This is a genomic window from Labrys sp. KB_33_2, assembly GCF_052114505.1.
Taxonomy (GTDB): domain Bacteria; phylum Pseudomonadota; class Alphaproteobacteria; order Rhizobiales; family Labraceae; genus Labrys.
This window is the reverse complement of sequence record NZ_JBFREW010000025.1, coordinates 1-87,933: the sequence shown is the minus strand read 5'-3', so window position 1 is coordinate 87,933 and position 87,933 is coordinate 1. Positions and strand designations below refer to the sequence as shown.

Sequence of the window (87,933 nt, the reverse complement as noted above, 5' to 3'; positions counted from 1 at the left end):
CAACAAGTCGGAGGAAGGCGGCTCCTCGGCCTATGTGCCCGCCAACGAGAAGGACGATACCCAGCTCAACAAGGCGATCGACCTGCTGCATGGTGCGCAGAAGAGCGCCTATTTCCCGCCGGATCCGAAGGCGGGCGTGCCGAACTGACAGGCTTTTCAGCCCATCCCATGCTTGTGCAACGCCGGGCTTGTCCCGGCGTTGCTGTTTTGGGGGGCGAAGCCGCCCCCGGACATTCGTGCTTGAATCGTTCCCGCAAAAGCCTATGTGGAAGCATGGTTTCTTCATGAAGGACACGCCATGCGCCTGACCGAACTTCTGGCTCAAAAGCCCGTGCTGCTCGCGGATGGGGCCACCGGGACCAATCTGTTCGAGATGGGCCTGATGTCGGGCGATCCGCCGGAGATGTGGAACCTCGACCATCCCGACCGCATCCACGCGCTGCACCAGTCCTTCGTCGATGCCGGCGCCGACATCATCCTCACCAATTCCTTCGGCGGCAATCGCCGTCGCCTGGCGCTGCACAAGCTCGACGGACGCGTGAAGGAGCTCAATGCCGCGGCCGCCCGCACGGCCCGAGAGGTCGCCGATGGCGCCGGCCGCCCGGTAGTGGTGGCCGGTTCCGTCGGCCCGACGGGCGATCTGTTCCAGCCGCTCGGGCCGCTGACCGAGGACGAAGCCGTCGAGGTCTTCCTCGAGCAGATCGAGGGGCTCAAGGAAGGCGGCGCCGACGTGATCTGGATCGAGACGATGTCGGCTGCCGAAGAGATGCGGGCCGCCGCCAAGGCCGCGGTCAAGGCCGGCATGCCCTATACGGTGACGGCGAGCTTCGACACGGCCGGCAAGACCATGATGGGCATCCCGCCATCGGCCATGCCCGAGGTTGCCGGCGGCGTCGATCCCAATCCTGTCGCGGTGGGTGCCAATTGCGGCGTCGGGGCTTCCGACCTTCTGGTCTCGGTATTGTCGATGACCGAAGCCAATCCCGAAGTGGTTGTCATCGCCAAGGCCAATGCCGGCATTCCGCAGTTCCACGGCGACCATATCCATTATTCCGGCACGCCGGAGCTGATGGCTAATTATGCACGCCTGGCCATCGATGCGGGTGCGCGCATCATCGGCGGCTGCTGCGGCACCTCGCCGGCCCATCTTGCCGCCATGCGCCAGGCCATCGATGCCCATACCCGGGCCGAGCGCCCGGATGCGGCCAAGGTGATCGCCGAGATCGGCCCGCTGGTCGCCCCGCCCAAGGTGGGCGGCGGTGAGGAGGCACGGCGCCGGCGCCGGCACTGAGCGCCGACCTTTGTCATGCCCGGGCTCGACCCGGGCATCCAGAGCACAGCTCGTCACCTGTGGAGGCTGGATTGCCGGGCCAATCCCGGCAATGACAATGGCTGTGCTGCTGGTGCGTTCCTCGCGGAACAGCCAGCCCAGGTCAGGCAATCTCATACCAGCAATCTGGTAAGGACATGATTGGCATTGCGCGGATCATCGCCGTAGCAATGGCATGTTTCATCGACAAGGAGAGGCCGATGCGCCGCCTGATCCGTTCCTGCGCCGTGCTCGCCCCGCTTCTGTGCCTGACCGTTCCCACCGGGCCGGCAGCGGCTGAGGATTGGAACGATTATGCCAATGCCCGTTTTGGCTATCGCATCTGTTACCCTGCCGATCTGATGACAGCGGAGCCCGAGGCCGACAATGGCGATGGGCGTGTCTTCACCGGCCGCTCCGGCGCCAGCCTGCGGGTCTGGGGCTCCTACAATGCCGCCGAGGAAGACATCGGCACAATCGTTGCCGGTGTCGCCGGTGACGGCAAGGTCACCTATCGCAGCGCCACCAAGAACGGGGTGGTGGTCTCAGGCCGGAAGGGCGGCGAGACTTTCTACGCCAAGGTCCTGTTCGAGAAGGATGCCAAGGGTGCAGTCGAGACCATCCGTGCCTTTCGCCTGACCTATCCGGCCAAGGAGGCGGCAACCTATGATCCCGTCGCGGCGAGGCTGGCCAAATGCTTCGTCGTCGCTCGCTGAGCACCGAGCAGGCGCGGAGCAAAAGGCTGCTTACGGGCGCAATTCCGGGAAAAGGCCGACAGTGATTTGCCGGGGTGGCGTAGCCCCTCACCCTTACCCTCTCCCCGCTCTTATGGGGAGAGGGTAAGGGTGAGGGGCTACGGTGGCCCGAGCGATCCTGCTGAAAGATGCTCTATCGACTGCAAGCCTTGGCCAAGGCAGCGGCGCCCCTGGAAGCGCCAGTCAGCTTGATCTTTTCGCTCTTGCCGAGGAAGCCGATCTTGAGGGTGCGGCCCTTGCCGAGAACGGCGCTCCAATCGGGATCGAAGTCGGGCTTGGCCTCGAGCGATGGGCCGTTCAATTCATCCTCGACGGCCTGCATGGTCACGTCGACTTGCCCGCCCTCGGAACTGAAGCTGACCACGCCCTGCCAGCCTTTGCGGATGCGGTCGGCGCCCGGCAGATAATTGATCGAGAAGGCCTTGCTGTCCGGCGTGCAGAAGAAGGCAAGCGGCTGGTCGTCGGTGTCGGGCACCTCATAGGCCACCACCACCGATTCCGGCGACTGACGAAGCTGCCAGCTATAGGCGTCCGCCAAGGCGGGGGTGGCCACGGCCACGCTGGCGAGAAGGGGAAGGGCAAGGAAACTGCGCATGGGTCCTCGGAGTTCCAGATGGAATGACGGCTCTACGACAGGGTTGGAGAAGGCGCTGTTCCCGGGAACACCCTCTGTTCCCCGGAAGAGAAGTTGTTCCCTAGAACAGAGGCTGTTCCCGGGATCACAGCCAGTCCGGTACCTTGTCGAGCCCGAGCAGTTCGTCATAGCTCGGCCGAGGCCGGATCACCGCGAACTTGTCGCCGTCCACCAGAACTTCCGGGATGAGCGGGCGGGTGTTATAGGTGCCTGACTGCACGGCGCCATAGGCGCCGGCAGACATCACCGCCACCAGGTCGCCGCGTGCCACCGCCGGGATGTCGCGGTCGAGCGCGAGATAATCACCAGTCTCGCAGACGGGGCCGACGACGTCGGCCGTCACCATTGCGCCGCCGAGCGGGCGTTCCTTGATCGGCCAGATCGCGTGATAGGCTTCATAGAGCGTGGGGCGGATCAGGTCGTTCATGCCGGCGTCGACGATGACGAAGGTCTTGCCCTCGCCTTCCTTCACAAAGGCGACTTCGCTCACAAGGATGCCGGCATTGCCGGCGATCAGGCGGCCGGGTTCGAACACCAGCGTGGCGCCGAGATCTCTGGCATAGCGCTTGACCACCGCGGCATAGTCGTCGGGGTGAGGCGGCGGCTCGTTGTCGTCGCGATAGGGAATGCCGAGGCCGCCGCCGAAATCGATATGGTCGATGACATGGCCGTCGGCTCTGAGGTCTCTGACTAGGCCGACCAGACGCTCGATCGAGGCGTCATAGGGCTCGAGCGCGGTGATCTGGCTGCCGATATGCATGTCGACGCCGGTGACCGCGATGCCTGGCAGCTTGGCCGCGCGGGCATAGAGGGCGCGGGCCTGGGCGATCGGAATGCCAAACTTATTCTCGGACTTGCCGGTGGAGATCTTCTTGTGGGTCTTGGCGTCGACATCCGGATTGATGCGCAGCGACACCCGGGCCATCACGCCCTTGGCGCTGGCACGCTGCGACAGCAGCTCCAGTTCCGGTTCCGATTCGACGTTGAAGCACAGAATGTCTTCATCGAGCGCATAGTCGATTTCACGCACGAGCTTGCCGACGCCCGAGAACATGATCTTGCTGGCAGGCACGCCGGCGACGCGGGCGCGGCGCAACTCCCCCTCGGAGACCACGTCCATGCCGGCGCCGAGCTTGGCGAGCAGGCGCAGCACGGCAAGATTCGAATTGGCCTTCACCGCAAAGCAGACAAGCGAGGGCACGTCGGCAAAGGCACCGGCGAACACCTTGTAGTGCCGGCGCAGCGTAGCAGCCGAATAGCAGTAGAAAGGCGTGCCGACCGCCGCGGCAATCGCCGGCAGTGCGACATCTTCGGCATGAAGCACGCCGTCGCGATAGGTGAAGTAATGCATGGCCGGTTCGGTTCGAAATCAGTTCAACAGGAAATCCATGGGCAGCTTGCGATCCGGCTTCACATAGCCCGGATCCTTCTTTTTGTTGTAGCCGCCGCCCTTGCCGTCCGAGACATGCTGCTCGGGTGGTGGCTCGAGCTTGCCCTTGCGGCCGCAACCGGCGAGGCCGAGAGTCGTGACCAACGTCAAAGCGAGCGCGATGCGGAACGCATTACCAGCCATGGGGAACTCCAGTGTTTGACGCTGTGTAGCACGAATTTTGATTTGAGAGCGCGGACATCTCAGCAACATGTGGGCATGTTGCGATGTCCGTGCTTCGATTATTTCGCCAGCGCTTTCAGCCACTTCCTGGCCTGGACCTTGACATTTGCCGGCGCCGTCCCGCCATAGGAGGTCCGGCTGCGGACTGACTTTTCCACGCCGAGCACGGCGAAAAGCCCCTGATGGATGCGTGGCTCAACCGATTGCATCTCAGCCAGCGAGAGCTTCTCCAAAGGCAGCTTGACATCGGCGGCGAGGCCGACCAGGCGGCCAGTGACGTGATGGGCCTCGCGGAAGGGCAGATTGAGCTCGCGCACCAGCCAGTCGGCGAGATCGGTGGCGGTGGCATAGCCCGAGCCGGCGGCCGCCTTCATGCGCTTGAGGTCGGGCACCATGTCCCTGACCATGCCGGCCATGGCCGCCGTGCAGAGCGACAGCGTCTGCAGCGCGTCGAAGGCGGGCTCCTTGTCCTCCTGCATGTCCTTGCCATAGGCGAGCGGCAGGCCCTTCATCATGGTGAGCAGGCCGACCAGCGCCCCGATGACCCGGCCGGCCTTGCCGCGGACCAATTCGGCCGCGTCGGGATTGCGCTTCTGCGGCATGATGGACGAGCCGGTGGTGAACTTGTCCGACAGCGCCACGAAGGCAAATTGTGGCGTCGTCCAGATTACGATCTCCTCGGCGAAGCGGGAGAGGTGCATGGCGGTGATCGAAGCGGCGGCGAGCGCTTCCAGCACGAAGTCGCGATCGGAGACCGAATCGAGCGAATTGGCGGTGGGGCGGTCGAAGCCGAGCGCCTTGGCCGTGGCGTCCCGGTCGATCGGGAAGGAGGTGCCGGCCAACGCCGCAGCGCCGAGCGGGCATTCGTTGAGGCGCCGGCGCGCATCGGCGAAGCGGCCGCGGTCGCGGCCGAGCATTTCGACATAGGCGAGCAGATGGTGGCCGAAGGTGACCGGCTGGGCCGATTGCAGATGCGTGAAGCCCGGCATCACCGCACCGGAGAGGGCGAAAGCCCTTTCGGCGAGTGCCGTCATCAAATCTTTCAGCTGAGCGTCGAGATCGTCGATAGTGTCGCGCACCCACAGCTTGAAATCGGTGGCGACCTGGTCGTTGCGCGAGCGGGCGGTGTGCAGGCGTCCGGCCGCCGGTCCGGCAATCGCCGCCAACCGCGACTCGACATTCATATGGATGTCTTCGAGCGCGCGCGAAAAAGTGAACGAGCCGCTCTCGATTTCGCCGCGGACCACCTCTAGACCGTCCGCGATGGCCTTGGCATCGGCGGCGGCAACGATCCCTTGCTTTTCCAGCATGGCGAGATGCGCCAGAGAGCCGCGGATGTCCTGGGCCCACAGGCGCTTGTCAAAGTCGATCGAGGCGTTGATCTCTTCCATGATCGCGTCCGGTCCCGACTGGAACCGGCCGCCCCACATTTTGTTGCTCATCTGGATAGGCTTTCAGTGAACGAGAATAGTCGGCAGGAACATTCCGAGAGTCAGCCACCACAAGGGTCGAACCGGCGCTGGTTGATCGGCGCGGCAATCCTGGCGGGAGCCGTGGCGGGTGTCGGCGCGGTATACGGGACAAACGGCGGCTCGGGCAATCAGGAAAGCGCATCCTGCCCCGCTTCCGCGGCAATTGCGGCCCGTGTCGACCCGCTCGCCAAGGGGGAGGTGGCGGCTCTCGCCGTCTCCAAGGCGCCTCAACCGCTGGTGCCGATCAGCTTCCAGAGGGCGGACGGCAGCAAGACGACCCTGGCCGATTTCAAGGGCAAAACCGTGCTGCTCAATCTGTGGGCGACCTGGTGCGTGCCCTGCCGCAAGGAGATGCCGGCGCTCAACCAGTTGCAGGCCGATCTGGGTGGCCAGGACTTCGAGGTGGTGGCCGTCAATATCGACACGCAGGGGCCCGAGCGGGTCGACGCCTTCCTGAACGAGACCAAGATCGACAAGCTGCACCGCTACGCCGATCCTTCGACCGGCATCCTGCAGAGCCTGCGCAATGAAGGCCTCGGCCAGGGCCTGCCGACCTCGGTGCTGATCGACAAGCAGGGTTGCCGCATCGGCGCCATGGCCGGCCCGGCCGAGTGGGCCAGCGAGGATGCGAAGGCGCTGATCAAGGCGGCAATCGGGTCCTGACACTCCCTCCTACCCACTGCTCCTGGCCGCTTATGGTTTGGCGGCAGGCAGCACATAGCGGTTGAGGATGGCGGCTGCGAACCCGCCCTCGTCCTGGCCGCCATACCGCCCCGCATGCACCATCACGGTGAGGTCGAGCGAGGGCACGATGAACAGGCGCTGCCCGCCATAGCCGAAGCCGGCGATCCAATCGACGGAGCGGTGGTCGACCAAGGAGCGCCCGAGCCAGAACTGGAAGCCGTAGAACATGGCGCCGGGGGCGTTGATCTGCGGCGCCGTCGCCATCTCGATCCACTTGGCCGACACGATTTGTCGGCCCTTCCACGCCCCCTTGTCGAGCACCAGCTGGCCGAATTTCAGCGTGTCGGCGGGCAGCAGGCGCAGGCCCGAGGCCGCCACCGGGCCGCCGTTCTGGGGATAGCGCGCCCATTCCACCTTGGTGATGCCCATCGGCTCGAACAGATTCTCGCGTGCCAGCTCATCCAGGGGCTTGCCGGTCGCCTGCTGCAGTACGCAGGCAAGCAGGCCGGTGGTGCCGCCGCTATAGGTCCACACCAGGCCGGGATCATGGGCCACGGGCTGCTCCAGTGCATAGCGACAGGGGTCCTTGGCCATGTCCATGCGACTTTCGCTGTTGGCGGGATTGTCATAAGCGAGCTGCTCGTTCCAGGCCAAGCCCGGCGACATGGTGAGGAGATGGCGCAGTGTGATGCCGCGTTTTTCCGGCGTTGCCAGATCGGCATAGACCGGCAACACCACCAGCACCGGCTGGTCGATCGAGCCGATCCAGCCCTTGTCCAGGGCGATGCCGAACAACAGCGATACCACGCTCTTGCTGATCGAGCGCAGATCGTGCGGAACGTCCGGCCCGAAGGCAACCTCCTTGGCCGGCTGGCCCCAGTGGGAATCGGAGCCAGTGAAATAGCGTTCGAATACCAATTTGCCGTGCCGGGCGATCAGCAGGGCATGGATATTGTCCTCCTTCGCCGCGTCGAGTTTCTGGGCGAGCGTGCACAGGTTTTGCGGATCGAGGCCGACATCTTCAGGCGCAGCGATCGGCCAATCGGACGTCCCCTTGCCGGAAGTGCCCTTGCCGGGCGTGCCGCAGGTCGATTGAGCCGCCGCCGAGCCCGATAGCCCGGCGGTGGTCATGCCGGTCAGAATGATCGCCAAGGCAACGGAAAGGCTATGGGGGCGCATGGGTGCCTCCTTGCAAAGTGTGATGGGGAAATGGGAATAGCGAGAGTTCGATCGGAATCGGCCCGGAGCTCCAGGGGCTTATCCGTGAACGAGGGAAACGAAGGGACAGCCATCTCCAATGCCACCAAAGGTGACGGGAAGGGGGCCGGAGCCTTTAGTCGTGACCGCTAGAGCAAAGCGCGTTTTGGCGAAGCCGCTTCTTTGCTCCAGCTCCTTGCTTGGCCGTGATTCCGCCTAATCCCAAAATGCTTTAGGGAACTTCCTCGATCCGGCCGCTGCCATGGATCTGCGTCGTGAGTCTGGGCTTGCCGCGCAGGGTGACGCGGCCGCTGCCGGAAAGGGTGACGTCGGCACTCTCGCTGGCGGCAATACCGGCTTCACCGCTGCCGCTGATACGAATCTCGGCCGCCTTGGCGGCCAGCTTGGCCAGATCCGCGCTGCCGGAACCGGAGATACGCAGGTTCAATTGTTCCACCGTACCCTCGCCGGTCGCCTGCGCACTGCCGTGGAGGCGAAGCGCGAGCCGATCCTGCGCGATTGCCGCAAGGTGTAGCTCACCGGATCCGTTCACCGTCCAGTCCTTGACCGGGCCGCCCGTCAGCCGGACGGCGATGGCGCCGAACGGGATGTCGCAGTCATCGTCCAGGGCGAGGCGTCCCGCCGAGAGGCGGACATGGCCGATCAGGGTGGGGTCACCGCTGATCACGGCGCTGGATTGTGGGCCGGGGGCATAGCTCACGCTTGCCGGCAGGGCGAGGGTCAGCGAGCCGTCATTGTCCCAGGGCAGGGTGATCGAACCAGCCTTGCCGTCGCCGCTTTGCGGCAGGGCCGGGCAGGCTCCCCATCCCGTCAGCGTGGTCCAGCGCCAGCCTCGCCAGGGCGAGCCGTCGTTCGGCCCGGCAAGGCTGGTGCCGAGGAACAGACAGACCAGGGCGATCACGAAGGAGAAGGCCGCCAGTTTTCCAAGTTTCGAGGGCATGGTGCCTCCCATGGCGCCTGCTCGGCGCGAGCATTGTCACGATGCGGCGCCGGAGCGTGGTGAGGAAGTGAGCAAGCGGGTGTAGCGCCGGGCATGTGCAGCCATCGCCCTCAGCCCGGCATTGAGGCCGAGCAGGAAGAGGCAGCTCAGACACACCGCCAGGGCGATGAAACCGAAGCCGACCAGGGCCCGCCCGAGATGGGTGAGCAGGGGCGCGCCATCCCACATGAAGGTCGAGTGGAGCACGATCGCCGATCCGCCGAGCGCCAAGGCGAGGGTAACCAGGCCGAGGGCAAGGAAGACCACCAGGAGGATCGACAGGACGGGCAGCAGCACGAAGAGATCGAGCATGGCGAGGCCGGTGAGCGCGGCGATCGCGCCCAGTATGGTGGATGGGCTCGGCCGCGCCTGCAATTGGCGCAGGCCGCTTTCCGCCTTGAGTGCCCGGGCAAGCTGGGCAGGATCGCCAAGCATCTGCACGACACTGTCCTCGCTACGCCCGGCCTCCTGCGCATCGGTGAAATAGGCGGCGTAGTCAACCAAGACCTCGTCGATCTCCGCTGCCGGCAGCCCGTCGAGACCAGCCTTCAAGGCGTCGAGGAATTCCTGGCGAGAGGAGTCCTGGCGAGTCATGGCATGCCTTCCATAAGCCGGTCGACGGCGGTGACGAAGTCACGCCATTCGCGCTGACGGGCCACATAGTTGGCCTGGCCGGCCGGCGTCAGACGGTAATATTTGCGTGGCGGGCCGCTGGCCGATTCCTCCAGCCTTGTACTGACCAGCCCCTCGGTCTGCAGCCGGCGCATCAGCGGGTAGATGGTGCCTTCGCCCATGCCGACGCGCTCGGAGAGCGTGCTGGCGATCTCATAGGCATAGCTTTCACGCCGGTGCAGCAGAGCCAGGACGCAGAGTTCGAGCGCGCCCTTCTTGAGCTGGATGTCGATGGAATCGGTCATGGCCTCCCTACTCTTCAAGGGGGAGAATAATGCAAGGTACCTTTTAATGCAAGGTACCTTGCATTATTTATTTGGGCAGGCAGATCGCCGAAAGCGGCTGATGATGTGCGGGAGAGGTTGAGGCTTGATGGAGGAGGGCAGCGCGGCCTGCGCGGCTTTTGGGCCAAAGCTCGCGCCTATATGTCTTCACGCCACGTCTCGAAAATACCGACAGAGCGAAGACAGATCGTCCCGGGCAGAGCCAGGTCAAGGCGGATGGGTATCACGCCCGGTGATAGGGATGGCCGGCGATGATGGTGGCGGCGCGGTAAAGCTGTTCGGCCAGGAGGATGCGCACGATCTGATGGGGCCAGGTCATCTTGCCGAAGGACAGCGAGAGGATCGCACGCGACCGGATTGCGTCGCCATGGCCATCGGCGCCGCCGATCAGGAAGGCAAGGGATTGGGTGCCGCCGTCGCGCAAGCCGGCAATCCGCGCGGCAAAGGCCTCGCTGCCGGGCGAACTGCCGGTTTCATCCAGGGCAATGATGGTGGCCGTGCCAGCAGCGGCGAGCAGCTTGTCGGCTTCCTCGGCCTTGCGGTCCTCGGGTCGCCGGGCACGGCTTTCGTCGATTTCGACGATGTCCAGCGGGCCGAGAGCCAGGCTGCGGCCGCTGGCGCTCAGCCGCTCGGCATAGCGGGCCACGAGATCGCGTTCCGGGCCGGCTTTGAGCCGGCCGACGGCGCAGATCATCAGGCGCATGCTCACTTTAGAGCAAGGGTGCGATTTCTTCGAATCGCGCTTTGCTCTAACTCCTTGTTTTGACACATTTTCTCAATCGAAAAGTCTATCGACTTTTCTGGAAAATGCTTTAGCTCGGAAGCAACTCGTTCGGGCGGCCTGACGACCACATCTTCTCGAGATTGTAGAAGGCGCGGACCTCGGGGCGGAACACGTGCACGATGACGTCCCCGGTATCGAGCAGCACCCAGTCGCAGACCGGGACACCTTCGATCCGGGGATTGCCGTGTCCATTTTCCTTGAGATCCTTGGCGATGCGATCGCTGATCGCGCCGACATGTCGGGCAACCCGACCTGTCGCGATGATCATGACGTCGGCGATTGCACTCTTGCCGCGCAGATCGATTTCCACAATCTCCTCAGCCTTCATGTCATCAAGGCAGTTGAGGATCAGGCGAACCGTAGCTTCAACGTCCGGGCGGATCGCTCGGCTCACGGGATGAAGCGGAATCACGTCCGCTTCGCGTCTCACCAACGTGGTCAGGGGCACACCCTCTTGCTCATTGATTCGCGGACCTCCGCGAATTCCACTCGCTCCACAATATTAGCAAGCCATCGCGTCGATTCAATGACGCCAATAGAATTAAGCCTGCTCCGACATAGTTAATAAGTGGTTAATTTTTACCTTATGGGCAAGCCCTGGCCATTGGCCCGCAAGGCGGTGGAGGAATTGGCATCGAGCGGCGCGTGCAGGAAGATCCAGGCGGGCGCCCGGCGATATTTCAGCGTCGCGGCCTGATATTCGGGGACGCGATAAGCGGCGAGTACACGGGCCGCCTTGGCAAGCGGGCCCTTGGTGGTGGCGCCGGGGCGGGCCACCACGGCAATGGCCACCCGCGAAGCGATGGCCTGCCATTGCTGCCAGCGATGGAAGCCGGCGAGATTGTCGGCGCCCATGATCCACACGAAGGTCACGCCCGGGCAGCGGCGCTGCAGCCAGGCGATGGTGTCGTAAGTGTAGCGGGTATGAATATCGGCCTCGATGCCGGTCACTTCGATGCGAGGGTGGTCTGCGAGCCGGCGTGCGGCCGCCACCCTGAGTTCGAGCGAGGGCAGGGCCCGATTGTCCTTGAGGGGGTTGCCGGGCGTCACCAGCCACCAGACCCGGTCCAGCCCGAGCCGCGTCAGCGCCACCAGGCTGGCATGGCGATGGCCTTCATGAGGCGGATTGAAGCTGCCGCCGAACAGCCCGATGGTCATCCCCGGGGCGAAGGCGGGCAGGCGGCGGGCATCGGCAGGCGAGAGTGGAGGCATCACAACCGCATTCCCCTCTCCCTGGTGGGGAGAGGGGCTAGGGGCGAGGGGGAAAACATGCATGGTGCCCTCAAAAGACCCTCACCCCTAGAGCAAAGCGCGTTTTAGCAAAAACGCCCTTTTCTCTAGTCTCATGTTTCCCACGCGTCTTTGCGATTCCAGGTGCTCCCGTCTAATCGCAAAACGCTCTAGTCCCTCTCCCGACTCGGGAGAGGGGAGATGACTACGCGTTGGCCGCGATCTTTTCCCATTCGCGGATGTCGACGAAATGGCCGGCGATGGCGGCGGCAGCAGCCATCTGCGGCGAGACCAGGTGGGTCCGTCCCTTGTAGCCCTGGCGCCCCTCGAAGTTGCGGTTCGAGGTCGAGGCGCAGCGCTCGCCGGGAGCGAGCTTGTCGGCATTCATGGCCAGGCACATCGAGCAGCCGGGCTCGCGCCAGTCGAAGCCGGCGGCCCGGAAGATCTTGTCGAGGCCCTCGGCTTCGGCCTGCATCTTCACCAGGCCGGAACCCGGCACGATCATGGCGTTGACATTGGCGTTGACCTGGTGACCTTCGACGATGCCGGCGACGGCGCGCAGATCCTCGATGCGGCCATTGGTGCACGAGCCGATGAAGACGCGATCGAGCTTCAGGTCCTGGATGCGCTCACCACCCTTCAAGCCCATATAAGCCAAAGCGCGTTGGATCGAGGCCTTCTTGTGTTCGTTGGCGGCATCCTCGATGCGTGGCACATTGCCGGTGATCGAGGCAACATCCTCCGGGCTGGTGCCCCAGGTGACGATCGGCGGCAATGCGGCGGCGTCGAGTTTCACCTCGCGGTCGAAATGTGCGCCTTCCTCGGTGTAGAGCGTTCTCCAATAGGCCAGAGCCCGCTCCCAGGCTTCGCCCTTCGGCGCCTTGGGGCGATCCACGAGATAAGCAAAGGTCTTCTCGTCGGGCGCGATCAGGCCGGCGCGGGCGCCACCTTCGATCGACATGTTGCAGATGGTCATGCGGCCCTCCATCGAGAGGGCACGGATGGCGTCGCCGGCATATTCCAGCACATGCCCGGTACCACCTGCCGTGCCGATCTCGCCGATGATGGCCAGGATGATGTCCTTGGCGGTCACGCCGTCCGGCAGCTTGCCGTCGACGGTGACCCGCATATTCTTGGCCTTCCGCTGGATCAGCGTCTGCGTGGCGAGCACATGCTCGACCTCGGAGGTGCCGATGCCGTGCGCCAGCGCCCCGAAGGCGCCATGCGTGGAGGTGTGGCTGTCGCCGCACACGATCGTGGTGCCAGGCAGGGTGAACCCCTGCTCGGGGCCGACGATGTGGACGATGCCCTGGCGCTTGTCGAGCTCGGAATAATATTCGACGCCGAAATCCTTGGCGTTCTGGGCGAGCGTCGAGACCTGCATGGCGCTTTCGGGGTCGTCGATGCCCTTGGAGCGGTCGGAGGTCGGCACGTTGTGGTCGACGACGGCCAGGGTGCGCTGGGGCGAGTGGACCTGGCGGCCCGAGACGCGCAGGCCCTCGAAGGCCTGCGGGCTGGTCACTTCATGCACGAGGTGACGGTCAATATAGAGCAGGCTCGTCCCGTCGGCGGAAGTTTCGACGACGTGATCGTCCCAGATCTTGTCATAGAGCGTGCGGGGAGCCATGGCTTTTCCTAGAGTGTGACGTCGATTTAACGCTGATGTAGTCAAAAATGCCCGTCTGGAAAAGAGTGTAAAAACTAACAGCCTAATTAGGTAGTTTGGCGATCTCCTCAATGAATCGCTTTCCCGGCCAGTTTAGTTGATCCGGTGCGTTTTCGATGAACTCGTCGATCGATGGCACTTGAAACTCGCGCGAATCAATGACCTCCCAGCCGACCTGATTGCTGGACCAGCCAATCTCGGCTTCACCCTGCCATTTCCCATCCTGTGACGCGTGAGGAACTGCATACCGAGGGCCTGCCGTCTGGAATGGATCGGCGTCTTGATATCTGCGTTCAGATAAAGGAGCAGAACTTTGCCGTCAGTCGCGTAGTCGTCGGGCCCTTTGTCGGATGGCACGACCGAGATCTGGAGATTGGGGAGGCTTTGTTTCTTACTTGCCTCATTCAGGCTTCAATGAAGCTCCGATGAGCAACGGCGAGAAAGCCCAGGAAATCCAGTACTGTCTTGGTGGGTTCTGCCGCCATCACGGCCCTTCCGTCACGCCCACCATCGGTCCCAGCGTGGTCCAGCCGCCGATGGCCGGCATCGGGGGTGCGTAGAGGGTGGAGATCGAGCCGTCGAGGAAGAGGGCGTTTTGGGTGCCCAGGCCGTCACGGAACAGTTCGGCGAAATCGTGGAAGCTCACCGGCTCGGCCGAGATGGCGAAGATCACGATCTTGCCGTCGCGCACGCCGACGCCATTGCGGATCTTCTCGGAGGGACCGTCCGGCTGGATCTTGGGATGGATCTGGCCGTCGATCACCAGCATGGGGCCCGATTGCGTGGCGAAGCGGGCATTGATGCGGGCTTTCAGAAATCGGCTCGTCTCCATCACGCCGGCCTTGCCGTCGCCGAAATAGAACACGCCATTGGGCTTGAGATGGAAATTGCCAAAGCCGTTGCGGGTGTTGGCGTTGTGCAGGATGCGGCCGTTCTCGACATAGAGGCCGACGGGGCCGAGCGCCTTGTCATACATGCCGGCATTCATGGCGAAGATCAGCTTCTTGCCCTGGGCGCCCAGTTCCTGGGCGAGCCGGTTCGGACTGCCGAGCGGCGTGCCGTCGGCGCCGCGCCAATAAAGGGCCAGGCTGTCGTTCGACAGATCGAAGCGGCACACGATGTAGCTGCGCCCCTTCGAGGTCACGTCCTCGCAGGCAGCTTCGGCCGCGACGGCCGATCCGATCAGGGCGACGATGGTTGCCAGGCCCAGTAAGGTCCGGCGCAGAAACGACGGCAAGCAACAACTCCTCAGAGCAAAGCGTGTTCAGCGGGTCTGAGTGGTCAGGATCTTGAAGGCGAACAGCCCGAAGACCCCGGCGAAGGTGAAGTCGATGCCGCGCAGTACGCGTGGGCGCGCCTTCAGCCACGACACCACCTTCTCAGCCCCGAGAATCAATAGAAACGCAAACGGCAGATTGATGGCAATGAAATAGAGTCCCAGGAAGAAAAGTTTCTGGGAGGCATGCGGGTCGGTGGCGTCGACGAATTGCGGCAGGAAGGTCAGGAAGAACAGCACTACTTTGGGGTTGGTGAGGTTGATGCCGAGCCCGACCGTGAAAGTGGCCCAGAATCCTGCCTCCTGCTTGGTCTCGTCGCGAATGTTCAGGGCAGAGCCGGAGCGGATCGCGCCATAGGCAAGCCAGAGCAGATAGAGCGCGCCGACGATCTTCAGCACGGTGAAGGCGGTGGCCGAGGCCGCCAGCACGGCCGACAGGCCGACCGCGGCAAAGAAAGTATGGAATAGGCAGCCGACCTGCGTACCCAGCATAGCGGCGGTACCGCCGCGCCGGCCGCCGGAAATGGTCTTGGCCAGCCATAGGCTCATGTCGGGACCGGGCGTGATGAACAGGAACACACAGGCGATCGAATAGAGGGCGAGCGTATGGAGATCGGGTAGAAAGGTCATCGCGACAATCCGCCGGCACAAATCGGGTATGTGTCTGCTACACCCTGACGCGCATTTGGGGAAGGATTTGGTAGCGCCGACGCCCCTATCCTAACTGGCCTATCCGGCTGCGGCGGGAGGCAAGGCCAAGGCCGCATTGGCGGCGACGGCGGCGCCGAGCGAGGCACGGCCCTCACCGTCGAGCGTGCGCACCGCCACGGTGCCGGTGGAGAACTCGATGCCCTGTTCAGGCAGGATGCGGACCAGACGCTTGAGCGCCTCGCGCTGGATGAAGGTCGGCTTGTTCGGTTTGACCGTGAATTTGAATCGGACGACGATGGCGTTGTCGGTGATGTCGAACACGCCCTGCATCTTCAGCGGGGTGAGGAACTCCTCCTTCATCTCGGGATCCTCGAGCATGTCCTGGCCGATCTTCTTGACCGCCTTGCGCAGCTTTTCCAGATCGGTCTCGCGTGCGAAGCGCAGCGGAAATTTGATGGTCGCCCAGTCGCGGCTGTAATTGGTGACCTGGCCGAGCTGGCCGTAGGGGATGGTGTGCACCGGCCCGTTCTGGTGGCGCAGGCGCAGGGAGCGCAGGGTGAAGCCCTCGACGGTGCCCTTGGCCTTGCCGACATCGATATATTCACCGACCCGGAAGGCATCGTCGATGAGGAAGAACACACCCGACACCACGTCCTTCACCAGGGTTTGCGATCCGAAGGAGATGGCAAGGCCGAAAATCGAAGCACCGGCGATCAGCGGCGTGACATTGACGCCGAGCTGAGACAGGACGGTCAGCACGGCCAGGATGGAGATCGCGATGGCCAGGCCGATGCGGAAGACCGGCATCATGGTGGCGACGCGCGAGGCGGTGGAAACCGGAGCTTCGTCCTCGGTGTCGCTCGCGCCCGGCTGGAGAGGAGAGCCGCTGCGGCCAGAGGAATAGCGGTCGGTGATGTAGCGCACCAGTTCCCAGGTGCAATAGGCGGCAAAGGCCGTCAGACCGGCCGAGAAGAGGCTGCGCGCCACCCTGTTGAAATCGTCGCCGGCCATTACGCCGCTGACATCGACGGCCCAGGTTCGGCCCAGGGCGCCGATCGCCAGGATCAGGACGCCGAAACGGGCGCAACGCGCCAGCGCTTCCGCGCCCCTTGGATGGATCAGGCGGACGCCGTCGGTCTGATGCTGAAGCATGATGCGGATACGGTGCACCAGTGATTCGACCACCAGCAGGGCTACCAGAATTGCCAGCGTCAGCATCAGGGCGCCGGAGATGCGCGTCTGGCCCGCCACGGCCGCATAGATATCGGCGGTGACGAACAAGGCAAACAGCAGCATGGCTCCAAGGAACCAGTGCTTGGCGATCGTGGTCTTGACCGGGCTGGCATGGGCGGGATTGGCGACGCCGATGAACCAGCGGCCGATCGGGCCGTTGAGGCGGATACAGACGGCCACCATGCCCAGCATCATGATCACGGCCCCATAGAGCTGGGCGGTTCCCACCGCCAAAGGCGGGGACTGCAGGGCACGCAGCACATCAGCCAGCACGGTGTTGAACAAGAGCAGCAGAATTGCAAACGAAGCGCCACGATAGATTGCCCGTGCATCGGCATCCCCGAGATCGGGCAGGCGGGCCTCGGCCAGGCGTGGCTGCAGGGTGAAGCGGAACACCGCCTGGAGCATACGCCAGATCAGCATGGTCTTGAGCATGGCGATGGAGAAGCGGGTCTGTGGCAGGTCGCCCATGAAGCGGGCCGCCTCGCTGGCGTTTCCGACGACCCAGAGCGCGATCAGGGGAGGTAATTCCAAGGCCCCGAGGCCGAGCAGGGCCCTTATGCCATGCAGCCCATGCATCCGGATCACCAGGCGGCGCCGCAGGGGTGTCAGCAGCAGCCGGACTACCCATTCTGCCGCAAGGGCCGCCGCCAGCGCGCCGATCAGCAGCAGAAAATAGCGGCCGAGGCTCCTGCCATTGTTGAAATCAGCATCGAGCCTGGTGATCAATTTGCCGAATTCGGCCCAAAGAGCCGGCAGGCCGGTGACGAGGCCGCCGACGTGCATGAACATCTCGGTCTGCTGGGCACTCGCCATCTGCATGCCGCTGCCGTCAGGGCCGGGCGGAACGGGTTGTGTGCCCTGGGCCTGCAATTTCTTCATGACGGACTGGCTGATGGCTTCCACCATCGTATCCATCTGCTGCTGGCTCATGACGGGAGCGGCAGGAGCCGAGGGCGGTGGCGTTCCCTGCGCCCAGCAAGGCCAGCTTGCCAGGGCGAAAACCAGGAAGAGCCAACGCAAGCCGCCAGGCAGTTTCAAGGCAAACGTCCTCCAAAACGTCTTGCGGCTTGCCGGCATGAGCCAGGAATCGCAAGACGCTATAGCCAATCCCGTTGGATTGGCTGGAAACAAAGAGTGAGAGCGAACCGACGTCCAAGCCTGAACGCGTTTTGCTCCAGCCGCCGACGGGCAGGCGCAGGGCCTCGCTTGCCTGACCGAAGGACGGACAATTCACGACACAGGGCGAAGGGGCGGTCAATGGCCCCGTAACGGCAATCTGCTACTTTCGCGTCAGCAGGACGGTGGAATTCGCCTGTCGCGATATGGGCATGTCCTCGCAATCCAGGCTGCGCAGCTCATAGGCTGCGAGTGCCGACTGGGCCGTCGCCGTCAGAGCCTCGATCTGCACCGGCGAACGGCCGGCCTTGGCGAGCAGGCGTGGATGGAAAGCGATCAGGGCCGCGACGGTGCGCGGGCCGAGGAGAGGCGCGAGGTACGGCAAGAGCTGATATTCGGCCCCTTCCACATCCATTTTGAGGACGATGCGCTCGGCATCCCCCGCCATGGCCGCGATGTCGGCAGGTAGAATGGCCTCCGCCTCCCACAGCGCGACGCCGCTGTCTGCGGCCAGGATGCTACCCATGCTGTCGCCGGGTTTCCTGGGCGACCCTAGCCTGACGCGCCCCGGCGTCGGCGACACCGCGGCATTGTGGAGGCGGATGCGCGATGACAGCGTCGGATTGGCGGCGACATTGGCGCTGATGAGCTCGAAGGCGCGCGGGTCGGGCTCGAAGGCGAGGACATCGGCCCCGAGCGCAGCGGCTGTCAGGGTGATCGGTCCGATCCAGCCGCCGATATCGATGAGCAGCGTATCAGGGCCGGCGAGCGCGTGCACACTCGCCAGTGTTTCCGGTTCCCAGGTGCCGCTCTCGGCCTTGTCCCAGAAGCCGTCCTTGTCGTCGGCGACGCTAAAACGCGTGCCGGCAACGGTACGCAACCGGGCGTTCACGCCGCTTTGCTCTGCAGCTCGGCGGCCTTCTGCCGGCGCAATTTATTGAGCTTGATCTTGAAGCCCATATTGTCGGCGTTGGAATAGGAGCAGCTCTGGCAGATATCGAACTGCTTGGTGTAACCGTGGCGCCGAGCCTTGGCGGCTTCGTCCGACAGATAGGCCTGCTTGAAGCCGACCTTGTCGACATTGGGCAGCTTGATCATGCGGTCATAGTCGATGCAGCACAGGCCGAGATCGCCTTCCCAGAACACTACGGTCTGATAGAGCGGCACGTCGCAGAGCAGGCTGATCTTCTCGTTCTGGTGGCGCTGCAGATCGTGGTTCTTCGGCACGAGGTGGCCGTATTTCGTCTGCTGGTCGTCGTCGGTATAGGAACCCAGGCTGAAGGTCTTGAAGCGCACCTGGTCGAAGCCGATATTGTCGGCCCACTCCACCATCGCGTCGATCTGCTTTTCCGAATAGGAGGTCAGCAGCGTCTGCAGCACGGTCACCGTCTTGGTGATGCCGAGGCGCTGCTTGATGGCGAGGAAGTTCTCGATATTGGCTTTCACCTGCTCGAATTTCGAGCCGACGCGATAGGATTCCTGCGCCTCGGCGTCGAAGCCGTCAATGCACAGGTTGATGCGGCCAAGCCCGGCCTGGAGCATCTTCTCGATCAACTCGGAGGAGAGCTTGGTGGCGTTGGTCGAGACGAAGGTATCGTGCCCGCGCTCGTTGGCGTAGGCGATCATCTCGGGCAGCGCCTTGTTCATGGTCGGCTCGCCGGAGAAGTTGAAATACATCGCCGGCTTTTCCTTCTCGTCGACGAAATCGTCGACGATCTGCCGGAAGATTTCCATCTTCATCAGGCCGCGCGGCCGCGTCATGGCGAAAGTGACCGGGCAGACGGGGCAGCGCAAATTGCACGAATTGGTGACGTCGACGACGATGATCGTCGGCAATTTCTTGAAATAGCTGAGCGGAATATGGCTGGCAGCGTAGGTGAACGCCTTGCGCGCCAGAGGCGATTTCTGGATCTGGTCCGTCACCTTGTCGCGCATGCGGTGCAGCAGCTTGGGGGCGGCGGACTTGGTTCCAATCGCAGTCAGATCAAGCACGGTCTTCTCCATCCGGCACACCGGGTCAAGGCCGGTGGCTTGAGCCCGTGTGTAGCGCAGATTTGGCAGAAGTGCGACAGGCGGCGCTCAAATTCGAGTGATGGTGGTCCCGGCATGACGCGCCGTGCCGGATGCCGGGAAAGCACCCTTCAGAGCCGTACTGGATCCTCGCCATCGGCAGCGCCGTCCAAGCCCGCTCCGCTCGATGCGCCGCTTCCCGCGGCAATTCGGGAAGGCCTGCGCCGAGGGCCGGCACGGTGCGGCCCGCCGGAATGGGGCGTTGCAGGATCTTTGCGTCTCACTCCGCCGGTACGGGCGTTTCATCCAGCGTATAGAGCGTGATCGGCTTGTCCCGGCCGACGATATGCAGATGCTTGCCATTCTGGCGGCGCAGCGACATGCCGGAGCGCTGCATCGCTTCCTCGGAAATCAGGCAGTCGGTCAAATAATCCTTGGTGGCGGCTTCCAGCCGGCCGGCAATGGTGACGGTGTCGCCGAGCGCGACCAGGCGCATGCCGCGTTCGCTGTCGCCGACACGGGCGATGATGGCAGGGCCGGAATGGATGCCGATGCCCACCCGCAGCGGGATCGAGAGCGCGGCTCCGAATTCGGTGTTGAGGCCTTCCACGCTCTTGAGCATGCCCCTGGCCGCCCGGATGGCATCGGCTGCGCCGCGGGAGGGCTCGTCGCCAAGGCCGAAGACCGCGATCAGCCCGTCGGCCGCAAAGGCATCGACGCGGCCGCCATGGGCTTCGGCGGCCTGGGTCATTTCCTGCACGAAGCGGTTCATCAACAGCACGATGTCGTAGGGAATCTGCAGCCTCGTCATCGCATTGAAGGCGCGGATGTCGACGAAGAGCGCGGTGATCTCGCGTTCGGCGCCCCAGCGATAGAGATCATCGCCGCTGCGCCCGCGCATGCCTGTCGGCACGATCGGCAGCAGGATCTGCACGGAGATGTCGTGGTCGGGGCGAAGCTGACAGGCGAGGCGCACATTGGCGGGTGCCGAGATGCGCTCCAGCATGGTGCGCTCGGCCTTGCTCGGAGCCGGCAGGGCACTTGCGTCGGAGGTGACCGCCACCCGGCAGGTCGAGCAGCGCCCGCGTCCGCCGCATTGGGCGGGGTGGGGGATGGCATTGGCGCGGCTGGCTTCGAGCACGGTGGTGCCGCGCGGGATCTTGAAGGTACCATGGCCGACATAGCGGATGGCGACCGTGCCGGAACGCAGCCGCAGTACGACCCGGAGAATCATCACGAAGGCAACAAAGGCGATCACGGCGGCAAGGCCGAGCAGCAGCCATTGTCCGGCAACGAGCAAGGCCATGGTGTGATCGGCGGCGATCGGTGAAGGCGTGCGGCCGGCGGCCTCGAGCTCTCGGCTGGCGGAGAAGAAGCCCGCCAGCGCCAGCGTGGGCAGCATGCCCATGCCCAGGATCAGCAGGTCGCGCCAGCGCGCATAGAAGGAGCGGCTGCGCAACACCTGGCCGATGCCGATGCAGCCATGGGTCCAGGCGCAGAGCAGCAGCAGGATCTGCTTGACCGGTCCGCCCTGCCAGATTCGCGCCAGCACCTCGCCATAGCTTTCACTGTAGCCATAGAGCGAGGTGACACGCGTGCCCAGCACATGGGAGATCAGGAAATAGGGAATGGCCAGGCCGAGGGCGATCTGCACCAACTCCTCGAGCGGCATGCGCGAGATGCGCCGCGTGGTCAGCCGCTTGAGCGCGAGCGTGGCATGGGTCAACAACGCTCCGTAGAGGAGCGCGGTGCCGCCATAGGACTGCCAGGCCCAGATGCGCCAGCGCTGCACGGCCTCCATGGTCGCTACGCCGAACACGCCGAGGGCGTGGTTGAGCAGGTGGGTAGTCACGAAGGCGAACAGCACGACCCCGGCCCAAAGCCGCAACTCGCGCTCCCGCGGCAATCGCCATTCGATTTGCCCGGGTGCGCTCTCGGTGTCGCTCATGCGGTCGAACTCGTGAAGATGAGTGCCGGGATGCGGCAGTCGGTCAAAGGGGTGGCCCCTGCGTCACTGAGGCAAAGCTCGTTTTAGCGAAAACGCGATTTTACTCTAGCTCTTTGTTTCCGAGCCAATCCAACGGATCGGCTGGAGCGTGTTTGCGATCCGCGGTGACGTCCTCGAGCATTCAGGCTTGAATGCTTGGGCGCCAGCCTGCCACTAGTGCATTTTCTGCAGCAGCGCGAGCAGGGCGTCGATCTCTTCCTCGCTGTTGTAATAGTGCGGGGAGGCACGCACCAATATCGGCAGATGGCGGGCGAGCGCATCGAGCAGAGTGCTGCCCGGCCTGGATATGCTGAGATTGATGCCGGCTTCGGTCGCGCGGCGGCGGACCTCCTCCGCCTCTAGGCCATCGACCGCGAAGGTGACGATGGCCGCCGGGTGCGGGCCGAGATCGAAGATGCGCAGGCGCGGGAGCGACCGCAAGCCCTCCCGCAGCCGCTGTGACAGCGCCAGGCAGCGTTCGCGAATCGCCTCGATGCCGACGGCGAGGGCGTAATCGGTGGCGACGCCCAGCCCGAGCCGCGCAGCGTAATTGTTCTCCCAACTCTCGAAGCGCCTGGCATCGTCGCGCAAGCGATAATGATCCTTGTCGACCCAGGTTGCGCCGAAATGATCGATCATGGGCGGCTCGAGCGTGAGGCAGAGCTTGCGGCGCACATAGAGGAAGCCGGTGCCGCGCGGCCCGCGCAGGAATTTGCGGCCGGTCGCGGACAGCATGTCGCAGCCGAGCGCCTCGACGTCGACAGGCATCTGTCCGACCGCCTGGCAGGCATCGAGAAGATAGGCAATGCCATGGCGCCGGGCCACGGCGCCCACGGCGGCGGCCGGGTTGACCAGTCCACCATTGGTCGGGATCCAGTTGATGGCGATCAGGCGGACCCTGTCGTCGATCATGGCCTCGAGCGCGGCGGGGTCGAGCACGCCGTCGGCATCGTCGGGAATGACCTCGATCACCGCACCGGTTCGCTTGGCGACCTGCAGGAAGGCGATGTAGTTGGCGCCATACTCGGCCGTGGTGGTGAGAATGCGGTCGCCGGGCCGGAAAGGGAGAGCATAGAACGCCATCTGCCAGGCGACGGTGGCATTCTCCGTCAAGGCGATCTCGTCGCGGGCGCCGCCGACGAGGCGGGCCAGGCTGTCATAGACAGTGTCGAGACGGGCTGCCGATTCTTCGGCGGCCTCATAACCGCCGATCTCGGCTTCGCGCCTGAGATAGGAGGTCATCGCATCGACCACTGGCGCCGGCATCAGGGCTGCGCCAGCATTGTTGAGATGGATGCGATTGGCGACACCGGGGGTTTCGGCACGAAGGCGATCGAGCGCAAGGGACATGGCGGTTCCTTAGGCGTCCCTCGATCCGATGGAGTCATCCGGAATCGCAAAGACGCGTCGAAACGGAATCGGAACGAAACTGCGTTTGAAACGCACCTCGCTCCGGGCAATGGCATGGCGCCATCTGCCCCCGAGTCCTGCCTGCCAAGCCTTCACAATGCAAGTAATTGTAGGTAAATTCGCCAAGCAAGATGTGGCCGCCGCAAAGCTGCAGCGGCTGGTTGAAGCCCACCCGTCAGGCGCCTCAATGCGTCAGGCGCTTCAATGCGTTAGGACGTGGGCGTCCTGCGTGGCGATCTGCATGACGCGGCGCGCCAGTTCCTTGGCGATCGACATCGAGAATTGCGGATTGTCCTGCATCATGCGCAGCAGGCAGTCCTTGTTGATGCGCATGACCGAAATCTCGGTATGAGCCCGCGCTGAGGTGAAACGGCGTGCGTCGCAAAGCACCGCGACTTCGCCGATCATGCTGCCCGGGCCTTCGGTGCCGACAGTGATGAGGCTCTCGCCGTTCTGGGCAAGAACTTCGACTTCGCCCTTGAGGATGACATAGGCAGCGTCAGGAATCTCTCCCACCTTGAAGAGATAGTCGCCCTTCTCGAAGGTCAACTGCTCGCTCATGCAGGCAAGCAGCCGCATCTTGCACGGATCTATACCCGTGAAGATCGCCGCGTTCCTGATGGTCTTGACTTCCAGATCGAGATCCAAGGTCCCTCTCCCCGCTCAACCCAAACAACCCCTCGTTGAGCAATCGAGGCAAAATCCAGCTGCAATCCAAGCATCATTTAGGCACTCTGCGCAAGAGTAACAATATCGCGAGTGACGATTCTTGATCCCTCGAACTCGATGATCCGGTCGAATCCCTCTGCCTGGCCGCTGCTCGGCAGGGTTGCAATCAAGGTGCGCCCCTGCATGGCGCTGCGCACGCTATGGAGAAGCTCCTCGGCTTCCGTGCTGGAAAAGGCCAAAAGCGCGTTCTCCATCACCAGAATCTGGGGATTGGCGACCAGGGCCCGGGCGATGGCGATGCGGGCGCGCTGCGCCGGCTGCAACTGCCAGCCATTCTTGCCGACTTCGAAATTCAGTCCGAGGGCGAAGATGTCCTTGTCGAGGCCGAGTTCCTCGACGACGGCGCGCGCCAGCGCGTAGACGCGCTCGGGAGCATTGGCGATGCCATAGCTGATGCGCCCGAACAGGATGTTGTCTCCCACCGGGGCGGCGCGCATGTAGCTGGCGGGATCGTAGAACTCGATCTCACCGCTGTAGTGGGAGGGTAGGTGGGTACGGAAGCTGTGGCGAGCGCGCAGCACGCGCGCCATGAAAGCCTCGGTGACCAGACCCAGGCGATGGCGCGGCTCGATATAGGCAAGGCCAGCGCCGAGCAACCGCGTGCGCGCCGAGGACGAGAGCGCCCTCGTGGTGCCGCGTGCGTGCACGGAATCCACGATCTCCTGGAAGCGCGGCAGGTCCTCGGGGCGAATCGCCGAATAGCGCTCGAACACGGGATGTTCGGGCGGCAGGCCGGCGAAAGTCTCCACGGCCATCTCCGCCACGCGCAGGCCGAAATCGATCAGGGGTTCGAGCAGGGCCTCGGCCTCGAGGATGGAGCGCATGAAATTATTGCGCTGCAGGGTGTCCATATGCAGCTTCTTGCCCTTGGGCACGCCGAAGAGCAGGTTTTCGCCGACAGAGGCGCCGGCGTTGTAGAGCTGGGGGTCGAAGGGATCGACCAGATGGGACATGCCCTTGCTCGCGAGGCGCTCGCGCACGACCTGGCGTGCCCGCACGAATCGCTCGAGGAAAGCGTCGCTATGGCTGTCGTCGAAGCGGCCGCGCACGCCGAAGCGGTTGATGTCCGCGAAGGCTCCGGCGGCGTCGAGCGCCCTGCGAATCGCGTCGTCGACCTCCTGCGGCCCGGCTACGCCCAGCGCCTGGTAGTCCGTCCAGTCGGCATCGGCTGAGATCAGCGGATTGCCGGACCGGCGTGCTTCGAGGAAGGTCTTGTATTGCACGTTGTCGGACACGAGCACCGAGATGTCGCCGAGGGCGGGCGGCCGGCGCTGGGCGGCGAACAGGATGTTGTCGCGGATGGAGCCGGGTGAGAGCAGGGCATCCGGGCCGACGAAGGACAGGATCTGGCTGAGTTCGAGGTCGGAGAACGCTGAAATTTCGGTTTCGCCGATCTTCACGCTGCCCTGATAGGCCAGGAACTGGCGGCCGACGATGCGGGCCATGATGTCCCGGCCGGAGCCGGCCGGCCCGACCAGGGCGATGTGACCAGGCCTTTCCAGCGTTAGGGAGAGACGGTCGAGCAGCGAGACGCCACGGGCATCCTGCACGCTGACCGAGGTAAGCTGGATCGGCGTGTCGGCGGGGGGAATCGCCGCGGTCTTGCCATTGGCCGGCGGCAGCAGGCGCTCGGGCGAGAACTGGGCGGCGACCTGCTCATATTTCACCTGCACGTCCTGGCGCTGCTGGTCCCAGGTGATGAGGTCGTTGATCGGCGCGGGAAGATCCTTGTAGGCATTGATCACGGCAATGAGGGAGCCGATGCTCACCGTGCCGATCACGGCAAAGTAGCCGCCCACGGCGTAGAAGATGAAGGGCGTGAGCTGGGCCAGGAGGTTGTTGAGGAACTTGACCGCGAATTTGCGACGGAACAGGTTGGCGCGGATCGTGTAGAGGCCGCCCAGCCGGTCGCCGATCTCAGCCTCGACATAGCGGGTGGCGCCGAAGGTGTGGAGGGCGGGGGCCGTCTCGATCGCCTCGCCGATTCGCCCCGCGAGTTGGCGCGACGCCAGCTGGCGTTCGCGGCCGAGGCGGATCTGCTCGCGCCGCAGGATCGGGATGATGATCGCCTGGGCCAGCACCACGACGAGGGCGGCCAGGCCCAGGCTCGGGCTCTGCATCAGGATGAAGAGCAAAGCGGTGCCGGCCTGTGTGATCAGGAAGATCGGCTGGATGAAGGCATCGCCGATGAAGCCGCCGATCGGGTCGACTTCGTCCTTGATCATCCCGGCCACCTCGGCCGGCTTCAGGGGAGCGATGTCCTCGGGCCGGAAGCGCATCAGGATCGAGAACAGATCGAAGCGCAGGCGCCTGAGCATGCGCTCGCCCAATATGCCCTTGCGGATGTTGATGACATATTTGAAGGCGCCGTTGATCAGCACCAGCACCAGGAACCACAGGCTGAGCGCGAACAGGAAAGGTATCCGCGTGAGCTCGAGGCCGTCGAAGATCCGCCAGGTGGCGCCGCCGAGAAAATCGGGCAGCGAGAGCGACATCTCGAACAGGCGCGCCGTCTTGTTGCCGCCTTCGAAGGCGCCGTTCTGAATCGCCTGGTTGACGATGTGCTTGGGGACTTCCAGCGATATCCAATAGAAGGGCAGGGACACAAGAATCACCAGCAGCAGGAAGATCTGCTCGCCGCGCGAGTGCCGCCAGACATATCGAAAGAGGCTAGGGTCCAACGGGTGACACCTGTTTTCCAGTGTCGTGGAAGTAGGAGCTTGCAGGGCATCCGTCAACGAGGCTGCCATGTTAGCTGACAAAAGCTTGTTACATAACCATGTTTAGCGTTCGTATTTGCGTATCGTGGCTGCCAGGGTTGGCAGGTGCAGGCGGGCGTTCATTGCACTGAGAATGCCGCCATCTGCCCGTTGTCGCTGCGACGCGGTATGTTTATGATGAACCCGAAGTGGTATCGGATGGTGGCGGTGCTGCTTGGCTGGCCGCGCTGTTTGGCGCGAGCCGCTATACGGCGTCGATCAGGATCGAATTGGGTATTAATGCGTAGAGCATCCAGCAAAGGCTCGGGGGGCTAGTCGTCATGTTGCATCAGCCCGGGCCGGGAATATCCCGTCGCGCGCAACGCAGCTCCGGCGGCCCGCGCGTGATGATCTACAGCCATGATACTTTTGGCCTTGGCCATCTCAGGCGCTCGCGCGCCATCGCCAACCGCCTGGTCGAACGCCACCCCGACGCCTCGATCGTCATCATCTCCGGCTCCCCGGTGATCGGCAGCTTCGAATTCGGCGACGGGGTCGACTATGTACGCGTGCCTGGCGTGGTCAAGCATGCCGATGGCAACTACACCACCCTCAGCCTCAACCTGTCGCTCGACGAAGCGGTGGCGATGCGCGAGGGTATCATCCTGCAGACAGCCCGCGCATTGAAGCCGGACCTGGTGATCGTCGACAAGGAGCCGACCGGTTTCCGCGGCGAATTGCTGCCGGCGCTCGAGGAACTGCACCGGGCCGGGGCCCGTATCGTACTCGGTGTGCGCGACGTGATGGACGACCCTTCGGTGCTGGCGCCGGAATGGGAGCGCAAGGGCGCCGTCGATGCGCTGGCGCGCTATTACGACGACGTCTGGGTCTACGGCCTGCGCGAGATCTACGAACCGCTGGCCGGGCTTGACCTGCCCGAGCATGTCCGTCGGCGCATCGTCTATACCGGTTTCCTGCGCCGCGAACTGCCGCCTCAGCCGCAATTGATCCGCTATCCCAAGCTGACCAAGGGCCCCTTCGTGCTGGTCACCACCGGCGGTGGCGGCGACGGGCATGAACTGGTCGACTGGGTGCTGTCGGCCTATGAGCGCGATCCCGGCATTCCGACCCCCGCTCTGCTGGTGTTCGGGCCGTTCGTCGCCCGCGACCGCCGTGGCCCCTTCATGGAACGCATCGCCCGCCTGCCCAACGTCGATGCCATCACCTTCGACGCCAAGATCGAGCATCTGATGGTGAAGGCCCAGGGCATCGTCTCGATGGGCGGCTACAACACCTTCTGCGAGATCCTCTCGCTCGACAAACGGGCATTGATCGTGCCGCGCACCACGCCCCGGCGCGAGCAGACGATCCGCGCCGAGCACGCCACCCGCCTCGGGCTCGTCTCCATGCTGGACGGCAACAACCTCAATCCCGGCGCCCGCCGCGATCCGCTGGAGATGGCGCAGGCCATCCGCAACCTGCCCGACCAGCCCCTGCCGTCCAAGGCATTCCTGCCCCATCTGCTTGATGGCCTCGACCGCATCGAGCAATTGGCGACACCCTGGTTCGAGGCCAGGTCAGGCGCGGTCCCGCTGGGGCGCGTTGCTGGAACCTGACCATTTCCCGGGCGCTCGAGAAAAGTCCCTGCTAAAGCGAGCAGTTACCAACAAAGCTTTTCCGTGACCGGATCTTGATGTCATCAACCCGCACTCCCATTGCCATCGTCGTCAAGGGCTATCCCCGCCTGTCAGAGACCTTCATCGCCCAGGAGGTCCTGGCGCTGGAGCAGGCGGGCTTCGCCTTCGAGATCTGGTCGCTGCGCCAGCCGACGGACGGGGCCGTGCACATGCTGAACCGGCAGATCAAGGCCCGGCCGGTCTACCTGCCCGAATATCTGCACCAGGCCCCGCTGCGGGTGCTGGCGGGGGCGATCAGCGCCCTCAAGCGTCCCAGGCTCTTCAAGCTGATGGGGCTGTTCGCGCGCGATCTCAGGCGCGATTTCAGCGCGAGCCGGGGCCGCCGCCTCGGCCAGGCCCTGGTGATGGCGCGCGAGCTTGATCCGGCTGTCAGCCATATCCATGTGCATTTCCTGCACACGCCGGCCTCGGTGGCGCGCTACGCCGCCTTGCTCACCGGGCGGACCTTCAGCTTCTCGGCGCATGCCAAGGACATCTGGACCACCACCGATTGGGAGAAGCGCGAAAAGATCGCCGACAGCCTATGGGGTGTCACCTGCACGCGTGGTGGCGTCGAGGCCTTGCAGAGACTGGCGCCGGCTGGGGATCCCGAGCGTGTCAGCCTGCTCTATCACGGGCTCGATCTCGGCCGCTTCCCGCTGCCGCCGGCCGTGCGCCCACCCCGCGACGGCAGCAGCGCCGAGGCGCCGGTGGAGATCGTCACGGTCGGGCGCGCGGTGGCCAAGAAGGGGTTCGACGATCTGCTCGCGGCACTGGGGCGGTTGCCTCCGAGCCTCCATTGGCGCCTCACCCATATTGGCGGCGGCGAGCTGCGCAAGGCGCTGCAGGCCCAGGCCGAGAGCCTTGGCCTGTCCAACCGAATCACCTGGCGGGGGGCGCTGGCGCAAAGCGATGTGATCGAGGCCCTGCGCATGGCCGATCTGTTCGTGCTGCCCTGCAAGGAAGGCGAGGGCGGCGACCGCGACGGACTGCCCAATGTGATCATGGAGGCGGCGACCCAGGCTCTGCCGATCCTCTCCACGCGTTTTGCCGGCGTGCCGGAATTCGTGCGCGAGGGCGAGGAAGGGCTGCTGGTGCCGCCGAGCGATCCGGCAGCCCTCGCCGAAGGGTTGCGTTCCCTGGCCGAAGATCCCGTCTTGCGCCATCGCCTGGGAGCCGGCGCTTATCGGCGGGTGCGCGAAGCCTTCTCCTTCGAAGCCGGCATTGCGGCGCTCGCCGGCAAGTTCGACGCGGTGCTGGCCGGACAAGGCGCGGCCGTGGTGTCGGCACCGACCCTGGCGGAGCAGGGGTCGTGAGTCGCCTCGACAGTTTCATCCGCCGGGTCAGCGCCCAGCGCGACGTGCTCGACCATGTCTGCGGCCTGATCGACGGGCTGCCCGGCCCGGTGCTCGAACTTGGGCTCGGCAATGGGCGGACCTTCGATCATCTGCGCGAGAGACTGTCAGGCCATCGTATCATCGCCTTCGACCGAGCCCTCGGTGCGCATAAGAGCTCGGTGCCGCCTGAGGACGATCTCGTGCTCGGCGAAATCCGCGAGACCGCTGCCCGCTTCACCGGCATTGGCGCGGCGCTGGTGCATGCCGATATCGAAACCAATTATGCCGAAGTCGACGCCGAGACGATGCGCTGGCTGCCGCCTTTGGCCGCCGGCCTGCTGCAGCCCGGCGGCGTCGTCGCCAGCGGCCTGCCATTGCGGCATTCCGCGCTCCAGCATCTCGATCCGCCGGCCGACGTGCCGGCCGGGCGCTATTTCCTCTATCGGCGCACCGTGTAGGGACGCCTGGAAGCACGAGCGTCTTCGTCCGCTACCGGGATCATTGAATCTTACGAATTTCGTAGGATGATCGCGGCAATGAACTCAAGCGGCAGGCGGGTCCCTTGTCGGCGCTTCCCCTTTCCCAGCGTATGCGCTCGCTCCAGCGTCGGCTGCGGCTCCTCGCCGGACTGGTGCTGCTCGTCTTCGTGACGATGCATCTCGTCAACGCTGCCCTCGGCCTGATGTCCATCGAGGCCATGGAACAGGCCAAGCCGTTTCTGCAACTGCCCTGGCGCACCATGCCGGGCCTGGTGCTGCTGTCGGCCGCGGCCCTGGTGCATGGCGTTCTCGGCCTCATGGCGATTGCCGGACGACGGAGCCTGGCTTTGTCGCGCACGGACTGGCTGCAGATCGTTCTGGGCCTGTTCGCCACCCCCCTTTTGATCAATCATATCCTGTTCGCGCAGGTGTTCAGCCTGATCGACGCCGGGTTCAAACCCGATTTCGGCCTGGTGCTGGCAGCCTATTGGCATTTCGCGCCCGCCAATGCGCTGCTGCAGGTGCTCGCCGTGGTGGTGGTCTGGGTGCATGGCGCGGTAGGGCTCTATACCTGGCTGGTGCTCAAGCCGATCTGGCGGCGCCTCGGCCTGATCCTGACGCCGCTGTTCTTCATCCTGCCCGTGGCCGCCCTGCTCGGCTTCGTACAGGGCGGCAAGGATGCCATGGCCAGGCTTGCCGCCGAGCCCGAATGGCAGGCAGCGATCGCCGCCAGTATGGCGCGTTTCGGTCATGCCGAGGCTGAGATCGGCGCCATCCGCAATACGACCCTGCTGGCCTATGTCGCCCTGGTGTTGCTGGCCTGCGGCGTGATGGTGAGGCGCGTGCTGGGGAATCGGCAGCAGGTGGTCAGCGTGCACTATGACGGAGATCTTCTCGGCCAGGGGCGGCCCGGCCTTTCCCTGCTCGAGATCAGCCTGTCCAGCGGCATTCCCCATGCCCATGTCTGCGGCGGCCGGGGCCGGTGCGGAACCTGCCTGGTCGCCGTGGACGAGGGGACGGCCAATCTATCGCCGATCGGTGCCGACGAACGGGCGACGCTGGCGCGCATCAAGGCAGGCGCCGGCCAGCGCCTGGCCTGCCAGGCCCGATTGCTGGGCGAGTCCGTTTCGATCAGCCGCCTGCACCCGGCCTATGCCGACGTCACCGCTGCGCGCGATCCCGCCGGCTGGGTGGCAGCTTCGGCCGGCGGAGCCATATCGCAGACCTTGCCATCGCAGGCCGTGCCATGAGCAAACGCAGCATCGTCGCCTTCCTGGCATGCGCTTCGGCCGCCGGCTTGGCCCTGCAGCGGGCGCAGGCGGAAACCCTCGGCACCGCCGCGCTGATCCAGGACCAGACGGTCCAGCAGGGGCAGCTTTCGGCCTTCGTGGCCACTTTGCTGCAGGCCGCCAAGCATCGCCTCTCGGGCATCGCCAACAGCCTGGCTCTGGCGCCCGGCGAGTTCGCGCGCCTTGTCTCGGAAGTCTCCACCGCGATGCCGACCGGCAACGGCATCGTCACTCTGACCTATGGCCTCATCCTGGTCATCGTCGGGGCGGGGGCCGAATGGCTCTATTGGACCTATGCCACGCCGGCGGTGATCGCGCTGGAGGCGGCCGCCCTCACGAGCCGCCGGGAGGCATTCAGCCTCGCCATGCGGCGTCTCGCCTTGCGTGCTTTCGGCCTGGTCCTGTTCGTGGTGGCCATTGTCGGCGCCGCCGCCTATTTCGACTGGCCGGCCGGCTTCGACGGCTTCGTGATCGCCTCGATCCTGCTCATCGTGTTCGTGCGCCTGGCCTGGCTCGTGGCTGACGTCATCGCCGCGCCCGGCCATCCGCAATTGCGGCTCGGCGACATCGATCCCGCCCATGCGCAGCGCTTCGTGGCCAGCTTTGTCGGCATGGCCTTCCTGCTCGCCCTCAGCCATCTCCTGCCCGAACTCCTGGAATATGTCGCTGGCGCGCCCCACGCGGCCTCGGCCGTCCGGGTGATATCAGCCACCCTGATCACGCTCATCGTGCTGGTCGCCGTTCTGACGGGGCTGAGACGGGGACGGGCCGCCGCCAGGGCGAGTGGCCGCCTGCCGCGCTTTCCCTATGGCTTCCTCGCGGCCGCGCTGATCCTCGGCATTTACGGCGTCTGGCTGGCGGCGGGCAGCCCACTCGCGACGCTGTTGGCGATCCTGGTCATCGTCGCGGCGGTGCAGGCGTGGCTGCGGCGCTGGGTGTTCTTCTACTGGCCCGAGGAGGTGACGCCCGACGGCAGCACGATCGGCGCCGGCCTCATCCCGAACATCGTGCTGTCCATGTCGCGTTATGTCGTGGTGCTGCTCGGCATCGGCGCCGCCCTCATCGCCCTGGATGCGCCGATGCGCAACATGGCCGGGGGCGACAGCCCGCTGATGCGCTTCGTGCTGCATCTGCTCGGTGTCGCCGGCTTGGCGCTCGTCATCAATGTCGGCTGGGTCGCCATCCGCGAATTGATCGACCGGCGCCTGCGCGCCATCGGGCCTTTCGATCCCCATGCGGAGCCCGGCCCCAATGCGCGCCTGCGCACCCTGCTGCCGCTGCTGCGCATGACCAGCGCCATCGTCCTGCTGGTGCTTCTGGTGCTCTCCGCCCTGTGGACCCTGGGCATCGAGATCACGCCGCTGCTGGCCGGAGCCGGCGTGCTCGGCCTCGCCGTCGGTTTCGGGGCCCAGGCGCTGGTGCGCGACATCATCGCCGGCATCTTCTACCTGGTCGAGGACGTCTTCCGCATCGGCGAATATATCGAGAGTGGCTCGAGCACCAAGGGCACGGTGGAGCGCATCACCTTGCGTACCGTGGCGCTGCGCCACCACAACGGCCCCTTGCATTTCGTGCCCTATGGCTCGCTCGGCACGGTGCGCAATAATTCCCGCGACTGGGTGATCGAGAAGTTCAACCTGCCATTGCCCGTGGCCGTGGATTCCGAACAGGTCCGCAAGATCATCAAGAAGGTGGGCGAGGGCATGCAGGCCGATCCCGATATCGGCCCGCTGATACGCGAGCCGCTGAAAGCCAAGCTCTATCGCATCGATCCCGGCATCAAGATCTTCCGTTGCAAGTTCCAGACCGCACCGGGCAAGCAGTTCGATGTTCGGGCCGAGGCCTTCAAGCGCATCGAGACCGCTCTCAAGGCCGCTGGTATCTCTTTCGCCGACGGCCTGCAGACGGTGGTAATCCCGGGATCACAAGCATTCCCGGGAACACAGGTGTTCCCGGGCGGACAGCCGGCCGTCGCCTGAGGGTTCAGCTCTTCAGACTCCGCCTCTGCAGCATTTTGTTCAAAAGCGCTTTGCCCTCGTGATCCGGTAGACGGCGGCGGGCGGCAGGTTCCAGAAGGCGCCGCCGATGCGCTCGGCCTGCAGGCCGAGCTCTGCGAGGACGGCGCGGGGAACGGGGCAGCGCGGCCCATAGGTGAACTGGTAGAAGGCTCCGTCCGGACGCAGATAATGGAAGGCGCCTGATACGATGTCCGCCACCTTGTCCGGCGGCATCGAAAGCAGCGGCAGGCCGCTGACCACGGCGCCGACGGGGCTGCCCAGGAACAGCGCATGCTGGGCGAGATGAGCGGCGTCCATCGATACGACTCGAGCCCGCGGAAAGCGGTTTCCCAGCATGCGGGCGAAATCGGCGCCGAACTCGATCAGCGTCAGGTCGCTTTCGGCGACGCCGCGCGCCAGCAAGGCGCGGGTGAACACGCCGGTGCCGGGCCCGAGTTCCAGCACGGGACCGTGTGCCGGTGAGATCTCTCGGGTCATCACTCGGGCTAGCGCGTCGCTGGAGGGGGCTACGGCGGCCACGCGCAGCGGGTTCGTCACCCAGGCGCGGAAGAAACGGGAGAAATCGGCACAGGACGTGCCCGGATCGGTCAAACGAAGCTCGGCTGATGGTTCGGCCATGTCACACCTGTCAGTTCTTCGGAAATGGTCCAGAGGCGGGCTGCTAGGGTCGGGTCGCGGGCCTTGTCGCCGATCCTGGCGTCCCCGACCGGCCCCTTGAGTTCGAACATGTTCTGTGGGCCGTAATAGCCTGATGGCCTGGCCTCGGGCGATGTCGCCGCGAACAGCGTCGGCAGCGCGCCTTCGGCGGCAGTTTGGGACATCAGCGGTTGCATCAGCCGGGTCAGCCACGCCATTGGATGGGGCCTGTTACGGCCGAGGCGCGGACCGCTGCTCTGCAGATCCGTGACGGCATAGCCGGGGTGGGCGGCATTGCTGATCAGGCCCCAGCCGAAGGCGTCGCTACGCCGCTGCAACTCGAAGGCGAAGAGGATCATGGCGAGCTTGGACTGGGCGTAGGCCCGCCAGGGTTTGTAGCTTGTACGCCATTGCAGATCGTCGAAGTGGATATCCGCCAGCAGTCGGTGTGCCCCACTGCTGAGATTGACGATGCGAGGGGCCCTGCCCCGGCGCAGCAGGGGCAACAGCCGGCCCGTAAGAGCGAAATGGCTGAGATAATTGGTACCGAATTGCAGCTCGAAACCATCCCGGGTCTCGTGCCGGACGGGTGGTGTCATCACGCCGGCATTGTTGACGAGGAGATCCAGCCCCTCCTGCTCATCGTCCAGGCGATCGGCAAAGGCGGCAACCGCACCGAGATCCGCGAGGTCGAGGTCGGCGTAACGGATGATGGCGGTGGGGCATCGAGCGCGGATACGCGCGAGGTCCTGCTGCCCCTTGGCCGGATTGCGGCCGGTCAGCAGGACCTCGGCGCCCGCCTGCGCCAAGGCCAGGGCCGTCTCGTAGCCGAGGCCGCCGGTCGCGCCGGTAATCAGCACACGCCGGCCCCGCTGGGGCGGCACGTCGCGCGTGGTCCAAGACCCGTTGGTTGTGCTCATGATTGTCAAGCCCTCAGCAAAGCTGGGAATTGGGCGCGGGCGAAACCGGTCGGCGCGCCGAGGCGGCCCATTCGGCTGCCGTGCTCCGCCGGCCGGTTTCGGGCTGGCGGAAGGCCTGAAACGCTCCGCCACCGAGCATGAGGCGGCGCGGCGACTCCTGGCGACCGGAAAGCTCCACCACCAGCCAGGCAATCTCGTCGGGGGCGTCCGGCTGCAAGGCGGTAACCTTGATACCGAAGGGCCCGACGTCTCGGGCCAGAGCCGCGGTAAAGCCGGGTGTGGCGACGCGTCCGCCGAGGGAGGAGATATTGATGATATGGCCGGCCCGCTGGTTGCGCATCACCGGCAGGGCGGCCCGGATCAGATTGACCGTGCCGAGGAAATTGGTCTCGCTTCGGGCAGCGAGACCCTCGTCGCCGGCCTGCGCGAGGGGCGTCGGATGAGCGTAGCCGGCCGTGTTGACCAGCACGTCGAGGCCGCCATAGGCAGCTTCAGCGACCATGACGGCGCGATGGGCATGGGCCGGATTAGTGACGTCGAGCGCTGGATTGAGCAACCTGTCGCCATAACGTTCCCTGAGATCGGCAAGGCGCTCCGGATCGCGCGCCGTCGCCACCACCTTATTGCCTGCGGCCAGCGCCGCTTCGAGGATCGAACGCCCCAGCCCGCGGCCGGCACCCGTGATCAGCCAGATCTTAGACATGGTTCACTTCCCGTTTCGGTGAATAAAGAGTGTGTGCTCACTCATTTAACGTGTAAAAGAGTTCTGTGAGTAAGGTCGCCTTAGCTGCCCAGGCCGCCCCAGAAGATCTGGAAGCCGGCCTGCTTGTAGGCTTCCCGCCCATCCGGATCCCGCGCGGTGAATTCCAGGGTCGTCTCTGCGAGCGCCTCAAACGCGGCGCTCAGGAAAGCCATCGGCTGATCCCGGAGCGGGCCCAGCGCGTGGGCCTGTTCGAAAGCAGCGCTGACGTCACGAAAGGCTGCGTGGCCTGCCTGCCTGCTGGCCGGTGTGATGCGCTCGGATACGCCGAGTTGGCGCATGGCCTTGCGTTTCACCGGATATTTCGCGCCCCAGTCGATCCAGTGGCTCCAGATGTGCCAGGCACGCTCCCTTATGCTGGCATCGGGGGCGAAGCCCTGCATGATGGACCCGCCGAGTTCGGTCTTGAGGGTGAGATAGAGCTGGTTGAGCAACTCGTCCTTATTGGCGAAATATTTGAACAGCGTGCCCTCGGCGATCTCCGCGCCCTGGGCGATCTTCGCCGTCGGTGCACCGATCCCCATGGCCGCCACCAGCCTGGTGGCGGATACCAGGATCGCCTGGCGCTTTGCTTCGCTGAGAGGGCGGGCCACGGTTCGGTTTCATTTGAGTGAGTACATACTCATTTATAGAGATCCGAACGGATTCCGTCAAGATCGAAGATGCCGAGCGTTGGCTTGCAGTCTCGATAGGGGCGGACCACAATGCCGCCGCCAAGGGGCAACGCTGTCGGAGCGAAGAAGATTCGGCCGCTTCAATCGGGGTCACACCGGGATTTGCGGACCGTATCAGGCCTGGAACCGCGATAGGATGGCGGTGTCCGGACCGGGAGGGGATTGGATGCCAGTCGAGGTTTGCCTGAGGCGCATGCGTCCTATCGGGCGAGGTGGCTAGTGGACATTCCGCGCCTGCCCGCCTTGCGATCCTACCATTCCTGGATCGCCAACGAGACCCTGGAGGACTATTCGCTGCGCTATGCGGCCAGGTCCTTCCGGCGCTGGTCCCCTTTTGTCATCGCCAATACGGCGCTTGGCGGCATCTCCTTCCTGGCGCTGGAGGCGATCGGCGGCACCATCACGCTCAGCTATGGTTTCGCCAACGCCTTTCCGGCCATCCTGGTCACCTGCCTGTTCGTGTTCGTGACCAGCCTGCCGATCGCCTATTATTCGAGCCGCTACAACATCGACATGGACCTGCTCACCCGTGGGGCTGGCTTCGGCTATATCGGCTCGACCATCACCTCGCTGATCTACGCCACCTTCACCTTCATCTTCTTCGCCCTCGAAGGGGCGATCATGGCACAGGCGCTGAAGCTCTTCGCCAATGTGCCGCTGGTGCTGGGCTACATCATCTCCTCGCTGGTGATCATCCCGATCACCTTCATGGGCGTTACCATGATCTCGAAGCTGCAGATGATCACCCAGCCCGTCTGGATCGTCCTGCACCTGCTTCCCTTCGTCTATATCGCCATCGGCCATCCCGGCACGCTCGGCGAATGGGTCGCCTTCGCTGGCAGCGCGGCAGGCGGCGGGGGCTTCAACCTCCTCGCCTTCGGTTCTGCCATCGGCGTGCTTGGTGCCTTGTCGATCCAGATCGGCGAGCAGGTCGACTTCCTGCGCTTCCTGCCGGACAAGACGGAAGAAAATCGCTGGCGTTGGTGGACGGCGGTGATCGCGGCGGGGCCAGGCTGGATCGTGGTCGGCGGCTTCAAGATCCTGTGCGGCAGCTTCCTGGCCGTGCTGGTGGTCAGCTCGGGCCTGTCGCAGGCGACCGCTCTCGAGCCCGTTCACATGTATATCAAGGCCTATGAGTATGTGAGCGCCGATAGCGCCGTGGTGCTGGCGGTCGCCGTGGTGTTCGTGCTGATCTCGCAGGTCAAGATCAACGTCACCAACGCCTATGCCGGCTCGCTCGCCTGGTCGAACTTCTTTTCGCGAGTCACCCACTACCATCCCGGACGGGTGGTCTGGCTGGTCTTCAACATCCTGATCTCGCTCCTGCTGATGCTGCTCGGCATCTTCCAGACCCTGGCGCTGGTGCTGGCCGTCTATTCCATCATCGCCTCGGCCTGGATCGGCTCGATCTTCGCGGACCTCGCCATCCTCAAGCCGCTCAAGATCAGCCCGCCCTTCACCGAGTTCAAACGGGCCTATCTCCACAATTTCAACCCGGTCGGCTGCGGCTCGATGGCGCTCGCCTCCATCGTCGCCGTGCTCTGCTTTGTCGGCAGCTTCGGAGCATTGGCGGAAGCCTATGCGGCGCCGATCGCCTTCTTCACCGCCCTTACCAGCGCAGTACTCATCGGTGTGGCGACTGGGGGGCGTTATTATCTCGCACGTCCGCGGGAGGAAGTGGCTGCTCGCCGGCAGGCTATCGTCAAATGCGAGATCTGCGGGCTCGACTATGAGCGCCCGGACATGGTGCATTGCACCTTCTACGATCGGCCGATCTGCTCGCTGTGCTGCAGCCTGGATTCGCATTGCCATGATGTCTGCAAATCGCCCGGCGGCGTGTTGGAGGATTCGCGCTCGCGCTATTTCGGGCGCACGCTGATCGGCAAGATCGCCCCGCATATGGGCCAGCGCCTGCTCAAGGTCGGGGGAGTGGGGTTCGCGTTGACCATCGTTACCGCAGCCGTGTTCCTGCTCACCTATCGCCTGATCGAACCCGGCGCCGAGGAGCCGCATCTCGACAGCGGCGCCCTGCTGCTCCGGGTCTTCCTGGCTCTCCTCCCCCTGCTTGGCATCGGCGCCTGGTGGATCGTGCTCTCGCACGAAAGCCGCGAGCTTGCCGAGCGTGACCTGGTCGCTTCGCTGGAGCGCCTGCACCAGGCTCAACAGGAGCTGGCGAGCAATGAGCGCCTGGCCGCGATCGGCCAGATGACGGCCACGGTGAGCCATGAATTGCGCAACCCGCTCGGTACGCTGGTGACCTCGGCGGATGTGCTCAGGCGTTCGCTGCGCGACGCCGGCGAGCCGGTAATGGGCGAACTGCAACGCCTGCAGCGCAATGCCTGGCGTTGCGTGCGCATCATCGAGGACCTGCTCGATTTCTCGCGTAAGCGGCCGCTGGTGCTCGCGCCCGTCGCCATCGATGCCTGGGTCCGCCAGCAGGCCGGCGAGCAGGATGCGGCCACCCGCGCTCTGATCACCCTCGATCTCGAGGCCGATTGCGCCGTGCCGGCGGATGCCGAGCGGCTGCGCCAGGCTTTTTCCAATGTGCTCGTCAATGCGGTGCAGGCCTGCGAGGGCAAGGTGCAGGACGAGGGTGCCATCACCATCGCCACGCGCCGGGAAGGGGATCGGGTGGTGCTTGGTATTGCCGACAAGGGCAGCGGCATGTCCCCGGAGGTGGCTGTTCGTATCTTCGAGCCCTTGTTCAGCACCAAGGCCTTCGGCGTCGGGCTCGGCATGCCGCTGGTCAAGCGTATCCTCGAACAGCATGGCGGCGAAGTCAGGGTCGAGAGCGAGGCCGGCGAGGGCACGCTGATATCGCTGGTCCTGCCCTGCATTCCGGCGACCCGGCCATGAAGGACGAGGACAGTGAACTGCCCGCCGACATCATCGGCGCGTCGGGGGCTTCCTCCGGTGGCGAAGAGGCGGATACGCGCTGCGTGCTGATCGTCGACGACGATGTCGATTTCGCTTCCAGCCTTGCTGGCCTGCTGAGCCTGGAAGGCTATCATACCCCGATCGCGCATGATCCGGCGGCGGCCCTGGACATGCTTGCTCGCGAACGTATCGCCGTGGCGCTGGTCGACGTCCGCCTCGGCATCGGCGATGGAGTCGATCTCGTCCGCGCGCTGCGCCAGCGCAATCCCGATCTCGTCTGCGTGATGGTCACGGCCTATGCCTCGATCGAGACGGCGGTGGAGGCTCTCAAGGCGGGCGCCTATGACTACCTCTCCAAGCCCTTCTACACCGAGGAATTGCTGGCGTTGCTCGATCGCTGCTTCGAACGCATCCGCCTGGTGGAGGAGAAGAGCCGGATTGCCGAACGTCTACGCCAGACCCAGCGCCTGGAGGCGATGGGGCAGCTCGCCAGCGGCATCGCCCACGACTTCAATAACATCCTGGCCGTGCTCTATTCCAATCTGCGCTGGCTGCAGGAGCGGCTCGATAGCCAGCCGGAGCTGCACGAACTCGTTGCCGATGCCCTGGATGCCGCGCGGTCCGGCTCGGAGCTGGCGTCGCGCCTGCTGAGCTTCGGGGCGAGGCGCATCGAGGAAACGGCGGTCGTCGCTCTCGGCACGGAATTGCCGCCCTTGATGCGCGTCCTCGATCGCACGCTGGGCGACAAGGTGGCTGTTGTTCTCGAGGTCGCGCCGGATCTCCATCCGGTCGAGATCCCCACCGGCCAGCTCGAATCGAGCCTGCTTAATCTTGCCCTCAATGCCCGCGATGCCATGCCCGAAGGCGGGCGCCTTACCTTTGCAGCCAGTAATATCCTGGTGGCGGCCGAAGACGCGCGCGTGGCCTCTGGCCTGCTGCCGGGTGCCTATGTTCTGCTGTCGGTGACCGATACCGGCCAGGGCATGCCGCTGGCGGTCCGGCGCCGGGCCCTCGAACCTTTGTTCAGCACCAAGCCATCCGGGGAAGGCAACGGCCTAGGCCTTGCGATGGTCGATGCCTTCGTGCGCCAGGCCGGCGGGCGCCTCGGCATCGTCAGCACGCCGGGCGAGGGCACCACGATCAACCTCTATCTGCCGCAGGCGCGGCTGGCAGGCGGGGGATGAGGGGTGCTCACGCGCCTACTCCCGCGCTTCGGCTGCGAACATGTAGCCGACGCCGCGGATGGTCTTGATGTATTGGGCGTCGCGCACATCGTCGCGCAGCTTGCGGCGAATCTTGCCGATCAGCACGTCGATGCTGCGGTCATAGGGCGTCCAGTTGCGATTGGCGACGATGTCGAGGATCTGGTCGCGCGAGAGGATACGCCCGCGCCGCTCGACCAGGGCGGACAGGATCTGGAATTCCTGGCTGGTCAGGCGCACGCGTTCGCCCTGCGGCGAGCAGAGTTCGTAGCGCGAGGGATCGAGCTGCCACCCGGCGAAGCGGATGGCGGGGGAGGCGCTGTGCTCCACCGTTTCGGGCAGGTTTATGCGTCGGGTGAAGCGGCGCAGCACGGTGCGGATGCGGGCCAGCAATTCGCGCGGCTCGAAGGGCTTGGTGATGTAGTCGTCGGCGCCCAGTTCCAGGCAGACCACCTTGTCGATGGTGCTGCTCTTGCCGGAGAGCATGATCACCGGCAGGTCGTATTGGCTGCGCAGCGTGCGCGCCAGGCTCAACCCGTCTTCACCGGCGGGGAAGGTGAGGTCGAGAATCACCAGGTCGAAGCTCTCGTCCGCCATGGCGCGGCGCATGGCCCGCCCCTCATTGGCGCTGGCGGTGGCATAGCCCTCGCTCGACAGGAATTTCTCCAGAAAGCGGCACAGCCGATGATCGTCATCGACCACGAGGATGCGAGGCTTGGCGTCGGCGGCTGGCATGGCGGCAGGATAGTCGCAATGCCGCCTGTGGTCGAGACGGGTAGCGGGACATGGCGGTAGCGTATAGGGCCCTGGCCGGGGTTCTTGTGCCAATTCCGCTGAAAAACCGGGGGGTATGGCCAAGGGACGGTCAATTCGGCGCTTACCTCCGTCTTTCCCGGTTACAAAAAATTACACAAACCGTGGTCGGACGATTCATGGTGGTTACAGGGCGCTCCTAGGCTCCCCCTGCACGAACGGCCCGGCTGCTCCCTTGTGGCGCGGGCACAGAACATCGTGACGGTTCGGCCCGGAGTACCCCGCAAGCCGGCCCCAGGAGGAGGAACCGATGCCCAAGACCGTATTCTCCGTCGATCTGAAAAAGGCTCCCGAGGACCAGGCGATCAAGACCCATAATCGCTGGCATCCCGACATCCCGATGGTCGAGACCTTCAAGCCCGGCGCCGTTTTCCGCGTCGAATGCTATGACTGGACCGGCGGCCAGATCGGCAACAACAACAGCGCCAACGACATCCGGGACGTCGACCTCACCCGCGTGCACTATCTTTCCGGCCCCTTCGGCGTCGAAGGCGCTGAGCCCGGCGACCTTCTGGTCGTCGACATTCTCGACATCGGCGCCCTGCCCGATTCGGAATGGGGCTTCAACGGCCTGTTCGCCAAGGAGAATGGCGGCGGCTTCCTCACCGAGCATTATCCCCATGCCTCCAAGTCCATCTGGGACTTCCAGGGCATCTACACCACCTCGCGCCATATCCCCGGCGTGCGCTATCCCGGCCTCATCCATCCCGGCCTGATCGGCTGCCTGCCCGATCATAAGCTGCTGGCCGAGGCCAACCGGCGCGAGGCGGAACTGGTGGCGACCGATCCCGAGCGTGTGCCGCCGCTCGCGGCCCTGCCCTATGGCGACACGGCCCTGATGGGCCAGATGTCGGGGGATGCCGCCCGCAAGGCCGCGGCGGAAGCCTGGCGCACCGTGCCGCCGCGCGAGCATGGCGGCAATTGCGACATCAAGAATCTGTCGCGCGGTTCCAAGGTCTATTTCCCCGTTTATGTGAAGGGCGGCGGCCTTTCGATGGGGGACATCCACTTCTCCCAGGGCGATGGCGAAATCACCTTCTGCGGCGCCATCGAGATGGCCGGCTGGATCGATATCAGCGTCGATGTGATCAAGGGCGGCATGGCCAAATATGCCATCACCAACCCGATCTTCAAGCCGAGCCCGATCGACCCGCATTTCGACGATTATCTCATCTTCGAGGGCATCTCGGTCGACGAGCATACGGGCGAGCAATATTACCTCGACGCCCATGTCGCCTATCGGCGTGCCTGCCTCAACGCCATCGAATATCTCAAGAAATTCGGCTATTCGGGCGAGCAGGCCTACATGATCCTGGGCACAGCGCCGGTGGAAGGGCGTATCGCCGGCATCGTCGACATTCCCAATGTCTGCGCCACGCTGGCCATTCCAACCGCCATCTTCGACTTCGACATCAATCCGAACGCCTCGGGACCGACCAAGAAGGTGTCGGGCCCAGACGTCGCCAAGACGAGCTGATCACCCCTCGCACACATCATGAAACCCGCGCTTCGACCGGAATGCATCTCCGGTCGACGCGTTGCGTGTGGAGGAAAGGCGATCATGCTGCTTGGATTTGCATTGCTCTATGTCGGAGCCGTCCTGTTCCTGAATGGGCTGTGGCTGCTTGGGAAGATCGACGACAAGGAGATCGTCGTCATCAACGTGGTCTCCGGATTCGTCACTTTGTGCGTCGCCCTGTCTTCGGCCTTCGGCGCCCAGGCTGATGCCGCTTCGATCAAGGCTGCTGCCCTGACGCTGTTGTTCACCACCACCTATCTGTGGGTCGCCTATAACCGGGTGGTGACGGTCGATGGGCGGGGGCTGGGCTGGTTCAGCCTGTTCGTGGCTGTAACCGTGGTGCCCATCGCCTTTCAGGGGCTGACCTCGGCCCAGAGCTTCACCGATACTTGGCTCGGCCTGAATTGGGCGATCTGGGCCGTGCTCTGGTTCATGTATTTCCTGCTGCTGGCGCTCAAGCGCCCGATCCTCAGGGTGACGGGGCTGGCGACCGTGGCCTCCGGCATCGTTACCGGCTGGATCCCCGGGCTGCTGCTGCTGGAAGGCAAGCTGTGAACCTGCCGCGGGGTACGCCCCGCGGCATCTTCTGTTTTGGTGCCAAAAGCGTCTTGTCCTGGGAGACAACCATGCCGCTCTACAATTATGTCTGCGACGATTGCGGGCCCTTCGACGAATGGGTGGCGATGGCGGACGCAACCAAGGCCTGCGCCTGCCCGGGCTGCAGCGAGCTCAGCGAACGGGACGTCGCTTCCCCGCAGCTCAGCCTGATGAACGGCAAGCTGCGCCGTGCCCTCGCCCGTTCCGAAAAGAGCGGCACCGAGCCGAAGGTGGTCAAGAAGTCCCATCTGGCTGGTTGCGGCTGCGCCTTGTGCAAGGTCAGCAAGAAAGGCCCTTCGACTCGCCACAAATGGATGATCGGGCATTGATTCCCCGGAGCATGAAATTGGTGTGCCGATCTCTAGATCGGCATCTTCCCTACCGACAAACGCGACGTTTCCAAGAATGCCGATCTGGAGATCGGCACACCGCATGTCGAGCGTTCTAGCAGACAAGTCAGAACCCGGAGCCGAGAAGTCCGCGCTCCCATCACGCCTTGACCACCTTCGCCATGTCCGCGCCGGCCTTGGCGCAGGCGTTGCGGGTGTCGACCACCAGCCGCGCGGCGCTGGCGACCAGGCCGTAGTCGACGCCGTCATGGTCGGTGGCGATCAGCACGGCATCGTAGCCGGCGAGCGTCTCGGCCGTCAGCACCACCGAGCGGCGCCCGGTGAGGGCGGCATGCTCGCGCGTTTTCGGAATCACCTGCGCATGGGGATCGTGGAAATCGGTCGTGGCACCACGCTCCTCCAGGATCTCGATCAGCTTGAACGAGGCGCTCTCTCGGGTGTCGTCGACATTCTTCTTGTAGGCGATGCCGATCAGCAGGATGCGGGCGCCGTTGAGGCCGCGTCTGAAGCGCTTGTCGAGGGCTTCCGCCAGGCGGTCGACGACATGGCGGGGCATGGCCGTGTTGATCTGGCCGGCGAGCTCGATGAAACGCGTGGCAATATCGAACTCCCGCGCCTTCCAGGTCAGATAGAAGGGGTCGATCGGGATGCAGTGCCCTCCGAGCCCCGGGCCGGGATAGAAGGGCATGTAGCCGAAGGGCTTGGTCTTGGCGGCCTCGATGATCTCCCAGACGTCGAGGCCCATGGCGTCGTAGATCACCTTCAATTCGTTGACGAGGGCGATGTTCACCGAGCGGAAGATGTTCTCGGTGAGCTTGACCGCCTCCGCCGCCGCCGGCGAGGAGACCGGCACGGTGGCGCTCACGAAGGCATCGTAGAGGGCCTTGGCCAAGGCGAGCGCATCGGCGCCGTCGCCGCCGACGACCTTGGGAATGTTCTGGGTGCCATAAACGGGATTGCCCGGATCCTCGCGCTCGGGCGAAAAGGCGAGGAAGAAGTCCTGGCCGGAGACCAGGCCATCAGCCTCCAGCACGGGCTTCATCAATTCCTCGGTGGTGCCGGGCCAGGTCGAGGACTCCAGGATGACGAGCTGGCCGCGCCGGAGTTTCTGCGCGATCGAAGCAGTCGAGTTGGCGACATAGGACATATCGGGCTCGCGCTGGCGTGTCAGCGGCGTCGGCACGCAGATCAGGATGGCATCCGGCTCGTCGAGCCTGTCGAAATCGGCGGTGGCCTCGAAAAGGCCCTTGACGATGGCCTCGCGGATCGGCTCGTTGGAGATGTGCTTGATCAGCCCATCGCCCTCGTTGAGGGCGGCCACACGCCTCAAGTCGATATCGAAACCCAGCACCTTGAAGCCGGCGCCGGCAATGGCGATGGCGAGCGGCAGGCCGACATAGCCCAGGCCAATGATACCGATCACGGCCTGTCTTGCTTGGATGCGGGCGAGGAGGGCGGCGGCGAGGGGGGACTGCATGTCCTGCATATCAGCCAGGGCGGGACGGAAGGCAAGCGGGCAATCGGGGCCCGGTCTTCAGAGCCTGACAGAAGACTCACGGAAACCTCAACCTTTGTCATCACCGGGCTTTGTCCCGGTGATCCAGGAGCCAAAAACTCAGCGAGTTATGGTTCCCTGGCTGCCCGGGACGACGCCCAGGCATGACAAAATCGAATTTTTCTCGGCTTGCCACGATTTTTGAAGCAAGTTCTTCGGAGCTGAACCCTCCGGGCGTGCGGTGTTTTCAGGTCGCTCCGAGGGCTGCCCCTCTTCGGCGCCAAAGCTGCTTGCCAAGCGGGAAAGCCATAAGTAATGTTATGTTATAACATTACTTATGGAGTTATTATGGAGATCGAAGACAAGAGGCTGCCGGTCACCGTGCTGTCGGGGTTCCTGGGGGCGGGCAAGACGACCCTGCTGAACCATGTCCTCAACAACCGCGAGGGCCGGCGGGTCGCGGTGATCGTCAACGACATGAGCGAGGTCAATATCGATGCCGATCTCGTGCGTGACGGCGGCAGTGGCCTGTCGCGAACCGACGAGAAACTGGTGGAGATGACCAATGGCTGCATCTGCTGCACCTTGCGCGACGACCTTCTTTCCGAGGTCCGGCGCCTGAGCGAGGAAGGCCGTTTCGACTATCTCCTGATCGAGGGCACCGGCATCGCCGAGCCGCTTCCGGTTGCAAGTACCTTCTCCTTCCGGGACGGGGCGGGCGTGAGCCTGTCGGACGTCGCGCGCCTCGACACCATGGTCACGGTCGTCGATGCGGCGAACCTGCTGGCCGATTATGGCTCCAACGACTTCCTGCGCGATCGCGGCGAAACCGCGGGCGCCGCGGACGAGCGTACTATCGTCGATCTGCTGGTCGAGCAGATCGAGTTCGCCGATGTCGTGGTGATCAACAAGGCCTCGCAAGTATCGGCCGATCATCTCGCGCTGGTGCGCAAGGTCGTGCAGGCCCTGAATGCCGATGCGCGCATCGTCGAGACGGATTTCGGCAGGGTCGGGCTGGAAGCGGTGCTCGATACCGGCCTCTTCGACGAGGAGAAGGCGCAGCGCCACCCCCTCTGGTACAAGGAACTCTACGGCTTCGCCGATCATGTGCCCGAGACCGAGGAATATGGCATCCAGAGTTTCGTCTACCGCGCGCGGCAGCCCTTCGATCCCGACAAGTTCAATGCTTTCGTCGAACGGATCTGGCCAGGGTTGATCCGGGCCAAGGGCCATTTCTGGTTGGCGACGCGGCCCGACTGGGTGGGCGAGTTCTCGCTGGCGGGCGCCATCGCCCGCGTGAGCGCGATGGGGCATTGGTGGGCGGCCATCCCGCGGCGGCATTGGCCGGATTATCCCGACTGGTGGCGCATCCTCGAACGCAATTGGGACGACGTATGGGGTGACAGGCGGCAGGAACTGGTCTTCATCGGCACTGGCCTCGACGAGCCGGCGATCCGCAAGGCGCTGGACGATTGCCTGGTGCGGCCTGCCGGTGGGCGCCGCTTCGACCCGAAAGCCTATCGCCATCTCAGCGATCCTTTTCCGGCCTGGGAAGCGGTTTGAGGTTGTCCGGAACTTGAGGCCGGGATTGGCCCGGCATCGGTTCCTCAGGCGATGGCGGCCCATCCAGTCACAGCGATAAGGATCACGGTAACCAACGCGCCCGAAACATAGAGAATGGTTCGCAAACTGCCACCTTTCGCTGCATTGCCGCCGCGTAGGTAGATTGCCACATGGGCCAGTCGGATCGCGACATAGAGCCATACCAAAACCGCGAGCAAGGCCGGCCTGACGCCCACCATCATCGCCAGCGCGGCCGGTATGATGAACGGGGCCAGAGCCTCGACCGAGTTCAGATGCACACGGTCAATGCGGTAGAGCAGGTTCTCGTCGTCGGCCGGCAGTACCGGGCCGGAGAGCGCTCCGGCCCGGCCTTTGGAGTATCCCGAATTGATGGCCAAGACGACGGACACCAGACACAGTGCGAGCACTCCGATGATGCTGAAGGTGTAGGCGGCCATGTGATCTCCACGGATGAGAGCTACAGTCAAGCCGGAATGGAGGCCGAGCGGAGCCGATTGCGCTGCGGCCGTTCAACCGCGAAGGTGGTCTCGCGCCCGCATGAGTGCGAATCCGAGCAGATTCTCTCCGCGCCAGAGTAGTGGATTGGCCGCCCGCTCATCATCACCTGCGAGGCCGATGCCCCACACCCTGTCGACGGGACTTGCCTCGACCAGAACGGCATCGCCGGTCGACAGGAGAAATTCCCCGAGCGCCGGATTCTGATCGAATTTATGGATACTGCCCTCCGTCACGATACGGTATTTTTGAGCATCCCACTGCGAGGACTCAAAGCCTTTCACCTCGCGGCCGAGTTGCTTTGCCTGCTTCGGGCTGGCGGCCACGAGTATCGCCGATAAACTTTGTTCATCTCCGAATAGGCGGGCCTTCCCGGCCATCATCCAATGCTCGGTGGTGGGATAGCGAACCCCAGCCACGTCGAAGGGGGCAGGCCACCACTGGCTGAAGCAGGACGTGGTGATCCGGCCGTCCTTGGCGGGCTGATGCCTCCAGAAAAAGACAAACTTCAAACGTGCTTTAGCTCGAAAATCCTCCTCTAGCCGGGAGCGATCATATTTCATCGGCATATTACTCAATGATAGGGGTCGGCCGCATCCCTGAGGCCATCGCCGAAGAAGTTGAAGGCGAGCACGACCAGCATCACCGGGATCATCGGGATCAACAGCCAGGGATAGAGGTTGATGGCGCCCAGGTTCTGGGCGGAGTTGAGCAGGACGCCCCAGCTCACCACAGGCGGGCGCAGGCCGAGGCCGAGGAAGGAAAGCGCCGTTTCGCCCAGGATCATTGCCGGGATCGACAGGGTGGCGCTCGCGATCAAATGGCTCATGAAATTGGGCAGGAGGTGGCGGCCGATGATGCGGGCGCGCGAGGCCCCCATCATCTCGGCGGCATGCACGAAATCCTCGTTTCGCAGCGATTTCACCTTCGAGCGCACCGCCAATGCCAGGCCCGGCCAGTCGAGCAGGCCGAGAATGATGGTGATGCCGAGAAAGATGATCACCGGGCTCCAATTGGCCGGCAGGGCCGCCGACAGCGCCAGCCAGAGCGGCAGTTCCGGCAGCGAGCGCAGCACTTCGATCAGGCGCATCACCAGGGCATCGATGATGCCGCCGACATAGCCGGCAAGCCCGCCCAGCGTCAGGCCGATCGTGAAGGAGACCGCGATGCCGATCAGGCCCACGGTGAGCGAGATGCGGGCACCATAGACGATGCGCGACAGCATGTCCCGGCCGAGCCGGTCGGTCCCGAGCAGGAAGGCGGTACCGTTTTCGGGCGGACAGACCAGATGGAAGTTGGCCTCGAACAGGCCCCACATCTTGTAGCGCTCGCCGCGGCAGAAAAAGCGCAGCGTCTGGGGCTTGGACTTGTCGACCTGGTAGATGCCGGGAAATTGCGAACTCTCGATGTCTCGGATGGCGAAGTTCACGGGATAGACGAAAGGACCGACGAACTGCCCGTCGTGAAACAGATGCACGCTCTGCGGCGGCGTATAGAGATAGTCGGCATTGCGCTGGTTCAGGGAATAGGGGGCGATGACCTCCACGAAAGGCAGCGACAGATAGACCAGCGCCAGGAAGATGCCCGCGAACAGGGCCGGCCGATTGCGCCGGAATTTCCACCAGATCAGCGTGGCGGAGGAGGCGCGATAAAACCGCTCCTCCTCCGCCGTCATCTTCTTGGCGACATAGGGGTCGAAGGGAGCGGGATTGACGTAATGGGGCGATCGCGACTCGGTCATTACAGTCCTATTTGCCGGTGCCGATACGGATGCGCGGATCGAGCACCGCCAGAGCGAGATCAGCGATGAACATGCCGACCACGGTGAGGAAGGCAACGAAGAGCAGGATGAAGCCGGCCAGATACTGGTCCTGGATGCGCAGGGCCTGAACCAGGATAGGGCCAATGGTCGGCAGGCTCAGCACGATGGAAACGATGGCCGAGCCCGAGACGATGCTGGGCAGGAGATTGCCGATATCGGCCACGAAGGGATTGAGCGCGATGCGGAAGGGGTATTTGAGCAGGGCCCGGCCCGGCGGCAGCCCCTTGGCCTTGGCGGTGACCGTATATTGCTTGGAAAGCTCGTCGAGCAGGTTGGCGCGCAGCCGCCGGATCATGCCCGCGGTGCCGGCGAGGCCGATCACCACCACCGGCACGATCATGTGGCTGAGGAAGGAGCCGAGCTTGCCCAGCGACCAGGGCGCGTCGGCATAATCGGGCCCGAACATGCCGCCGATCGAGATGCCGAACCAGCGGTTGAGATAGAACAACAGCGCGAGGGCAAGCAGGAAGCTGGGCGTCGCCAGGCCGATATAGCCCAGGAACGTCACCACATGGGCACCGATTGAATTGCGACGGGTGGCCGAGTAGATGGCGATCGGAATGGCGACGAGATGGATGAAGACGATCACCGCCAGGTTGAGCAGGACGGTCAGCAACAGGGCATCGCCGACCACCGCCTTAACGGGTTGCTCATATTCGAACGACCAGCCCCAATAGCCCTGCAGCAGGCCCTTGAAGCCGTTGGGACCGGGCAACACGCCGAGCCAGGTGGCGTATTGGTGGAGCAGCGGCTTGTCGAGGCCGTATTGCGCCCGCATCGCCTCCGCCTTGGCGACGCTGGCAGCCTCGCCCTGGGCCCTGAGTTCGTTGATCTTGTTGGTCAGGAAGTCGCCCGGCGGCAGCTTGATCACGATGAAGATCAAAAGCGAAATCAAGAGCAGCGTCACCACCATGGTGGCGAAGCGGCGCAGCACATAGCGCATCATGGCGCATTCCCCGTCACCACGATGTTGTCGTAGTAGAATTCGTCGACGCGATAGACACCGATCAGGGCCGTCGGCTCCCAGGAAAACACCGCCTTCTTCGGGATGTTGCGGATGGCCTTGTTGACGATGATGGGCTTGAGCGCTCCCTGCACGGTGCCGATGCTGAACTGCTGGTCGGCATGGAGGGAGAGCATTTCCCGCCAGATTGCCGCCTGGGCGTTCAGCGTGGTCGCATTCATCCACTGCTCCCACAAGGACATCAGCTCGATCGCTTCGGGCATGTCGGGCTTTTCGCCAGCCATGCCACCGGTTTCGGCATATTGGCCCCATTTGGGCCAGGAGTAATTATCTTGGCGCAGGGGTGCCAGCCCGCTGGGCGGCATCAGTGCGGTTGGAATGGCGTTCTCGAGGCCTTCGCTCGCCGTCACCAGCGTAAGGCCTGAAAAGGAGCGCTTGTTCAGGTCGTTGCTGTCCTCGGCCTTCACCACCACCTTGAGGCCGACATCCTGCCAGAACTCGCTGGTGATCTCGAGCGCGTCGGCAACGTCGCGGGCGTTGCCGGCGACCTCGACGATCAACTCCGCCTCCCGGCCGTCGGGCAGGAGGCGGAAGCCGGCGGCATTGCGCTTATTGAGGCCGGCTTCATCCAGCAGCTTCTTGGCGAGCGCGGGATCGTAGGTGGCCCAGCGCTTGCGGTCGTCCTCGCTGTAGAGGGCGCTTTCCGGCATCACCGTGTTGTTGCCCTCGATGCCGAGCCGGAACCACAGCGAATTGTTGAGCGTGTGGCGGTCGATGGCCAGCGACAGGGCCCGGCGGAAGCGGACATCCCGCAGCACGGCACGCCAGACCGGGTCGTTGCAGGTGAGGTTGGGAAACAGGGCGAAGGCGGAGCCGCGCGCGATCGGCCAGGCCAGCGTGCGATAGGCGTGGCTGGCCTCGCCTTCCTTGAGCGTGGGAATGTCGCTGGTACTCAGCCCCCAGGCCAGCAGATCGACCTCTCCCGCATTCGCCTTGGCGGCGAACAGGCCCGCGGACGAGATCGAGACCACGATGCGGTCGATATAGGGAAGCTGCCGTCCGCGGGGATCAATGCGGTGAAAATAGGGATTGCGCTCGAACACATATTGCTGGGACGGCGCCTTGGTCACCACATGCCAGGGATCGAGCGTCGGCATGTCCGGGTTCGAGTTCTCATAGGGATCATCGAGCTTGTTGTAGAGCGCAGCCCAGGACATCATCTGCCGGTCCGCTGCCATCTTGGCGAGCTTGTCCGCATCCCCATATTTCTTGTGGAACTGCTTGAGATAGTGAGCCGGCGAATAGATCCAGATCGGTCGCGGCCCCGCCAGCGAGGGCAGGAATCCCGGATTGGGCTTGGACCAGCTGTAGCGGATATGAGTGGCGTCGAGCACCTCGACCTTCGGCTTTTCGCCGTCGACCAGCATGAAGGCGGGCGGGCCGGTTGGATTGAGCTTCGAATTGAGGGCGACATCTTCCCAATAGAAGCGGAAATCCTCGGTGGTGAAGGGGGCACCATCAGACCAGCGATGGCCTTCGCGCAAGGTGAAGGTGAAAGCCTTGTCGTCCTCGCTGGCGACGGCCTGCAGGACATCTGGCTCCAGGTTGAGATGCTCGTCATAGCCAACCAGGCGGGTATAGCCGATGACGTTGATGTAGCGCAGATCCCGGGCCTTGGACGCCAGCGTGCGGATCTCGCCGCCATAGTCGCCGAGGCTGCGACTGCGGGCGAGCATGTCGGCCACCAGCGGCACCTTCGGCAGGCGATCGAGCAGCGGGGGCAAGCTGCCGTCGGCGATCTTGGCCACCAGGGAAGGCGGCTCGGCCGGAGCCGGCGGCGGATCCGCGATGGCCGGGCCGGCCAGGAAGAAACCGAGGGCCAATGCCGCGGCGACGCTCTTGAGGACGGTGAAGCCGGTGTTCACGCCGCTTCCCCCCTGCGCTGGTCGGCTGCGCTGGCGCCGAGGCGGACGAAATGGCGGGGCTCCACCTCCACCATGATGGGCGGCGGTGCGTCCGGAAGGATGGCGAAGGGGGCGGGCCAGCGCTCGGGCTGGGAGGCGCCGCCAGTCTTCAGCTTGGCGAAATCGAGCGGGCTGGCGAGGTCGACGTCCGGAATGGCCTGCAGCAAGGCCTTGGTATAGGGATGCTGGGGCGAGCGGAACAGCACCTCGCGCGGCGCCTGCTCCACGATATGGCCGCGGCACATCACGGCGATGTCGCGGGCCATGTATTCGACCACGGCGAGATTGTGGGAGACGAAGAGGTAGGACACGCCGAGTACCGCCTGCAGGTCCTTGAGCAAATTGAGGATCTGGGCCTGGACCGAGACGTCGAGGGCCGAGGTGGGCTCGTCGCAGAGGATCACCTGGGGCTCCAGAGCCAGTGCCCGGGCAAGACCGATGCGCTGGCGCTGGCCGCCCGAGAAGGAATGCGGGTAACGGCGCATATATTGCGGCTCGAGCCCGACCAGTTCGAGCAGGGCCTTGACCCGCTCATGACGTTCGTCGGAGGTGCCGATGCTGTGGATCCGCAGGGGTTCCGACAGGATGTCGAACACCGTCATGCGCGGATTGAGGCTGGAGAAGGGGTCCTGGAACACGAACTGGACCGAGCGGCGATAGGTCTTGAGCGCCTCGCCGTCCAGCGCGAAGACGTCGCGCGGGCCGCTGCCGTCGTCGAAGCGGACTTCGCCGCTGTCCGGTGCGCTGCCGGGTGCGCGCATGATCATGCGTGACAGGGTGGTCTTGCCCGAACCCGATTCACCGACGAGACCCAGCGTGGTGCCCCTTTCGAGCGAAAGTGAGACGTTGTTCAGTGCCTGGATCGTCTCGCTGCGGCCCGACCACATGCCCGCGCGCATCGTGAAACTCTTGGATACGTTTTCGACCTGGAGGACCGGGCCGGCGCCTGCCGGTGCAGGCGCCGCGGCTCCACGCGGCGGCACGGCGATTTCCCGCAAGGGCTTCAGCCTTTCGCCCGGCTTCATGTTGAAATGAGGCACGGCCCGCATCAGGGCCTTGAGATAGTCATGTCGGGGATCCTGGAAGATGGCGTCGCGGCCGCCCAGTTCCATCACCTCGCCGCGATACATCACCACGACCTCGTCGGCCATGTTGGCGACCACGCCGAGGTCGTGGGTGATGAAGATCACCGCCATGCTCTGGTTCACGGCGCTCTTGGCGTCCTGGATTTCCTTGATGAGGGAGAGGATCTGCGCCTGGGTGGTGACGTCGAGCGCCGTGGTCGGCTCGTCCGCGACCAGTAGGGCCGGCCGGCAGATCAGGGCCATGGCGATCATGGCGCGCTGGCGCATGCCGCCCGACAGTTCGAAGGGATAGGTGGTGAGCATGCGCTGGGGATTGCGGAAATGGATCTTGGCGAAGAGATCGAGCGCCCGCTCATTCGCCTCGCGCCGGGAACAGCCCGTATGCACGATCAGCGCCTCGGTGACCTGGTCGCCGATGGTATGTACCGGCGACAACGAAGTCATCGGCTCCTGGAAGATCATGGCGATGCGCCCGCCCCGGATGGCGCGCATCTCCGGTCCGTTGGGATTGAGCTTGACGAGATCCGTCGTCGTGCCGGTGGCGGGATCGCGGAACAGGCAGCTGCCGCCAGTGATCCGAGCCGTCTTGGAAAGCAGGCCCATGATGGCCTGCGCCGTCACCGACTTGCCGGATCCGGACTCGCCAACCACCGCCAGCGTCTGTCCTTCGAAGACGTCGAAAGACACGTTCTTCACCGCGTGAACCAGGCCGGTGTCGCCCTGGAAATCTACGCTGAGCTCGCGCACGCTCAGCAACGGCTGGTTGATCATCCCCGCTCCGCAGTCTCTCCGATGCCCGTTTTCCGGTGCTTGTCGCTTGCCAGACTATTCCCACGCGCAATCGAGCGCTACTGCTATCTGGCGTGTGTATCGTTTTTCGATCCAGCGCTTCACGCAAATAACGCGTGCGCCGGCAGGAAACGTATATTCGCGTGATTCTTGAGATGACCGAACAACCTATCCAGAAAACTCCAAATCCAGGCATCGTGTACGAGGTGATGCGTGAGTATGCCCAAGGGTTCGTCATGTTCAAGGGCACGGATGAATTGCGAAAATACCAGAAAAGGATCGAGCAGGCCGCCGCCTTGTTTCCAGGCGATCGGATCGACGTGAATATTGACGACGGTAAGATCATGCAGCTCGGCGGCTGGCCGCGGGCCGGCAACGGACAGGCCGCGAAAGCCGAGGGCCGCGAGGCCATCGATCAGCGTCGGATCAATGCGGTTCCAGGGCGGCACCAGGATGGGCAGGCAGCGCGCACCGAAGCTGGAGCGCAATGTCGAGAGGCTCTGGCCGAGTTCCGCCAGCACCTCGGCGGCAGGACGATGGCCGAGCTCCTGTTTCTTGGCACCGGGTGGAGCATGATTGGCATGGGCATAGCCGTGCACGAGAATGTCGACTGCCTGGGCGTCGACGTCCCGTTCTTCGGCAACCGCCTCGATGAGGCTTGGTGAAGCGGCGGCGGGAATGACGGCCAGTGAAAGTGGCAGGCCGTGGCGATGCGCGAGGGCAAGCAGGCGGTCGAGCGCCGGCGTGGCTGATACGGCATCGTCGTCTCGCCACCACAGGCGGACTTCGCGGCGGGTGGCGAGGGCCTGGTCGAGGCGGGTCCAGGCCTGGGCCAGGTTTTCGGCCCGCTGCGCCGCTTCTTCCACTCCTCGCACGCTCCCGGCAATACCGTCGAGGGCAAGGACGGGCGCTTCGCTGCGAGGAGTGCGCGCCAGGGCAGCCTTGACGGCTGCCACCAGAGACGGGCCGGAAAGATCTGCTTCATCGACGATGCGGGCGAGGCCGAGAGCGTGGAAACGCTCGGCACGCAAGCGCTGCTCGGCTTCCTTGCCCTGCTCGAAAGGCACCACCACCGCCGGCACGCCCGCGCGGGCGAGATCGATCATGGTGTTGTAGCCCGCCTGGCTCACCGAGGCGGCAGCGCCCGCCAGCAGGAAAGGAAAATCCGGCCTGGCACGCTCGACGATGACCCGGGGACCGGCGCTGGCCGCCAGTGCCTCGAAATCATCAGCGGCGACGCCGTGCCCGACCAGCAGGCGCCAGCACGCCGGCGGATCGGCAAGCGCCGCGGCTTCGATGGCGGCGCGATAGAGCGGCAGGCTGGCGGCACTGCCGCCGCCCGAGACCAGGATTTCGCTGGAGGGGAGGGCCTGGACYGGCGCGGCCGTGTCGGCGATGTAGCCGGTATAGGTCAGGATGCGCTCCAGCCCCGGGCTGGTGGGCCAGGAGGCCGAAAGCGGCGTGACCACGGCGTCGCCATGCACGAGAACGCCGTCATAGAAGCGGGCGAGGACGGCCTCCGTCTCCTCCACCCGGGTCGGCTTGGCCGGCGGGTTGAGGATGTCGCGGATGGAGGCGAGGATGGCGATCGGTCTGGCCCGATTGCGCGCCGCCTCGATCAAGGCGCGGAATTCCGCGGCGAGTTGGCGCCGGCCGAAGGGATAGGTTTCGGTGACGACCACGTCGGGCTCGGCAGATTCCAGCGCCGCCAGGATGGCCTCGATGCGGGCCTGGCGGATGTCGTCCCCAATCTCCCGGCCATCCGGGCCGAGCAGGGTGCGGAAGTCGACGCCGATGCAATGCACGGGCGGCAATTGTACGAAGGTCGCCCCCTCGACCCGGATCAGGGGAGCGGGCCGGCCACCGCTGATCAGGGTGACGCGATGGCCGGCCGAGACCAACCCGCGCGCCAGGGCCGCCGCGCGAGCGAGATGGCCGACGCCGAGCAGATGGGTGACGAGGATGAGGACGGAGCGGCTCATGCGGTGGGCTTTTCCGGTTGGATCAGGGGCAGCAAGGCCTCGCGCAAGCGGCGAGAGGCGGAGGCGAGCGAGCGCTCGTGCCGGGCAAAGGCGAGGGCCTGGCCGGCGAAACGCTGCCGCAGGGCGGTGTCGCGCATCAGCCTGGCAAGGGAGTGACCGAAATCGGCGGCATCGCCGGGCCTGGTCAGCAGGCCGGTCTGCCCGTCCAGCACCACCGAGCCCACGCCGCCGAACTTGCCGGCGACCGCGGGGCAACCCTGCAGGGCTGCCTCAAGAAAGATCATGCCGAAGGCCTCGTTCACCGCCGGCCAGGCCAGCAGATCGGCCTGTGCATAGAGTGAGGCGAGCCTGGCGCGATCATCGATGCGGCCATGGGGGGTGATGCGCTTGCCGAAGGGGGCGAAGAGTGCCTCGACCTTGGCTCGGGCGGGGCCATCGCCGACGATGTCGAGACGCCAGTCGAGATCGGCATCGAGTTCGGCCAGGGCCGTGGCCAGAATGCCATAGGAAGTCAGCTTGTCGCGTTCGCGCATCATGGCGACGGTGAGAAGGCGGCAGGGGCCGTGTTCTGGCCGGCTTCGCGCCAGCGACGGCCAGGCGGCAGCATCGATGAAGGGCGGCAGGTCGACCAGAACCTGGCCATCAGGTCTTGCCGCCTCGAGCATGGCCCGGTCGTTCGGATTGAGGATGAGAATCAGCGAGGCTGCGTCGAGGGCAGCCTCCGCCTGGGCGTGCCCGTCTGCCCAGGCGCCGCTCGCGCGCTTGGGCGCCCGCGATCCCTCGGCGATCACATAGGGAATGCCGAGGGCACGCGTGATCGCCGGGCCAACGAGGTCCGGCGCCTTGTAATAGACGTGATAGGTGAACCACAGCGCGGGCCGTTCCTGTGGCTGTTCGCGGTAAAGAGTAAGCAGGCGGCTCACTTCCGCCTGTGCTTGCCCCAAAAAATCCCGCCCGCCGACCGGATCGGCCGTCCGCAGTGTCGAGGCGATATCGACCTCGAAGCCGGCGCCTCGCAGCGCGGCCAGGAAGAGGCGCGCGGTTTCCCGGTCGCCCGAAGGCACCGGGTGATCGGGGGGCTTGAGCGGGGCGTGGAAGGCGATCCGGGCCATGGAAAGCGATGATCTGCTTGAGCGCTGCGGGAGGCCGTTCCCGCAGGCGGAACAGACCCCTTCCGCTTAGCCCGCTGTCGCTGGTCGCACAATCCCTTGTCGGAAGCCTTGCCCCTCTTCGAAGCCCTCTAGGGGGATCAGCGCGTGAAACTCACCACATTGCCGGCATCGACATTGAGAAAATTACCGGTGGACTTGGCCGAAAGGTCGGAGGCGAAGAAGTAGACGGCCTCGGCAATGTCCTCGGGATAGACCGAGCGCTGCAGCAAAGAGCGCTTGCGATAGAACTCCTCCAGGTCGTCCTCGCCGATCTTGTTGGAGGCCGCGCGCTGCTGGCGCCACTCGCCCTGCCAGATCTTGGAACCGCGCAGCACGGCGTCGGGATTGACGACGTTGACACGGATGCCGTGCGGCGCCCCCTCCAGAGCCATGCAGCGGGCGAGATGGATTTCCGCGGCCTTGGCGGTGCAATAGGCCGAGGCGCCGGCCGAGGCCGAGACGCCGTTCTTGGAAGCGATGAAGACCAGGGAGCCGCCATTGCCCTCGTTCTTCATCAGGCGATAGCCCTCGCGCGCCACCAGGAAATAGCCGGTGGCGAGGATGGAGATGTTGCGGTTCCACAGTTCCAGCGTGGTGTCCTCGACCGAAGCGGCGGAGGAAATGCCGGCATTGTTGACCACGATGTCGATGCCGCCATAGCTGCGCGCGGTTTCCTCGAAGGCAGCGATCACGCTCGCCTCGTCGGTGACGTCCATCGCGATGCCGCGCACCCTGTCCTTGCCGAACAGCTTGCCGAAATCGGCGACGGCCGCGTCGAGCGAGGCCTGGTCGATATCGGCCAGCACGGCATTGGCGCCTTCCTGCATCAGGCGGGCGGCAATTGCCCGGCCGATGCCGCCGGCACCGCCGGTGACGAGGGCGGTGCGCCCGGCCAGACCTTTGGGCTTGGGCATGCGCTGGAGCTTGGCTTCCTCCAGCAACCAGTATTCGATGTTGAAGGCTTCCTGCTCGGGCAGGCCGACATAGAGGTCTACGCCGCTGGCGCCGCGCATCACATTGATGGCGTTGACGTAGAATTCGGCGGCGATGCGAGCCGTCGCCTTGTCGGCGGCGAAGGAGAGCATGCCCACGCCCGGCACCAGATAGATCACGGCATTGGGATCACGCATGGCCGGCGAATCGGCATGCTTGCAACGCTCGTAATAGGCGGCGTAATCGGCCCGATAGGCCTCGATCAGGCCATCGAGGGAGGCGATGGCGGCCTCAACGTCACCGGCGAACGGGATCACCAGCGGGCGGATCTTGGTGCGCAGGAAATGGTCGGGGCAGGAGGTGCCGAGCGGAGCGAGCTTGTCGAGCGCGTTAGAATTGACGAATTCCAGCACCTCGGGCGCGTCGGTGAAATGGCCTGATTTAGCCTGAGCCTTGCCGATCTTGCCGCGAATGGCGGGCATCAGGCGGGTGGCGATGGCAGCGCGCTCGGCGGCGGGCAGGGACGTGACCTTGCCGCCCTCGAAGGTGGGCTTGCGCGCCTTGGCTTCCAGCCAGTCGGCCGCCTTCTGGATGATGCGCAAAGTGAGCTGGTAGCAGGTCTTGGCATCGTCATGCCAGGTGAACAGGCCATGCCCGCCGAGCACCACGCCCGTGAGATGCGGGTTCTCGGTCGCCAGCTTGGAGAGCTTGAGGCCGAGGTCGAAGCCCGGGCGCTGCCAGGGCAGGAAGCCGATCTCGCCACCGAAAATCTCCTGCGTCAATTTTTCGGCGTTCCGCGAGGCGGCGATGGCGATCACCGCGTCGGGATGGACGTGATCGACATGGATTTTGGGCACGAAGGCATGCAGAGGGGTGTCGATAGAGGCGGCGCGCGGATTGAGGTCGAAGGTGCAATGCGGCAGATAGCCGACCATCTCGTCCTCATGCGCGAGGCCACGATAGAGACCCTTCAGGGCTTCGAGCTTGTCGAGATAAAGGGTGGAGAAACCATCGAGCTTCATCGAGCCGATGTCCCCGCCAGAGCCCTTGACCCAGAGCACGGTGACGTCCCGGCGCGTCAGCGGATCGGTTGCCGTCACCTTGGCTGAGGTGTTGCCGCCGCCGAAATTGGTGATGCGCAGGTCCGAGCCCAGCAGGTTGGAGCGATAGAGCAGCTTGCCTGGTTCATCGAGGGAACTGGCGACGGCGTCGTCCCAGAGATCTGCGAGTCGTGCGGAGGCCATGGCATGCGTTTCCTGTGTCATTGTTCCCGGACCTTATGAACGCTCTCGCTCACGGTCAATCATTCTCGCTCACTTAATGCGCATATTTTGTCGTTCAGTGCAACAAACTATGCGTTTCGTTGACATATATGAGCGAATGAGCGAGTTTATGAGCGAATGGAGGGGGCATGCACGAACAGGAACGCTGGCAGGCCATCGTCAGGCTGGTTGGGGAGCGCTCGGTGATCTCGGCGCGCGAGCTTGCCGCCGTCACCAGGGCCTCACCCGCAACCATTCGCCGCGATCTCACCCATCTGGCCGCGCAAGGCATGGTGCAGCGCATGCATGGCGGCGTCCGCGCCCTGGCCTCGCCGGAAGGCGCCAAGCTCGAGGCCCGGCGTTCGGGGGGCAGCCAGGCCCTCAACGCCGAGCGGAAGAGAGCGATCGCCGAGCGCGCGGCGGCGCTGTGCCGGGACGGGGAGTCCATCATCATCAATGGCGGCTCGACCACCTTCCACATGGTAGAGTTCCTGCGGGCCTCGCGCCTGCAGATCCTGACCAACTCCTTCCCGATCGCCGCGGCGTTGATGCAGGAGAGCGATAATCGCATCATCCTGCCGGGTGGCGAGATCTATCGCGACCAGAGCCTGATCCTCTCGCCCTTCGACGAGGATTCGATCCAGCATTACACGGCATCGAAAATGTTCATGAGCGCGGCCTCCATCGGTCCGCTCGGCCTGATCGAGAGCGATCCGCTGATCGCACGGGCCGAAGCCAAGCTGCTCAATCGTGCGGCCGATCTCGTCGTCCTGGTGGATTCCTCGAAATTCGAGCCGCGCGGCTCGATGGCCGTCGCGCCGCTGTCGCGTATCCGCCGGCTGATCACCGATGACGGCATTCCGCCCGCTGCCCGCGACATGCTGGAGGAGAATGGCGTCGAGGTCGAGGTGGTTCGTGTGGCAGGTTGACGACGAGTCTTCTGGCGAAATTCCTATCAGTTCGGTCCGCTGATCGAGGTTGCCAAACGAACCGCTTCAGGTGCTCGATCGCAACGAGGCTCGCGATGCCGAGTTCGCGCTTGCGAACTCGGTTTTTGTTATTCTTCTCGTTCCTATTCCTCGCTACGCAACTTGTGCCTGCGCCCGCAGAGTTGTGGCGTCGCTCTCAAGCTGATCGACTGCGATGTCGTCCCGATAGGTTTCCGGACCCATCCATACGGCATAGGCCGTGCAGAGGCCGAGGAAGATCGAATAAAGCGCCACCGGCCAAGACGAGCCTGAAGCCCACGACACCATCAAGGTCGCCAATGCGGGTGCCGGGCCGCCGGCGAGAAGCGACCCGAGTTCGCGCGCGAAGGCGAAGCCCGAGAAGCGGCGCGCCGGTCCGAAGAGTTCGGAGAAATATGCAGCCTGTACGCCGAACATCATACCAACCGCTATCTGCGCCAGCCAGAACGCGGCGATAGAAGCCAGGAACGATTTCGACTCCAGCAGCCAGAAAAATGGAAACGCGATGAGACACCCAAACAACGCGCCAGCAATGTAGATGGGCCGTCGGCCGATGCGATCCGACAGTGCCGCAAAGCCGATCACACAAGCTATCTGCACGACATAACTGGTCATCAACACCAGCAATGATTGATCCTTGGGGAATTCGAGCGTGTTCACCGCGTAGCTAAGTCCGAATACCGGGAATAGATAGCCAAAGCCGTTCTCGGCAAGACGCGCGCCGAGGACGACGAAGAAGTTGCGCGGCTGCTTCGTCAGCGACTCGATGATAGGGTTTTTCGACTTCTTTTCCGGCTCGGCGGCTATCTTCTCGAACACCGGTGTTTCATCGATACGGTAGCGCACGAACAAGCCGAACGCGACGATAACGATGCTGGCCAGGAATGGTAGGCGCCAGCCCCAATCCATGAATTGCTCTTGCGGCAGTTGCGAGACGAGCCAGAACGCGCTCGATGCCAACATCATTCCGAGGCCGACTCCGGCGGGCGCAAACGAGCACCAGAAGCCGCGTTTGCCGATTGGCGCATACTCGGCGAGCAGGATCACGGCGCCCGTATATTCGGCACCTGCGCCGAAACCTTGCATCAGTCGCATCGTGACGAGAAGGATTGGCGCCCAGATGCCGATTTGGTCGTAAGTCGGCAACAGGCCGATGAAGACTGTGCCGATGCCGACTATCATCAAGGTGATCAGCAGCACCGGCTTGCGGCCGATGCGGTCGCCAAGATAACCGAAGAACAAGCCGCCGAAAGGGCGGGCGATGAAGCCGACGCCGAACGTTGCGAGGGCGATCAGCGTGCCCTTACCACCGAAATCGGCGAAAAATAGCTTGCCGAACACGAGACCGGCGGCCGTCGCATAGATGAAGAAGTCGTACCATTCGAGTGCAGAGCCGACGCAGGACGCGACGATGACCTTGCGCGGATGCATTTCCGCCGCAGCTTTTGGCATAGAGAATCCTCCCCGGAGGCATTTGTTTTGTATCGAATGACCGGCGCCTCGTTGGGCGCCGGCTGCGCTTTACGCACAGGGGCACGGCACGGCTATGCTGCGCGCTCGTCCTTCTGACCTGCCTTGGCGAAGGCGCTGACCGCGCCCGCGCTCTTCTGAGTCTTGAAGATCGACGACGCGTCCGGCGCCGGCGGCAACGGCAGGAGTACAGGTACGTCTTTCAGACGCGGACGCATCGTCTGCTCGCCGAAGATGATCCGGCTTTGCACTGCGTCATAGACTTGGCGCTGGTTCATGTTGAGGAAGGCGCCTGCGCCACCCGCGAGTGGCCAGGCATCGGCCGCGCACATCTCATAGAAACAGATGAGGCGCGCCCGATCAGACACGTTCGGCGCGGACCCATGCAATGTACGGCAATGATGTACCGTCATCGAACCGGCTTTGCCGGTCAGCGTGACGATCTTGTCCTTCTCGAACAGCGGGTCGCTCGGATCGATTGCGCCGGCGAATACGCCGTTGACGAAGTGACTGAGTATCGGGCCCTTGTGCGTGCCCGGTATGACGAGCAATGGACCGCTTTCTTCCCTGACGTCCTCAAGCATGAGGCCGATTGCCAGCACGTCATCATTGGTGTGCGGATAGAACGCCCAGTCTTGGTGCCATTCGACGGCGGCCCCGCCGCCTGGTGCCTTCGTATTGAGCTTCGAGGTCTGCAAGCGCACGGCCGGACCAAGAAGGGCTTCCAGAACCGAGCGGAATTTGCTGGATTTCAATATGTCCCAGAACGCGGGCATCTGAATGTGCGGCATCTTGATGCGCGTCAACTTCGGATTGTCTTTTGAGTGCCCATCGTCGAGGTCGAACACCTCATCGCTCACCGAGACGGCCCGCGATTGATCGATCTTCTCATAGGTCAGACGTCGCAGTTCTTCGAGCTCCGCGCCCGTAACAACATCCTCGACAAGAATGTAGCCATCGTCGTGATAGGCCTGGATTTGGGCTTCACTGAGCATTTTTCCTCCTTGCGGCACGGCGTTTCTTCCTCGAACGGATAGTGCCTGTTTGCGCAAACATGATTGCGCAAACATGTTTGCGGTAACATAATCTTGAGTCAAGCGCGTTGAGTTGTGAGAGGAAAAATAATACGAGGCGGGGTCGGTCTCTTGCGCCGTGATGCGCCGAAGCGAATAATTTGAAAAAAGGCGCATGGCAGACCCCAAACCACACCCCAAAACAGAACGCAGGCTCCGCATGGATGATGTGGCGGAACGCGCTGGCGTTTCGCAGATGACCGTGTCGCGCGCTATACGCACGCCTGAGCTTGTCGCGGCGACAACACGTGCCCGTATCGAAGCGGCGATGGCCGAACTGGACTATGTGCCAGATCTCCTGGCCGGCAGTCTTGCCGCACGGCGTAGTGGGTTGATCGCCGCGGTGGTCTCGACGTTCGAGAACGCGATTTTCTCACAGACCATTGCGGGCCTCACGCGCTGCGTCGAAGCAGCAGGCTTTTCCATTCTGCTCGGCTCGTCGGATTATTCGGCGGCCGACGAGGAGCGTTTGCTGCGCGCGATCCTCGGCCGTCGTCCCGATGGAGTCGTGTTGACCGGTACGCTGCATACCCCCCGCGCCCGCCGCTTGCTGAGCACAGCTGGCGTGCCCGTCGTGGAGACTTGGGAACTGCCGGCCGAGCCGGTCGACATGGCGGTCGGCTTCGACAATCCGGCTGCTGGTCGCGCGATGACGATGGCGCTGCATGGCTATGGCTATCGGCGCATCGGTTTCATCGGTCCTGGTGACGAGAATGATCAGCGCGGCCTGCAGCGGCGCGAGGGCTATCGCAGCGCATTGGCGGCTCTGGGCATAGCGCTACGCGAAATTGCCGTTGCCGCTGTGGTCACCGGCATGGAAAGCGGTCCGGTGCTCCTCGATGAGTTGCTTGCCCGTTTTCCCGATACCGATGCCGTGTTTTGCTCGCTCGATGCCATCGCTGCTGGTGTGCTGCTGGCCGCGCAGCGGCGTGGCATCGAGACACCGCGAGCGCTCGCCGTCGCCGGCTTTGGCGATTTCGCGATCGCTCAGCCAAGTGGCCTTGATCTCACCACGATACGCATCGCCGGGCGTGACATTGGGACGCGCGCTGGCGAATTGATACTAGCGCGCATACGCAAAGAGACGGTTCCCGTGCGGATCGTCGATATCGGTTTTGAAGTGGTGCGCCGCAGTTCGGCGTAGCGGCAGTTGCAAAACGCCGGCGGTGCGGCGGGGACGCTCTTTGTTGGTCAAAAGGCAATCGCCTGTGGCGAGCCGTTCCGGGCCTATGCCCTTGCCTGTTCGATCCCAATGCTTGCCGTTTGCACGGTGTCGCGCGCACAATCCGCTTGTGTTCCGACCGAAAAGCAATGGCGCTGGGTGAAATTCGTATCAGCCGCGCCCGCCAATCGAGGTTGCCAAGCCGGGGCACCCCTTTAAGCTGAATGCTCAGAGCAGCCAAAAGGCTGCAGGACATCCGGGAGCGAGCCGCGACATGGGCGATCAATATTTCATCGGGGTCGATGTGGGCACGGGTTCGGCGCGGGCCGGCGTGTTCGACGCCAAGGGCAAGCTGCTCGGTTCGGCCAAACAGGCGATCACCATCTGGCACGAGGCTGGCGATATCGTCGAACAGTCCTCCGAGAACATCTGGCAATCGGTCTGTGTGGCGGTGAAGGGCGCGCTGGCCGAGGCCGCGGTCGAGCCAGGCGCCATCGCCGGCATCGGCTTCGACGCGACCTGTTCCCTGGTGGTGGTGGGCAAGCAAAGCGAGCCGCTTTCCGTCGGCCCCTCCGACGATCCCAATCGCAACGTCATCGTCTGGATGGACCATCGGTCGCTCGACCAGACCCGGCGCATCAACGAGACCGGCGAAGAGGTGCTGCGCTATGTCGGTGGCGTGATCTCGCCCGAGATGGAGACGCCCAAGCTGCTCTGGCTGAGGGAACACAAGCCGGAGGTCTTCGCGGCGGCCGGTTATTTCTTCGATCTGCCCGATTATTTGAGCTGGCGCGCCACCGGATCGCTGTCGCGCTCGGTCTGCACCGTCACCTGCAAATGGACCTATCTGGCGCATGAGAAGCGCTGGGATGCCGGTTATTTCCACAAGATCGGCCTGGGCGCACTCGCCGACGAAGGTTTTGCCCGCATCGGCGACACCATCGTGGATGTCGGCACACCGCTCGGTTCCGGCCTGACCGAGGCAGCCGCCGCCGATCTCGGCCTGACGGCGGGCATTCCCGTCGGCGCTTCCCTGATCGATGCCCATGCCGGCGGCATCGGCACCGTCGGCGCGGCCGGCAAGGACGGCGAGGGCGCCGATGTGACGGGGCGCCTCGCCTATGTGTTCGGCACCTCGGCCTGCACTATGGCAAGTACGCGCGAGGCCGCCTTCGTGCCGGGCGTCTGGGGGCCCTATTTCTCGGCGATGGTGCCGGGCCTCTGGCTGAACGAGGGCGGGCAGTCGGCCGCCGGTGCGGCGCTCGACCATCTCCTCACCTTGCATCCGGCCTATGCCCAGGCTGTGGAGCGGGCCGACACCGCCGGGCGTCCGCTGCTGGCCTGGCTAGAGGCGCAGGCCAATCTCGCCGGCGACGCCACTTTGGCACGCAGCATCCACGTCGTGCCCGAGTTCCTCGGCAATCGTGCTCCCCACGCCGATCCGGATGCCCGCGCGGTGATCGCGGGGCTGGATCTCGAAGATGATCTCGACAGCCTGGTCAGGCTTTATGTCGCGGGGCTCTGCGGCCTGGCCTATGGCGCGCGGCAGATCGTCGAGGCGATGGCGGCCAAGGGCATCGTGCTCCAGCAGATCATCATCTCGGGCGGCGCGGCCCAGAGCCCGTTGGTCCGCCAGATCATCGCCGATGCCACCGGCATCGAGGTTGCGGTGGCCGAGACGCTCGAACCCGTCCTGCTCGGCGCGGCCATGCTCGGCGCCGTCGCCGGCAAGGCCTATCCCGCGCTGGCCGAGGCGATGAGCGGCATGTCCGCTTTGGGAGCCACCTATGCGCCCGGCCAAAGCGAGATCCGTGCGTTCCATGAGAAGAAGTTCAAGGTCTATGAGGTGCTGCAGGCGGCCGGGCGCCAGGCCCGCGAACTGATGGCGTGAGGAGACGATCCCGGAATCGCCTCAGACCGAGCCTGCGGTAACGCCGTGATTGCAAAGATCATGGCATGTGATGAGATAAGCGCGGCCGTGATTCGGTCGCTCTCGTTGCCGGCCCGGCCGTTCGATCGGGCCTGTGGCGTATTTTGCCGTTTTCGCAGCATTCCCGGACGGAGTTCCCATGACCGACACCTTCAGCCGCCGCCAGATCGTCACGCTGCTGGGGGGCCTGGGGTTGGCCGGCATGTCATCGACCGCTTTTTCGGCGCCCAATCCCAAGCCAAAGCCCAAGCCGGATCCGACGCCGGTGTTGCCGGCGGCCGAGGGGAGGCTGCGGATCGGAGTGATCGTGCCCGTCAAGGATGATCCCTTCTACAAGGCCTGCGCCGATGGGGCCCAGGAGGCCGCGACGCAGATCGGCAATCTCGACATGGCCGTCGCCGCGCCGGAAAAGCGCCAGGTGCGCGAGCAGGCCCTGTTCATCAACGGCTTCGTGAAGCAGAAGGTGGATGCCATCCTGATCAGCCCTGTTGATGCCGGCCTGCTGGCGCCGCTGTGCAAGCGCGCCATGATCCGCGGCATCAAGGTGGTCTCCTTCGAGCAAGCCCTGCCGGCGAATTCGCGCATGGCCCATGTCGATCCCGTCAGCAATCGCGGCAAGGCGGAAAGCTTCTTGGCGATGCTGGCCGATGACGCCAAGGATGGCGGCGACATCGCCATCCTGGCCGGCGGGCGCAATGGCGCGGACGGGCAGGGGCTGGTTTCTGAGACCATGCAGCAATGGCTCAAGCCGGCCTATGGCAAGCTCAAACTCGCCGACACGCTCTATGGCAATGATGACGAAAAGGCCGGCTATGCCGCCGCGGACTTCGTGCTGAGGCAGCGTCCCAATCTCAAGGGCCTGCTGGTCTTCAGCCCGGCAGCCTTGGTGGGCGCGGCGCAATGCGTCACCGACAGGGGCCTTGCCGGCAAGGTCTTCGTCACCGGCTTCGGCCGCCCGGCCACGCTGAAGGCCGCGATGTCGGCAAAGGCCGTGGAATGCTTCGCCACGGCCAATCCGGTGGATATCGGTTATGCCGCCATGCAGATTGCCGCGGCGCTGGCCAGGAACACCATGGCGCCAGGCACGGGCAGCATGCTTACCGCCGGCCGCCTCGGCCAGATCTCCCTCGGCGAGAACAGCGTCGCCACGCTGCGCCCCTTCGTGGTCGACGCCAAGAATTTCGACAAATACGCTGATCTGTATTGAGCGATCGACACCTGCTCCAACTCCTTGTTTCGACGCGTTTTGCGATGCCTGCCGATCCCGTCAAATCGCAAAGAGCTTAGCGAGCCGACCATGTCCGTCACCGCCGTGCTCGATGTCGGCAAGACCAATGTGAAGCTGGTCCTGTTCGACGGCGCCACCAGCCTCTGGCAGGCCTCGATGCCGAACCGGCCACTGGCCGGCCCGCCTTATCCACATGCCGATGTCGAGACGATCTGGCGGTTCCTGATGGAAGGGCTGCGCAAGGCCGGTGCCGAACACGCCATCGCGGATATCGCCGTCACCACCCATGGCGCCGCCATGGCTCTGATCGGCGAAGGCGATCTGGCCCTGCCGGTGATGGATTACGAGTTCGAGGGCGTCGGCGAGGTCGAGGCCGAGTATGCGTCGTTCCGGCCGCCTTTTGCCGAGACCCTGTCGCCGCCGATGTCGGCGGGGCTCAATTCGGGCAAGCAGATCTTCTACCAGCAATTGCGTCATCCCGAAGAATTCGCGCGCGTCAGGCACATCGTGCCCTATCCGCAATATTTCACCTGGCGCCTTACCGGGATCGCCCGCAACGAGGTCACCGGTATCGGCGGCCATTCCGACCTGTGGGCCGTCCGTGAAAGGCGCCTGTCCTCGCTGGTTGTCAGCCGTGGCTGGGAGGCGCTGTTTCCGCCGCCGATCGCGGCCTATGCCGTGCTCGGCCCGCTGCGACCCGAGATTCAGGCCGAAACCGGCCTGCCCGACACGGTGCGGGTGCGTGCCGGCATCCATGATTCCAACGGCTCGATCCTGCCGCATCTGATCACCTTCGAGCCGCCCTTTACCTTGGTTTCCTCTGGTACCTGGGCGGTGATCATGGCGCTGGGAGCCGATCCCGACCGGCTCGACGCGACCAGGGACATGCAGGCCTATGCCGATGTCGAGGCCCGGCCGGTGCCGGCGGCCAAATTCATGGGCGGGCGGGAATATGCCGTGATCCTCGATGGCGCGTCCGCGTCCTGCTCGCTTGCCGATGCCGCGGCCGTGATGGCGGCGGGCGTGTTGGCGCTGCCGAGTTTCGTACCCAATGGCGGCCCTTTTCCGGGTCATCCCGGCGCGATCCGGGGCATGCTGCCGGCCGGCGAGGGCATGCGGGCGGCGCTCGCCAGCCTCTATTGCGTGCTCCTGACCGATTATCTGCTGGAGGCGCTCGGTGCTGACCGCGGGCCCTTGCTGATCGAGGGCAGCTTTGCCGCCAATCCCGTCTACTGCAGCCTGCTCGCGGCACTGCGCCCGGGGCAGGCGGTGCTGCCCAGCCTCGACAGTTCCGGCACCGCCTACGGTACCTCCCTTCTCGCCACCTGGCCCGACATGCCGGCGCGGGAGCCGGCAAAACCGGCAACGGCCTATGGCGACGCCGGGGCCCTGCTGCGTTACAGAGCCGAATGGCGGGCGACGCTTCCGTCAGCGGCGTGATGCGAGCCGCAAGGCGCCGCCAGCCTTAGGCGGCCATCTCGACCTCGCGCCCACGCCCAAGCCTGACCATCCAATCGGCCATGTCGGGACGGTGCCGTATCTGGAAGGCATAATGCCGGCGAAGAGCCTGCGTGAGGCGTCCGCCCCGGCCGAGAAGCTCGTCGGCAAAGCCGATCAGCACGGAATTGGGCCAGGCTTGCGGGCGGATCGTGCGCAGGCGGGCAAAGATCTCATCCCCCGACAGGCTCGGATCGGAGCGGGCGACCAGCGAGGCCATGGCTGCGGTCGAGCGCGAAACGCCCATATGGCAATGCACCAGCAGGCGTTCGGGAATGAGGAGGGCGCCGGCCTCGTCGCGGGCAAAACGCAGAATTTCGGCCATGTGCTCGCGTGCCGGCATGACCTTGCCGGCGAGCGGATCGATGATGTCGTCGAATTGCAGAATGGTGCGCTGATGTACGCCATAGGTACCGAAGGCACTTAGCTCGGGCCAGTGCGGGTCCACGATCGAAAGCACATGGCTGATGCCGGAGCCGCTGAACTGATCGAGTTCGTCGATGCCGCAGACGGTCCAGGCCGCAAAGGAAGGAAGGGAAGTCATAGGTTCCATGAGCAATGTGACGAGAGAGGGAGGGCTTCGACTGTCGTAGCGACTGGCATCACGGTCATCAAGACATTCGCGCGCAGGGCTCTAGCAGGGCGGTCACTGTCCTGCCAAAATTAATCAGACAAATTACAGCCGACTCTTGCATTCGCCGGCGAGGCGGGCATGAATGGCGCCTCTGCGCGGGAGAGTCGGTGGCCAAGTCCGGCCGTTAAGCCGCCCGCAGGCAGACAGACCGGCAAGAGCCGGCTGGCAATGTGGAGGGAACGACATGTTCGACGATCAATCTCGTCGCAGCGCCTTGAAGATCCTGGGTGGTTCGCTGCTGGCGAGCGCCCTGCCGCTCGGCGCGGTCACGCCGGCTTTCGCCGCCAACAAGCGCATCGCCCTGGTGGTCAAGAATCTCGGCAATTCCTATTTCGATGCCTGCCGCGACGGCGCGCAGCAGGCGGCCAAGGAACTCGGCGGCATCGAGATCATCTACACCGCCCCCACCAAGGCGACGGCCGAGGACCAGATCGCGGTGATCGATGCCCTGATCGCCCAGAAGGTCGACGGCATCATCGTCTCCGCCAATGACGCCAATGCGCTGGTTCCGGTCGGCAAGAAGGCGGCGCAGCGCGGCATCAAGGTGATCTCCTTCGACAGCGCCATCGCCAAGGGCGGGCGCATCATGCACCTCAACGCTTCCTCCACCGATATGATCGGGGCCAAGCAGGTGCAGATGATTTCCAAGACCCTCAAGGGCGAGGGCGAGGTTGCCATCCTTTCCGCCGCTTCGACCATGACGAACCAGAACTCCTGGATCGCGGCGATGAAGAAGGAGTGGGAGAAGCCCGAATACGCCAAGCTCAAGCTGGTGGATACCGTCTATGGCGATGACCAGGACGACAAGTCCTATCGCGAGATGCAGGGCCTGGTGAAGACGCATCCCAATCTCAAGGGCGTGATCTCGCCCACCACCATCGGCATCCGCGCCGGCGCCAAGGCGATCATCGACGGCGGCCTTGCCGGCAAGGTCTTCATCACGGGCCTCGGCCTGCCTTCGGAAATGAAGGATGCCGTGCTCAAGGGTGCCTGCGACTCGTTCGCGATCTGGAATCCGGTCGATTACGGCTATTCGGCCACGCAGATCCTGGCCGGCATCATCGGCGGCGAGGACGCCAAGCCCGGCTCAACCGTGAAAATGGGCCGCATGGGCGAGACCAAGATCGGCGAGGACGGCGAGGCGGTGATGGGCGAACCCTTCACCTTCGACAAGGCGAATGTCGAGAAATTCGCCAAGATCTTCTGAGGAAGACAGCGGCGGCTCATTCCACCGTGCCCAGAGCGGTGCGACTGGCCCTCTCCAGCGGAGCCGGGGAGGGTGACCCGACGAAGTCGGGTCGGGTGGGGTGTGGCGGGCAGCGCGATGTTCTCTCGGAGACTTGCGCGACCGTGGTGCCATCTCGTTAAGCTCGGCGCGCTGCCCGCCACACTCCATCCGTCAGTGCTTCGCACTGACACCTTCCCCACTTCGTGGAGAAGGCTCGCTCCCGGCGCGGATCCCTATGACCTCCACCCCCCTGCTCTCCCTTTCCGGCATCTCCAAGCGTTTTCCCGGCGTGCGGGCGCTGCATGATGTGCGTCTCGCCCTTCATCCCGGTGAGGTCACGGCGCTGCTCGGGGAGAATGGGGCCGGCAAGTCCACCATCGTGAAGATCCTTACCGGCATCTACACGCCGGATGAGGGCGAGATCCGGGTCGGCGGGCAGGCCGTGCGCTTTTCGAGCCCTCGCGATGCCTGGGCGGCCGGCATCACCGCGATCCACCAGGAAACCATCATGTTCGACGAACTCTCGGTCGCCGAGAACGTCTTCATGGGGCATATGCCGAAGGGTGCCGGCGGGCTGGTGGACTGGGGAACTGTGCATGCGCGGACGCGCGAACTGCTCAAGCGTCTCGATGCCGATATCGATCCGGGCGAGCCGCTGAAAGCCCTGAGCGTGGCCCAGAAGCATCTGGTCGAGATCGCCCGCGCCTTGTCGCATGAGGCGCGCATCGTCATCATGGACGAGCCGACGGCGGCACTCTCGGCCCGCGAGATCGACGATCTCTTCCGCATCATCGACCAGCTCAAGGCTGAGGGACGGGCGGTCCTGTTCATCAGCCACAAATTCGAGGAAATTTTCCGTGTCGCCGATCGCTGGCTCTGCTTGCGGGACGGCGAATATGTCGGCGATGGCGCGATCAGCGAGGCCACCTCCGCCGAACTCGTCCGCCTGATGGTCGGACGCTCGATCGACCAGGTCTTTCCCAAGCGCGAGGTGCCGATCGGCGACGTCGCGCTCGAGGTCAGGGGCCTCGCCAATGAGAGCGAATTCGCCGACATCTCCTTCACCTTGCGCCAAGGCGAGATCCTCGGCCTCTACGGGCTGGTCGGCGCCGGCCGGTCCGAGGCCATGCAGGCGGTGTTCGGGCTCTCCCGGCCCGAGAAGGGCGAGATCCTCGTGCGTGGCAAGGCCCGCGCCATCAAAAGCCCCGCCGATGCCATCGCCGCCGGCATCGCCTATGTGCCGGAGGACCGCCAGAGCCAGGGCGCCGTGCTGCCGTTCGGCGTGCGCGAGAACACCACATTGGCCAGCCTGATGCGTCATGCCCGCCTCGGCTTTCTCAGCCTGCGCTCGGAGATCGCCGATACCCGCCGCTTCGGCACCAGGCTCGCGGTGAAGGCCGCCTCCTGGGACCAGAAGCTGCAGGAGCTGTCCGGCGGCAACCAGCAGAAGGTGGTGATCGCCAAATGGCTTGCCACCAATCCCAAGGTCATCGTCCTGGACGAGCCGACGAAGGGCATCGACGTCGGCTCCAAGGCCGCTGTACACGACTTCATGGTGGACCTGGCGGCCGAAGGCCTCGCCGTGGTGCTGATCTCCTCCGAACTGCCGGAGGTGATGGGCATGTCCGATCGCATCCTGGTGATGCACGAGGGCCGCATCGTGAAGGAGTTCGCACGGGCCGAGATGGACGCCGCCGCCATCGTCACGGCCGCCACGGGAGGCCAGGCATGACAGGAAGGCTTGGCATGAAGGCCCTGTGGCGCCGCTATGGCCGCGAGATCATCCTCGCCCTCATCGTTGCAGGCATGGTCCTTGCCATCGGCATAAGGGCGCCGGTCTTCCTCGGGGCCGACAGCCTGATGGGCGTGCTCAAGGATACCGCCATCCTCGCCATGCTGGCGCTCGCCCAGATGACGGTGATCCTCATTCGTGGCATCGACCTCTCGGTGGCGGCCAATCTGGCGCTCAGCGGCATGGTCGCCGCTCTCGCCTCGATCGCGGCGCCCGACCTGCCGATCGGCCTGATCATTCTGATCGCCATCGCCGTCGGCACTTTTTTCGGCTTCGTCAACGGCGTGTTCATCGCCTTCGTCGGCATTCCCCCCATCGTTGTGACGCTGGGCACGCTCGCCATCTATCGCGGCCTCGTCTTCATCGTCTCGGGCGGCAAGTGGATCAGCTCCGACAAGATGACGCCGGCCTTCCTGAACTTTCCGCACGCCACCTTCCTCGGCCTTTCGAGCCTGGTCTGGTTCGCCATCGCGGTGGCGGCGGCAATGGCCCTCTTCCTCGGGCGCACCACCATCGGCCGAGGGCTCTATGCGGTGGGCGGCAATCCGGTGGCGGCGCGCTATTGCGGCATCGATCTTGCCCGCCAGCAATTGCTGGTCTTCACGCTTTCCGGCGCAATCTCAGGCTTGTGCGGCTATCTGTGGGTGGCGCGCTTCGGCATCGCCTATACGGAAATCGCGCTCGGCTATGAGCTCAGCGTGATCGCGGCCTGCGTGATCGGCGGCGTCTCGATCGGCGGCGGTATCGGCTCGGTCAGCGGCGCTTTGCTTGGGGCGCTGTTCCTGGGCGTGGTGGTCAACGCCCTGCCGGTGATCAACGTCTCGCCTTTCTGGCAGATGGCGATCTCGGGCGCGGTCATCCTGGCGGCCGTGGTGGTCAACGCCCGCGCCGAGCACAAGGGCGGCAAGCTGATCCTGCCCGAGGCGCGCCGCCGCGCCGCCGCCAGAGAAGGAGCCCGCTGATGACGGACACGGCCCGCTATCAGGTGCTCGACCGCGCGCCCCGGACGCTGGCGGACCGCCTGCTGCGCTGGGAGACCATCCTCTGCCTGCTGCTGGCGGCGGTGATCGTGGTCAACGCACTGGGTTCGCCTTATTTCCTCGATCTCTACAACCTCTCCGACATGACCCAGAACTTCTCGGAGAAGGCGATCATCGCGCTTGGCATGGCGCTGCTGATCCTCACCCGGGAGATCGACCTGTCCGTCGCCGCGATCGTGGCTCTGGCCTCGCTCGCTATCGGCTATGGCGCGCAGGCGGGCTATGGGCCTGCTATGCTGATCGCCATCGGCCTGGGTGTCGGCATCGTCTGCGGCGCCTTCAATGGCTGGCTGGTCACCGGCTTCGGCCTGCCGTCGATCGTGGTTACCATCGGCACCATGTCGCTCTATCGCGGCATTGCCCAGGTCGTGCTGGGCGACCAGGCGATCACCACCTATCCGGAGGAATACACCAACCTCGCCCAACTCTACATCATCCAGGAGCCGCCGCTTTATCTAGCCTTCATCCTGTTCCTGGTCCTGGCCGTGCTTTTCACCGTCGCGCTGCATTTCACCGTGTGGGGGCGTATGCTCTATGCCATCGGCAACAACCCGGTGGCGGCACGTTTTTCGGGCATTCCGGTCAATCGCATCCGCTTCCTCATCTTCGTGCTGACGGGGCTTCTGTCCGGGCTCGCTTCGGCCCTGCTCACCGCCCGCATCGGCTCGACCCGGCCCAACATTGCGCTGGGCTGGGAGCTCGAAGTGGTGACCATGGTGGTGCTGGGCGGCATCTCGATCGCCGGCGGCTCGGGCACCATGCCGGGCGTGGTAATCGCGGTCTTCGTGCTCGGCCTCACCACCTTCGGCCTGACGTTGATCAACGTTCCCGGCATCGTCATCGCCGTTATCCTCGGCGTCTTGCTGGTGGCGGCGATCGCCTTGCCGATCATCGTGAGAAGGGTGCTGGGGTTGCGGGGATAGGGCGGGCGAGATCGTTTTCATGCCTCGCTGGGTGCGAAGCACTTTCGCATCGCTTGACAAGATCTCGCCATAATGGCGATTTTTCAGAACACTCTGTCTCTCCGTGATGTGATCACATCTCGTTTCTTGCTATCGTGCTGGGGTCCCACGCAAGAAAAAGTCGCGCTGCCGCTTTTATGTGCTTGTCCCCAGCTTGGAATCATGCGATGTCAGCCCTCCATATTAGGACAGCTATGCTGTCCCATTGTGGATGCCGCTGCCTTCGGGTCGGCGGCCCGCGGACCAGCCGAAGATGGCCCACAGGCCCGGCTTGGCCGTATGGCAAGAACGCCGCTCTCGCGTTTCAGCGCGGAGCGGTGCACAATTGAGTGACAGCTTTCACAATCCGGCGGCATAGTCGCGGCCCGACCCTTGCAAGGGCAGGCGATGAGCGGGCGAGTGTGTGAAGCTGGGAAGCGGGGCAGGGCGAGATCAATGCATCTGGCTCCCTCCTGCGGTTCATCGGACTGCGTCCGGTGGTGAGCGTTGACAGGTGTCGAAGGAACGGATGCGGTAGAACCGCCCGGGACTTGATATCCAACAGGTGACTGAGGCGAAGAGGAAACAGGCGATGAGCGCGATCTTCCAACACGGACAGCAGACGGTTTCGGCGGCGGCGATCGATGCTGCGACGAAAACGAATGCCACCGTGACGAAAGACCGCCGAACGCCTGATCTGGATACGCGCAGCCTGGTGCTGCGCGATCCTGGCCTGCCCGAAGCCCAGGGCCTCTACAATCCCGCCAATGAGAAGGATGCCTGCGGCGTCGGCTTCATCGCCGATATGAAGAACCGCAAGAGCCACAAAATCATCGCGCAGGCGCTGCAGATCCTGCACAATCTCGACCATCGCGGCGCCGTCGGCGCCGATCCGAAGGCGGGTGACGGCTGCGGCATGCTCGTGCAGATCCCGCACGACTTCTTCGCCGCCGAATGCGCCACGCTGGGCTTCGAGTTGCCGGCGCCGGGCGATTATGCCGTCGGCTTCTTCTTCCTGCCGCGCAACGAGGAAGGCCGCGTGCATGCCATGCGCGTGGTCGAGAAGATCGTGGCCGAGGAAGGCGAAGTGTTCCTCGGCTGGCGCGCCGTGCCCGTGGACAATTCGGGCCTGGGCGAAAGCGTGCTGCCGACCGAGCCGATCCACATGCAGGCCTTCATCGGCCGTTCGGCCGCCACGCCCGATCAGGACGAGTTCGAGCGCCGGCTGTTCATCATCCGCAAGGTGATCTCCAACGTCATCTATAACGATGTGGAGCGCCGGCCGGTGACGGCAGGCTTCTATCCGGTCTCGGTGTCCAGCCGCACCATCACCTATAAGGGCATGCTGCTCGCCACTCAGCTCGGCGACTATTTCAAGGACCTCACCGACGAGCGCTTCCAGAGCGCCATCGCCCTGGTGCATCAGCGCTTCTCGACCAATACTTTCCCGAGCTGGACGCTGGCCCACCCCTACCGCATGGTCGCGCACAACGGCGAGATCAACACGCTGCGCGGCAATGTGAACTGGATGGCGGCGCGCCAGGCCTCGGTCGATTCCGAGCTGTTCGGCAACGACATCTCCAAGCTCTGGCCGATCTCCTATGAAGGCCAGTCCGACACGGCTTGCTTCGACAATGCGCTCGAATTCCTGGTGCAGGGCGGCTATTCGCTCGCCCACGCCATGATGATGCTGATCCCCGAGGCCTGGGCGGGCAATCCGCTGATGTCCGAGGACCGGCGCGCCTTCTACGAATACCACGCCGCGCTGATGGAGCCCTGGGATGGGCCGGCCGCCGTGGTCTTCACCGATGGCCGCCAGATTGGCGCTACGCTCGACCGCAACGGCCTCAGGCCCGCCCGCTATCTCGTCACCAAGGATGGGCTTGTCGTGCTCGCCTCCGAATTCGGCGTGCTGCCGATTCCCGAGGCCGACATCGTCGAGAAGTGGCGCCTGCAGCCCGGCAAGATGCTGCTGATCGACCTGGAGGAAGGCCGCATCGTCTCCGACGACGAGATGAAGGCCTCGCTCGCCACTGCCAATCCCTATCGCGACTGGCTCAAGCGCACCCAGATCGTGCTGGAGGATCTGCGCCCGGTGGAAGCGCGCGCTTCGCGCACCGACGTGTCGCTGCTCGATCGCCAGCAGGTCTTCGGCTACACCCAGGAAGACATCAAGCTGCTGCTGCCGCCGATGGCGACCACCGGCCAGGAGGCCGTCGGCTCGATGGGCACGGATACGCCGATCTCGGCGCTCTCCGACAAGTCGAAGCTGCTCTACACCTACTTCAAGCAGAACTTCGCCCAGGTCACCAACCCGCCGATCGACCCGATCCGCGAGGAATTGGTGATGAGCCTGGTGTCGTTCATCGGACCGCGCCCGAACATCCTCGACCTCGAGGGCACTTCCCGCAAGAAGCGCCTGGAGGTACGCCAGCCCATCCTCACCAATGAGGACCTGGAGAAGATCCGCTGCATCGGCCATGTCGAGGAGCGTTTCGACACCAAGACGCTCGACATGACCTATCCGGCCATCCAGGGAGCGGACGGCATGCGCGGTTCGCTCGAGCGGCTATGCGAGCGCGCCGAGGCGGCGGTGCATGGCGGCTACAACATCATCATCCTGTCCGACCGCCAGACCGGCCCGGACCGCATCCCGATCCCGGCGCTGCTGGCGACGGCGGCCGTGCATCATCACCTCATCCGCAAGGGGCTGCGTACCGCGGCAGGCCTGGTGGTGGAGACCGGCGAGGCACGCGAGATCCATCATTTCTGCTGCCTTGCCGGCTATGGCGCCGAGGCGATCAACCCCTATCTCGCCTTCGAGACGCTGGCCACGCTTCACGCCCAGCTCGAATTCCCCGAGGAAGTCGACGAATATGAGGTGGTCAAGCGCTACATCAAGTCGATCGGCAAGGGCGTGCTGAAGGTGATGTCCAAGATGGGCATCTCGACCTACCAGTCCTATTGTGGCGCACAGATCTTCGACGCCATCGGCCTCTCTTCGGCCTTCGTCGACGAGTTCTTCTTTGGCACCGCCACCATGATCGAGGGCGTCGGCCTCAACGAGGTCGCTGCCGAGGCCGTGTCACGCCACAAGGACGCCTTCTCGGACGCGCCGATCTTTCGCAACGCGCTCGATGTCGGCGGTGAATACGCCTACCGTATCCGCGGCGAGGACCATGTCTGGACACCGGACAGCGTCGCCACGCTGCAGCATGCCGTGCGCAACAATGCGCAGGACCGCTATCGCGACTTTGCCGATACGGTGAATCTGCAGAACGGCCAGCTCCAGACCATCCGTGGCCTGTTCCGCATCAAGACGGCTGGTGAGCGCGGCATGGCCTCGGTGCCCCTGGCCGAGGTCGAGCCCGCGAGCGAATTGGTAAAGCGGTTCGCTACCGGCGCGATGTCCTTCGGCTCGATCTCGCGCGAGGCCCATGAATCGCTGGCCATCGCCATGAACGCCATCGGCGGCAAGTCCAACACCGGCGAGGGCGGCGAGGAAGCCGAGCGCTTCAAGACCCTGCCGGACGGGCGCTCCAAGCGCTCGGCCATCAAGCAGGTCGCCTCGGGCCGCTTCGGCGTCACTGCCGAATATCTGGTCAATGCCGACATGATGCAGATCAAGGTCGCGCAGGGCGCCAAGCCCGGCGAGGGCGGCCAACTGCCCGGGCACAAGGTCGATGCCGTCATCGCCAAGGTGCGCCACTCGACCCCGGGCGTCGGCCTGATCTCGCCGCCGCCGCATCACGACATCTATTCGATCGAGGACCTGGCGCAGCTGATCTTCGATTTGAAGAACGTCAACCCGGCGGCGGACGTCTCGGTCAAGCTGGTTTCGGAAGTCGGTGTCGGCACCGTCGCCGCCGGTGTCGCCAAGGCCCGCGCCGACCATATCACCATCTCCGGCTTCGAAGGCGGCACAGGCGCTTCGCCGCTGACCTCGATCAAGCATGCCGGCAGTCCTTGGGAAACCGGCCTAGCCGAGACCCAGCAGACGCTGGTACTCAACCGCCTGCGTTCGCGCGTGCGCCTGCAGGTCGATGGCGGGCTCAAGACTGGCCGCGACGTCGTCATCGGCGCGCTGCTCGGGGCGGACGAATTCGGCTTCTCCACCGCGCCCCTGATCGCGGCCGGCTGCATCATGATGCGCAAGTGCCACCTCAATACCTGCCCGGTGGGCGTGGCGACGCAGGACCCCGTGCTGCGCAAGCGCTTCAAGGGCACGCCCGAGCACATCATCAACTACTTCTTCTTCGTCGCCGAGGAAGTGCGCGAGCTGATGGCCGAGCTCGGCTTCCGCAAGCTCGACGAGTTGATCGGCCGCTCCGACCTGCTCGACAAGCAGGATGCCATCGAGCACTGGAAGGCCAAGGGACTCGATTTCACCAAGCTCTTCCACAAGGTGGACGTGCCGGCCAATGTCGGCATCCGCCACGAGGAGAAGCAGAAGCACCCGATCGATACCGTGCTCGACCGCGGTTTCATCGCCGAGGCGGCACCGGCGCTCGACTATGGCCGCGAGGTCACCATCGAGGGCAAGATCACCAATGTCGATCGCACGGCCGGTGCCATGCTCTCGGGCGAAGTCGCCCTGCGCTACGGCTATGAAGGCCTGCCCGACGGCACCATCAAGGTGAATCTGTCAGGCACGGCCGGCCAGAGCTTCGGCTCCTTCCTGGCGGCGGGCATCGACCTGACGCTGGTGGGCCAGGCCAACGACTATGTCGGCAAGGGCCTTTCCGGCGGCCGCATCATCATCAAGCCGAGCCCCGAGACCCAGGCCGTGCCGGAGAAGTCGATCATCATCGGCAACACCGTGCTCTACGGCGCTATTTCCGGCGAGTGCTATTTCCGCGGTGTGGCGGGCGAGCGCTTTGCGGTGCGCAATTCGGGCGCCGCAGCGGTGGTCGAGGGCACCGGCGACCATGGCTGCGAATACATGACCGGCGGCGTGGTGGTCGTGCTCGGCCAGACGGGCCGCAACTTCGCGGCCGGCATGTCGGGCGGTGTCGCCTATGTCTATGACGAGGACCAGAGCTTCGCCAAACGCTGCAACCTCTCCATGGTCGATCTCGAACCGGTGGAAGAGGAAGAGGATTTGATGGAGCGCCTCCACCATCATGGCGGTGACCTCGAGTTCAAAGGCCGCATCGACGTCTCCGGCGACATGGGCCGCTATGACGAGGAGCGCCTGCGCAAGATGATCGAGAACCACCTGCATTATACGGGCTCGACGCTTGCCAAGGCCATGCTGGACGATTGGGCGACCTATCGCACCCGCTTCGTCAAGGTGATGCCGGTCGAATATCGCCGTGCCCTGCGCGAGATGGAAAAAGCCCGCACCATGATGGCGGCGGAGTGATTTCGGCATCGTCGCGGATACCGAAGTCCGCGACATTGATCTTTTGACAACGGCCCCGGATAGCGCGGCGCGCATCCGGTTCGACCGGAGGACTTAGTATGGGCAAGGCAACAGGATTTCTCGAGATCGATCGGCAGGACCAGAAGTATATTCCGGCCGCCGACCGCATCCGCCACTACCGCGAATTCACCCTTCCGCTCGACGACAAGGATGTCGCCAAGCAGGCGGCGCGCTGCATGGATTGCGGCGTGCCCTATTGCCATGGCCCGACGGGCTGTCCGGTCAACAACCAGATCCCGGACTGGAACGACCTCGTCTATCACGACGACTGGGAGGAGGCGGCGCGCAACCTGCACACCACCAACAACTTCCCGGAATTCACCGGCCGCATCTGTCCGGCGCCCTGCGAGGAAGCCTGCACGCTCAACCTCGAGGATGTGCCTGTAACCATCAAGACGATCGAGCAGTCGATCGCCGACAAGGCCTGGGCCATGGGCTGGATCCAGCCCGAGATCGCCAAGGTGAAGACCGGCAAGAAGGTGGCCGTCGTCGGCTCCGGCCCGGCGGGTCTGGCGGGTGCACAGCAGCTCGCCCGCGCCGGCCACGAGGTGCATGTCTATGAGCGCGAGCCCGCCGCCGGCGGCCTGCTGCGCTACGGCATCCCGGACTTCAAGATGGAGAAGCACCATATCGAGCGCCGCGTGCGCCAGATGGAGGCCGAGGGCGTCACCTTTCACTATGGCGTCAATATCGGTGTGACCATGAGCTTCGCCGACCTCAAGGCCGGCCACGACGCCGTGCTGATGGCGGGTGGCGCCGAGACCCCGCGCGATCCCACCCTGCCGGGCGCCGAGCTCGAAGGCGTCCATTTCGCCATGCCGTATCTGGTGCAGAGCAACCGCCGCGTCGGTGGCGAGGACATCTCCAAGGAAGAACCGCTGCTGACCACCGGCAAGCATGTCGTGGTGATCGGCGGCGGCGACACCGCGTCGGACTGTGTCGGCACCTCCTTCCGACAGGGCGCCATCTCGGTGACGCAGCTCGACATCCGGCCCCGTCCGCCCGAGAAGGAAGACAAGCTGGCGATCTGGCCCTATTGGCCGACCAAGATGCGCACCTCCTCCTCGCAGGCCGAGGGTGCCGAGCGCGAATTCCAGGCGGTGACGCTCGGTATCGTCGGCAAGAATGGCCGGGTCATCGGCGTCAAGATCGCCCGTGCCGACGAGAAGCGCCGGCCGATCGAGGGCACGGAGACCGTGTTGCGCGCCGATATGGTTTTCATCGCCCTCGGCTTCACCGGACCGATCAAGGCCGGCATGATCGACCAGTCGGGTGTCGAGCTCGACAAGCGGGGCAATATCGCCGCCACCGATCGGGACTACCGCACCTCGATGGACAAGGTCTACGCCGCCGGTGACATGCGGCGCGGCCAGTCGCTGGTGGTCTGGGCCATCCGCGAAGGCCGCCAGGCCGCCCGTGCCATCGACGAGGCGCTGATGGGCGCGACGACGCTGCCGCGCTGAGGGACCGGGTCTTCGGGCCCAATGCCGTTCACTTAAGCGTCTTCGAGTTTGCACGATCTTCGTCATTGTCGGGCTTGACCCGGCAATGACGAATCGTAGCGTTTCCTCTTTCAGCGAACTGCATTGGGCCTTCGGGCCCGCCTTTTTCGGTGTGCCGGTCTTCAGACCGATATTCACGCGCCACCTTTCACGCCGGTCTCGTTCCATCGAGAGACGGGGCTGAGACGATCGCCGCACCATTCCTGCCATCACGGATTTTGACGTGTCCATTCAAAGTGATGATGAACTCGCGTGGATGCTTGTACGGATGGGCGTAACGCACGTAGGAAGGGAAAACCGAGGCCCCCCATGCTCTCCCTCACGACCGTCCTCGCCTTCACCGCCATTGCCGTCGGCATGGTGCTGACACCCGGCCCCAACATGGCCTATCTGGTCTCGCGCTCGATCTGCCAGGGCCGTCTGGCGGGGTCGATCTCGCTCACCGGTGTCGTCACCGGCTTCGTGATCTATATGCTGCTGGCGGCCTTCGGCATCACCGCGCTGCTGTTCGCGGTGCCCTATGCCTATGATGCCCTGCGTATCGCCGGTGCTGCCTATCTCGCCTGGATGGCCTGGCAGGCGCTCAAGCCCGGCGGACGTTCACCCTTCGAGATTCGCACGCTCAAACCTGATTCGGTGCGGCGGCTCTATGGCATGGGCCTGTTCACCAGCCTGCTCAATCCCAAGGTCGCCGCACTCTATCTTTCGCTGCTGCCGCAATTCGTGGATCATTCCGGCCCTGTGCTCGGCCAGACCCTGCAGCTCGGCCTGATCCAGATCCTGGTCAGTGCCTTCTTCAATGCCTGCTTCGTGGTGATGGCGGGCACTATCTCCGCCTTCCTGGCGGACCGGCCGCTGTGGACGACGGTGCAGCGCTGGCTGATGGGCACGGTGCTGATGGGCCTCGCCGCCCGCATGGCGCTCGACACCGCGCGGCGATGAGTAGGGCGCGGACATCGCGACGTGCCTGCATGCCGCCGGGATGTCCGCATTCCCTTTAAGGCACTGCCTGCGCCGGCCAGCGGAAATCGTCGGCGCGGCCCTCACGGGGAGGCAGGCTTTCGCCCTGTCCGAGCACTCTGGCGACACTGGGGTCGGCACCGCCTGGCTTGGGCGCCCCGCCACCGAGCAACTGGCCGCCGGGCGCGGTTTCATAGGCGTCGAGCGGCAGGACGGGCCCGTATTCGGGCTTTTCGGCCGGAGAGTCCCCGGGCGTATCGGGGGTGGGTTCAGCGACTGGGGCGGTTGCTACCATCGGTGCTGGCGGCGCCTCGCCAAGCAGGCGCCTCAGATCGCTTTCGAGGAAATGCGCCGCCAGCTTGGCGCCTTCATCGGAGAAGTGTACGCCATCGGCCTTGCGCAGGCGGGCCGGCTGGCCGTCGAGCCCGGTGCCGCTGGCGGCATAGGATCCGTCCGAATTGACGAAACCGTCCCAGATGTCGACATAGAGGCCGCCCGCCGCCGTCACTTGGCTGCGATAGAGGCTGTTGAACCGTACCATGGCAGCGCTGAGCACGTCGCTGCGCATCGGCGGCAAGCCGACCCAGAAGATCTTGATGCCGCGGGCTTTCAGAGGCGCGATCAGGGCGTCGATGCGCTTGCGATAAGCGGCTTCCCATTCCTCTGATTGCGGCTCGAAGCGGGTGCCGTCATCCCGGATGGTCTGGCGGTCGTTGGAGCCGATCAGGATCACCACGGCATCGATCTGGGCATTGGCGGCGAGCAGATCGGCGATGCCTTTGTTCCAGTCGTAAAAGTCGTTGCGCACCAGGCCGCTATCGGCTTTGACATTGCGGATGATGGCGATGTCGGGCCGATCGTCTAGGACGTCCGTTAATCCGGCGGCGAGCTGATCCGCCATCGAATCGCCGATGACATGCACGAAGGAGGAAGGCGGCACGGCTGGTGCCGGCGCCACCTTGGCGGGTTTGGGCAGGGCGAAGGGCGAAGCCCGGACCTTGGTGCGCCGTACGGGCGCCGGCCGGGCGTTCTGCTGGCGCACCTTGTTCTGCATCTCCTGATATTGACGCAGGGCCTGCCCCGGCGTGTCGCCCCCGCTGTCGCGCGCCATGACATGCCGCTGCGACAGGATGACGGAGGCGAGCACGAACAGGACGATCAGGAGGAGGCGCTGCTTCAAGGCCGGTCTCCGATTTCGCAGGAATGACACGCCCTAGCTGGAAAGATTATCACGCATCAGGGCGTCGCGCTCAGTTTCTGCAGCACTGCCGGGGTCGGATAGCCGTCGGCCACCAGCCCTGCCTTGGCCTGCCAGGTGCGCAGAGCCGCCCGCGCTGCCGGGCCGATCTTGCCGTCGATCGTCTCGATGGGATAGCCGAGCGCCTTCAGCTTCTTCTGCATCGCCGTGATCTGTGCGCGGTTGAGCGTGGTTTCCTGCGACGGCCAGCGGCCCTGCAGCGAGGGGATGCCGCGGATACGGTCGGCGAGCAACCCGACAGAGAGCGTGTAGGAATCGGAGATGTTGTAGGTCTTGATCGCCCAATAGTTCTGGAAGATCAGGAAGGCCGGTCCCTTGGCACCGGCTGGCAGGAATAGCCAGGCCTTGTCGGTTTCAGCCTTGCCGGTGTCCAGCAACGGCTTGCCGTCGACCCTGGCGACGCCGAGCTTGGTCCAGGCCCCGACGGGGCCGCCATCATGAGCATTGATGGCGGTGAAATCGAATTTCGCCGGCAGCTTCACCTCATGGCCCCAGCGCTTGCCGGCATCCCAGTCGTGCAGCTTGAGATAGTTGGCGATCGAACCGATGACGTCGGGTTCTTCGTTCCAGATGTCGCGCTTGTTGTCGCCATCCATGTCGACGGCATATTTCAGAAAGCTGGAGGGCATGAACTGCACCTGGCCCAGCGCCCCTGCCCAGGAACCGGTCATGCCGCGCGGCGTGATGTCGTGCTCCTGCAGGATCTTGAGGGCATCGATCAATTCGTCGCGGAAGAGCTCGGGGCGCTTGGCCGTGCAGCAGGCCAGCGTGGTGAGCGAGCGGATGATGTCGGAATTGCCGGGCGAGGCGCCGTAATTGCTCTCCAACGACCAGATGGCGAGAATGACGTAGCGATCGACGCCATAGCGTTCCTCGGCCTTGTCGAGCCATGATTTCCAGCGCTGCGCCATCGCCTTGCCCTGGGCGATGCGGTCGGCGCTCAGGCGGGCATCGACATAGGCGCGGATGGTCTGGTTGAATTCGGGCTGGGTGCCGGCCAGCGAGATCACCTTGGGATCGACGCCGAGCCCGGCGAAGGCGGCATCGAAGGTCTCGCGGGAAATGCCGGCCTTCTCGGCCCGTGGCCACAAGGCGGTAACGAAGGTCAGATAGCCGTCGGCGCGGGCGGGTGAGGCCAGACCGGGAAGCGCGAGGCCGAGAATCATGAGGCCCAGAACGGATCCGAGCCGCATCGTGCGCGCGATGACGTTAGAAGGCGTGCAGGGCATGAAAGCGTTCCCGAATCCTGATTCTCTTTACTGATTCTGTGATAAATACCGCCGCGAAACAAATCGTGACGAGGCAGGTTTGAAGCAAGGTGATGGCATGGTGAAGGCGGCGCAGCAATCGGCCCTGCGCACCATCGCAACTGAACGCGTCGGCTTGGAAGCATTGGCGCAGGCAATCGAAGGCGATCTCGGCCCCATATTCGGCGCTTGCATCGATCTCGTCGCCCGCCTCAAGGGCCGGGTCATCATTACCGGCATGGGCAAATCGGGCCATATCGGCAAGAAGATCGCCGCCACCTTCGCCTCTACAGGCACGCCCGCTTTCTTCGTGCATCCGAGCGAAGCCAGCCATGGCGATCTGGGCATGATCACGGCTGATGATGCCGTCATCGCCCTGTCCTGGTCGGGCGAGACGCGCGAGCTCGGCGACATCATCGACTATGCTACCCGCTTCAACGTGCCCTTGATCGCGGTGACCTCGGTGGCGAGTTCCACCTTGGCCAAGGCGGCGGACCTGCCGCTGGTCCTGCCCCAGGCCAAGGAAGCCTGCCCGAACGGCCAGGCGCCGACGACGTCTTCCCTGATGATCTTGGCGCTCGGTGACGCCCTGGCCATGGCCATGCTGGAAACGCGCGGCTTCACCGCCGCCGATTTCCGTGTCTTCCATCCCGGTGGCAAGCTCGGCGCTTCGCTCAAATTCGTGCGCGACGTCATGCGTACCGGCGACGCGGTGCCGCTGGTCGCCGAGGGCACGCTGATGTCGGAGGCCATCCTGGTGATGTCGAAGAAGGGAGTCGGCAGTGTCGGCGTCGTCGATGCGTCCGGCGCGCTGATCGGTATCGCCACGGATGGTGACCTCCGGCGCCATATGAGCGACGATTTGATGACTCGGCGGGTCGACGACATCATGACACGTACACCCAAGATCATCCGCCCCGATGCCCTGGTCAGCCAAGCCATGGAGGTGATGGACTCCAGACGCATCGCCGTGCTGTTCGCCGTGGAAGGCGGACGGCCCGTGGGTGTCGTCCATATGCTCGACCTCCTGAACATCGGCGTCGTGTGAGCAATGCCTCGCCCCTGCGCCTGACGATCGAGAACCTCGCCTGCGAGCGGGGCGGGCGGCTCGTGTTCGAAGGGGTCGGCTTTTCCGCCGGTGCCGGCGACCTCGTTGCGGTAACGGGCCGCAACGGGGCCGGCAAATCCAGCCTGCTCAGGGTGATCGCCGGCTTGGTGCCGCGCCGGGACGGGCGGATACGCCTGGATGGCGGCGGTGCCGAGAAGACGCCCGCCGAGCACATGCATTATTGTGGCCATGCCGATGCCCTGAAGCCCTCCCTGAGCGTGCGCGAGAATTTGGGCTTCTGGCGCGCTTATTACGGCGATGCCGATCGCTCGATCGAGGATGCCCTCGATATCCTAGCCATCGAGCATCTCATCGACCTGCCCGCAGCCTATCTCTCGGCCGGCCAGAAGCGCCGGCTCTCCCTTTGCCGGCTCCTGGTGTCCCGGCGGCCGGTCTGGCTTTTGGACGAGCCGACATCGGCTCTCGATAGCACCACCCAGGCCCGTCTTGCCGAGGTGATGGGCGAGCATCTCCAGGGTGGAGGACTGATCCTGGCCGCCACCCATGGCGATCTCGGTCTCGCACCGAGCCGGACGCTGGCGATCGGTACGGCATGAGTGCGCTCGGGGCTCTGTTCGTGCGGGAATTGCGGCTGGCTGTCAGGGCCGGCGGTGGCGCGCCGGTCGGCGTCATCTTCTTCCTTGCGGTGGTGACGGTCATTCCCTTCGGTGTCGGTCCCGACCTCAATCTGCTCACACGTATCGGCCCGGCTGTGCTCTGGCTCGGGGCCCTGCTGGCAACGCTGCTCGGCCTCGATCGCCTGTTCCAGGCCGATCTCGACGACGGGTCGCTCGACCTCATCCATCTCGGCGGGCCCCCCTTGGAACTGGCCGTAGCGGTAAAGGCGCTGGCGCATTGGGTAACCACCGGGCTGCCGCTGGTCATCGCCACGCCGCTGCTCGGCCTGTTCGTCAATCTGCCTGGCAAGGGCCTTGCGGCCGTGACGCTGACCTTGCTGGTGGGCACGCCGGCGCTCACCTTTCTCGGTGCCATCGGCGCGGCGTTGACCGTGGCGCTCAGGCGTGGCGGCATGCTGATCTCTATCCTGATCCTGCCGCTCACCATCCCCGTACTGATCTTCGGGGTGGCCGCCGCCACCGCCGCGATTACCGGCCCGATGCCCTTCCTGCCGCCCTTCCTGCTGCTGTCGGCCATGACGCTGTTTTCCATCGTGCTCGGCACGGTGGCGGCGGCCTGGGCCCTGCGTTTCGGGCTGGAATAACGGGCTCTACGGCGTCAGCACTTCGCGCCGGAGCAGGGCCTCGAGCCAGTCCGCGAACAACTGCACGCGGCGCGAGAAATGCCGGCGATGCGGAAAGAGCAGCGTCATCGGCATGGAGGCAGCGCGGTAATCGGGCATGACCTCGACGAGCTCACCTGCCGCCATATGGCGCTTCACGTCATAGGCCGGGATCTGGATCAGGCCGAAACCCGCCAGGCAGCAGGCGATATAGGCTTCCGCGCCGTTGACGACGACGCGGCTGCACACCGAACGCGTCTGGACCGCGCCTTGAGCCAACCATTCCCAGGGCTCGACCCGCCCCGTGCTGGGCGAGGCATAGTTGACGGCCAGGTGCTCGTCGAGATCTTCGGGGCTGCGGGGCACGCCATGACGCGCGAGATAGGTAGGGCTGGCAACATTGATGAGGGGCAATTCGCCGATGGTACGGGCGATCAGCCCTGAATCGCTGAGAGAGCCGACCCGCAGCACACAGTCGAGGCTGTCCTCGACCAGGTCGACGGTGCGGTCGGTCACCCCGAGATCGACGTCGATCTCGGGATAGAGATCGAGGAACTCGGCCAAGGCCGGAGCCACGATCAACCGGCCGATGCGCCCGGGCAGGTCGACACGCAGGCGCCCCGCCGGGCCGACTGCAGCCTGCCGGAACAGACCTTCGGTCTCTTCGAAATCGGAGAGCAGGCGCAGGCAACGCTCATAGAGGGCCAGTCCATCCTGAGTGGGGGCGACCTTACGGGTGGTCCGATGCAGCAGGCGCGCGCCCATGCGGGCTTCCAGATCCTTGATGGCTGCCGAGACCGAGGGGCGCGGCAGCCCCAGCGTGTTGGCGGCGCGCGTGAAACTCGAACTGTCGACGACGCGAACGAAGATACGGAAGAGGTCGATGCGGTCCACGGCCTGATACCAGATTGGTACGAGATCCTAACATGTCATGTTCAAATGGGCAGCTTTATATCGAAATTCAAGACGATAAGCTGACCTTCCATTAGCCTCCCCCTTCACAAACAGGAAGATCCAGCATGGCCGATCACAGCATCAAGGGAAAAGTGGCGTTGATTGCCGGAGGCGCCAAGAATCTGGGCGGGCTTCTGGCGCGCGATCTGGCGGCGCAGGGCGCCAAGGCGGTGGCTGTTCACTACAACAG

At 64.5% G+C, this 87,933-nt stretch carries 71 protein-coding genes and 1 pseudogene; 30 read left to right on the top strand and 42 right to left on the bottom strand.

The window, feature by feature from the left end; all coding sequences use genetic code 11:
• The first annotated feature begins 298 nt into the window (after positions 1-298).
• Positions 299-1,291, top strand: coding sequence for a betaine--homocysteine S-methyltransferase (bmt, locus tag AB4037_RS31635; protein WP_434959057.1), 993 nt, complete (start codon positions 299-301; stop codon positions 1,289-1,291).
• A gap of 239 nt (positions 1,292-1,530) precedes the next feature.
• A complete protein-coding gene (locus tag AB4037_RS31630) occupies positions 1,531-2,025 on the top strand; it encodes a hypothetical protein (RefSeq protein WP_441774240.1) in 495 nt (164 codons plus the stop codon).
• Positions 2,026-2,197: 172 nt separating this feature from the next.
• Here the strand turns inward: AB4037_RS31630 and AB4037_RS31625 are convergent, their stop codons facing one another.
• The 4 genes from AB4037_RS31625 to argH all read right to left on the bottom strand — a co-directional run bounded on the left by AB4037_RS31625 (position 2,198) and on the right by argH (position 5,752).
• Positions 2,198-2,659: a hypothetical protein gene (locus tag AB4037_RS31625; RefSeq protein ID WP_434959059.1), complete on the bottom strand. Its 462-nt coding sequence runs from the start codon at positions 2,657-2,659 to the stop codon at positions 2,198-2,200.
• 124 nt (positions 2,660-2,783) lie between these two features.
• Positions 2,784-4,049 carry a diaminopimelate decarboxylase gene (gene lysA / locus AB4037_RS31620; protein ID WP_441774239.1) on the bottom strand — a complete coding sequence of 422 codons (1,266 nt, stop codon included), beginning with the start codon at positions 4,047-4,049 and terminating at the stop codon, positions 2,784-2,786.
• 18 nt (positions 4,050-4,067) lie between these two features.
• Positions 4,068-4,271, bottom strand: a complete 204-nt coding sequence (gene lptM, locus AB4037_RS31615; protein ID WP_434959061.1) for an LPS translocon maturation chaperone LptM — start codon at positions 4,269-4,271, stop codon at positions 4,068-4,070.
• 98 nt (positions 4,272-4,369) lie between these two features.
• Positions 4,370-5,752 carry an argininosuccinate lyase gene (argH, locus tag AB4037_RS31610; protein ID WP_441774238.1) on the bottom strand — a complete coding sequence of 461 codons (1,383 nt, stop codon included), beginning with the start codon at positions 5,750-5,752 and terminating at the stop codon, positions 4,370-4,372.
• 15 nt (positions 5,753-5,767) lie between these two features.
• Between argH and tlpA the strand changes: the two genes are divergently transcribed.
• A complete protein-coding gene (gene tlpA / locus AB4037_RS31605; RefSeq protein ID WP_441774237.1) occupies positions 5,768-6,445 on the top strand; it encodes a thiol:disulfide interchange protein TlpA in 678 nt (225 codons plus the stop codon).
• Positions 6,446-6,475: 30 nt separating this feature from the next.
• Here the strand turns inward: tlpA and AB4037_RS31600 are convergent, their stop codons facing one another.
• From AB4037_RS31600 to AB4037_RS31520, 17 genes are all read right to left on the bottom strand, one after another.
• Positions 6,476-7,645 carry a serine hydrolase domain-containing protein gene (locus AB4037_RS31600; RefSeq protein ID WP_441774236.1) on the bottom strand — a complete coding sequence of 390 codons (1,170 nt, stop codon included), beginning with the start codon at positions 7,643-7,645 and terminating at the stop codon, positions 6,476-6,478.
• A gap of 250 nt (positions 7,646-7,895) precedes the next feature.
• A complete protein-coding gene (locus tag AB4037_RS31595) occupies positions 7,896-8,624 on the bottom strand; it encodes a GIN domain-containing protein (protein ID WP_441774235.1) in 729 nt (242 codons plus the stop codon).
• A gap of 36 nt (positions 8,625-8,660) precedes the next feature.
• Positions 8,661-9,257 carry a DUF1700 domain-containing protein gene (locus AB4037_RS31590; RefSeq protein WP_441774234.1) on the bottom strand — a complete coding sequence of 199 codons (597 nt, stop codon included), beginning with the start codon at positions 9,255-9,257 and terminating at the stop codon, positions 8,661-8,663.
• Positions 9,254-9,580, bottom strand: a complete 327-nt coding sequence (locus tag AB4037_RS31585; protein ID WP_434959067.1) for a PadR family transcriptional regulator — start codon at positions 9,578-9,580, stop codon at positions 9,254-9,256. Before AB4037_RS31585 ends, AB4037_RS31590 begins: the two co-directional genes overlap by 4 nt.
• Positions 9,581-9,842: 262 nt before the next feature.
• Positions 9,843-10,322, bottom strand: a complete 480-nt coding sequence (gene rlmH, locus AB4037_RS31580) for a 23S rRNA (pseudouridine(1915)-N(3))-methyltransferase RlmH (RefSeq protein ID WP_441774233.1) — start codon at positions 10,320-10,322, stop codon at positions 9,843-9,845.
• Positions 10,323-10,431: 109 nt separating this feature from the next.
• Positions 10,432-10,815, bottom strand: coding sequence for a ribosome silencing factor (rsfS, locus tag AB4037_RS31575; RefSeq protein ID WP_434959069.1), 384 nt, complete (start codon positions 10,813-10,815; stop codon positions 10,432-10,434).
• A 167-nt stretch (positions 10,816-10,982) separates the two neighbouring features.
• A complete protein-coding gene (locus AB4037_RS31570; protein WP_441774232.1) occupies positions 10,983-11,615 on the bottom strand; it encodes a nicotinate-nucleotide adenylyltransferase in 633 nt (210 codons plus the stop codon).
• 223 nt (positions 11,616-11,838) lie between these two features.
• Positions 11,839-13,260 (bottom strand): 3-isopropylmalate dehydratase large subunit, encoded by a 1,422-nt coding sequence (gene leuC / locus AB4037_RS31565; RefSeq protein WP_441774231.1) that lies wholly within the window; start codon positions 13,258-13,260, stop codon positions 11,839-11,841.
• 523 nt (positions 13,261-13,783) lie between these two features.
• Positions 13,784-14,536, bottom strand: coding sequence for a phosphodiester glycosidase family protein (locus AB4037_RS31560; RefSeq protein WP_434959073.1), 753 nt, complete (start codon positions 14,534-14,536; stop codon positions 13,784-13,786).
• 27 nt (positions 14,537-14,563) lie between these two features.
• Positions 14,564-15,205 (bottom strand): LysE family translocator, encoded by a 642-nt coding sequence (locus AB4037_RS31555; RefSeq protein WP_434959074.1) that lies wholly within the window; start codon positions 15,203-15,205, stop codon positions 14,564-14,566.
• 99 nt (positions 15,206-15,304) lie between these two features.
• Positions 15,305-17,500 carry a mechanosensitive ion channel family protein gene (locus tag AB4037_RS31550; RefSeq protein ID WP_441774230.1) on the bottom strand — a complete coding sequence of 732 codons (2,196 nt, stop codon included), beginning with the start codon at positions 17,498-17,500 and terminating at the stop codon, positions 15,305-15,307.
• A gap of 241 nt (positions 17,501-17,741) precedes the next feature.
• Complete coding sequence (locus tag AB4037_RS31545; protein WP_434959076.1) at positions 17,742-18,470, bottom strand: FkbM family methyltransferase; 729 nt, start codon at positions 18,468-18,470, stop codon at positions 17,742-17,744.
• A complete protein-coding gene (locus tag AB4037_RS31540) occupies positions 18,467-19,570 on the bottom strand; it encodes a radical SAM protein (protein WP_434959077.1) in 1,104 nt (367 codons plus the stop codon). The genes AB4037_RS31545 and AB4037_RS31540 overlap by 4 nt, the downstream gene beginning before the upstream one ends.
• A 298-nt stretch (positions 19,571-19,868) precedes the next feature.
• Positions 19,869-21,536 carry an adenylate/guanylate cyclase domain-containing protein gene (locus AB4037_RS31535; protein WP_441774229.1) on the bottom strand — a complete coding sequence of 556 codons (1,668 nt, stop codon included), beginning with the start codon at positions 21,534-21,536 and terminating at the stop codon, positions 19,869-19,871.
• A 213-nt stretch (positions 21,537-21,749) separates the two neighbouring features.
• A complete protein-coding gene (locus AB4037_RS31530) occupies positions 21,750-22,925 on the bottom strand; it encodes an aminotransferase class V-fold PLP-dependent enzyme (protein WP_441774228.1) in 1,176 nt (391 codons plus the stop codon).
• A 261-nt stretch (positions 22,926-23,186) separates the two neighbouring features.
• The gene (locus AB4037_RS31525) at positions 23,187-23,633 is read right to left on the bottom strand and encodes a cyclic nucleotide-binding domain-containing protein (protein WP_434959080.1); all 447 of its coding nucleotides are present in this window, start codon (positions 23,631-23,633) and stop codon (positions 23,187-23,189) included.
• 77 nt (positions 23,634-23,710) lie between these two features.
• Positions 23,711-26,395 (bottom strand): ABC transporter transmembrane domain-containing protein, encoded by a 2,685-nt coding sequence (locus AB4037_RS31520; protein ID WP_441774227.1) that lies wholly within the window; start codon positions 26,393-26,395, stop codon positions 23,711-23,713.
• A gap of 359 nt (positions 26,396-26,754) precedes the next feature.
• Here AB4037_RS31520 and AB4037_RS31515 point away from each other — a divergent pair, with 359 nt between their 5' ends.
• The 5 genes from AB4037_RS31515 (at position 26,755) to AB4037_RS31495 (ending at position 33,173) form a co-directional block, all read left to right on the top strand.
• Positions 26,755-28,029, top strand: coding sequence for a glycosyltransferase family protein (locus tag AB4037_RS31515; protein WP_441774226.1), 1,275 nt, complete (start codon positions 26,755-26,757; stop codon positions 28,027-28,029).
• A gap of 77 nt (positions 28,030-28,106) precedes the next feature.
• On the top strand, positions 28,107-29,405 hold the full coding sequence (locus tag AB4037_RS31510) for a glycosyltransferase family 4 protein (RefSeq protein ID WP_441774225.1): 1,299 nt from the start codon (positions 28,107-28,109) through the stop codon (positions 29,403-29,405).
• The gene (locus tag AB4037_RS31505) at positions 29,402-29,884 is read left to right on the top strand and encodes a class I SAM-dependent methyltransferase (protein ID WP_441774224.1); all 483 of its coding nucleotides are present in this window, start codon (positions 29,402-29,404) and stop codon (positions 29,882-29,884) included. Before AB4037_RS31510 ends, AB4037_RS31505 begins: the two co-directional genes overlap by 4 nt.
• A gap of 104 nt (positions 29,885-29,988) precedes the next feature.
• Positions 29,989-31,155 carry a 2Fe-2S iron-sulfur cluster-binding protein gene (locus AB4037_RS31500; RefSeq protein ID WP_441774223.1) on the top strand — a complete coding sequence of 389 codons (1,167 nt, stop codon included), beginning with the start codon at positions 29,989-29,991 and terminating at the stop codon, positions 31,153-31,155.
• The gene (locus tag AB4037_RS31495) at positions 31,152-33,173 is read left to right on the top strand and encodes a mechanosensitive ion channel domain-containing protein (RefSeq protein ID WP_441774222.1); all 2,022 of its coding nucleotides are present in this window, start codon (positions 31,152-31,154) and stop codon (positions 33,171-33,173) included. The genes AB4037_RS31500 and AB4037_RS31495 overlap by 4 nt, the downstream gene beginning before the upstream one ends.
• 39 nt (positions 33,174-33,212) lie before the next feature.
• Here AB4037_RS31495 and AB4037_RS31490 read toward each other — a convergent pair whose 3' ends face one another.
• The 4 genes from AB4037_RS31490 to AB4037_RS31475 all read right to left on the bottom strand — a co-directional run bounded on the left by AB4037_RS31490 (position 33,213) and on the right by AB4037_RS31475 (position 36,121).
• Positions 33,213-33,830: a class I SAM-dependent methyltransferase gene (locus tag AB4037_RS31490; protein ID WP_441774221.1), complete on the bottom strand. Its 618-nt coding sequence runs from the start codon at positions 33,828-33,830 to the stop codon at positions 33,213-33,215.
• The gene (locus tag AB4037_RS31485; protein WP_441774220.1) at positions 33,800-34,768 is read right to left on the bottom strand and encodes an SDR family oxidoreductase; all 969 of its coding nucleotides are present in this window, start codon (positions 34,766-34,768) and stop codon (positions 33,800-33,802) included. The genes AB4037_RS31490 and AB4037_RS31485 overlap by 31 nt, the downstream gene beginning before the upstream one ends.
• A gap of 13 nt (positions 34,769-34,781) precedes the next feature.
• Positions 34,782-35,471, bottom strand: coding sequence for an SDR family NAD(P)-dependent oxidoreductase (locus tag AB4037_RS31480; RefSeq protein ID WP_434959089.1), 690 nt, complete (start codon positions 35,469-35,471; stop codon positions 34,782-34,784).
• An 80-nt stretch (positions 35,472-35,551) separates the two neighbouring features.
• Positions 35,552-36,121, bottom strand: a complete 570-nt coding sequence (locus AB4037_RS31475) for a TetR/AcrR family transcriptional regulator (protein ID WP_434959090.1) — start codon at positions 36,119-36,121, stop codon at positions 35,552-35,554.
• A gap of 300 nt (positions 36,122-36,421) precedes the next feature.
• On the opposite strand from AB4037_RS31475, the gene AB4037_RS31470 reads away from it, so the two are divergent.
• Positions 36,422-39,058: an ATP-binding protein gene (locus tag AB4037_RS31470; RefSeq protein WP_441774219.1), complete on the top strand. Its 2,637-nt coding sequence runs from the start codon at positions 36,422-36,424 to the stop codon at positions 39,056-39,058.
• Entirely contained in the window at positions 39,055-40,263 is a 1,209-nt protein-coding gene (locus AB4037_RS31465) for a response regulator (RefSeq protein WP_441774218.1), read from the top strand. The genes AB4037_RS31470 and AB4037_RS31465 overlap by 4 nt, the downstream gene beginning before the upstream one ends.
• A gap of 15 nt (positions 40,264-40,278) precedes the next feature.
• On the opposite strand, the gene AB4037_RS31460 is transcribed toward AB4037_RS31465, so the two are convergent.
• Positions 40,279-41,016, bottom strand: a complete 738-nt coding sequence (locus AB4037_RS31460; protein ID WP_434959093.1) for a response regulator — start codon at positions 41,014-41,016, stop codon at positions 40,279-40,281.
• Positions 41,017-41,344: 328 nt separating this feature from the next.
• On the opposite strand from AB4037_RS31460, the gene fmdA reads away from it, so the two are divergent.
• The 3 genes from fmdA to AB4037_RS31445 all read left to right on the top strand — a co-directional run bounded on the left by fmdA (position 41,345) and on the right by AB4037_RS31445 (position 43,539).
• On the top strand, positions 41,345-42,571 hold the full coding sequence (gene fmdA, locus AB4037_RS31455) for a formamidase (RefSeq protein ID WP_441774217.1): 1,227 nt from the start codon (positions 41,345-41,347) through the stop codon (positions 42,569-42,571).
• An 84-nt stretch (positions 42,572-42,655) separates the two neighbouring features.
• Positions 42,656-43,168, top strand: a complete 513-nt coding sequence (locus AB4037_RS31450) for an AmiS/UreI family transporter (protein WP_434959095.1) — start codon at positions 42,656-42,658, stop codon at positions 43,166-43,168.
• 71 nt (positions 43,169-43,239) lie between these two features.
• The gene (locus AB4037_RS31445; RefSeq protein ID WP_441774216.1) at positions 43,240-43,539 is read left to right on the top strand and encodes an FmdB family zinc ribbon protein; all 300 of its coding nucleotides are present in this window, start codon (positions 43,240-43,242) and stop codon (positions 43,537-43,539) included.
• A 160-nt stretch (positions 43,540-43,699) separates the two neighbouring features.
• Here AB4037_RS31445 and AB4037_RS31440 read toward each other — a convergent pair whose 3' ends face one another.
• Positions 43,700-45,046, bottom strand: coding sequence for a nucleotide sugar dehydrogenase (locus AB4037_RS31440; RefSeq protein ID WP_441774215.1), 1,347 nt, complete (start codon positions 45,044-45,046; stop codon positions 43,700-43,702).
• Positions 45,047-45,403: 357 nt separating this feature from the next.
• Between AB4037_RS31440 and zigA the strand changes: the two genes are divergently transcribed.
• A complete protein-coding gene (gene zigA / locus AB4037_RS31435) occupies positions 45,404-46,618 on the top strand; it encodes a zinc metallochaperone GTPase ZigA (RefSeq protein ID WP_441774214.1) in 1,215 nt (404 codons plus the stop codon).
• A gap of 44 nt (positions 46,619-46,662) precedes the next feature.
• Here zigA and AB4037_RS31430 read toward each other — a convergent pair whose 3' ends face one another.
• The 9 genes from AB4037_RS31430 to AB4037_RS31390 all read right to left on the bottom strand — a co-directional run bounded on the left by AB4037_RS31430 (position 46,663) and on the right by AB4037_RS31390 (position 59,068).
• Entirely contained in the window at positions 46,663-47,076 is a 414-nt protein-coding gene (locus tag AB4037_RS31430; RefSeq protein WP_441774213.1) for an MAPEG family protein, read from the bottom strand.
• Between the two features lie 72 nt (positions 47,077-47,148).
• Positions 47,149-47,697 carry an NADAR family protein gene (locus tag AB4037_RS31425; protein WP_441774212.1) on the bottom strand — a complete coding sequence of 183 codons (549 nt, stop codon included), beginning with the start codon at positions 47,695-47,697 and terminating at the stop codon, positions 47,149-47,151.
• Positions 47,698-47,708: 11 nt separating this feature from the next.
• Positions 47,709-48,875, bottom strand: a complete 1,167-nt coding sequence (locus AB4037_RS31420; RefSeq protein ID WP_441774211.1) for an ABC transporter permease — start codon at positions 48,873-48,875, stop codon at positions 47,709-47,711.
• Positions 48,876-48,882: 7 nt separating this feature from the next.
• On the bottom strand, positions 48,883-49,902 hold the full coding sequence (locus tag AB4037_RS31415; protein ID WP_434959101.1) for an ABC transporter permease: 1,020 nt from the start codon (positions 49,900-49,902) through the stop codon (positions 48,883-48,885).
• The gene (locus tag AB4037_RS31410) at positions 49,899-51,845 is read right to left on the bottom strand and encodes an ABC transporter substrate-binding protein (protein ID WP_434959102.1); all 1,947 of its coding nucleotides are present in this window, start codon (positions 51,843-51,845) and stop codon (positions 49,899-49,901) included. Before AB4037_RS31410 ends, AB4037_RS31415 begins: the two co-directional genes overlap by 4 nt.
• On the bottom strand, positions 51,842-53,740 hold the full coding sequence (locus AB4037_RS31405; RefSeq protein WP_441774210.1) for an ABC transporter ATP-binding protein: 1,899 nt from the start codon (positions 53,738-53,740) through the stop codon (positions 51,842-51,844). The genes AB4037_RS31410 and AB4037_RS31405 overlap by 4 nt, the downstream gene beginning before the upstream one ends.
• Positions 53,741-53,859: 119 nt before the next feature.
• Positions 53,860-55,740 carry a glycosyltransferase gene (locus AB4037_RS31400; protein ID WP_441774209.1) on the bottom strand — a complete coding sequence of 627 codons (1,881 nt, stop codon included), beginning with the start codon at positions 55,738-55,740 and terminating at the stop codon, positions 53,860-53,862.
• On the bottom strand, positions 55,737-56,852 hold the full coding sequence (locus AB4037_RS31395; RefSeq protein WP_441774208.1) for a glycosyltransferase family 4 protein: 1,116 nt from the start codon (positions 56,850-56,852) through the stop codon (positions 55,737-55,739). The genes AB4037_RS31400 and AB4037_RS31395 overlap by 4 nt, the downstream gene beginning before the upstream one ends.
• Positions 56,853-56,989: 137 nt before the next feature.
• On the bottom strand, positions 56,990-59,068 hold the full coding sequence (locus tag AB4037_RS31390) for a bifunctional rhamnulose-1-phosphate aldolase/short-chain dehydrogenase (RefSeq protein WP_441774207.1): 2,079 nt from the start codon (positions 59,066-59,068) through the stop codon (positions 56,990-56,992).
• A gap of 167 nt (positions 59,069-59,235) precedes the next feature.
• Between AB4037_RS31390 and AB4037_RS31385 the strand changes: the two genes are divergently transcribed.
• Complete coding sequence (locus AB4037_RS31385; protein WP_441774206.1) at positions 59,236-60,015, top strand: DeoR/GlpR family DNA-binding transcription regulator; 780 nt, start codon at positions 59,236-59,238, stop codon at positions 60,013-60,015.
• Positions 60,016-60,168: 153 nt separating this feature from the next.
• Here the strand turns inward: AB4037_RS31385 and AB4037_RS31380 are convergent, their stop codons facing one another.
• On the bottom strand, positions 60,169-61,506 hold the full coding sequence (locus AB4037_RS31380; protein ID WP_441774205.1) for an MFS transporter: 1,338 nt from the start codon (positions 61,504-61,506) through the stop codon (positions 60,169-60,171).
• Between the two features lie 92 nt (positions 61,507-61,598).
• Entirely contained in the window at positions 61,599-62,519 is a 921-nt protein-coding gene (locus tag AB4037_RS31375) for a phytanoyl-CoA dioxygenase family protein (protein ID WP_441774204.1), read from the bottom strand.
• Positions 62,520-62,757: 238 nt separating this feature from the next.
• Here AB4037_RS31375 and AB4037_RS31370 point away from each other — a divergent pair, with 238 nt between their 5' ends.
• From AB4037_RS31370 to AB4037_RS31355, 4 genes are all read left to right on the top strand, one after another.
• Positions 62,758-63,741 carry a LacI family DNA-binding transcriptional regulator gene (locus AB4037_RS31370; protein WP_441774203.1) on the top strand — a complete coding sequence of 328 codons (984 nt, stop codon included), beginning with the start codon at positions 62,758-62,760 and terminating at the stop codon, positions 63,739-63,741.
• A 292-nt stretch (positions 63,742-64,033) separates the two neighbouring features.
• A complete protein-coding gene (locus AB4037_RS31365; protein WP_441774202.1) occupies positions 64,034-65,650 on the top strand; it encodes an FGGY-family carbohydrate kinase in 1,617 nt (538 codons plus the stop codon).
• Positions 65,651-65,828: 178 nt separating this feature from the next.
• Positions 65,829-66,896 carry a substrate-binding domain-containing protein gene (locus tag AB4037_RS31360; protein WP_441774201.1) on the top strand — a complete coding sequence of 356 codons (1,068 nt, stop codon included), beginning with the start codon at positions 65,829-65,831 and terminating at the stop codon, positions 66,894-66,896.
• Positions 66,897-66,986: 90 nt separating this feature from the next.
• A complete protein-coding gene (locus AB4037_RS31355) occupies positions 66,987-68,357 on the top strand; it encodes an FGGY-family carbohydrate kinase (RefSeq protein ID WP_441774200.1) in 1,371 nt (456 codons plus the stop codon).
• A 25-nt stretch (positions 68,358-68,382) separates the two neighbouring features.
• Here AB4037_RS31355 and AB4037_RS31350 read toward each other — a convergent pair whose 3' ends face one another.
• Positions 68,383-68,958, bottom strand: coding sequence for a tyrosine phosphatase family protein (locus AB4037_RS31350; RefSeq protein ID WP_441774199.1), 576 nt, complete (start codon positions 68,956-68,958; stop codon positions 68,383-68,385).
• Between the two features lie 304 nt (positions 68,959-69,262).
• On the opposite strand from AB4037_RS31350, the gene rhaS reads away from it, so the two are divergent.
• The 7 genes from rhaS to AB4037_RS31315 all read left to right on the top strand — a co-directional run bounded on the left by rhaS (position 69,263) and on the right by AB4037_RS31315 (position 81,918).
• Positions 69,263-70,255 (top strand): rhamnose ABC transporter substrate-binding protein, encoded by a 993-nt coding sequence (gene rhaS, locus AB4037_RS31345; RefSeq protein ID WP_394311249.1) that lies wholly within the window; start codon positions 69,263-69,265, stop codon positions 70,253-70,255.
• Between the two features lie 256 nt (positions 70,256-70,511).
• Positions 70,512-72,008, top strand: coding sequence for a sugar ABC transporter ATP-binding protein (locus AB4037_RS31340; protein WP_441774198.1), 1,497 nt, complete (start codon positions 70,512-70,514; stop codon positions 72,006-72,008).
• Positions 72,005-73,030, top strand: coding sequence for an ABC transporter permease (locus tag AB4037_RS31335; RefSeq protein ID WP_434959116.1), 1,026 nt, complete (start codon positions 72,005-72,007; stop codon positions 73,028-73,030). Before AB4037_RS31340 ends, AB4037_RS31335 begins: the two co-directional genes overlap by 4 nt.
• The gene (locus AB4037_RS31330; protein ID WP_434959117.1) at positions 73,030-74,031 is read left to right on the top strand and encodes an ABC transporter permease; all 1,002 of its coding nucleotides are present in this window, start codon (positions 73,030-73,032) and stop codon (positions 74,029-74,031) included. Before AB4037_RS31335 ends, AB4037_RS31330 begins: the two co-directional genes overlap by 1 nt.
• A 610-nt stretch (positions 74,032-74,641) precedes the next feature.
• Complete coding sequence (gltB, locus tag AB4037_RS31325; protein WP_441774197.1) at positions 74,642-79,414, top strand: glutamate synthase large subunit; 4,773 nt, start codon at positions 74,642-74,644, stop codon at positions 79,412-79,414.
• 98 nt (positions 79,415-79,512) lie between these two features.
• Positions 79,513-80,937, top strand: coding sequence for a glutamate synthase subunit beta (locus AB4037_RS31320; RefSeq protein WP_441774196.1), 1,425 nt, complete (start codon positions 79,513-79,515; stop codon positions 80,935-80,937).
• Positions 80,938-81,285: 348 nt separating this feature from the next.
• Positions 81,286-81,918: a LysE family translocator gene (locus AB4037_RS31315; protein ID WP_441774195.1), complete on the top strand. Its 633-nt coding sequence runs from the start codon at positions 81,286-81,288 to the stop codon at positions 81,916-81,918.
• Positions 81,919-81,973: 55 nt separating this feature from the next.
• Here the strand turns inward: AB4037_RS31315 and AB4037_RS31310 are convergent, their stop codons facing one another.
• Positions 81,974-83,116 (bottom strand): SGNH/GDSL hydrolase family protein, encoded by a 1,143-nt coding sequence (locus AB4037_RS31310; RefSeq protein ID WP_434959121.1) that lies wholly within the window; start codon positions 83,114-83,116, stop codon positions 81,974-81,976.
• A gap of 56 nt (positions 83,117-83,172) precedes the next feature.
• Positions 83,173-84,423, bottom strand: a complete 1,251-nt coding sequence (locus AB4037_RS31305) for a lytic murein transglycosylase (protein WP_441774194.1) — start codon at positions 84,421-84,423, stop codon at positions 83,173-83,175.
• Positions 84,424-84,520: 97 nt separating this feature from the next.
• Here AB4037_RS31305 and AB4037_RS31300 point away from each other — a divergent pair, with 97 nt between their 5' ends.
• Genes AB4037_RS31300 through ccmB form a run of 3 tightly spaced genes read left to right on the top strand, consistent with a single transcriptional unit; the run spans position 84,521 to position 86,771 of the window.
• A complete protein-coding gene (locus AB4037_RS31300; protein WP_441774242.1) occupies positions 84,521-85,489 on the top strand; it encodes a KpsF/GutQ family sugar-phosphate isomerase in 969 nt (322 codons plus the stop codon).
• A 14-nt stretch (positions 85,490-85,503) separates the two neighbouring features.
• Positions 85,504-86,106, top strand: a complete 603-nt coding sequence (gene ccmA / locus AB4037_RS31295) for a heme ABC exporter ATP-binding protein CcmA (RefSeq protein ID WP_441774241.1) — start codon at positions 85,504-85,506, stop codon at positions 86,104-86,106.
• Positions 86,103-86,771 (top strand): heme exporter protein CcmB, encoded by a 669-nt coding sequence (gene ccmB / locus AB4037_RS31290; protein WP_434959123.1) that lies wholly within the window; start codon positions 86,103-86,105, stop codon positions 86,769-86,771. The genes ccmA and ccmB overlap by 4 nt, the downstream gene beginning before the upstream one ends.
• Before the next feature lie 6 nt (positions 86,772-86,777).
• Here ccmB and AB4037_RS31285 read toward each other — a convergent pair whose 3' ends face one another.
• Positions 86,778-87,683: a LysR family transcriptional regulator gene (locus tag AB4037_RS31285; protein ID WP_441774193.1), complete on the bottom strand. Its 906-nt coding sequence runs from the start codon at positions 87,681-87,683 to the stop codon at positions 86,778-86,780.
• Positions 87,684-87,808: 125 nt separating this feature from the next.
• Here AB4037_RS31285 and AB4037_RS31280 point away from each other — a divergent pair.
• Positions 87,809-87,933 (top strand): annotated as a pseudogene (locus AB4037_RS31280) (SDR family oxidoreductase); the annotation flags it as partial.

What these genes read in the sequence shown, in the direction of transcription:
- fmdA (WP_441774217.1), top strand. Translation starts at nt 41,345, where the DNA reads ATGCCCAAGACCGTATTCTCCGTCGATCTGAAAAAGGCTCCCGAGGAC.
- AB4037_RS31555 (WP_434959074.1), bottom strand. Translation starts at nt 15,205, where the DNA reads ATGACCTTTCTACCCGATCTCCATACGCTCGCCCTCTATTCGATCGCC.
- AB4037_RS31450 (WP_434959095.1), top strand. Translation starts at nt 42,656, where the DNA reads ATGCTGCTTGGATTTGCATTGCTCTATGTCGGAGCCGTCCTGTTCCTG.
- AB4037_RS31600 (WP_441774236.1), bottom strand. Translation starts at nt 7,645, where the DNA reads ATGCGCCCCCATAGCCTTTCCGTTGCCTTGGCGATCATTCTGACCGGC.
- AB4037_RS31375 (WP_441774204.1), bottom strand. Translation starts at nt 62,519, where the DNA reads ATGCTCAGTGAAGCCCAAATCCAGGCCTATCACGACGATGGCTACATT.
- AB4037_RS31330 (WP_434959117.1), top strand. Translation starts at nt 73,030, where the DNA reads ATGACGGACACGGCCCGCTATCAGGTGCTCGACCGCGCGCCCCGGACG.
- argH (WP_441774238.1), bottom strand. Translation starts at nt 5,752, where the DNA reads ATGAGCAACAAAATGTGGGGCGGCCGGTTCCAGTCGGGACCGGACGCG.
- leuC (WP_441774231.1), bottom strand. Translation starts at nt 13,260, where the DNA reads ATGGCTCCCCGCACGCTCTATGACAAGATCTGGGACGATCACGTCGTC.
- zigA (WP_441774214.1), top strand. Translation starts at nt 45,404, where the DNA reads ATGGAGATCGAAGACAAGAGGCTGCCGGTCACCGTGCTGTCGGGGTTC.
- AB4037_RS31460 (WP_434959093.1), bottom strand. Translation starts at nt 41,016, where the DNA reads ATGCCAGCCGCCGACGCCAAGCCTCGCATCCTCGTGGTCGATGACGAT.
- AB4037_RS31530 (WP_441774228.1), bottom strand. Translation starts at nt 22,925, where the DNA reads ATGTCCCTTGCGCTCGATCGCCTTCGTGCCGAAACCCCCGGTGTCGCC.
- AB4037_RS31315 (WP_441774195.1), top strand. Translation starts at nt 81,286, where the DNA reads ATGCTCTCCCTCACGACCGTCCTCGCCTTCACCGCCATTGCCGTCGGC.
- AB4037_RS31425 (WP_441774212.1), bottom strand. Translation starts at nt 47,697, where the DNA reads ATGAAATATGATCGCTCCCGGCTAGAGGAGGATTTTCGAGCTAAAGCA.
- AB4037_RS31350 (WP_441774199.1), bottom strand. Translation starts at nt 68,958, where the DNA reads ATGACTTCCCTTCCTTCCTTTGCGGCCTGGACCGTCTGCGGCATCGAC.
- AB4037_RS31365 (WP_441774202.1), top strand. Translation starts at nt 64,034, where the DNA reads ATGGGCGATCAATATTTCATCGGGGTCGATGTGGGCACGGGTTCGGCG.
- AB4037_RS31305 (WP_441774194.1), bottom strand. Translation starts at nt 84,423, where the DNA reads ATGCCCTGCACGCCTTCTAACGTCATCGCGCGCACGATGCGGCTCGGA.
- AB4037_RS31570 (WP_441774232.1), bottom strand. Translation starts at nt 11,615, where the DNA reads ATGCCTCCACTCTCGCCTGCCGATGCCCGCCGCCTGCCCGCCTTCGCC.
- rlmH (WP_441774233.1), bottom strand. Translation starts at nt 10,322, where the DNA reads ATGCGCCTGATGATCTGCGCCGTCGGCCGGCTCAAAGCCGGCCCGGAA.
- AB4037_RS31465 (WP_441774218.1), top strand. Translation starts at nt 39,055, where the DNA reads ATGAAGGACGAGGACAGTGAACTGCCCGCCGACATCATCGGCGCGTCG.
- bmt (WP_434959057.1), top strand. Translation starts at nt 299, where the DNA reads ATGCGCCTGACCGAACTTCTGGCTCAAAAGCCCGTGCTGCTCGCGGAT.
- AB4037_RS31495 (WP_441774222.1), top strand. Translation starts at nt 31,152, where the DNA reads ATGAGCAAACGCAGCATCGTCGCCTTCCTGGCATGCGCTTCGGCCGCC.
- AB4037_RS31320 (WP_441774196.1), top strand. Translation starts at nt 79,513, where the DNA reads ATGGGCAAGGCAACAGGATTTCTCGAGATCGATCGGCAGGACCAGAAG.
- AB4037_RS31590 (WP_441774234.1), bottom strand. Translation starts at nt 9,257, where the DNA reads ATGACTCGCCAGGACTCCTCTCGCCAGGAATTCCTCGACGCCTTGAAG.
- AB4037_RS31440 (WP_441774215.1), bottom strand. Translation starts at nt 45,046, where the DNA reads ATGCAGGACATGCAGTCCCCCCTCGCCGCCGCCCTCCTCGCCCGCATC.
- AB4037_RS31485 (WP_441774220.1), bottom strand. Translation starts at nt 34,768, where the DNA reads ATGAGCACAACCAACGGGTCTTGGACCACGCGCGACGTGCCGCCCCAG.
- AB4037_RS31630 (WP_441774240.1), top strand. Translation starts at nt 1,531, where the DNA reads ATGCGCCGCCTGATCCGTTCCTGCGCCGTGCTCGCCCCGCTTCTGTGC.
- AB4037_RS31385 (WP_441774206.1), top strand. Translation starts at nt 59,236, where the DNA reads ATGCACGAACAGGAACGCTGGCAGGCCATCGTCAGGCTGGTTGGGGAG.
- AB4037_RS31535 (WP_441774229.1), bottom strand. Translation starts at nt 21,536, where the DNA reads ATGAGCGACACCGAGAGCGCACCCGGGCAAATCGAATGGCGATTGCCG.
- AB4037_RS31355 (WP_441774200.1), top strand. Translation starts at nt 66,987, where the DNA reads ATGTCCGTCACCGCCGTGCTCGATGTCGGCAAGACCAATGTGAAGCTG.
- AB4037_RS31380 (WP_441774205.1), bottom strand. Translation starts at nt 61,506, where the DNA reads ATGCCAAAAGCTGCGGCGGAAATGCATCCGCGCAAGGTCATCGTCGCG.
- lptM (WP_434959061.1), bottom strand. Translation starts at nt 4,271, where the DNA reads ATGGCTGGTAATGCGTTCCGCATCGCGCTCGCTTTGACGTTGGTCACG.
- AB4037_RS31405 (WP_441774210.1), bottom strand. Translation starts at nt 53,740, where the DNA reads ATGATCAACCAGCCGTTGCTGAGCGTGCGCGAGCTCAGCGTAGATTTC.
- AB4037_RS31515 (WP_441774226.1), top strand. Translation starts at nt 26,755, where the DNA reads ATGTTGCATCAGCCCGGGCCGGGAATATCCCGTCGCGCGCAACGCAGC.
- AB4037_RS31595 (WP_441774235.1), bottom strand. Translation starts at nt 8,624, where the DNA reads ATGCCCTCGAAACTTGGAAAACTGGCGGCCTTCTCCTTCGTGATCGCC.
- AB4037_RS31415 (WP_434959101.1), bottom strand. Translation starts at nt 49,902, where the DNA reads ATGATGCGCTATGTGCTGCGCCGCTTCGCCACCATGGTGGTGACGCTG.
- AB4037_RS31510 (WP_441774225.1), top strand. Translation starts at nt 28,107, where the DNA reads ATGTCATCAACCCGCACTCCCATTGCCATCGTCGTCAAGGGCTATCCC.
- AB4037_RS31480 (WP_434959089.1), bottom strand. Translation starts at nt 35,471, where the DNA reads ATGTCTAAGATCTGGCTGATCACGGGTGCCGGCCGCGGGCTGGGGCGT.
- gltB (WP_441774197.1), top strand. Translation starts at nt 74,642, where the DNA reads ATGAGCGCGATCTTCCAACACGGACAGCAGACGGTTTCGGCGGCGGCG.
- AB4037_RS31490 (WP_441774221.1), bottom strand. Translation starts at nt 33,830, where the DNA reads ATGGCCGAACCATCAGCCGAGCTTCGTTTGACCGATCCGGGCACGTCC.
- AB4037_RS31360 (WP_441774201.1), top strand. Translation starts at nt 65,829, where the DNA reads ATGACCGACACCTTCAGCCGCCGCCAGATCGTCACGCTGCTGGGGGGC.
- AB4037_RS31340 (WP_441774198.1), top strand. Translation starts at nt 70,512, where the DNA reads ATGACCTCCACCCCCCTGCTCTCCCTTTCCGGCATCTCCAAGCGTTTT.
- AB4037_RS31370 (WP_441774203.1), top strand. Translation starts at nt 62,758, where the DNA reads ATGGATGATGTGGCGGAACGCGCTGGCGTTTCGCAGATGACCGTGTCG.
- AB4037_RS31430 (WP_441774213.1), bottom strand. Translation starts at nt 47,076, where the DNA reads ATGGCCGCCTACACCTTCAGCATCATCGGAGTGCTCGCACTGTGTCTG.
- AB4037_RS31335 (WP_434959116.1), top strand. Translation starts at nt 72,005, where the DNA reads ATGACAGGAAGGCTTGGCATGAAGGCCCTGTGGCGCCGCTATGGCCGC.
- AB4037_RS31445 (WP_441774216.1), top strand. Translation starts at nt 43,240, where the DNA reads ATGCCGCTCTACAATTATGTCTGCGACGATTGCGGGCCCTTCGACGAA.
- AB4037_RS31395 (WP_441774208.1), bottom strand. Translation starts at nt 56,852, where the DNA reads ATGGCCCGGATCGCCTTCCACGCCCCGCTCAAGCCCCCCGATCACCCG.
- AB4037_RS31420 (WP_441774211.1), bottom strand. Translation starts at nt 48,875, where the DNA reads ATGACCGAGTCGCGATCGCCCCATTACGTCAATCCCGCTCCCTTCGAC.
- AB4037_RS31585 (WP_434959067.1), bottom strand. Translation starts at nt 9,580, where the DNA reads ATGACCGATTCCATCGACATCCAGCTCAAGAAGGGCGCGCTCGAACTC.
- AB4037_RS31390 (WP_441774207.1), bottom strand. Translation starts at nt 59,068, where the DNA reads ATGGCCTCCGCACGACTCGCAGATCTCTGGGACGACGCCGTCGCCAGT.
- ccmB (WP_434959123.1), top strand. Translation starts at nt 86,103, where the DNA reads ATGAGTGCGCTCGGGGCTCTGTTCGTGCGGGAATTGCGGCTGGCTGTC.
- lysA (WP_441774239.1), bottom strand. Translation starts at nt 4,049, where the DNA reads ATGCATTACTTCACCTATCGCGACGGCGTGCTTCATGCCGAAGATGTC.
- AB4037_RS31625 (WP_434959059.1), bottom strand. Translation starts at nt 2,659, where the DNA reads ATGCGCAGTTTCCTTGCCCTTCCCCTTCTCGCCAGCGTGGCCGTGGCC.
- AB4037_RS31300 (WP_441774242.1), top strand. Translation starts at nt 84,521, where the DNA reads ATGGTGAAGGCGGCGCAGCAATCGGCCCTGCGCACCATCGCAACTGAA.